We start from the raw sequence: 115343 nt of genomic DNA on the forward strand, positions 1-115343 counted from the left end.
CAGAACATCCAGCACCTTCGCTTCGATATCCGCAGCGTTCAGTCCGGCCATGTCATACATCGCACGCGGACTGGCCTGATCGATGAAGGTATCAGGCAGCACCATGGACCGGAATTTCAGACCGTGGTCAAACACACCTTCGTCCGACAAAAGCTGTGCCACATGTGACCCGAAACCGCCGACACTGCCTTCTTCGATGCAGATCAGCGCCTCGTGATCGGCAGCAAGTTTCAGGATCATGTCCTTGTCCAGCGGTTTGGCAAAACGCGCATCGGCAACGGTGGGTGTGATCCCTTTGGCTGACAGGGCCTCGCAGGCGGCGGTGACCTCTTGCAGACGGGTGCCAAATGACAGGATCGCAACGCGCGACCCGTTTGCGATCATCCGACCTTTGCCGATCTCCAACAGTTCCGGATTTTGTGGCATCTCGACGCCGACACCTTCACCGCGTGGGAAACGGAACGCGATGGGGCCGTCATCATAGGCAGCGGCGGTGGCAACCATACGCACCAATTCAGCCTCGTCCGCGGCGGCCATCACGACCATGCCCGGCAGGTTCGCCAGAAACGCCACATCAAACGCGCCTGCATGGGTCGCGCCATCCGCGCCAACAAGCCCCGCGCGATCAATCGCAAAGCGCACGGGCAGGCGTTGGATCGCCACATCATGCACAACCTGATCGTAACCACGTTGCAGGAATGTTGAATAAAGCGCGCAAAACGGACGCATCCCGCCAGCGGCAAGCCCTGCGCTAAATGTCACTGCGTGTTGTTCGGCAATACCCACGTCAAAGCAACGGCTGGCATAGCGTTTCATAAACCGGTCAAGCCCCGTGCCATCGGGCATCGCGGCGGTAATCGCGCAAATCTTGGGGTCGTCCGCCGCGAGTTTCATCAGCGTATCAGCAAAAACAGATGTATATGATGGCGCATTGCTGGGCGATTTTTTCTGTTCGCCCGTGATGACATCAAACTTGGCGCGCGCATGGCCTTTGTCATCGGCACCTTCTGCGGGCGCGTATCCCTTGCCTTTTTTGGTGATCGCATGGATCAGAATCGGGCCGTCAGCGCGGTCTTTGACGGTGCGCAGCACGGACAAAAGCTGTTCCATGTCGTGGCCATCAATCGGGCCAAGGTAGGAAAAACCAAGCTCTTCGAACAGTGTCCCGCCAACGGTCATATGTTTCAGCATATCCTTGGCGCGCTTGGCCCCTTCGCGCAGCGGTTCAGGAAGCAGCGACACTGCGCCCTTGGCGGCGGCCTTAAATTCTTGGAACGGCTCGCCCGCGTAAAGTCGCGACAGATAAGACGACATCGCACCCGTCGGCGGTGCAATCGACATTTCATTGTCGTTCAGGATCACAATCAACCGCTTGCCCAGATGGCCCGCGTTATTAAGCGCCTCGTAGGCCATGCCAGCAGACATCGCGCCGTCACCGATTACGGCAATCGCATCGCCACCTTCGCCACCCAGATCACGCGCGACAGCAAAACCAAGTGCTGCCGAAATCGACGTGCTGGAATGGGCCGCACCGAACGGATCATAGGGGCTTTCGGATCGTTTGGTGAACCCCGATAGCCCGCCTTCGGTGCGCAATGTGCGGATACGGTCGCGCCGTCCAGTCAGGATTTTATGCGGATAGCATTGGTGGGATACGTCCCAGATAATCTTGTCTTTGGGGGCATCGAACACCGCATGCAGTGCCACAGTCATTTCCACGACGCCCAGCCCCGCGCCCAGATGCCCGCCCGTCACTGACACAGCGGCAATGGTTTCGGCCCGCAGATCATCTGCCAGTTGGCGCAATTCGGCGTCCGACAGGTGCTTCATATCGGCAGGCGTCTTCACACGGTCCAAGACAGGGGTAAGTGGCTGGCTGGTCATCGTCGCTACCTCTAGTGCGTCCGCGCAATCACGAAACGCGCGGCTTCTTTTAACGTCTCGGCGTCGTCGCCGTAAGGTGATAACGCATCGCAGGCCTCTTGTACCAGATAATGTGCGCGGCGTTTCGCCCCATCAAGACCCAGCAGCGATACAAACGTGGCTTTGCCCGCAGCGGCGTCTTTGCCGACAGCCTTGCCCATAGTGGCAGCGTCACCCGTCACGTCAAGAATGTCATCGGCAATCTGGAACGCAAGGCCCAGCGCATCGCCGTAAGCCTTCAGCGCCGATGTCTCTGCCTGTGCAATCCGTGCGCCCGCCATCGCCGCCCAGTTGATCAACGCGCCCGTTTTTCCGGCTTGCAAAGCGGTGATTTCATCAAGCGTCAGCGGGGTCGCGGCTGTTTCGGCGGCAATATCAGCCGCCTGTCCGCCGACCATGCCGCGCAGGCCGGATGCCTGTGCAAGTGTCTGTGCAAGACAGATCCGCGCTTCAGCGGTGGCATCAACATGCAAGACACAATCAAACGCCATCGCCTGTAAGGCGTCACCCACTAGTACGGCGGTGGCCTCATCCCATTTCACATGCACAGTCGGCTGACCGCGACGCAGATCGTCGTCATCCATGCAGGGTAAATCATCATGGACCAGCGAATAGGCGTGCATGCATTCAATCGCAGCGGCAGCGGGCAATGCGGTGGTCAGCCCATGCAGTCGCGCCGATTCCAGCACCAGAAACGCGCGCATCGCCTTGCCGCCTTGGGTCGCATAAATCATGCCCTGTGCGATGCTGCCGGTCTGGCCTGCCAGTGCCTGCGCAATATATGCTTGGGCCTGTGCCGCGGCCTCGTTCAGCGCGTTCTGAAACGTCTCAGTCATCCAGCGGCGCGGTCCCTTTTGGGGCACCGTTTTCGCCAAATGTGATCTTGGCGACCTTTTCTTCGGCCTCTTTCAACTGCGCCTCGCAACGCGCCTTTAGCTGTGCACCGCGATCATAAAGCGCAATGGACTGGTCCAGCGCGACTTCGCCGCGCTCAAGCTGGCCGACAACGGCCTCCAGCTCTTTCATCGCGTCTTCAAAGCTCATTTCTTCGACTGGCGTGCTCATCGGCCTCTTTCCTCTAATACAGCAACGTGGGCACGCGCGGCGTCACCCAATGCCCTTAGGTCATAGCCACCTTCCAGCATAGACACAACGCGCCCGCCGCAATGTTCATCTGCAATATCGCACAGACGGGCCGTCACCCATGCAAAGTCCGCACTACGCAGCTTCATCCCCGCCAATGGATCATCTTCATGTGCATCAAATCCGGCGGAAATCAGCAGAAGTTGCGGAGAAAACGCCGCGACCCGTGGAAACACCTGCTTTTCCATCGCCGCGCGGAATACATCTGATCCGGTGCCATCAGGCAAGGGCACGTTCAACACGTTACCAACGCCCGTTTCATGCGCCGCCCCCGTGCCCGGATACAGCGGCGACTGGTGGGTCGAACAAAACAGAATACGCGGGTCATCTTCGACCAGATCTTGGGTGCCATTGCCGTGATGCACATCAAAATCAACAATCGCCACACGGTCCAACCCGTGATGGTCCAGCGCATATTTCGCAGCAATCGCGATATTGCCAAAGAAACAGAACCCCATGGCTGTTTCACGTTCGGCATGGTGGCCCGGCGGGCGTGTCGCAGCAAAAGCATTGGCGGCATCCCCCGCCATCACCATATCAACCGCGCGCACACCGGCACCGGCCGCGCGGAAGGCTGCCTGCAATGTGCCGACAGACATATGGGTATCGGCGTCCAGCGACCGCCATCCGCTTTCGGGCGCCGCGCGCCTGATCGCATCAACATGCGCCTTTGGATGGGCGCGCAGCAGGTCATCTTCTGCGACCAACGGGGCTTTGACGCGATTCAAGTCCAAATCCGCTAGCGCGCCCAAAACGGCGTCCAGCCGCGCCACCTGTTCAGGATGGCCAGGGGGAGTTACATGATCATAACAGGCATCATGGGTTATCAATGCGGTGGCCATTTTCGCCCCTACTTCTTTTTTCCCTCAAATACTCCCGCCGGAGGCGGCGCAACCTCCCGGCTACTCACTCGGGCGCAAGCATATATCCCGCGCCGCGCACCGTTTGCAGATAGCGCGGCTGTTTCGGATCGACCTCGATCTTGCGGCGTAGGCGGGTGATTTGCACGTCGACCGCGCGTTCTTGGGTCTGCCCGCCCGACCGGCTCAACTCCTCGACCAATTGCGCGCGGGTAATCGGCGCGCCAGGGCTGGCTGAAAAAATGCGCATCAGCTGGCTTTCGGTGGCGGTCAGCCGCACAAGATCGGCGCCCCGCCACATTTCCGCGCGTTCAATATCATAGCGCACGGGGCCCATATGCATCACCTTGGGCAAAACCACAGCGGGTTCGGGCTCGGGGACGCGGCGCAAAATCGCGTTGATGCGCAGCAACAGTTCTTTGGGCTCGAACGGTTTGGCCAGATAATCATCTGCTCCGGCTTCAAGCCCCGAAATCCGGTCATCCGTTTCAGCCTTGGCGGTTAGCAACATGATGGGCGTCGTCAGCTTGTGGCGCAGATCGCGGCACAGCGTCACCCCGTCTTCGCCGGGCATCATCACATCAAGCACAATCAGATCAAACTCGAGACCCGACAGAATCCGCCGCGCATGGGCGGCATCGCGCGCGGTTGTCACCAAAAACCCGCTACGCACCAGAAATTTGCGCAACAGGCTGCGAATGCGCTCGTCGTCGTCAACAATCAGCAGGTGCGCGTCGTCAGCCTTCATTCGGTCCGTTCCTTCATCGCCTCAAAATGGTGGCGGGTTTGATCATCCATCATTGCCTCCAGCACCTGCCGGAATCCGGCGACCGCATCAGGCCCGACCTTGCGGTAAGCGGCGCGCATACGGTCACGCTGCGCATCGGACAAGGCACGTTCCAGCACCGCACCGTCCGCCGTCAAATGCAAATGCCGTTCGCGCTTGTCTTTCTTGCCAACCGTGCTGGCCACCAAACCGTCTTCGATCAATGTACGCAACACACGATTCAGCGATTGTTTTGTAACACCCAGAATCGACAAGAGATTATTGACGGTCGTGCCTGGGCTGCGGTGGATAAAATGGATCGCACGGTGATGCGCGCGGCCATAGGATTTCTCAGCCAAAATCCGGTCGGGATCAGCGGTAAAGCCACGGTAGGCGAAAAACATCGCCTCGATGCCTTTGCGCAATTGCTCGTCGGTCAGGAACAAAAGGCTTTGCCCGGTCTGTGCCTGTGGTCCGTCGCTCATGTGCTTACCCCCTCGTGTTCAGGCCACAATACGTCAGCTTTATTGACATTCCAAGAATCAACTGTTAGCGAATTCCCGAAAATGCGCAATTTTATGTCCAATCCGGACCTATTGCCGTAATAAATGCAAATCTCCAAGGAGGCAACGATGGCAGATGCATATGATGACCGTGACGGAAAAATTTGGATGGATGGTCAATTGGTTGACTGGCGCGATGCCAATGTCCACATCCTGAGCCACGCCATGCACTATGCCTCTTCCGTGTTCGAAGGGGAACGTTGCTACGAGGGCAAGATTTTCAAATCGGTCGAACATTCCGAACGCCTGCTCAAATCCGGCAAGCTTCTGGATATGGAAATTCCCTATACCGTCGCAGAAATCGAAAAAGCAAAATACGATGTGCTTGCGGCCAACGGCTGGACTGACGCCTATGTGCGCGTTGTTGCATGGCGCGGAGCCGGACAGGATATGGGGGTTGCCTCCAATCGCAACCCTGTGCGCATGGCTGTTGCTGCGTGGGAATGGGGCGCCTATTACGGCGACGCCAAGATGAAGGGCGCCAAGCTTGACATCGCGAAATGGAAACGCCCGTCACCCGAAACCATCCCGACAGCGGCCAAGGCGGCTGGTCTGTATATGATCTGCACCATGTCCAAACATGCCGCCGAAGCCAAAGGCTGTTCAGACGCGCTTTTCATGGATTACCGTGGTTATGTGGCCGAAGCGACCGGCGCGAATATCTTTTTCGTCAAGGACGGCGAAGTCCACACCCCCGATCCTGATGCAATCCTGAACGGGATCACGCGCCAGACGGTGATTGCCATGCTCGAGGCAAAAGGCATCAAGGTCCACGTTCGCCGGATCATGCCCGAAGAATTGGCCGATTTTGAACAATGCTGGCTGACCGGCACCGCCGCCGAAGTCACACCCGTCGGCCAGATCGGCGACTATACGTTCGAGGTCGGCGATCTGACCCGCGAAATTGCACAAGATTACGAAAAACTGGTGCGCAGCTAGGGTTGCACAGGTTTTGGCGTGCGGTAAGCGTGCGCCAGACCGTCACCGATACGCGCCCGTGTACGGCGCTGAAGGGTCAAGCTTTGCAAGCTTGGCCTTTTGCTTTGCGCCACCGCGAACAGCCGGTTTGTCGTAATTTGGGTCGGCCGATCGCGCTTATCAAGAAGATGCTTCATTATCAGTCCCTCCTTTATGGGCTGGTAGTATAGCACAGCTTTGACAAAAATCACGCCGCGGCGGTCGATCAAAGTTTTCTAAAATTGATCACATTTTAGGCATTTGCCATGTCTCCGCCAAAATTCGGCCCGCTTTTTGTGGCAGAATAGACCCTTAACCAGTGTAACGACCCGCCTCTTAACCAGTGTAGTACTCCCATGAACCTCGTACCATCCAAGCCCCATGTGGGCCCGTCATCGGGCGCGACGTCTTTCGAACGCGCGCTCCGCAAAATCCTGAAATCCGCCCCCCAAGACCTATGGCTCGACACCATTAGGCGGGCGCGGTTTGCAAGCCATAACCCGCTTGTTACGTGGATGCTGAACCAGCCCGAATGTGATTTCGCGGTGGCAGTTCACGCGTTCTACCGCAGCAATCCGGCGCAGCATCTGGAATCGCCGGCGCCGCTGCCGGCCCATCCCAATGATGACCAGATATTCGCAACCTGCCTGATCAACTGGGACACCGGATCTTACCGCAAGCACCGGCTGAAGGTCGAAGACTGCGATGCGCCAATTCGCCAGATTTCGAGGCTGCATCAAAAGGTTATCGCGCGTCCGCGCGGCTCGCTTCCGTTTCAGGTGCCGTTACGATTTCTGGAGCCCAAGGGCGGCACGCCGCTTGTGCTACCTGAAAGTATCAATCCTGAAATTGCGCCTGATCTTTGGGCCTTATACGCCGAGGCGGCGCTTGATGTGCCGCAAACAGCGCCGGGGTTGGCACGCAAGATGGCAAACTTCATGCGCAAGTTTTCGTTGGGCTAGCTGCCGATATTGCCTGTGGCCTTGCGCTGCTGCGCACGTTGCAGGCCAAGCCGGTGTTCGCGCCAGATAATCAGAACGCCCGCAAGAATAACCACTGCGGCGCCAAGAATCATGGTTCCGGTCGGGACTTCATCAAAGATGAAATAGCCGATGCCCAACGCCAGAATCATTGAACTGTAATCAAACGGCGCGACAAGCGACGCATCGGCGTAGCGATAGCTGGATGTCAGGAAAATCTGCCCCAAACCGCCCAGCAATCCCGCCATAACCAGCATGGTTGCCGCAGCCGTTGAAGGTAGGGCCCAACCCCAAGGAAGTGTAAGCAGCGCAAGCAGCGCGGATGTGATGCTGAACCAGAACACAATTGCTGCCGTGCCTTCGGTGGCGACCAGTTTGCGCACAAATACTTGCGCCAGTGCTGCCATCACGGCCCCCATCAGCACAACCACCGCGCCCAATGTTTCGGACGTGCCAAGCGAAGCCCCCACAGAAAGCCGAGGCGAAAGCACGATCAAGACGCCGATCATCCCCAAAGCCACTGCCGACAGTCGGAAAATCCCCACCTGTTCGTTCAAAAACATCGCTGCAAATACCACCACCAAAAGCGGCGCGGCATAGCCGATTGCGGTTACTTCGGGCAACGGCAGCAGGCCAAGACCGGTAAACCCCAGCCCCATCGCCGTTGTGCCGACCAGCCCGCGCCAAAAATGCCCCATCGGGTTGGCGGTTTTCCAGCCGCTTTTCAGCTCTCCTCGGATCGCAAGCCAGCCCAAAATAACCGGAATCGCAAAGAATGACCGGAAAAACACAGCCTCTCCCGGCGGCACATCTGTCGATGCGGCCTTGATCAGGCTGGACATGCCCATGAACATCGTGACCGACATGACCTTAAGTAGAATTCCGCGCAACGGCTGCATGTTTGTATCCTTTTAGGCACCTTAGGGCTGTGCACCAACACAATGAAGCCTTTATTGCTTGCTATCGCTCGGCGTTAAGCTATCCGATACATAGTCACAATAAGAAGCACCCTATGCCCAAAGATATCCTTGCCGCGACAAGCGCACCAAAACCCGAAAACGCCCGCGATTGGGTGCGCATTCTGGCCGCTTACCGCGAACCCAACAGCATGCGCAGCACGTTTGAACTCGCGGTCAGCCTCTTTCCCTTTGTCGGGCTTTGGGTGCTGGCATGCTGGGTCGCGCAATACAGCTATATTGGCGCATTCCTGATCTCGGCGCTGAACGGGTGTTTCCTGCTGCGCCTGTTTTGCATCCAGCACGATTGCGGCCACGGATCATTCTATGGCAACCGCACGGTCAGCGATTGGGTCGGCCGCGTTTTAGGCGTGGTCACATTGACCCCCTATGACGTGTGGCGGCGCACCCATTCGATCCACCATAGCCACGCAGGCGATCTTGATCACCGTGGCATTGGCGATGTGATGACCCTAACGGTCGAAGAATACCACCAGCGCACGCCCTTTGGCCGGTTCTTGTACCGCGCCTACCGGCACCCGATCGTGATGTTTGGCGTTGGCCCGACCTATTTGTTTTTCCTGCAAAACCGCCTGCCGCTTGGGCTGATGGATCAGGGCAAGAAATACTGGATCAGCGCAATGGGCACCAATGCCGCCATCGCCATCGCGCTCAGCGTTATTGTCTATTTCGGCGGGTTTCAGGCGCTGTTCTTGGTGTTTTTGCCAACAACGCTGATTGCGGCTTCGGTTGGTGTTTGGCTATTCTACGTTCAGCACCAGTTTGAAACCACCACATGGGAAAATGAAGAAGACTGGCTGCTGCACGAGGCCGCGCTGCACGGCAGTTCTCACTATGACCTGCCGCCCATCCTGCGCTGGTTTACCGCCAATATCGGCATCCACCATGTGCATCACCTGTATAGCCGCATCCCGTTCTACCGATTGACCGAAGTGCTGAACGATCACAAAGAACTGGTGCAGGTCAGCCGCCTGACCATGCTGCAAAGCGTGAAATGCGCGAGCCTTGATCTTTGGGACGAAAAGAAACGGCGCTTGGTCTCATTCGCATCCGTGCGCCGCAACGCCGCCTAGCCGGTCCAGCGCCCAACGCGCCGCATCCGCGACCGCAAGGTCCGGATCATCGACCAAAGGGGCGACGGCGGCCGCAAGGCTGGCATCGCCCGAATTGCCAATAGCATAGGCCACATTGCGCACAAAGCGGTCGCGCCCGATCCGTTTGATCGGTGATCCCGAAAACTGCGCGCGAAACGCCGTATCATCCAATGCGGCAAGCGCGGCCAAGGGCGGCGCGATCAGGTCCTCGCGCGCGGCATAACGCGCATCACGCCCTTCGCGTGCGAATTTGTTCCACGGGCATACCGCCAAACAATCATCGCAGCCATAAATCCGGTTTCCCATCAGTCCGCGCAATTCCGCGTCAACCGGCCCTTTGTGTTCGATCGTCAGATAAGAAATGCAGCGCCGCGGGTCGAGCTGATAAGGCGCCGGAAACGCCGCCGTCGGACAGATATCAAGGCAGGCCGTGCAGCTGCCGCAATGGCTGACTTCGGCGCTGTCGGGTTCAAGCTCCGCGGTCGTGAAAATCGCACCCAAGAAAAACCATGACCCAAGATCGCGGCCCAAAACATTGGTATGCTTGCCCTGCCACCCCAGACCCGCAGCCTGTGCCAGCGGTTTTTCCATCACGGGAGCGGTATCGACAAAGACCTTGATTTGCGCGTCTGGCACCTGTGCGATCAGCCAGCGCCCTACATTCTTGAGCCGCTTTTTCACGATATCGTGGTAATCGCGACCCTGTGCATAAACGCTGATCGCAGCGCGGTCTGGCTGTTCCAGAACCGCAAGCGGGTCGTGTTCGGGCGTATAGGGTTCGGCCAGCATGATCACGGATTTCGCTTCGGGCCAAAGCGCGGCGGGGTTGCCGCGCCAATGCATCCGTTCGGCCATCCAGCCCATCTGCCCATGCATGCCTGCGTCAACAAAGGCCGCCAGCCGTTCCGCAATTTGAGGCACCGCATCGGGGCGGCAAATGCCAACCTTGGCAAATCCGGCCTCTTGGGCATAGGTGATCAGGCGCTGTTTCACCCGCGCTAGAAATCCAGATCGGCGTAATGTGCAGCGGGTTGAAAGCCCGGAACCTCATCGGCAAGCAGTGACCGGAACGCCGGACGGGATTTGATCTTGGCGTACCAGTCTTTCACCGCGTCAGAGCGATTCCAATCGACGTCACTGGTGTAATCAAGGCACGACAGATGCGCCGCTGCTGCAAAATCGGCAAGCGACATTTCATTGCCCGCCAGCCAGCGCCGATCCTCGAGCAGATAGGTCAGATAGTCGAGATGGTATTTGATCGCCCGCGCGCCCGCTTTGACATTGGCGCTATCGGGATAGCCGGTGCCCATGACCTTGCGGTAGACCCGTTCGCCGATCAGCTTGCTGGTGACCTCGTGATAGAATTTGTCGTCAAACCAGCCCACAATCCGGCGCGCCTCGTAACGTGCGCCTGCGTCGCGTGGCAATAGCGCAGGGGTTGGCTGCGTTTCTTCAAGGTATTCGCAGATTGCCGTGCTATCGGCCATTGTCCGGCCATCCATCTTAAGCACCGGAATTTTGCCCGCAGGGTTGCGGCGCAAGAAATCGGCGTCCTGTTCCCAGTAACGTTCCTCGACCAGCGCGACCTCGATCTTCTTTTCGGCAAGGCAAAGCCGCACTTTGCGCGAAAACGGGGACAACGGGTAATGATACAGGGTGTTCATGACGGGCTCACAAATCGGTTTTACTCTCAATGCCGCAACCGACCGTCCGGATCAATGGCAGGATCAATTTTCGAAACACTCCGCGCGGCCATCCGCCGCGATTGTTTGCGCGCCGCTGATGATCGCGCGTGTTCGATCGCGCACAAACGGGCTGGGGTTTGATGCCGATCGGGATTTCGGCGCAGGCAGAATTGCGGCCAAACGGGCCGCCTGTGTCGGTGTCAGATCCGCGGCATCCACCCCGAAGTAATGCCCTGCCGCAGCCTGCACGCCAAAAACGCCCTCGTCGAATTCGGCGATATTCAGATATAGCTCAAGAATACGCCGCTTGCTCCAGACGGCTTCTGACAGCGGTGTCCAAAGCGCTTCGATGGCTTTGCGCAGCCAGCTGCGCCCGTGCCACAGATATGTGTTCTTGATCACCTGCTGTGAAATCGTTGATGCGCCGCCGCGCCCGCGATCCATCGCATCACGAATGGCATTCACATCAAGCCCCCAATGCAGGCAGAAATTTGCATCTTCGGCAGCAACAGCAGAACGCGCCATCACCGGCGCAATTTGTTCGATCGGTGTCCAATCGTATTTGATTGATCCGATGCGCGCGCGCTCTGATAGCATATAGGGTGTCGTGGGCGGCGGCACGACCGCATAAACCAACGTTGCCAATAGCACAAATCCAAGCACCGCAAAGCACGCGCCCCAGATAACACGGCGCAGCCAGAACCAGCCCCGTTCAACAAGGCTAGGCTGTTTCTTGCGGGTGCTGCGGCTTTTGGGTGCAGCTTTCTTTTTGGGTGTGTTCTTGCGCTCTGCCATCGGGTCCATAAGCCACGAGCTTGGTTGCATGGTCAAGCGATGGGTCGCCCCCGCGCAAAATTCTGCGCAGGGGCGTTGTTTTTATTCGGCAGGGATCGCCGCGCTCTCGATGCTCAGCGGGTGCTTGAGATGCACGAGCATTTCTTTGGGGCAGATTTGGATAAAGTTGTCTTTTTCCTGTTCCCAATGCTGCAAGATGTCGGCGGCCTTGCGGCTGCCTGTTTCCGCACCATGCCGTTCGATCAGCGATTTGAGCTGGTCAACCCAGTGATCCACAGTGACAGGGTTTGTCACCAGCGTTTCCATGTTGATCAGATGCGCTGCTTCGCCTTTCGGGTCGTAAAGATAGGCCATACCGCCTGTCATACCCGCACCAAAGTTGGCACCGATAGACCCAAGGATCACGGCAACACCGCCGGTCATGTATTCGCAACCGTTTGTGCCGCAGCCTTCGATCACGACGGTCGCACCAGAGTTACGCACCGCAAACCGTTCGCCTGCGCGCCCCGCAGCAAACAAATACCCGTTTGTCGCACCATAAAGCACGGTGTTGCCGATGATCGTGTTGTCGGCAGCGACCAAGGGGCTGACCATAGGCGGACGCACAACAATCGTGCCGCCCGACAGGCCCTTGCCAACATAGTCGTTGGCATCGCCCGACACCTCGAGCTTGAGCCCCGGCGCAGCGAAAGCGCCCAGCGATTGCCCGGCAGAGCCGCGCAATTTCACTGTCAGGTGGTCGGGTTGCAGATCGTTACGCATGCCGAAATTCTTGACGATATGGCTCGACGTGCGTGTGCCGATGGTCCGCAATGTGTTTTGCACCGCGTAGTCCAGCTGCATCTTTTCACCTTCGCCAAGGAAGCGCGCAGCGTCCTGCACGATTTGTGCATCCAGCGTGTCATCCACGGCATTGCGCGGCTTGTTGCGGTCATAGGTGATCTTTTCAGCGCCATCGACCGTGATCAGCATCGGGTTCAGGTCCAGATCATCCAGATGCGCCGACCCGCGGCTGACTTGGGTCAGCAGATCCGCACGGCCAATCACATCATCCAAGGATCGCGCGCCGATGCTGGCAAGGATTTCGCGCACTTCGGTGGCGTAGAAGGTGATCAGGTTCACAACCTTATCCGCGTTTCCGGTGAACTTGCCACGCAGTTTGTCGTCTTGGGTACAGACCCCGACCGGACAGGTGTTCGACTGGCACTGACGCACCATGATACAGCCCATCGCGATCAACGCCGCAGTCCCGATGCCGTATTCTTCGGCACCCAGCATCGCAGCCATGACGATATCGCGACCGGTACGCAGACCGCCATCGGTGCGCAATGTGACCCGCTCGCGCAGGTTGTTCATTGCCAGCACTTGGTGCGCTTCGGTCAGGCCCATTTCCCACGGCAGACCCGCGTATTTGATCGACGTACCCGGAGACGCGCCAGTGCCGCCGTTATGCCCTGAAATCAGGATGATATCGGCCTTGGCCTTGGCCACACCGGCGGCAATAGTGCCAACGCCAGACGCCGCAACCAGTTTCACCGTGACCTTACAGATCGGGTTGATCTGTTTGAGATCATAGATCAGCTGCGCAAGGTCTTCGATCGAATAGATATCATGGTGCGGTGGCGGTGAAATCAGGGTCACGCCTTTGGTCGAATGGCGCAGCTTCGCGATCAGGTCGGTGACCTTCATGCCGGGCAATTGCCCGCCTTCGCCGGGTTTGGCACCTTGGGCGACCTTGATTTCCAGCTCTTCGCAGGCCAGCAGATATTCGGCGGTCACGCCAAAGCGCCCCGATGCCACCTGTTTGATCTTGGCGGATGCGTTATCGCCGTTTGGTTCTGGCGTGAAATCATCCGGGCTTTCGCCGCCTTCACCGGAATCCGATTTTGCGCCAATACGGTTCATCGCAATGGACAATGTCCGGTGTGCCTCTGGCGATAGCGCGCCAAGCGACATGCCGGGTGTGACAAACCGTTTGCGGATCGCAGTGATGCTTTCGACCTCTTCGATCGGCACCGGTTTGGCCATTGGTTTGATCGCCAGCAGGTCACGCAGATGGATCGGCGGATTTGCCTGCATGGCTTTGCTATATTGCTGCCACAAAGCATAGGACGCATTGTTACAGGCCGCTTGCAGCAGATGCATTGTTTGGGCTTCCCACGCGTGTTTTTCGCCTGACCGGCGCGCCTTGTAAAAGCCGCCTATTGGCAAAATATCCGACGGGTTTTTCCAACCGCGCGCGTGGACTTCTTCCAGCTTGTTCTGGATACCATTGGTCCCGATCCCCGAAATGCGGCTTTGCATACCCGGGAAGAATTCGGCAACCATCGCCCGTGACAGGCCCACGGCCTCGAAGTTCAGGCCACCGCGATACGATGACAGCACCGAAATCCCCATCTTGGCCATGATTTTGAGAAGCCCTGCGTCAACCGCGTTGCGGTAACGGCCAACGGCCTCGGCCAGGGTGCCTTCGATCAGGCCGCGTTCAACACGGTTCGAAATTGAATCCTGCGCAAGATAGGCGTTCACCGTTGTTGCGCCACAGCCGATCAGCACCGCGAAATAATGCGGGTCAATACATTCGGCAGAGCGGACATTGATCGAACAGAAGGTGCGCAGCCCCTTGCCGGTTAACCCCGAATGCACCGCAGATGTCGCAAGGATCATCGGCATTGGCACGCGGTCGACATTTTGATGCTGATCAGTCAGCACAAGATGGCCCGCACCAGAGCGCACGGCATCCTCTGCCTCTTCGCGGATACGCTGTAGCCCTTCGGAAAGCGCGGCGCGACCGGGCGCAAATGTACAATCAATAAAGGCCACGTTGCCACCAAAGTGGCTGACCATTTCGTCAAATTCGCCGTTGGACACAAACGGGCTTTCAAGCACAAGAATTTCAGCCTGCGACGAGTTTTCATCCAGCACGTTTTTCAAATTGCCAAACCGCGTCTTGAGCGACATCACGCGGGTTTCGCGCAGGCTGTCGATCGGCGGGTTGGTCACTTGGCTAAAGTTCTGACGGAAAAAATGCGACAAATTGCGATAGACACTTGAAAGCACCGCCGACGGTGTATCATCGCCCATCGACGCGATCATTTCCTTGCCGTCTTCGGCCATCGGCGCGAGTACCTGTTCAAGGTCTTCGATTGAGTAGCCGGCCGCAACCTGCCGTTGGCGCAATTCATCACCCGCAAACAACGTCGATTCAGGCACATCACCCATCAGGTCGGACAGATCGACAACTTTTTCAATCCATTCGCCAAACGGCTGGGCAATCGAAAGCGCGTCCTTGATTTCTGTGTCGCGGAACAGCTTGCCGGTTTTCATATCGACCGCAATCATCTGGCCAGGGCCAAGCGCGCCTTTTTCGACAACGGTTGCTTCGTTGATCGGAACCATGCCAACCTCGGATCCGGCGATCAGCAGGCCGTCACCTGTCACAACATAGCGCAATGGGCGCAGCCCGTTGCGGTCAAGCCCGCCACAGACCCAGCGCCCGTCGGTCATTGCCAGCGCGGCGGGGCCGTCCCATGGCTCCATCACGGCATTGCAATAGGCGTACATGTCTTGCCATGCCTGCGGCATTTCTGACGCTTGCTGTGCCCATGCTTCGGGGACCAGCATCGTCTTGGCCATCGGCGCATTACGGCCCGCGCGCACCAAGACTTCGAACACGGAATCAAGCGCCGCAGAGTCGGATGACCCTGACGGAATGATCGGTTTGATATCTTCGGCCTTGTCGCCGAATGCACCCGACGCCATGCGGATCTCGTGGGATTTCATCCAGTTGATGTTGCCCTTGAGCGTGTTGATCTCGCCGTTATGGGCCAGCATGCGGAACGGCTGTGCCAGTGACCACTGCGGGAATGTGTTGGTTGAATAGCGCTGGTGATAGATTGCAAAGGCCGATTCAAACCGTTCGTCCATCAAGTCGGGATAGAATTCCGCGACCTGTTCGGCCAGCATCATGCCTTTATAGATGATCGACCGGCACGACAGCGAACAGATATAGACCCCGTTGATCTGCGCAGCGGCTGCCGCTTTTTCGATACGGCGGCGGATGATGTACAGCTCGCGCTCGAATTGTTCGTCATCAATGTCTTTTTCGCAGCGGATCAGGATCTGTTCGATCTCGGGGCGGGTGGCGTTTGCCTTTTCGCCCAGACATTCTGTGTTTACCGGCACATGGCGCCAGCCATAGATATAGTGGCCAAGGCGCAGCACCTCGGATTCAACGATCGTCCGGCAGCGTTCTTGGGCACCAAAGTCGGTGCGCGGCAAGAACACCTGACCCACAGCGATTTTTTCGCCTTCTTTGGGTTCATGACCTGTGCGGCGGATCTGGTCTTGAAAGAACTGACCGGGGATTTGCACGTGGATACCCGCGCCGTCACCTGTCTTGCCATCGGCATCAACCGCACCGCGGTGCCAAATCGCCTTGAGCGCATCAATACCGTTTTCGACAACGCCGCGCGACGGGGTGCCGTCAATGGCGACAACAAGGCCAACACCGCAAGATGAATGTTCATCTTCGTCAGCATAAAGACCGTTTTCGGTCATCCATTTGCGCTTAGCTTCCTCAGCCGCGACCCAAGCTTGATCATAGGTAGTCATAGGTAGTCTCCTCAGAAAGTGGTGCGGATGAGATCGCAACCCCGCAGCCGTGCTTTGGCCGCGTGCTTAGAAAACCCGGCTCGCCGGGAAAGATGAATTCGACAGGGCGGTGGTCATAGGGATCTTCGCCGTATTCAGATGTGATTGCGCCAATGCCGCCAAAGAAGCGGCGCCATTCGGGGCTGACATATTCATTGCCGGCATTTGTCCAGATGACCGTGCCGTTGGATGCCATGGCCGTAATTTCAAACGCAGTTTCGAGCAATGTCACGCCATCAATAGTGACTTCACGCCCCGTTAACCGGTCGCTGCCTACAAAATTGAACGCCCCGTATTTGTCGGTCTGCGTGTGGAAATCATAATGGTCGACACCATTGGCCAGCAGTTCGGAAATTGATGCGGGGTTGGCCGGATCGGGCAACAGCCATTCGTTAAACCCGTCAATCGCATGAAAGCTGTCGATCCATTGGGCTTCGGCGTCGATGACGCCCAGGAAAACCATGCCTTGTTCATCAAGCGTCACGCGTTGTTGGTGGCCCGCCGGATCAGCGTCGCAGGTGAAAAGGTGCTCCACTTCGCAGCTTGCGTTTTGGGTTGTCAGATAGGCGGTGCAGCCCGCAGGCAGGCTAAACCTCGCCGGATTGTCCTGCGCGACCAGCGGCCCTGCAAGCAATAAAAAAGCAATCAGATACCTCATGGACGATAGCTCGTTTCGATTTCATTGCATTCAAACTTTGGTTGCGCAGCAAAGAACCCCGGCTCGCCTGGATAGATGAATTCAAGCGGCGACATATCGATAATCTGGTCCGGCGTTTCAGCCTGCCATGACTGCCCGTAAAAGAACAAACGATGCGTTTCGCTGACAAACTGACGGCCATTGCTGGCATCAAGGATGTTGCCATCTGCGTCCAGCGTTTGCCCCTGAAATTCAGTCATCAGCAGGGTTTCGCCATCAATCTCGACGCTTTCGCCGGTCAGCAAGTCAAAGCCGACATTGCGCTCATCGCCAGTTTCTTTGGTGATTGTGAAATCCCAAGTATCAACCTGATTTGCGAATAATTCGGTCAATGACGACGGGTCCGGCACCGGTTCAACCAATGTTTCGTTGCCAAGCACCGAATAGGTTTCCATCCACTGGAATTCGCGGTCCACTCGTTGCACGCTGAAAACACCGGCCTGCCCGATCAGGGCAATCCACTGGTCGCCCGCATTATCGGCTTCGCATGTCCAGATATTCACCATGACACAGCCCTTTTGCTGCACGGTCAGCTTTGCTTCGCAGCCTTCGGGCGCGGCAAAGTTTTGCTGCGCGACCGCTGGGCTGGCCAGCGTCAATAGCGCGAGGGTCATCAATGGCTTCATCATGGCATAACCTTTCAGGTCAGTATGCTGAGTTGGCGGCGGTTATTCGGCAGCGACGGCGGCAGATTCACTGAGGTAGTTCAGAATTGCAGCGGCACTGTCGCGCCCGTCGCGGATCGCCCAAACGACAAGCGAGGCACCGCGCACGATATCACCCGCAGCAAACACGCCATCAAGGCTGGTCGCGCCGGTTTCGAATTCCGCTTTGATCGTGCCCCAGCGGGTCACTTCCAGCCCGTCAACACCCCAAAGCTTGGGGATGTCTTCGGGCGAAAAGCCAAGCGCCTTGATCACAAGTTCCGCAGGTTCGACATAATCCGCGCCTTCGATCACAACTGGGGCCTGACGACCCGACACATCGGGCGCGCCAAGCCGCATTTTCTGCACCTTAACGCCGGTAACAGGTTCACCTTCAAACCCGTCAGGGGCCGCAAGCCAGACAAATTCAACGCCTTCTTCTTCGGCGTTTTGCACTTCGCGTTGCGAACCAGGCATGTTGGCACGGTCACGGCGATACAGGCATTTCACGCTGGTTGCGCCTTGGCGGATGGATGTGCGCACACAGTCCATCGCGGTATCACCGCCGCCGATCACGACGACACGCTTGCCAGCAGCGTTCAATTCGCCGCTTTCGAATTCGGGCACTGTGTCACCAAACCCGATGCGGTTGCTGACAGTCAGGAAATCAATCGCATTCACGATGCCTTCGGCGTCTGAATCGGGCAGATCGCGGGTCTTGTAGACACCTGTCGCAATCAGGACCGCATCATGTTTGCCGCGGATCGCGTCGAACGACAGATCTTCGCCAACATTGCAATTCAGGACAAATTCAACGCCGCCGTCTTCAAGCTGCGCCATGCGTTGCATGACCACGTCTTTTTCCAGCTTAAAGCCAGGGATGCCGTAGGTCATCAAACCGCCACCGCGATCATAGCGGTCATAAACAGTGACCTGCACGCCCTGACGGCGCAGCATATCCGCCGCAGCCAGACCGCCGGGGCCTGCGCCAATGATGCCAACGCTTTCAGTGCGTTCCATGCTTGGCGCGATCGGCTTGACCCAGCCTTCGGCAAATGCCGTATCAGTAATGTATTTCTCAACGGCACCAATGGTGACTGTCTCGTGGCCGGATTGCTCGATCACGCAATTGCCTTCGCACAGGCGGTCTTGGGGGCAGATGCGGCCGCAGATTTCGGGGAAAGTATTTGTGGCCTGACTGATTTCATAGGCCTCTTGCAGACGCCCTTCGGCGGTCAGACGCAGCCAATCAGGAATATTGTTGTGCAGCGGACAATGTGACTGACAATAGGGCACACCACATTGCGAACAGCGACTGGCTTGCTCTTCGGCTTTGGCCGCAGCAAACTCCGCATAGATTTCACCAAAATCCTGCTTGCGCAGATTTGGCGGACGCTTTTGAGGCATCTCGCGGTCTACAGCAACAAATTTCAGCATCTTCTGGCCAGCCATACGCCGTCCTCCCGTATTACAGAGCGAACCACCTTGTAAGATAGCGCGCCAGAAATGAAAAGGCAGTAATGCTGACCTATATTCAAAAAGTTTTCGGAATTTTCGCAAATTCAGGTCTGATTTCTAGGAAATTATGTCCGATTCGGACTTAATTAACTGCTTCCCCCCATTTTGCATCAGGTTAGGTTGTGCAAAAGCGAATCGCAGGCTGATCTCGATGACAACATTTAACCTCCTTCTGGTCGCGCTAATCCAAGGTGTGACCGAGTTTCTGCCGGTGTCATCTTCGGGGCATCTTATTCTGCTGCCCTCGCTGACTGGGATGGATGACCAAGGCCAAATGATCGACGTCGCAGCCCATGTCGGCACGCTATTGGCGGTGATCCTCTATTTTCGGGCTGATGTCTGGCTTGCCACGCGCGGGCTTGGCCGGTTGATCACGGGCAAGGCCGATACGCCAGGTGCGCGGCTGGCGCTGGGGCTGATCGTTGCAACGATTCCGGTGGTCATCTTCGGGCTTTTTCTCAAATTGACGGGGCTTTCGGATCATCTGCGCGGGATCGCAGTGATCGGCTGGACGATGATCATCTTTGGGCTTGTGCTTTATTGGGCCGACCAAAATGGTGCCGCCGAAAAAACCGGCGCTGACTGGACATTAACAGACGCGATCAAAATGGGAATCTGGCAGGCCATCGCGCTGATCCCTGGCACATCAAGATCGGGGATCACGATCAGCGCCGCGCGGTTGCTGGGCTATACAAGGACAGAGGCGGCGCGGATTTCAATGCTCATGTCGATCCCGACAATCATCGCCTCGGCAAGCCTGCTGAGCCTTGATCTGGTCGGCACGCAAGACATTGGTGCGCTACGCGACATCGCCTTGGTCATCGGGATGTCATTCATCGCAGCATTGATCGCACTGACGTTGATGATGCGGCTGTTGCGCGCGGTCAGCTACACGCCCTATGTCGTTTACAGACTGGGCTTGGGCGTGTTGCTGCTTTGGATCGCCTATACTTAGGCTTTCAGGTTCTTCGCTGATTCCTTGATCGCATCATATTGACCCGACGGGCGGAACCGCCACAGGTAATCCGGCAAAACCGCATCCAGCGAGGTCGGCTGGATACCGAGCTGAACCAGCCCGTTTTCACCGGTGACAACATTATCAACCGTCAGGCTTGCAACCTGATCTTTGGTGATCGGCCCTTTCACCAGACCCAATGACAATGTCCGTCCGACACCAAAACCCCATGCCATCAGTCGCGCAATCGGGAACGGCAGGTTCACAACCAAACGGCGGCGGCGCACAACAGTCAGCATCTTTTGGATCAAACCGCGCATGCTATGCACATCAGGCCCGCCCAGCGCATAAGTGCCAGCATCCACATCGCCCGTCACGGCCTTGGCAGCAGCTGCCGCAATATCATCGACATAGACAGGCTGGAACAGCGTATCCGCACCAACAATCGGCAGCACAGGGCCAAAACGGGACATGCCCGCAAAACGGTTAAAGAATGTATCTTCGGGACCAAACACGATGGATGGGCGCAAAATAACGGCGCTCGGGAAATGCTGCTTCACGGCGGCCTCGCCAATCGCTTTGGTACGGCCGTATTCGCTTGGCGCGTTTTCATCCGCACCAATGGCCGAGACATGCACCATCCGCGCAACGTTCAATTCAGCGGCAATGCGGGCAATGCGTTCGGCTCCTTCGGCATGCACCGCGTCAAACGTGTTCTTGCCCACTTCGTCAAGCAGACCAACGCAGTTCACAACCGCATCCGCACCTGCGGTCGCGGCGGCAACGCTGGCATCATCGCGGATATTGCAAAAAACCGGTTCCACTTGCCCGACAACACCGTAGGGGCGCACAAACATCGCCTCGTTGACTGTGCGCACAGCGACACGCACGCGCCACCCTTCAAGGGCCATGCGGCGGGCAATATAGCGCCCCACAAAACCGGATCCGCCGAAAATGGTGACTAGCTTAGACATAGCGTGGCCTCGTTGCTTGTTTGGTCCGGTTTACCTAGCTACCCATGGCCAGACAAGGCGCATTTGAAAGGATTCTGCACGCGGATCACACTTGGGCGCATTTTTCGCACCGAATCGCGTTGACAGCGCCCGCGCCCAGCCTTACATCGCCCATCACGACACCTGCCCAGGTGGCGGAATGGTAGACGCGCCAGCTTCAGGTGCTGGTGTCTGTATGGACGTGGAGGTTCGAGTCCTCTCCTGGGCACCAAATTCCCCCCGATATCGTGAAGAAACGTAATGAAAACCTCGCGTTTCGAGGTTTGCGGGACCATTTTCGGGATCGCTTTTAGGACCATTTTCATCGATCTCGGCCAGCAAGTTGTCACGTTTGGACGGTCGATTTGGGTTACGCTGGGCGATCCTGCGGCGAGATTACGCAGCATGGACCCAAAGGTGCCGTCAAGATGGTGATCATAACAACGGCAGGACGTGGTGCGGGGAATGCCTACGACCAACGGTAATACAGGTTTCTTGCGATGCCTTCCCGACCGCATAGCGCCAATAGGTTTTACACACCACGCGGATTATCGCATCGGCAAGATGAACCAGAAACCTCCCCATTTCTATATCCTCAAATCCATATCACTGGCGCTGGCGACAGGCCGGTTTGGCCCAACAGGCAAAAATAGAATCAGAACACGAAAAATCACCGAATAAAATCAACAAACTAATTCGGATAAAAAATTTAATGTACAATAATGAAAAATAATGTACGATCCTAACCACACAAGGGAGGAAACCATGTTACGCTCATTATTCACAACTTCAGTCATCGCTCTGGCCGCGGCGACGGCGGCTTCTGCTGAAACGGTTCTTGACGTCACCGCGTGGAAAGGCAACGAAGCCGAACCCGCAGGCATGGCCGAGGTCATCGCGCTTTTCGAAGCAGCCAACCCCGACATCAAAGTAGAGCTGACCTATATCAGCCGGTCCGACACCGATGTGATCATTCCGCCGCGTCTTCAGGGTGGGAACCCGCCGGACGTGATGATGGTCGATATGCCACTTACCAAAGTCTGGGGCGACGCCGGGCTGTTGGTTGACTGGGGCACTGATGCCGAATGGTATGGCCGTGTGCCTGAAGGGCTGCAAAGTGCGATCACAATCGACGGCGCGGCCTATGTCATGCCGCTTGAAGTGATCGGGATGGGGCTGTTTGCCAACAGCGATCTTCTGGCGCAGGCCGGGATCACCGAAGCGCCCAAAACCATTGAAGCGCTAAAGGCCGCCTGTGGCGCGCTTTCCGCGGCAGGCATCAACCCGATGCTGATGACAAGCGGATACCCTTCTGCGCTGTTTACCATTGCAAACGGGCTTGAAGCCGCGACAACGCCGGTCGAAGATCTGGGCAATGGCAACGCGCGTTTTGTTGACGATGCCGGCTTTAGTGCCGCATTGGACACTTTCCGCGAACTGGCAGCGGCAGATTGCTTTGACCCGCAGCAGATGGCCGGTGTCGATCCATGGAGCACCGCGCTCAGCGAATTCCAGGCGGGCAATTTTGCGATGCTGCCACAAGGCGCATGGAACATCGGCAGCTTTAGCCAGAATCCGGACCTGAACTTTACATTTGGTCCGATCCCGTCTGCATCGGGCGCAGGTGTTGCGGCTGATCTGTTCGGGTTTGGCTGGGGGATCAGCACAGGTTCCGAACACCAAGAGGCCGCCAAGACATTTGTGGCGTTCTGGTCGCAGCCCGAGAACCTGCAAATCCTTCTGGATGCTGAATCTGCATATTCGCCATTTGAAGATGGTGGTAGTGGCACGCCAGCGCTTGCTGCCGATTACGACGCCGCGCGCGCGGCTGGCGGCATCCGCAACTATCCGTTCTCTGTCGGACAGTGGCCGGGCGCATTGGACGGCGAAATGCAGAACGCGATGACTGGTTTCTTGCTTAACCTTGATCAAGATAACAGTGACATTTTGGTCCGTTGGGACGAGACTGTCGAAGACAACATCTAAATGTTGTGAACCCCCCGCCCGGTTTGCCTCCCCCCGGGCGGGGGATCGTTTCAAGGTTTTGAACGGAGTATTTCAGATGTCATCCCGCACCACGAAACTACTGTTCATGTTGCCGGCGCTGATCGTATTGGCCGTCTTTTTTGTCTATCCGATCGCGCTGACATTCTACTACAGCTTTACGGATTTTACCGGCGTGGGCACGCCCGAATATGCAGGTCTGAAAAACTATGACCGCATCATGTCGCGCAGTCGCTACCCCGAAGCGCTCAAGGTCACGATCCTGTTTACCCTCATCGTTGTGACCGTACAGACGCTTGCAGGGTTGTTCATTGCGACCTTGCTGCAACGGCTACCGGCGGTGCGCAATTTTGCCCGTGCGGCCCTGTTCACGCCTGCGATGATGTCGTTTGTAATTGTCGGCTACCTTTGGCAGTTCATCTATTCGCCGTTCAATGGTGGGCTGAATGCATTGTTAACCTCTGTCGGATTGGAAAGCCTGACGCGCGCGTGGCTGGGGGACCCGTCTACCGCGCTATTTGCGATTGCGATTGCGCATGTCTGGATGTTCACCGGCTATACAACGGCGATTTTTCTGGCGGGCTATGCCAATATTCCGGGCGATATCGAAGAAGCAGGCAAGCTTGAAGGCGCAAATTCGCTGCAACGGTTCTGGTATCTTGAACTGCCTCTGCTGGCGCCTAGCGTCACAATCAATGTGATGCTTTCGACCATTGGCACGCTCAAGACATTCGAATTGCCGTTCATCATGACCAAGGGCGGCCCTGATGGCGCCACACGCACGCTTAGCCTTGAAATCATCGAAAACCTGTTTGGTGCTTATAAATTCGGTTTTGCGTCTTCGCTGTCGATTGTGATGTTGGTGATCGTGATCATCGTCGCCTTTGTACAAAACAAATTCTTGCGCGGACGAGAGGACAACATGTCATGACCAAACATAATATCCGGACATCGATCGGCAATATCTTTGTGCTTTTGCTTGTATTCGTGATGCTTGTCCCCGTGATCTACATGATTTTGATGTCGTTCCGCACCGGCGAGGAAATCGCGGCTGATCCGCTTGGCATGCCGTCGGGGCTGTTTCTGGGGAACTATATCAACACCTTGGAATCGATGAACTATTTCCGTTCGGTGGCCAATTCTGTCGGGATCACATTATCGGTAACAGTGATTGTGGCCTTTGTCGGATCATTGGCGGCCTATCCGCTCGCGCGGAGCACCAACGCCTGGGGGCGGGCGTTTATCATGCTGGTGGCGCTCGGCCTTGCGACGCCTGCATTTGTGACCATCACGCCGATCTATGTGATCTTTCGGCAGGTGGGTCTGCTGGATAATTATGTGGGGATCATTCTGGCCTTTACGGCGCTTAATTTGCCGCTGGCCGTGTTCTTTTATGTCGGATTTATCGGCGCCATTCCAAGGGACCTCGAGGAAGCGGCCAAGCTAGATAACTGCACAGATTTTCAGGTGTTCTGGCATGTGATCCGCCCGCTTCTTGGCCCTGCCACCGCGACGCTGTCGCTGTTTGTGATGTTGATGGTCTGGAATGATTTTACCTATCCGCTGTTGCTGCTGACGGATCCTGACAAATTCACGGTGATGATTTCGGTCTACCGGTTTGTTGGGAACCATAACATTGAACCGGACCTGTTGTTCCCTGCCGCGGTGCTTGGGTCGTTGCCATTGCTGATTATTTTCGTGATCTTCCAACGCCGGATTGTGTCGGGCGTCACTGCGGGGGCGGTAAAATGAACCTGACGGGACAGCATGTTATCGTAACGGGTGCAGGCGCGGGGATCGGGCTTGGTATTGTCCGGCAGGTGCGCGCAGCGGGTGCCGATGTCACCGCATTTGATATCAACGCGGACGGGCAAGCAGCGCTTGAGGCGCTTGGCGCGCAGTTTGTGCAGGTTGATGTTGCGAATTGCGATGCGTTTGCGGCGGCGATTGATGCCGCGCATGCCGCGCTTGGCCGGCTTGACGGGTTGGTGAACAACGCGGGCGTGACCATTCAGGTGCCGTTTCTTGAAATGACGCGCGCGCAGATGGAAACGCTTTGGACTGTGAACCAGCGCTCCGTGCTTGTCGGTTGCCAGACCGCAGGCCGGTTGATGGCCGCGCAAAAGCGTGGCGCGATCGTGAATATCGCGTCCAATCACGCCGGTGCGACCGATCCGGGGTTTGAAGGCTATGCCGGATCCAAAGGTGCAATCGTGTCGATGACCCGCGCGATGGCGTGGTCGCTTGGCCCGCATGGTGTGCGCGTGAACACGCTTAGCCCTGGTATGACCCGCACAGAAATTGTCGACGCGGCAATGCAAGATCCTGATCTCGCAAAGATTTTTCAGGGATGGGCTGCGGATAACGCGGTGAACAGCGTGCAAGAGGTCGGCGATGCGGCGGTATTTTTGCTGTCCGCGCAATCGGCCGCAATAAACGGTGCTGATATCGTCGCAGACCGTGCGATGTCGGTGCGCTTGGGTGCTGCGGATAAAAAGGAAAACAAAGATGGCTGAACTGAACATTCGTAACGCGATCAAACGCTATGGTCCGGTCGAGGTGATCCACGGGATCGATCTTGATATTGCGGATGGTGAGTTTTGCGTTTTTGTCGGCCCGTCGGGCTGCGGGAAATCGACACTATTGCGCATGATTGCGGGGCTGGAACAAACCAGCGAAGGCCAGATCAGCATTGCCGGCCGCGACGTGACCCATGCTGAGCCAGCCAAGCGCGGCGTGGCGATGGTGTTCCAGACCTATGCGCTTTATCCGCATATGACGGTGCGCCAGAACATGAGCTTCGGGCTTAAGATCGGCGGCACCGAAAAGACCGAGATTGCCCGCAAGGTCGATGAGGCGGCGCGCATCCTGAAGCTGGGCGATTATATGGACCGCAAGCCCAAGGCCCTGTCCGGCGGTCAGCGCCAGCGCGTCGCAATCGGGCGCGCGATTGTGCGCCAGCCCGAAGTGTTTCTATTCGACGAGCCCCTGTCCAATCTGGACGCCGAATTGCGGGTTGAAATGCGCGTTGAAATTGCGCGTCTGCACAACCAGCTGGGCGCAACAATGATTTACGTGACACACGATCAGGTCGAGGCCATGACAATGGCCGATAAGATCGTGGTGCTGCGCGATGGCCGTATCGAACAGGTCGGATCGCCCGTGGGGCTGTATGAGGATCCCGACAATCTGTTTGTTGCCGGTTTCATCGGCAGCCCGCGTATGAACTTTTTTGCAGGCAAGGTCACGGACATGCATGACGCGGGTGTGACTGTGACCCTGCCGCGTCTTGGCGATGTTGCGGTGCCTGTGGCCACGGATGCGCCGCTTGAAATTGGCCACGCGGTGACGGTTGGTGTCCGGCCCGAACATTTTGACCCGAGCGGTGAAATCACCGCCCAGCTGGCGATTGACGTGGTCGAAAATCTTGGTGGGGTGTCTTATGCCTATTCGACTTCGCAAGATAATGCGCCGCCGGTGATTATCGAATGGCGCGGCAAAAATCGCCCCCGCCAAGGTGGCACGGTGGCGGTGAATTTTGATGCGGGCTGCGCGCTGTTGTTTGATACCGCCAGCGGGTTGCGGCTGCGTTAGGGTTGTGGCCAGCGCGCCAAAAACGGTGCCCGGCCCGGCGTTTCCATGGGAATGGCATAGAGGTTGCCAGCCTGCGGGTTTGCTTTGCGCTCGGCGGGGCTTAGGGCGTAATTTCCCGTTGTGACAAACAGGGTCCGCAGATCCGCCCCGCCAAAGGCACAGTTGGTAACGATCGTGCAGGGCAGGGTGATTGTTTCGATGATGTCGCCTTTCGGGGTCATGCCGATAACCTGCCCGCGGTCGCAAATCGCGATCCACAGTGTGCCTGCCTGATCAACACAAAGCCCGTCAGGGCATCCGGTTTGCGCGTCAAACCGCGCAAGAACGGACCATTGCCCGTCAGTGAACTTATGCAGGACCCCCGGCACGCTATCGATAAAATAAAGCGTCTTACCGTCCGGGCTCCAGTCAAGCCCGTTGGACAGTGTTGTGCCGGTCATCTGCGTGCTGCACCCTGTGCTGTCATAGCGGTACAGCGCGCCTGTTGGCCCCTTGACGCCCTCGGACATGGAACCGACCCAAAGATCACCGTCGGGGCTGGCTGCCATATCGTTCAGACGGTTTCCGGGATGGTCCGGTTCAGGGTCGTGCAGGATGGTGATTGCGCCTGATGCGGGGTCCACGGTGCCCAGCCCGTTGATTGTGGCGATCAGCAAATCCCCCGTTTCATGCAGCGCCAGTCCCGAAATCAGATAGGGCAGTTGCGTTGCGGTTTTTTCACCGGTTGCGGGTGTGTAGGAATGCAGCCGCGCTGCGGTGATATCGACCCACCACAAACAGGAACGCATTTGATCCCACAAAAGACCTTCGCCACACAAAGCGTTGACCGGATCGACACAGATGGGGTTTTTCATGTTTCTTACCTTTCATGAATAATGTATGATTTTGGTGAAATATGAATAAATCACGGGCATCAATGATGCGCGCGCAGCAGAGGCGGTGACGGATGAGTGGGCAAGGAATACTGGCGTTGTCGGCGCATAAAGAGGATGCGCAGACATCGGCAAACGCGATCTATGAAAGCATCCGCCACGATATTCTATCCGGCAAGCTTGGTGCGAATGCCCGCCTGAAGGTTTCCGAACTTGCGCGTATCCACGACACATCAACCAACCCCGTGCGCGAGGCGTTGCAGCAGTTGCGCGGCGAGGGGCTTGTTTTGTTTGCCCCCAATCAGGGCGCCCGTGTCCGGCCGATTGATATGGAATTTGTGCGCGATGTGGTCGAAGTGGGTGTTCTTCTCGAACCCTATCTTCTGCGCTGGTTTGTGGAAACCGCCAGCGACGCAGACGTGGCAAAGCTGCGGGGGTTGCAAGCCGAGATGGAGATGCTGAATTTTCAGGACAAGCCACGCCATACGGTGTTGGACAGCACGTTTCACGAAACCATGTATGCGCGCCATTACAACCGTGTTGCCTATGGTGTCTGGAAACAGCACCGCGAAATCATCAGTTCGATCAGCACCCGCGTGCCGATTGCCTTGGGCCGCCAAAAGGCGATTTTGCTGGAACACCGCGACCTGATCGAAGCGATCAGCGCGCAGGAAACAGATCGCGCTGTTGCGGTGCTTACGCAGCATATTGGTGACGCGGGCCGCCATCTGGTTGACCAATTGCGCATCGAGGAAACGCTCGCCACGCAGGCAGTGAAGGGCTGACATTTACGCGGATCCGTGGCTGTGTTGTTCCGACCGGTCGCGCCCGTCAATATAGCTGCCGACAGGCAGGTGATGCCCCGGACCGGCGAGCCAGTCACCTTCGGCCTGCATCCAGTCAAACAGCCGCTTTTTGAGGTCCGCTTCGATCTTGGCAACAGCGGGGGTTCCCGCCAGATTGTGCCGTTCGCCTCCGTCGGTTTGCAGGTCGTATAATTCGGCGATGTCATGCGGGCTCCATGCATATTTATAGCGCGGGCCACGGATGCCACGGAACCGGAATTGCCGCCCCTGATAGGCATCATAGACATAGTGGACATGGTCGGGCTGGCCGCGCAAATAGCTGCGCGCCGTTTCGGACGCATCAAGAATATCCGCAGCCCCTGCCATATCAACAAGGCTGGGGATCAGATCGCGCAGGCTGTAAAACGCTTTGTTTTCAGTGGCTTCAGGTTGACCGGGCGTGCGGATGATCAGGGGGATGCGCATGACCTCTTCGTAAAAGAACGGGCCTTTGTCAAACCAGCCATGGGCGCCAAGCATTTCACCGTGATCCGACGTGAACGCAATAACGGTGCTGTCATCCATCCCGTTTGCGGTCACTGCGCCGCACAGCCGCCCGAACATATCATCGATATAGGAACAAAAGCCCCAGTAATGCTGGGCCGTGCGCCGCCAGTCTTTCATGGTCATGCCGGACGTGTCCTGACAGGGCCAATAGGGGGCATCCTGGGCGGCAGGTTTGCCGGTTTCGGAAAACTGTGCGCACCAGTTATCGGGGATAAAATCCGCGGGCAGATCATCATAAAGCTGCACATATTTTTCAGGCACATGGTGCGGAAAATGGGGGCCGTGCAGGCTAACCACCAGACATAGCGGCGGATCGGATTTGCGGTGTTGGTCAAGCCGCGCGATTGCGGCGTCGACACGAGCTTCGTCCAGTGGCATGCCCGCTGTTACGGTCCCGTAGTAAGGCGATTTGCGGTCCGCCCCAAAGGTCACATCGGCGGTGGCCATCAACGGAAGATCCCCGCCATCCGATAGGGCCACATCGCGAATCCCGCGATCGGTCAGTGTATTGTCACCCAGATGCCATTTGCCGATAAACGAAATGTCATAGCCGGCCGCATCAAGCCGTTCGAGATAGGTGTTCTGCGCCGGATGCAATTTGCCAAACGGGTAAAATGACCGGCCTTGCACATTGTCCATCGCCCCGTTCTGATGCGGGAGCTTGCCGGTAAAAAGGCTGCCGCGGGCAGGGGTGCACAGCGGAACCGTGGTAAACGCATGCGTGTAATTTGTGGCGGTTTGCCGGAATTTTTGCAGATTCGGCAGTTTGGCAGGGTGCTGCGGGGCGTTCAGCGTGTCCCACCGCCACTGGTCTGTCAGGAACAATATAATATTCTTTTTCAATGGCATAACATGTCCCTGCTGCGTTGAGAAAACCGCTGTTGCTGGCATGTATAATCATATTATCCACAATAATCAAAAAATAATGTACGATCTTGAAATTGCCTGTTATGCTAGGATAAGAATGATCATCGAAAGGCACGCGTAAATGTCAAATTCAGCCAACATCGCAAACCGTGCAGCACCCGCAGCTGTGGCCCAAACATGCGCCAGCCAGATCGTCGCGATCGAGCCTATCTGCGCGCGCGTAGGCCAGCGCAACCAGTTGCTTGTGCGGATCGAAACCCAGGACGGGCTGGTCGGATGGGGTGAATCGGGGCTGTCATCGCGCGAAGCCGCCGTTGCCGAAACCATCAACGCCTTTGCAAGTTTTCTGATCGGGCAGGATTCGCGTTCTATCGGCCGCATCTGGCAAGAAGCCTACCGCAGCCAGTATTTCGAAGGTGGCCGCGTGCTGACGGCGGCGCAATCGGCGATTGATATTGCGCTTTATGACCTGTTGGGCAAACGGTTGCAGGTGCCTGTACATCAGCTGCTTGGCGGCAAACAGCGCGACGTGATCCCGACCTTTGCCAGCTTTATGGCCAAGGATGTTGCCGGTTCGCTGGCAACCACCAAAACGCTTGTCGATGCGGGTTGGGAATGCGTGCGGATCTATCCGGCCGGCTTTGATGGCAGCACGGTGTTTGATCCGCGCGCGTCGCTGGCGAAAACCGTCGAAATCCTGACCGCCATGCGAGATGAATTTGGCGTCGGCCTGTGCATCGGGATTGACTTGCACCACCGCTATTCGCCCGTCGAAATTGCCAATTTCTGTGCAAAATTGCCCCGTGGCGTGCTTGATTTTCTCGAAGAACCGATCCGCAGCGAAAGCCCCGAAGCCTATGCCGCATTGCGTGGGCTGACCGATATTCCCTTTGCCGTGGGCGAGGAGTTTTCATCGAAATGGCAGGCGGCGCCCTTTGTGGATCGTGACCTGACCCAGTTTATGCGGTTGGATATTTGCAATATCGGCGGCTTTACCGAGGCGATGAAAATCGCCGGATGGTGCGAGACGCGCTATATCGATGTGATGCCGCATAACCCGCTTGGTCCGGTTTGTACCGCCGCCAGCGTGCATATGTGTGCTGCCATTCCAAACCTATCATGGCTGGAAACCCGCCAGTCGCCGGTTGAATCGCTGGGGTTCCATGACCCTGCGTTGTTCCCCGAACAGATCGGGCTGGACGGGCCTGTTTATACGGTGCCGGACACGCCGGGTCTGGGTGTTGTGGTTGATGAAACGGCCTTGCGCGCATCGCAGCCCGGACATATCGAATGCCCGCATTTGTCGCGCGCGGACGGGTCCGTGACGAACTGGTAATGGGCCGTTTGGGTGTTTGACCCGCATTGGCTAGTCTGTCAGTTTACAGGGAAAATTAGCAAGGGCGGAACGCCAGATGCCACAGACCGCGCAACCCGGCCAAAAGCGTATTTTGCGCCGCAATCTGTCTGAACAAGTGGCAGAACAAATCGGGACGCGGATCTTAGGCGGGCATTACAGGCCGGGGGATACACTGCCCGAGGAATCGCAGCTATGCAGCGAATTCGGCGTGAGCCGCACCGTGATCCGCGAAGCGGTGCGGATGCTGGTTTCAAAGGGTATGCTAGAAGTGCGCCCGCGCATCGGCACCCGCGTTCTGAACCCGCAAGACTGGCAGCTTTTGGACCGCGCGGTGCTGGAATGGCAACAATCCATCCAAAGCGACGGGCAGCAATTAAAGGACCTGATCGAATTGCGGCAGGCCATCGAACCGCAGGCCGCATTTCTTGCAGCGCAAAGGCGCACAACGGCAGACCTGCAGGAAATCGGGGATGCCTTGCGCAAGATGGAACAAACGGTTGCGGACAATAGCGCCTATGCCGTGGCCGATGCGCAGTTTCATATCGCGATCCTGCGCGCCGCCAAAAACCGGTATTTCGACGCGTTAGAGGCTGCGATTTTTACCGGTCTATTGCTTAGCATTCGCGTCACGAACCCCGATGAAACCCGCAACTGTCTGTCGGTGCCGCTGCATCAGGATATTGCCTCGGCAATTATTGCGAGCGACCCGAATGCGGCCGAGCAGGCGATGCGCGTGCATCTTGCGGATTCGGCTGCGCGGCTGGTCCGAAACCTGCCCGCCACAGCCTGAAATTCAGGCCCCGACTGTATAACGCGCGATAAAGTCCCGATCAGGTTCAACCCCGATGCCAGGCCCGTCCGGCACGCTAACAAACCCGCCGTTACGCGCGACCTGCCCTTGGATGTCCAAAGGATTGGCCAGCAATTCGTCGCGGAAAAGGTTGTGGGTGGTGTCAAATTCAAGCATCGGCTCCCACGGATGTAGCCCGCCGGGCATCGGTGGCATTGCCGCCAGAAGTTGCAGGTTTGTCGCCACGGCAATGGCTGACCCCCAGACGTGGTTAATCACCGGCGTGAAATGCGCGTGGCACAGTGCAAGCACCCGCAGATATTCGCTGATCCCGCCCAATGCGCAAACCTCGGGTTGGGCGATGTCCAGCCCGCGGTTTTCAAGAATATTGCGCCAGCCCCACCGGCCAAATTCGGCCTCGCCGCCGGAAATATTCACCGACAGGCCCGCGCGCAATTCGCGGTAGCCGTCAAGATCCTCGGGGGCGACGGGTTCTTCGAACCAATAGGCGCCCAGTTCCTCAAGCGCGCGCCCCACATAGAAGGCATCGGATGTGGTATAACAGTGGTTTGCATCCACCATGAACCGCCCGTTTTCGCCAACACCTTTGGCGACCGCCTCGCAGAGTTTCACATCTGCCTTTGGCCCAAGACCGGTTTTCATTTTGGTGGCTGTGAAACCGGCACCGATGATCGCTGCGGCCTCGTCTGTGAAACGGGCGATATGATCTTCGACGCTTTCGCGTTTCAGCATCATCCCATAGCCATACGCCTGCACCTTGTTTCGGTGTGCGCCACCGATCAGTTTATGGATCGGCTGCCCTGTGACCTTGCCCGCGATGTCCCATAGGGCGATGTCCACCCCCGACAGCGATTGCATGGGCATCCCTTTCTGGCCGTGGTCGCGCATCAGGTTGTACACCTTATGCCACAGCACATCGCGGTCCATCGGATCGTGGCCGATAATCATCGGTGCGATCACCCCTTCGACGATACCCTTGTTGGCGATCGCAATCGGCCCCGGTCCAAAGCATTCGCCCCAGCCTGTGATACCCTCATCGGTTTGCACTTCGACAAGATGGGCGGTGCGCCGCGCGTAATATTGCTGGGAATAGCCCAGTTCTTCGGGCAGATCGTAGGCAAGAACATGGCTTGTGACGGATGTGATTTTCATGGTGTTTCCTATGAAAGCGCGCGGGTAATGCGTTTGGTGACAAGGTAATCGTTCAAGGCCAGATAGGAACAATCGTGCCCGATCCCCGATTGCCCGATCCCGCCGTGGGGCAGGTCAATGTCATATTTCACCCCGTTGATCTGGATTTCGCCATAACGCAGCGCGGCGGCGTATTTTTCGGCCTTGTGCAAATCAGCGGTGAAAATATAGGCGGTCAGCCCGCCATCATCGCCGTCATTGGCGCGTGCGACCAGATCGGCTTCACTGTCAAAGCGCACAAGGCTGACAATCGGCCCAAAGGTTTCATGGGTATAGACATCCATTTCGGGGGTCACATCCCCCAAAACAGTGGGCGCGATAAAATGGCCGGTGTCGCAGCCTTTTGGTCGGTCGCCGCCTGCCAGCACCTTGGCACCGTCGCGCGCCGCGCTGTCGATCAGCCCCTTGATGCGGGTCCATGCGCGTTTGTCGATCAACGGCCCTGTCACGATATCGGCGGTCTTATCGAACCCGACTTTGGCAGATTTTGCCCGCGCGACGACCTTGTCCCGAAAGGCATCATAGACGTCGCTGGCCACAAAAACGCGGTTGGGTGATACGCAGATTTGCCCAGCGTTGCTGAATTTGACGTTGCACACAATATCCGCAGCTAGATCAAGATCCGCGTCAGAAAACACCAGCACGGGGGCATTGCCGCCCAGTTCCATCGAATAGCGTTTGATGCTTGTGGCGCCGGTCGCCATGATGTGTCTGGCGGTTTTTGCAGACCCGATCAGCGTGATCATCGCGGGGATCGTGGATGCGGTAAGCGCATCTGCCACATCATACCCGTCGGTGCATAAAATCTGGACAACCCCAGCAGGCAACCCGATCTGGTGGCACAATTCGCCCACGGCATAGGCTGAAATCGGGGTCATTTCCGACGGACGGATGATAATCGGGCAACCCGCAGCCATTGCCGGCCCGATCTTGAACGCCAGATTCAGCAGCGGAAAATTCCACGCCAGAAATGCCAGCGCGACCCCTGCGGGTTCATGGACCAAACGGTGCGTATGTGTGCCAGCGCGGTCGGCGATGGACGTGTCATGTACGCGGGCGATTTCTTCGGCATAGAACGCCAGCGCGTTCTTGAGGCTGTCAAAATCTTCTTGTGTGCTGCTCCAGGGTTTGCCCATTTCGTGATGCAAGCAGTCGCGCAAATATGTTTCGTTTGCGATAACCGCGTCGCGCAGTTTGAACATCCAGTCCTGACGTTCCTTGATCGATGCCCGCGACCAGTAAGGAAAGGCCGCCGCCGCAGCATCCAGTGCGCGCTGTGCTTCGGGCAGACCGGCGGCGGCCACATGGCCAACAACCTGTTCGGTGGCGGGGTTTTCAACCGTGATTTCAGCCGCACCGCCGACCAGTTCGCCTGCGATATACATCTTTTTGTGATAGGTCATTTGCACCTCGGTTGGTCATATCGGAAGAAACCGGTCGGGTTTGGCGGTTCTTGACAAGCGAACGCGCGAAACGCTGTTTCTTGGGGTCGTGTTGGCATTGTTCATTCATATTATGAATAGACAAATGCAGAATACACGATTGCAGGTCAGAAGAAACAGTTTTTAAAGTGCATGATATCAAGCCGTTAATTCAAACGGCGATTCCATCGGCCTGCAACCGCAGCTATGCGGCGCGTTATTAGGGCCAAATGTTATTCCACATAGTTTCTATTTTGGGCGTCAACGCACATGGGATAGACCCCGATGCGCGTTGACCGTTTTTAACGTTGTTAGCGACCCATCCAGCCGCCATCGACGGTCAGGATCTCGCCGCTGACATAATCGGACGCGGATGACGCCAAGAATACAATCGGGCCGGCAAAATCTTCGGGGGTGCCCCAGCGGCCCTGCGGAATGCGGCCAAGAATGGCGTCATAGCGGTCTTTGTCGTTGCGCAAGGCTTCGGTGTTGTCGGTGGCAATATAGCCGGGTGCAATGGCGTTCACATTCACGCCCTGCCCCGCCCATTCGTTGGCCAATGCTTTGGTCAGCTGGCCGATGCCGCCTTTGGATGCGGCATAACCCGGCACCGTAATGCCGCCCTGATAGGTCAGCAGCGACGCGGTAAAGATGATCTTGCCGCGCCCGCGCCCGTCTTTTGCGCGTGCGATCATGCCCCTCCCGATTTCTCGGCTCAGGACAAATTGCGCGGAAAGATTGACCTCGATCACCTCATCCCACCATTCATCGGGGTGTTCGGCGGCGGGCTTGCGTTTGATCGTGCCCGCGTTGTTGACCAGAATATCGGGCGCAACGCCGTCCGCCTCTAGCTGCTTGGCAAATGCGGTGACCGCCGCACGGTCGGAAAAATCACAGGTATAGGCGCGAAAGCTGCGGCCAAGCCCCTGCACGGCCTTTTCCACATCGCTCCCTTGGGCTTCAAGGGTGGCGGATACGCCGACGATATCGGCACCAGCCGCGGCCAGTGCTTCGGCCATGCCGCGCCCGATGCCGCGTTTACATCCAGTCACAAGCGCGGTTTTTCCGGTAAGATCAAATTGTGACAACATGCTCATGCTCCTACTTTGATGAGGCTTTTCATCGCGGTCGGGCTACTGTCGAGCCCTTCGAATGAGGCTTGAATTTCGCTCAACGGGCTGACGTCTGTGATCACTGTGTCCGCATCCACACCGCCGCTGGCGATGATTTCAATCGCCTTTTCATAATCTTGGGGTTCGTATACGCGGGCCCCAAGCAGTTCGAGTTCACGCCAGAAGAACTGAAACAAATCAATCTGCGGTTTGGTGGCGTGGATCGCGACCATCACAATCCGCGCGCGTGTTGCAGCAACGGCTGTCATCGCATCAACGCCGGGTTGGGTGCCTGACACTTCGAACACGACATCAGCGCCCTTGCCGCCGGTGCGCGTTGTGATCGCGCCGACCAGATCGACGTCTTTGGGGTTTACTGTCGCAAAGCCCAGCTTTTGCGCGATGGCCAGACGGTGCGGGTTGACTTCGGATATCACGACATTGCCGCCCGTATCACGCGCGACCATGGCCACCAGAATGCCAATTGGTCCGCCGCCAATAACGACAACATCTTCGCCCGCCTTCAGCGCGGCGCGGCGCACATCGTGACAGGCAACCGCAACCGGTTCGATCAGGGCCGCGTGATCAAGCCGCAATTGCGCGGGCAAAACGTGCAGCGTATGCGCAGGCACATTCCAGATTTCCTGCATGGCCCCATCGGTATCAAGCCCGAGGAATTTCAGTTTATGGCAGATATGTTCGTGGCCCGCAGTACATGCCGGACATTCCCCGCAGTGATCCAATGGGCGCACAACGACATGTTCGCCAGCGGTAATCCCTGTCACGCCTTCGCCAATGCTTTCGACGACACCGGACATTTCATGCCCAACAATACGGTTCAGGCCAACGCGGGCATCCATATTCCCGTGAAAAACGTGCATATCGGTGCCGCAAATGCCGCAAAACGCGATCCGGACCGCGACTTCGCCTTTTTTGGGCGGGGTAACGGCCGTTTTTTCAACCGTGAATGTCTTGTTGCCGCGATAGTAGGCCGCGTTGATTTCAAGAGTGCTCATCGTGCATTTCCTTATGCGCTTGGGTGAGTTTGTCCCAGTCGAAGGTCACACCGATGCCAGGTTCGTTCGAAGCAACGGCAAGGTGGTTTTCAACAACAAGAGGGCGCTGTGTATAGGCATCGATCGGAAAGGAATGGACTTCGATCCAACCGGGGTTTTTCTGTGCAGAGACAAGGCTAACGTGTAATTCTTGCATGCCGTGGCTGCACACAGACACGTTGTGCGCCTGCGCCAGTGCCGCCGCCTGCAGCCATCCGGTGATGCCGCCGCAATTGGACGCATCCGGCTGGATATAGCTGAGCTTGGCATCGGCCATCGCATATTCGAATTCGTGGATCGTATGCAGATTTTCACCCATTGCCAGCGGCATGCCCGTGGCATCGGCGATCTGCGCATAGCCGTGGTAATTATCGGGGATAATCGGTTCTTCGAACCATGTGATATTATAGGGTTTGAACGCCTGCGCGGCGGCAATCGCCTGATCGACGGTCATGGAATAGTTTGCATCGACCATGAATGTGACGTCAGGCCCGATCAGTTCGCGCACCGCTTTGACCCGTGCGACATCTTCGGCAAGCGTTGGCTGGCCGATCTTGATTTTCACGCCGTTAAAACCTTTTGCAAGGTATCCGCTGATACTGTCGAGCAGCTTGGGCAGTGGAAAATTTAGGTCGATCCCGCCCGCATAGGCGCGGCAGCGGTCAGCAGCACCACCCGCCATTTGCCAAAGCGATTTGCCGGTTTGCTTGCCGCGCAAATCCCACAGCGCGATATCAACTGCCGAAATCGCAAACGACGCGATACCGCCGCGCGCCACATAATGCAGATGCCATTGCATCGCGTCATAAAGCGCCCCTATGTCCTGCGCCTCGCGCCCGATCAGAAACGGCGCAAGGTCATGCGTGATCATTGCCGCAATTGCGCGCCCGCCCTTGCCTCCGGTATAGGTATAGCCAGTGCCCTTGGACCCGTCGGCAAGAACAATGGTGGCAGTCACCAGTTCAAAATGGGTATGATCACCATGTTTGGCATCGGAAAGAACTTCGGCCAAAGGAACATCAAAGGACCGTACAATGACATCTTGAATAGGGTTTGGTTTCGTCATGGGTAGCACCTTCATCAATTTCCATTTGGTCGGACCAAAGTTGGTATCAAACTTGCTTTTTGTGCAGGTTTTGTCAAGTTGCTTATGCACAATTCATTTTTAGTCGGACAAAAATAGCCAAGGATCGCAGATATGGAAGAAAAAATTACCGGAAGAGCGGCCGATCGCGTTGTGCGGGTATTGGCGCAAAAGATTCGCGACGGTGTTATTGCGCATGGTGCGCCGCTGCCCGCCGAACGTGATCTTATGGTTGAATTCGGCATCAGCCGCACCGTCGCCCGCGAGGCGATCAGCGCGCTGTCGAGCCAGGGACTGGTCGAAGCCAAGCCGCGTCACCGCCCTGTCGCGCGCAAGCCCGGATTTGATGCGGCGATGGATGCGACCGGATCTATTGTTGGCAATTTGCTGCTTCAGCCGGGCGGGGTGTGGAATCTTTTTGACACCCGCATTCTGGTCGAGGCGTCACTGGTGCGCAGCGCTGCGGAAAAAGCAAATAAACATGACATCGCCGCGCTGGAAACGGCCCTGTTGGCGAATAAGGCCGCCATCCATGACAGCGATTTATTCTATCAAACAGATATGCAATTCCACCGCATTTTCTATAACATTTCGGGCAATCCGGTCTGGCCTGCGGTCCACCGCGCCTATGTGACATGGCTGGCGCCACAATGGGGGCAGATGCCGCGCCTGCCCGAACGCAACAAGGCGAATTTCGCGGCGCATGCGGCCATTATGGATGCAATTCTGATGCGCGATCCCGATGCGGCCGAAGCGGCGCTGAAATCGCACCTTATGCAGGCCTGGGATCAGGTGCGGCTGACGTTCGGCGATATCTAGCATGCATGGCGCAGGTCAGCGCCATGCATAAAACCAAAGGCTTGGGGCCTAATAGGACATATAGACAGTACGTTTTTGCATATAGCCTTCGAACCCGTGAATCCCGTCTTCGCCGCCCAGACCGCTTAGCTTGTGGCCGTTGTGATAGCCGTTCACCAGCCCCGTGATGCCAGAGTTCAAAAAGATCGTGCCGGTTTCCAGACGTTTGATCGCATCCATGTAGATTGACGGGTTTTGCGTCCACAAATAGGCAGACAGCCCGTCAGGGCGCGCATTGGCGATGCGCAGGGCGTCTTCATAGTCTTTGACCCGCACGATCGGCAGGACGGGGCCAAAGATTTCTTCGACAACGGCGGCGGTTTCAGCGGTTGCATCCACAAGAACGGTGGGTTCGTACCAGTTGCCCGTGGCAAAGGCCGCCCCGTCGGGACGTTTGCCGCCCGCCGCGATTTTTGCGCCACCCGCGACGGAATCCGCAACGATCTTTTCGACCCGCGCCAAGGCGTCGGGGGTTGTGATCGGGCCCATACCGCCGTTGGTCTTGGGGTCACCAACTTTGACGGATTTTACCTTTTCCAGCAGTTTGGCGGTAAATGCATCGGCAACGGATTCTTCGACCAACACGGCTTCGTTGCAGATACACACCTGCCCCGCATTGGCGAAACGCGCAACAACCGCGGCTTCGGCAGCGGCGTCGATATCAGCGTCTTTGAGAACAATAAACGGGGCAGAGCCGCCCAATTCCAATGACAGTGCGGTCAGGTTCTTGGCGGCCGCTTCCATGATCATCTGCCCTGCACGGATTGATCCGGTCAGGGTGATCATGCGCACCGTGGGGCTTTCGACCAGCGGCGCGCCGACATCCTTGCCGGTGCCAGTGACCATATTGATCACCCCCGCAGGCAGGCCCGCGTCCTTGCAGATTTTGCAAAACACCGAAGCCGTGACAGGTGTGGCCTCGTGGGGTTTGATGATCATTGTGTTGCCCGCCACCAGCGCCGGCCCTGCCTTGCGGCCGATCAACGCCAGCGGATAGTTATAAGCACAAAGGCCCAAGGTAACGCCGTAAGGCACACGGTAGATATAAAGCTGTTCGTTGGGCCGGTCAGACGGCAGGATTTCACCTTGGATACGGCGCGCGGATTCGGCTGCATAGGTCATATAGCGGATGGTGTCGGTGACCTCGCCTGCAGCTTCGGCGCGGCTTTTGCCCTGCTCCATCACCAACAGTTCTTCGAGCAGATCGCGTTCGCGTTCAATGCCGTCGGCGATCTTGTAGATATAGTCCGCACGGGTCTGCGGCGGCAGCATTTGCCAGTCTTTTTGCGCGCGCGCGGATGTTGCAATGGCGCGGGCAACATCATTGGGGGTGCAGGCCGGAACATGGGCCCAGACGGCCCCTGTTGCGGGGTCGAAAACATCCATACGCGCGCCGTCAGAGGCATCAACAAATGTGTTATCAATGAAGGCTTGGTAATAGGTCATTTTGGTCCTTTCAGGCGTGCGCCGCGGCGGGCAGGTTTGCGCCCGCCATATCCGCAAGCATCTTGTCTTTATCAAAATCGGGGTGGCTATAGCTGGCGACGGATCGACCCTGATACAGCGTAATCACGCGATCAGCGAGCATGATCACCTCGTCGATTTCATAGCTAAGGATCAGGACGCCAACGCCGCGCGTGGCAAGCTCTTCGATAATCCGATAGATATCTGCCTTGGCATGCACATCAATGCCGCGCGTCGGTTCAAGCAAGATCAGCAGCTCGAGATCCTCGTCCAGCCAGCGCGAGAAACATATCTTTTGCTTGTTGCCGCCCGACAGAAACCGGATTTCCTGATCCGGCGATGACGTTTTGGTCGAGGTTTCGCGGATCGCTTTTGCAACAACGGCTTCGACCTTGGCGGCATTGATCAATCCGCCGCGCGTGGCCTTTTCCAAAAACGGCAGGGCAATATTGTCGCGCACGGACAGGGCGGCCATGATCCCGTTTTTATCGCGGTTTTCGGTGACCATGCCCATGCCATCGCGCACAGCAGCCGCAGGCCCGCGACCGGGTCGCAAGGTAGTGCCACGATAGGAAATTGTGCCCTCATAGCCCGATGTCAGCCCGAAAATCGCCTTGGCCAGTTCCGGCGCGCCGCAACCGCGCAGGCCCGTAAGCACCAGAATTTCACCACGGCGCAGATCAAACGAAACATCCTGATAGGCATGCGCATGCGTCAGGCCGCGCACGTCAAGCAGCACATCGTCGCTGATTGTCTTTACCGGCTTTACGAAGTCGTCCAGCTCTGTGCCGGTCATGGTTTTGATCACGGCGGCTTCGGTGGTGTTTGATGTGCGCTCGGACAGCACAATCTTACCATCGCGCATCACGGTCACCTGTTCGGCAATACCGAATATCTCGGGCATGTGGTGCGAGATATAGATAATCGCAACGCCTTCGGCTTTCATCCGCCGGATAAACCCGAACAGGCGTTCTTTGTCTTCTTCGGACAGCGCGGATGTCGGCTCGTCCATGACAATCAGCCAGCTGTCGGACATCAGCGCGCGGATAATTTCGACGATCTGCTTTTCGCCCGAATTTAGATCGCGCACGGGGCTTGCGGGGTCCAGATCCAACCCGAAACGGTCCAGCTGCGCCCTGACCCTGCGCGCCATTTCGCGTTTGTTCAAAAACGGTGTGCCGCCGATAAACAGCTCGCGCCCCAAAAATATATTGTCCGCCACGGTCAATTCGTTGATCAGCGAATATTCCTGATGGATCATCGCAACGCCGTGCTTTGTCGCATCTACGGGGGCCGCGATTTCGATCGGTTGCCCGTTGAGTTCAATCACGCCCTGATCGCGCTGGATCACGCCGCCCAGGACTTTCATCAATGTTGATTTGCCAGCCCCGTTCAGTCCGACAAGCGCGTGGACCTCGCCTGCGACACTGGAAAAATCAACATTATCAAGCGCGCGGGTCGCGAAAAAGCTTTTGCCGATCCCCTTCATGTCAATGCGGTTGTTCATGCTGCTTTCCCCCGTTGTGTCCAGCTATCAAGCAAAACAACACCCAAGAGGATCATCCCCTTAATCAGGCTTTGCAGATAGGGGTTTGTGCCCGTCAAAACGAGCCCGTTAATAATGATGCCATAGAGCAGCACGCCAAGGATTGTGCCCAGCAGCCGTCCGCGTCCGCCAAACAATGATGTGCCACCAAGAATGACAGCGGTGATCGCGTCAAATTCCAGATAAAGCCCTGACCAAGGCTGGCCTGACGATACGCGCCCGACCGTCACAATCGCCGAAAGCCCCGCAAGCGCGCCGGACAGGGCGTAAATCCAAACAACCGACCGTTCGGGCCTGCGCCCCAGAACAAAGGCCGTGTTGAAATTGGCGCCCGCCGCATAGACATTGCGCCCGAACGGTGTGCGGTACAAAAGCACCGAAAGCGCCACAAAAACGCAGAATACAAACGGGATGACCACTGGAATATTGCCCCAGCTCGTCCCGCCGAGCCACAAGAATGTCGGATCTGACACGTTGATCGACGTGGCATCATAGATCACCAGCGCAAGCCCGCGTGCGAGCGCGAATGTGGCCAAGGTCACCATAAAGGCCGATAGTTTGAGCCTGCCAATAAAAATCCCGTTGATCGTGCCGATCGCCATGCCCGCAAGGATCGCCGTAAGAAAACCAAGCGGTGCGCTGCCGGTGGTGGTCAACGTGATCACCCCGACACCGCCTGCAAAGGCGACATTGGACCCCACGCTCAGATCGATACCGCCCGTCAGCATGACAAAGGTCATCCCCATCGACACCAAAAACAGCACCGCAATAGAGCGGAGCAGAATGCCGATATTCACCAGTGAATAGAAATTTTCGTTGGCAAGGCTAAAGCCCACCGATGCAAGAACGATCAGCCCGGCCAAAACAAGATAGCGCAGCGTAAGGCCGCTGATTGCTGCTTTGGCTGCTGTCGGATTGACGGTTACAGTGCTTGTCATGAAACGAACCCTTATCAAATGTGCCGCCGGTACGGGAGAATACCGGCGGCGGTGCCGGTTTACTGAACTGAATCAGGACCGAATTCGAGGTAGCCGTTAGCGGCCACATCAAGCGCCTGATCGACATAGTAAACGGTCACATCTGCGGGGAAGCCGTTTTCAAGTGCCTTGGCGTGGTTTGCTTCGGTCAGGACCAGCGGCGTGAAGAAGTCGTAGACTTTATCAAGCTCTTCGCCCTGATGAATGCGGTAGGCCATCTGCACAAAGTTCCAGCCTTCGCGGGTGCCGGACAACAAAATGTCTGCCATTACCTGGCCGCCTTCCATCTGCTGCATGATCGGAATGTCGCCGTCATAGCCATAGAACTGGATGTCGGTGTTGCCAGAGTTCGCAGCAATCGCAATGGACGGGTACATGTAACCATCGGTCACGCCCGAAATCGCGTCCAGATCAGGGAATTGGGTCAGCCAGTTTTCGGCCAGTGTCTGCGCCTTAACAGTGTCCCAATCGGCGGGCTGTTCGGCGACGACGTTCACGTTTTCACAGGCAGAGATGCCTTCAAGAATACCGGCATGACGTGCTTCGCCTGACGGGTTGCCCGCTTGGCCCAGCATGATCGCCACTTCAAACGGCTCTCCGCCGGACAATGCGCACATTGCCAAACCTTGGTTGCGACCATTCGCAATGTCACCAAGCGTAAAGCTGTAATCAGCGCTATCCATTGGCGAATGCACCGCAATCCATGTGATGCCGGCGGCTTGGGCCTGCGCGACAAGCGGTTCAAACGCGTCAACGTTGATCGCGTTCACAAACATCACGTCCGGGCCTTCGTTGATCGTAACTTCTGTTTGTTGGATCATCTTTTCAAGGCTGCCTTCGGCGGACAACCAGCGACCGGTGATGGCGATATCGGGAAAGGCTTCGTCGTAGGCTGCGATGGCATCTTCAAAGCCGGACAGCCATGCCACGTGGTATGGTGCGACGTGGCCGTCGTTGATGAAAACGATGTCAAGCGCGTCATCTTGTGCCAGCGCGCCGCTTCCCATTGCTGCGCCAAGAACAAGCCCGAGTGCTGTTGTAGATTTCAGTGTCATTGGTTCTATCCTCCATTTTTGAACCGTTTTGGCCAATGCAGGCCTGCCGTATGTTCCTTGGCGCGGATTAATGCGCTTCGGATTGTTTTGATTGCCAAAGCAACCAGTTCACCCCCAAGGCCGCCAGAATGACGACCCCCTTGAAAACCTGATGCCAGACGTCCTCTACGTTCAGCAGGTTCAAGGCGTTGTTCACGATGCCGATGAATGCAATTCCCCACAGGGCGCCGCCAATGGTGCCGCGCCCGCCCTGGATCAGTGTGCCGCCGATAATGATTGCCGCGATGGCATCAAGAAGCAGGCCGTTGCCATCCAGCCCCGGCTGCACAAACCCCATGCGCGTTGACAGCATGATCCCTGCAAAACCGCTGCATAGGCCCGAAAACATGAAAATCCCGATCTTGACGCGATCAACGTTGATGCCTGCCAGCTTGGCGTTTTCTTCGCTGTTGCCGATCGCAATGATCGCGGCCCCGATGCGGGTGTGGTTGTAAACGACATAGGCCGCCGCACACAGTCCGATCAAAAACAGGAACGACAGGTAGATACCAAAGATCTTTTGCGATCCGGCAAACTGAAAAAACCCGCCCATCAGGAAAATCTGCTGGCCGCGCGGGATAACCAGACCGGACAGGCCCTGCGCCATGAACAGCGCCGAAAGGGTGACGATAAATGCGGGCAGTTTCAATTTGGCGACAAGAACGCCGATCAGCCCGCCCATTGTCAGTGAAGCGACAACCACTGCCAGCAGCCCAATACCAACACCGCCCGTCAGCCCAAAGAACACGCCCAGAAGCACCGCAAAAAACACGGAAGCCATGCCCATGGACAAATCAATGTTTCCGGACACGATCACAAAGAACTGCCCCAGCGCAATCAAACCGATCGGCACAATCTGACGCGAAATCGCGGACATGTTGTCCACGCTCAGGAACCGCGGGCTAATCAGAAAGAAGATCACACAGCAGACAAGCGTCACGACAATGATGTTGCGCTCGCGCAGTATCTTTCCAATGTTCATCTTGCTTCCCCTCTTTTGGTCCGACCAAACAAGTCATTTGTGACCTGAAACGTAGATATTCGTCAAGTGTTAATAAGTGGTCCGGTGTTTTAGTCGGACGAAAATTATAGCCGCCCCAAGACAAGATCGGCACAGCGGTCGCCCAGAACCATCGCCGGTGCATTGGTATTTCCTGCTGGAATTTCAGGCACTGCGGACATATCGCACACGCGCAGCCTCTCAATTCCGCGCACCCGCATGCGTGCATCCAGAACGGCCATTGCATCGCCGTCCGCCCCCATGCGCGCGGTGCCAACAGGGTGATAATTTGTTTTCACAACCTTGCGGCAATGGGCGGCCAAGCCCGCATCGGACATATCAAGCGGCGCGACGATCTCTTTGATTCGGCCCGCCAGAGGCGCGGTGTCCATCGTTTCGCGAAAGTACCGCAAGCCCGCAATCATCGCGTCCATATCCGCCTTCTCCTTTAGGAAGTTCGGCGAAATACGCGGCATCGCCGCAGGATCAGCAGAAGCCAGACGCACCTCGCCTGTCGATTCCGGTTTGAGCAAAACCATCTGGATCGACATGCCATGACCGTTTCCGATCCGCTTGAGCCAAGCATCATCAAGATACATAACAGGGATACAATATGCCTCGTGGGTGGGCGGCGCATCGGGGTCTGTCGGGTTAACAAAACACGCGGCTTCCAATCCGGTCGTAGTAATACGGCCGCGCCCGAAAAGTTTGAATTCAAGCCCGTTGCGCAGCATGTTCAGCCCGCGATCCTGCCCGTAATACCCGTAAGGACCGTTGGCGCGGGCCACGACCGACACGTCGGGGTGATCTTTCAGATTTTGCCCGACGCCTTGCAGGTCTTCGATGGTCTTGATCCCGTGTTCTGCAAGATGGTCCGCCGGACCCAGCCCCGAAAGCATCAGCAACTTGGGCGTGACAAATGCGCCGGCGGACAGGATCACTTCGCCTGATGTACGCACCTCGTGCACACCGGATTTATCGCGGTAAACAACGCCAACAGCGCGGCCTTTTTCAATGATGATCCGTTCGGCCTGCGCGCGCAGGCGGATGGTCAGGTTCGGATTGTTCTTGAGCGGGTCCAGAAACGCATAGGCCGCAGACACCCGCTGCCCCTTGTCATAGGTGAATTGGAAATACCCGACACCACGTTGCGACCTGCCGTTAAAATCGGGGTTGAACGGTTCGCCCTGTGCCTGCAATGCCTGCACAAACCAGCGCGACATATCGTCAATGTGACCGGGGTCAGAAACAACAAGCTTGCCCTCTGCGCCATGCAATTCATTGTTGAATTTCTTGTTTCTTTCCAGCCGTTTAAAGTGCGGCAGCACATCATCCCAACCCCAACCGATGGCGTCGTTATTGCCGCGCAGCACATCGTTCCAGCCGTCGTAATCAGATGGGCGGCCACGTACATAGGCCTGCCCGTTCACGCTTGACCCGCCGCCCAGCACATTGCCTTGCGGAATTTCAGCGCGGCGCCCGTCCAGATGGGCTTGGGGTTCGGACACATGGGTTTTGAAATATTTGGACCCGTTTTTAAGCAACTTGAAAACACCGGGCGGCATATCAAGCAGCGGGTGGCGGTGGTGGTGACCGGCCTCAAGCAACAAAATCCGCCCGCCGCCGTCCTCTACCAAACGCGATGTTACAACGCTTCCGGCGGAACCGCCGCCAATGACGATATGATCAAAAGTTTCGCTCATCTTTACGCTCCTGTTCCGGTCTGCGTGGTAAAAACTGTCAGGTCTCGCTTGCCAAAATGATGATTTTTCCAAAGGCCGCACCGCTGGCCATCAACTCCAGCGCGTCGCCCACCTGCCCAAGCGGGAACGCCTGCGCGGTCAGCACATCAAAATCGACGCTGCCTGCTTCGATCAGCTGCACGGCTTCTTCGAATTCGCGGTTGAACTGGAACGATCCGGAAACCTCGATTTCCTTGAGCATGATCAGGTTCAGGTTCACCTTGGCTTCGCGCAACTGGATATTGCTCAGGATCGACACGCGCCCCTTTTGGCGCACGGCCTTTAGTGCTGTGTTGAACGCGGGGATTGCGCCGCTTGCCTCGACGACCACGTCGAATTTACGGTCAAGGTCAGCCTCGTCAAATTCGCCGATGACCAATCCGTGATGCGCGCCGGCCTTGCGGGCAACATCCACGGCGCCTGTGCGCAAATCTATCGCAGTGACGTCTGCGCCGCGCGCAACCGCGCCCGCAATGGCCAAAAGCCCCATCGGGCCGCAGCCCGTCACCAGAACTTTGTGACCTTTGGAAACCCCGCCCTTGTTCAACGCATGCAAGGCGCAGGCCATCGGTTCTGCAAAGGTCAGATGCCGCGGGTCGACGTGCCGCGCGACCGGACGGCAACAGCGCGTAGGGTGGTCGATCACATCGCGGAAAAAACCGTCAAGATGCGGCACCGTTGTTGCAGAGCCGGGGAATTTCTTGGCGGTGCAAAGATTTTCTTCGCCGCGCAAACACGGGTCGCATGTCTGGCAGTTCATGATCGGGTTCAGCGCCACCAGCTGCCCGACCGCAAGGTCGCTGCCATTGGGATCGGTGACATAGGCGCAGGCCTCGTGGCCCAAGGTCACAGGGTTTTGCAGCACAAAGCCGGCGTTGGCGAAATGCGCATAATAGTGCAAATCCGTGCCACACAGGCTGGCCACGGCAAGCCGCAGACGTGCGTGCCCTGCGGGGACAGGTGTTTGCACAGATTGGCTGGTGGTTTCGATTTCGCGCGCGGCGGTCAGTTTGGTTTGCATATCCATGATCAGAACCCCACCGCATAGCCGCCATCGACAGGCAGGTTGGCGCCATTCACATAGGCGGCCTGATCCGAGGCGAGATAATAAACGGTGTTTGCGACATCCTGCGGCGTGCCGAATTTACGCCCCGGAATGCGGCCTTCGATCTTGTCGCGGCGCGCGGGGTCTTTGGCCAGAATTGCGCGGGTCATATCGGTATCAATAAAGCCGGGGCTGACCGCGTTGCACCGGATCCCGAATTGCGCAGCGTCCACGGCCACCGACCGTGTCAGCCCGACAACCGCTGTTTTTGCCGTGACATAGGCCGCCGCAGACGGCAGCCCCATAATGCCCCCCATCGACGCGATATTCACAATCGCGCCGCCGGTGTCACGGTGCAGGTTCACATAGCGGCCACAGCTGGCAAACATCGCCCGCACATTCACGTCCAGAACCATGTCAAATTCATCGGGTGAAACATCCCAGACGGGTTTTTTCAGATGCACGCCCGCGTTATTGACCAATGCGCTGATTGGCCCCGCCTTGGCGTGGATATCCGCCAGATAGGTCGCTTCGCGGTCGGCGGCGATGTCGCAGGCAACAAAATGCGCCTGCGGCCCCAGCTGGTCAAAATCCGCGCGGCTGCGCGCAACGATGTAGACCTCGTAACCTGCGGCGATGAAACGCTGGCTCTGGCTTAGGCCAAGGCCTTTGTTGCCTCCGGTGATGACGGCGACTGGCATTGATTATGCTCCCTTTCGGTGGTGGCGGTACAATTTGTTAAGCGTGTCAAGAAACGTCTCGACGGGGATTTGCTTGCGGAAAAAATCGGGCATGATCGCGCAGACATCATCGACAAACCCGAGAAACCAAACGTCGCGCGGGCGGGTCCATGCGTTGTCGATGGTGTGGAAACCTTTGTCAAAAAACGGTGCGACATCTGGGCTCCGGGTCTGCGCGACCCATGTGCGGCGGTTGGCGGGCTGGCCGCTATTGGCCAGATACACCCCCGATTGCACGGGTTCGGATGTGATCCATTGCGCAAATGCGATTGCGGCCTCGGGCGCGGTGGTCTGCGCGGAAACGCCGATCCCCGCACCGCCAAGAATGGCGCGCGGCCGGTCGAAACCCGCGCAAAGTGGCAAATCGAAATAGCTTAGGCGATGCGCCCGAAACCCTGCCCGCGCGTAGTTCACATAGCCGAAAAGACAGGGCGAACAGGCAAACTCATCTGTCGTCGCAAGCGTTTCAAGCACCCGTATCGGGTTCATATCAACCTGTTCATCCGGCCCAAGATCATAAAGCGCGCGCAGCACATGCAGCGCATAATGCCCGTTGTCATCGCTGACAAAAGCATCCCGCGCGCGCGGCAGATCATCTTCGCCACGTCCGGCGACCAGCGTCATCAACATGTCAAACGCATCAACAGGCAGCAGCGGGGTTAGCGCGCGAAACTGGCGGGCGTCCGGCGCCAGAAAGGATTCCCAATGCGTTGGCAGCGGCGCGCCAAGATCGGGCCGCTGCACAGCCATCTGGCACGCCGCATCAAGCGCATAGGCCCAGCAACTGCCATTCCAAAGATAGCTTTCTTCGGACCCACCCAACGACGTGCCCTGTCCTGGCGTATAGGGCAAAGGCAAAAGCGCGCCTGTCTCGGCGATCTGACCGACATGCGGGTGGTCAAGCACGATGAAATCATAGGTTTGGGCCAGATCGCGAATTGGCGCATCCGCAAAGGCCTGAAGCGAACGTTTGTCCCAGGTCACCGTGACCCCCGTTTGCGCCGCATAGGTTTGCGCCGCCGCAACCACACAATCATAGCCGCGCGGGTGGTCCCAAGTCATGCCTCTTAGCGTCGTACCCACGTGCGTTCCCCCCGATTTGTCGGGCTCACTATCATCCGGTATCGCCGTCATTTGCAAGTATAAAAATTATTTCCTATTATGAAAACACTGTGCTACAGTGATGTCAGACGCATGAAAATTGCTAAAACTATGAATAAAATCAGTAGCTTTGCTTGTTCTTAAAACCGATAGCCGCAGGAGAAACCCGTGACAATACCCGTCGGACAGCTCGAAAACCCGCCAACCTCCACCGACGGCTGCGTAAGAATCGAGCAATCGGGCGCTGTGGCCGAAATTGTCATCGACCGCCCAGCCAAGCACAACGCGCTGACCCCCGCTATGTACCGCGATATTGCGACCTGCTGCGCGCAGGTGAATGCGGATGACAGTATTCATGTTGTGATTATCCGCGGCGCTGGCGACCGTGCATTCTGTGCAGGTTCGGACATCAAGGCGCTGGACGGCTACGAAGATTTTTGGGCGTGGCGCAACCGTGACGACTATATCCCGCCGATCCTGTCATTGCGCAAACCCGCGATTGCGGCGGTCAAAGGCTGGGCGCTTGGCGGCGGGCTTGAAATTGCGCTGGCCTGTGATCTGCGCGTTGTCGCCAAAAGCGCGGTGTTTTCGGCCCCCGAGGTCGCGCTGGGCTGGAATGGCGCGGGCGGCGCAGCGCAGCACCTGACGCGCATGTGCGGTTATGGTCAGGCGATGCGCCTTTTGTTGACCGGTGACCGGTTTGGCGCAACCGAAGCCGACCAGATCGGCATGATCGAATATCTGGTCGATGACGGGGACGAATTGGGCAAGGCGCGCGACCTTGCGCAGACCATCGCGGCGCATGCAAGCGTGGCTACCCAAGCTGTCAAAGCTGCTGTACGCTCTGCGCTTGATGTGACTGTTGCGCAGGGCCTGAAATATGAAAACGAACTTATGTCGTTGTGTTTTGCCAAAGTCGAACAAAACAAGGGCCGCTGAGCGCGGCGTAGACATAGGAAAACTTTGGTAATGCCCCAAAAACCCGCCAAAAACGCCCCAAGCAAAACAGAAAAATCCGCCGTGCCGTCGGTCGCAAAAGCGTTCGACATTATTGAATTGCTTGTCGGCGTCGAAGGCGGTCTGACGATGAACGAAATGGTCGCAGCACTGGGGCGGACCATGGGCGAAATCTACCGGATTGTGATTTATCTGACCGAACGCGAATTTCTGACCCAGCATCCCGAGACCGGAAAATACGCGATGACGCTCAAGCTGTTTGAACTGTCGCACCGGCACGACCCGACAAAGCGGCTGATTTCCAACGCGCTGCCGATCCTTGAACGGATTGCCGCAACAACCGAACAATCGTGCCATCTGGGCGTTCTGAACCGCAACAATGTGCTGGTGCTGACATCAGCGCCAAGCCCGCGACCGGCCGGCTATGCGGTGCGCACCGGCGCGATTTTTCCCGTCGAGCGCACGAGTTCGGGCCATGTGATCCTTGCCTTTGCGGCGCAAGACGAACAGGACCGCTATATCAACCGGCTGCCAAAGGCCGAACAGGCAACGACTGCGCAAAGGCTTGCCACGATCCGCGAAAACGGGTTCGAAGATACCGCAAGCACAATGATCAACGGCGTGCGCAACCTTTGTGTTCCGGTCTTTGATATTCGCGGGATTACAGCGGCGATTACTACCGGTTTTATTGCTCAGAACGACCCGATCGCAACGGCTGACGAAACGCTTGCAGCGCTACGATCAGCGGCAAGCGAGCTGTCAGCGCTGCTCGGGTTTCGGGTTTCCCAAAGCCCGTTTGCGGCATCCCTTTTACCCTAGCAGAAAAGAAAAACCCATGCCTGAAACCGCCTCAAACCTTCCGCTCCGCGGTCTTCGTGTACTGGATTTTGCCCAATTTCTGGCCGGCCCTGTTGCCGCGTTGCGCCTGTCCGATCTTGGCGCCGAAGTCATCAAGATCGAACGCCCGCAAGGCGGAGATTTGTGCCGGTCGATGGTTGTCAACGACCAGCGGCTTGAGGGTGACAGCCTTGTGTTTCACACCTTCAACCGTGGCAAGAAAAGCGTGGCGGCCGATCTTAAACAACCTGCCGATCTTGAAAAGATACGCGCGCTTGTGGCCACGGCTGACGTGATGATCCATAATTTCCGGCCTGGCGTGATGGAGCGCATCGGGCTGGGTTATGACACAGTGCGCGACCTGAACCCACGGATCGTTTACGGGGCGGTGTCGGGCTATGGCACTACGGGGCCGTGGCGCGACAAACCCGGTCAGGATTTGCTGGTGCAATCGCTGTCTGGGATTGCGTGGCTTAGCGGAAATGCCAATGACGGGCCGGTACCGACCGGATTTGCCATGCTTGACGTTGCGACCGCGGGCAACCTTGTGCAGGGCATTCTAGCCTGCCTTGTGCGGCGCGGTATCAGTGGCAAGGGCGGGTTGGTCGAAGTCGACCTGCTTTCATCGGCTATCGACGTGACATTCGAACAATTCACCTGTTTTCTGAACGATAACGAACAGCAGCCGCGCCGTCATGAAACCGGCAACGCCAACCCCTATCAGCCCGCCCCATACGGTCTTTATCAGGCATCCGACGGCTGGTTTGCCTTTGCGATGACACCGCTTGCTAAGGTTGCCGAATTGCTTGGCTCGGCGGAAATCGGGGCCTTTCCGCAAGCACAGGCGTTTTCGCATCTCAACGAGATCAAACGCATCGTCGCCGCGATTTGCGCCACAAAGCCGGTGCAGCACTGGCTGGATATTCTGGAACCTGCGGGCATCTGGTGTGCGCCTGTTCTTGACTGGCCGGGGTTTGTCAAAACCGATGGGTTTGCGGCGCTTGATCCGGTGCAAACCATCCGCACCCCCAGCGGTGCCGCAGCGCGTACAACCCGCTGTCCGATCCGGCTTGACGGGCAGGCGCTGCACAATAGCGCACCCGCCCCGTTGCTTGGCGCGGACACGGCTGCCGTGTTCGACAGCCTGCAAACAGCGCGCGCCTAAGCCATGTTCTGGCCGCTCGAAGGTATTCTTGTTGTCGACTTCAGCCAGTTTCTTGCGGGGCCATATGCGGCGCTACGCCTGCAGGATATGGGCGCGCGGGTGATCAAGGTCGAAAACCCCGATGGCGGCGATCTGTGCCGGCATCACTATTTGTCGCAGACCCGTATCGGCACGGATTCCACGCTGTTTCACGCCATTAATCGCGGCAAGCAAAGCGTGACGCTTGATCTGAAATCCGCCGCTGGACTGGCCGCCGCGCGCAAACTTGTCGCCAAGGCGGATGTGGTTATCCAGAATTTCCGGCCTTCGGTCATCGACCGATTGGGGCTTGGCTATGATGCGGTACGGGCGATCAACCCTGATGTCATTTACGGGTCGATTTCGGGTTATGGCACCCAAGGCGACTGGGCCGACACCCCCGGTCAGGATTTGCTGGCGCAGGCGCGGTCCGGCGTTATGTGGCTTAGCGGAAACCACGGCGCGGGGCCTGTCCCGATTGGCCTGCCGCTGGCCGATATCAGCACCGGCGCAAACCTTGCGACAGGCATTCTGGGCGCGTTGTTGCGCCATGCGCGCAGCGGTCAGGGGGCGCATGTCGAAACCAGCCTGCTGGAATCGCTGACCGACATGCAATTCGAATTGCTAACCACCTACCTGAATAACGGGCACTGCCTGCCGCAGCGATTGGAACAAGGGTCGGCGCACCGCTATCTTGGGGCGCCCTACGGTGTTTTCGACACCAAAGAGGGGCAGCTTGCGCTTGCGATGTCGCGGCTTGATCTGCTGGGCCAAGCGCTGGAACTGCCCGAGATTGCCGCCTATGCGGATGCGCCCGATGCAAGTTTCTCCGCGCGCGACAAAATCCACGCGCTGATTGCGCAACGGCTGCAAAAACAGACAGCCGCCGCGCTTGAAACCGCGCTTGGCCGCGCGGGACTGTGGTGTGCAAAGGTGCTGAGTTGGGACGATATGCTGGCGCATGGATCATTTCAGGCGCTTGATATGCTGCGCACGATCGAAACACAGATCGCAACAGCGCCGCAACCTGTGCAATTTGTCAGGGCGCCCTTTCGCATCGACGGCGCCCGCCCGCAAATCGACAGCGCAGGCCCCGCGCTTAATGCGGATGGCGCTGAAATTCTCGCGGAATTCGACGCCGACTAGCTCAGCTTGCTATCAGGCTGGCCCGCTGCGCATCAAGTGCTGCACGTTGGCGCACCGCAGAATAGCGGTCAATCGCCACCGCAGCCAACAAAACAGACCCGCGCACAATGTCATAGATATAGGGTGACGCGTTCATCAGGTTCAGCCCGTTGTCGATCAGCACCAGAAAGATCGCCCCGATAACAGACCCGATGACCGTACCCGACCCGCCTGTCAGTTTGGTGCCACCAAGGATAACCGCCGCAATGACCGTAAATTCAATGCCGATACCAATCCCCGATTGCAGCCCGCCAACCCGCGCGAGCAAAACCAGACCCGCGATGCCTGTCACAAATCCGCTGAACGCATAAATCGCCACTGTGACCCGCCCGACCGGCAGATTGGTTTCCTTGGCGGACCGTTCGGAATTGCCAATCGCACGGGCATAGACCCCCAGACGCGTCCGGTTCAGCACATAGATGCCAAGAATGGTCACAGCGATCAGAATGAGGATCGGCACCGGCACACCCAGAATACGCCCGTTACCCAAAAACCCCATTTCGCGCGGCACCGGAATATTCTGCGCCCCCGTCAAATGGATCGCGGCCCCACGGTAGATCGAATAGGTGGCCAGCGTCGTGATCAGCGGCGAAACCGCAAAGCGGATCACCAATATCCCGTTCAGCGCGCCCAACGAAGTCGCGCAGATGATCGTCACCCCAAAGGCCAAAAGATAGCTTTCTGTGCTGATCATCAATTGCGCAAACAAGGCCGAGGTCACAAACAAAATGGCCCCCACCGAAATATCGATCCCCGCCGTCAGGATGATAAACGTCATCCCGATCGCCATGATCGATGTCACGCTGGCCTGCACCAGGATTGCCTGAAAATTCGAAAGTGTCAGAAACACTGGCGAGACGACCGAAAGAATTCCGCCAAGCACAATTGTCGCCATTGCGATGGCAACCCATTTCTGGCGCGAAGCGATGTCGCGTAAACCCTTAAGCAGCATTGCTTGTGCTCTCCTTTGCGCTGGCAGCCAACGAGATGATTTTGACTGAATCGTAGTCGTCACGCATGAATTCACCGACAATCCGGCCCTTGCGCATCACCGCCATCCGGTGCGTGATATGCAGCAGCTCCGGCAGGTCGGACGATACAATGATGATCGCCTTGCCCGCCCGCGCCAGATCTGCAATCGCCGCGTGAATGTCGAACTTGGCACCGATGTCGACGCCTTTTGTCGGTTCGTCAAAGATCAGGATATCCGGCAAAGTCGCAAGCCAGCGGCCCAGCATGACCTTTTGCTGGTTGCCGCCCGACAGGTCGCTGACATTGTTTTCGATATGCGGAATGGCGATATTCATATCCGCGACGATGTCTTGGGCCTTGGCTTTTTCGCCCTGAAACCCGAATCCGCGCAGTTTGCGTTGCACAAATTTCAAGATCGATGCCGCCGACAGGTTTTCGCGCACGGGCCGGTTCAGAAACAACCCGTTGGTGCGCCGGTCTTCGGTGACATAGCACAGACCGCGCGCCATCATGGCTTTGACATTGCGCGGCGCGAATTCACCTTTGATCCGCACCTCGCCGGTTGCGGGACGCAGGCCAAAAATAGCTTCGGCAACTTCGGTACGGCCCGCACCCATCAGCCCCGCGATCCCCAGAATTTCGCCTGCGTTCACGGTCAGATCAATGCCCGTGAAATCGGCGGATGACAGCCCGCGCACGTCCAGCGCGGGCACCTGTGTCGGGGCGGCCAGATCAACCCGCGCATCTGCCATTGTGCGCCCGACCATCATTTCTTCTAGCGCGCGCTGGTTCACATCGGCAAGTCGCCCCTGCCCGACCTGCTGCCCGTCGCGCAGCACAACAAAGCTGTCACAAACGCGGTAAATCTCTTCCATGAAATGTGAAATAAACACAATCGCAAGCCCGCCTGCCTTCAGCTTGTCGATAATCGCGAACAGCTTTTCACGCTCAATTGCGGTCAAAGATGTCGTCGGCTCGTCGAGGATCAGCACCTTGTTGGCGTGAAGCAGCGCCTTGGCGATTTCGACAATCTGCTGTTTGCCCGCGCCAAGCGTTTCGACAAGCGCGCGCGGGTCAATTTCAATGCCCAGAAATTCGATCTGATTGCGGGCGGTTTTTTCGGCGGCGGGCCAGTCGATCCGCGCCGCATGGCCCGGCAGATTTGAAATGCTGATGTTTTCGGAAACGGTCAGGGACCCGAACAGGGACAATTCCTGATGCACCGCGGAAATACCATGCTCTGCGCCGATCACTTTGGTGACGGGATTGTCTTCAACCAGAATTTCACCGCTGGTTGGCGTCAAAAGCCCGCACAGCATGTTTTTGGTCGTCGATTTTCCGGCACCGTTTTCGCCCACAAGCGCCAGCGCCTCGCCGGGGAAAATATCAAAGGACAGGTTTGAAACAACGGTCTTGCTGGCAAACGCCTTGCTCAGGTCGCGTACAGAAACGACGGGGCGGGGTGTATCGGTCATATTTCTCTCCGAGAGCCAAAGCGCGTGGCCATCCATGTGCCGACAAAAATCAGAATGCCCTGGATAATCAGCTGGTCGTAAAACGGGATGCCCAGCAGGTTTAGCCCATTGGTCAGGATCGCAAGAATACCAACGCCCAGCACCGTGCGCCCGACAGACCCTTCGCCGCCCGCCATGCCGGTGCCGCCCAGAACGACTGCGCCGATGATAATCAACAGCAGCGTGTCACCGACACCCGGAATTGCATTGCCAAGATTGGCGATGGAAATGAACCCAGCAATCCCGCCCATTGCGCCGGAAAACAGGTAGACGCTAAATGTCACGGCGGGCACGTTGACCCCGCTGAACCGCGCAGCTTGCGCGTTTGATCCGACAAGCATGACCTGCCGCCCCCATGTGGTGCGCGCCATCGCCACCAGCGCCAACACAACCACAACCAGCGCAACAATGGTCAATGCCGGAATCCCGAACCAGACCATAAACCCGAAATCCAGCATAAAGAACGGCGTGCCTTTCACAGCGATCCCCGCGCTCATTACAAATGCGACCCCGCGCGCAATAAGCTGTGTTGCCATCGTAGTGATAAAAGGTGTCAGGCTGAAATACCCGATCAATATGCCATTGAGCGCGCCAAAGACCATCCCGACTGCCAATGCGGTAAGCGCGCCCAAGGCCACGCTGCCTGTCGCGGCCATCACAAGGCCCGACATAACCGCGCTTGCGCTGATCACCGTCGAAATCGAAAGATCAATGCCACCGGCCAGAAACACCACCGTCATGCCCACCGCAGCAATCAACACAACGGCGTTTGCGCCAAGCATCGCCTCGATATTGCCCGCAGAGGCAAAATAGGGCGACAAAAGCGAAAAACCCACGGCCAAAGCGCAGATAATCACCAATGCGGGGTAGGTTCTGAGTAGGGTCATCACGGCCTTCATTTATGTGCTTTTCAAAAGCAGAACGATGACGCGCCCCCCGCATGCAAGGGGCGCGTTTTCGCAAAGTGGTACAACCCTATTTCGGGGCACCCCAGATTTTAGCGGCATTCGCCTCGGCGTCGGCGGCTGTGTACAGGTGACCACCGACGTAATTTGTCCGCTCAACGGTTTCGCCCGCCAGAATACGCGCAACAAGGTCAACACCTGTGCGGCCTGTGGCTTCGGTGCCCATCACAACAAACGCATCCGCTGTGCCAGACATGACGGCGTCATAACCGTCACGCGACCCGTTCACACCGGTGATCACAACGTGGCCTTCTTCGCCCACGGGCACAAGACGACCCAGATCTGTCAGCACGGTTTCAACAGCGGGAATATGCGTGTCGGTCGCCGCAAAAACAGCCGCGATGTCAGGCGTTGCCTGGAATGCGTTTTGTGTGCCAGACAGGGCGCGGTCAGATGCCCAATCGGTTGGCACTTCGATGATGTTCACATTCTCGAGGCTCGCGATCCCTTCGCGGAAACCAAGTGATCGGTCGATCCCGTTCTGGTCATTCAGCGCGCCAATCAATTCGACAATGTTGATCTGGCCTTCGTATGCGGCCAGCGCGGCGGCGGTGTATTCACCCGCCAGACGCCCATCAACAAGCGAATCCGGACCGACAAACGACTGTACAACGGTGCTATCGGGCAGATCGCGGTCATAGGCTACGACCGGAATTCCGGCGCGCTTGGCGGCAATCAGCGCGCGTTCAATGGTATTTTGATCCACGGCGCAGACCAGAATTGCGTCAACGCCCTGCGCGATCAGCGACTGGATCTGCGCGTTCTGCTGCTGTGCGTCGCCATCTGCGACCACTTCGATCACGTCGTAGCCGCGATCTTGAGCTTCGGCGTGAATACCGTTGTTTACCGCAACGCGGCTTTCAAACAGCTGGTCGACAGACAGGCCGATTGTAATGCCGTCTGCCGCAACTTGCGTGGCAGCAACGATGGCCACGGATGCAACTGCACCAAGTAATTTCTTCATTCGAGTATCCTCCAATTCTCGCTTGGCAAAACGCCAAACCGCCTCCCATAGGCTATTGCGATCGGCCAACCTCTGGCAGATCGTTATTTTCATATAAGCAAGTAATTTCCATATCTGCAATATCTAACTTGAACACACGGCTGAATTTGCTTGCCCTCAGTCCGTTTGGTCGGACCAAACAAGTGATTTGTGGACGCAAAGAGCTAGGTTCGTCAAGTAAAAATGCGAATACGACATATTTAGTCTGACAAAAAATCGACATCACCCCAAGTGAACACATGACTCTAGCGTCTTTGTTCAGAGGGATCTGGAACTATCGACAAGGCATTCTTGATGGCTGGCCGCGCGTCTTTGCGCAAACTGTCTGCTAGAGCAACAAAGTCACGATATTCGGCCAGATCAGCAAGACCGCGAGCGCAAGCAGCTGGACACCGATAAAGGGCAAGAACCCCTTGAAGATATCAGTCAGCGAAATATGCGGCGGGGCGACAGATTTCAGATAGAATGCCGCTGGGCCAAATGGCGGCGACAAAAAGCTGACCTGCATGTTCATACAGAACAAGACGCCGAACCAGATCGAGATATGCTGCGGCTCAAGCTGTCCGATAAATCCGATCTCCTCGATCGGCAAGCGTTTCACGATCGGCAGAAAGACAGGAATGATCAAAAGAACGATGCCAACCCAGTCCATGAAAGCCCCCATGAACAAGAGGATCAGCATCATTGTCAAAAGGACCAGCATCGTTGGCATTTCAGAACCGACAATCAGGTTTGCGATGTAGTTCGGGCCGCCAGCGAGCGTATACGCCCCCGCAAGCGCCGCAGCGCCAATCGTTACCCAGATGATGGTCCCTGTCGATTTCAAGGTACGCATCATCGCGTCCCAAAGAAGCCCGACACTGGCCTCGCCGCGAAAGAAGGCGATCATAAAGACCGCAAACGCCCCCATACCTGCCGCCTCGGTGATACCGGTGATACCACCGTAGATCGACCCCAACACAACGCCGATCACCAACAGCGGCGGCACAAGTCCCTTGCCGTGCTTCCAACCTAACATCGTGCGTTTTCGCCCGAAAACAAAAAAGGCCAGCACCAATCCCACAGCAGCGGCAATTGCCAACGGCAACAGATGCGATGTCATCCCCATTGTGATCGGGTCTTCGCCCTCGGCCATGATGTTCTGGCCGGTCACGGTGAAAAACAATGCGCGGCCGAACAAGATTGCAGCACCGCCCGCCAGCAAAAGCGATAGAAAACCGCCGAACATGCCACGTTTTTCCGATGACGTAGGATCACCTGGCTGCGGTTCGGGTAGCGGCGCGTCTTGGGGCCGCAATTGCGTACGGATAACGATGTAGGCAATGATCATCATGGCCAGCATGAATCCCGGAACAAACGCGCCGGTGAACAACGCCTTGATCGAAGTTTCGGTGATTAGGCCGTAGATGATCAGAACGATAGACGGCGGGATCATCGTTCCCAAAGACCCCGACGCGCAGATCGTCCCGATTGCAAGATTTTGATTGTACCCAAGCCGCAGCATCTGCGGCAACGCGATCAAACCCAACAACACCACTTCGCCACCGATAATTCCGGACATTGCGGCCATTATGACGGCCATCAAAGAGGTGACAATTGCGATCCCGCCGCGTGTTCGCGATAGCCAGAAGTTCAACGAATTATACATCTCTTTGGCGATGCCCGACCGTTCGAGCAGTGCAGCCATAAAGATGAACAATGGCACCGAGATGAGAACATATTGCGTCATGAGGTCGAATATCTTTTGCGTCAAAAGATAAAGCGGACCGGTTCCCGGTCGTCCGGTCAGCATGCCTTCACCAAACGTCCATGGTGCCACCAATAGTTGGGGTTCGAATTTTAGCACCATTACCAAAAGCGCCAGAACCGCAGAGGCAAATCCCAGTGGCATGCCGATCGCCAGCAGGACGATAAGCCCCATAACCACAATGATTGAAATGGTTCCGATATCCATTATTCGACTCCGACGCTGCGTTTGATTGCATTGATTTCATCTTCGTCGACAACAAAAACCTCGGGCTCGACGTTCCAGTCAGCGATCAGATTGGCCACGGCTTGCAGCGCGATCAGGCACATGATGATCAGGATCATGGGTTGAATGGTCGCTGGAATGGGCGGATCAAATGCTGTTCCGAACATCTCCCAGCGGTAAAGTTTGTTGATAAAGACCTGTGTGTAGCTCCCGAAAACAACGCCAGCCGCAAAGATCACAATGAGCAAAGTGGACAGGACATCGCATACCTTGCGCAACGGGCGCGGCACGACATCGTAAAGGATTGTAATGCGGATATGACTGCGCTGCTGCATGGCATAAAGACCAGAGCACAAGAAGATGAAACCGGCGATCCAAAGGGTCAGCTCGTTGGCCCATTTGGTTGGCGCTTCAACCACATAGCGCATAAAGACTTCGTAAAGCATCACCATCGTCATGGTGATGATCATGATCATGGTTACGCGACCAATAAAAAGCGCGAAACGGTCCCACTGGCGCCAATGTTCAAATTCCATCGGCGCCACGACAATCGAACGGGAACCGAGAACGGTGACGACGGGCAAAAGCGCCAAAGCCGCGTAGTCGACAATATTGGCGAAACCTCCGAAAAGGCCGGGCATTTCCTGCAGAACCTCTTTGCGGGTGTGCAGTTCCGAGACTTGCATGAAAAGGCTTTCGTTTTCAGGCGGGAACCAATCCAGGATAAACGCCGGAATGTGCCAACAAAGCCACCCCGCACAAACCAAGAATGCAAAGGGCCAAATCCATTCGGCTGGCCCGCCGGTTTGCTTGTCTGTCATCTCTGCTCTCCCCGACAGTGACTAAAGAGGCGCTGCAATGAACAAGAGCGCCCTCTCCCGTTTCATGTGCCTCATAGAAAGGAGCGGCACCGGAATGCCGCCCCGAATTTCACACTTGCGTTGGCGGACCTATTCCATCGCGCCGATGCTGCGCAGGAAGTCCAGATGCGCATTCAACAAATTCTGGCTTTCTGGCGTTGTCGCGAATTCGACCCAAGCTTCCTGAACAGCCTGACGATAAACAGCCATGTCCTCTTCTGACCACTGGTACATGTTCAGACCTTCTGCCGCCAAGGTGACAGAGTTTTCGGCGTTGCGCACTTCGTTGATCGTGGTGTTCTTCAGCGCAAGAGCCTGCATGGCAACTTTCAGGATAGCCTGATGGTGGGCCGGCATCGCGTCCCAAACGCTTTTGTTACAAGCAAGGTGGTCCGCAGGCATAGAGTGGAAGCCCGGATAGTTCGTGTGCTCGGCAATGTCATAAAGACCCAAGCCGATATTGTTGGTCAGGTTTGCCGCGTCCGCACCATCAATGATGCCGGTTTCAAGCGCGGTAAAGATTTCGTTAAAGTCCATCACAACCGGCGATGCGCCGAGTTTCTCAAAGATCAGCGTGATAACACCGGGAGGAGAGCGGAATTTCCAGCCTTCGAGATCCGCAACACCAGCAATCGGCCGTGTTGATGACAGCGATTCCGGACCAGGAATCCACCAGCCGACAAATTCCATATCGTAGCTGTTATAAAGCGCGTTCAGCGCGTCATAACCGCCACCGTGCAGCAGCCATGCATATTGCTGATAGGGATTGGCATAGCCACCCGTCAGGTCACCTGTGAACTGGAATGCCGGATTCTTGCCAGTCTGATAGGAACCGCCTGTCATGTCGCAATCCAGAATGCCTGTCGCAGCGGCATCAAATGTCTCGGCTGATGCGACAACCGAAGACGAATAGAACATCTCGATCTGGATTTCGCCATTCGACATTGCTGTCACATCGTCGATGAACTCGCCCGCCATTTGTCCGGAAAGTGTCTCTTGGCTGAAGTGTGTCTGGATCCGCAGATTGGTCGTCTGCGCGGTAGCTGCAGTAGCCGTGATAGCCAGTGCTGCGGCTGAACCCGCAAGGGTCAATTTGTTAAGAATGGACATCAGTTCCTCCCATAGTCCGTTTCGCGTTGCCTTAACGGCATCTTCATTTTGGTACGACCAAACTAGTCTTCAACATTTTATTTAGCAACGAAAAACTATGGTCAGATTTTCCTTGTTAACTTTGTGATTTTAAACACTATCGCTACAAGTCCGGAAAATGGCCGCAAGGATTTTTGTTTCGCGCCACGCATTTTCAGGCATTATGGTAGGATCATATACACTCAATTCATCAGACAGGATTGCCGACATGGCCAAGATGACAAAAGACAAACTGCGGTCCCGCGACTGGTTTGCAAGGACCGGCGACCCTGAGATGACAGCGCTGTATCTGGAACGTTACCTTAACTACGGGCTAACCCGAGAAGAGCTGCAAGAGGGCAAGCCGATCATCGCAATTGCCCAAACCGGCAGTGATTTATCGCCCTGCAACCGGCATCATATCACGCTGACCAAGCGGGTCCGCGACGGGATCATCGCTGCGGGTGGCACGCCGATCGAAGTCCCCGTCCACCCCATTCAAGAAACCGGCAAACGCCCGACGGCGAATCTCGACCGAAATCTTGCCTACCTGTCGTTGGTGGAATCACTGATGGGCTACCCGATTGACGGGGTGGTGCTGAACATCGGCTGTGACAAGACCACGCCAGCGCTTTTGATGGCCGCGGCGACCGTGAACATTCCTGCAATTGCGCTGTCTGTAGGCCCGATGCTGAACGGCTGGTGGAACGGCGAGCGTGCAGGATCCGGCACCGTCATCTGGAAAGCGCGCGAAATGATGGCTCGCGGGGAAATCGACGGTGACGCATTCCTTGATATCGCCGCTTCGAGCGCACCATCGGTGGGCTATTGCAATACCATGGGCACTGCCACGACGATGAATTCGCTGGCCGAGGCATTGGGCATGCAATTGCCGGCAAGCGCGGCCATCCCCGCCCCATACCGCGAGCGGGCGCAAATCAGCTACGAAACCGGCAAGCGGATCGTCGATATGGTTTGCGAAGACCTGCGCCCGTCCGACATCATGACCCGCGCGGCGTTCGAAAACGCTATCGTCATCAATTCGGCTATTGGTGGGTCGACCAATGCGCCGATCCATTTGAACGCCATTGCCGCCCATCTTGACGTGCCGCTGGATAATGATGACTGGCAGGCGCTCGGCTACAAGGTGCCCTTGCTGGTGAACCTTCAGCCCGCCGGGAAATATCTGGGCGAGGATTACCACCGCGCGGGGGGCGTGCCTGCGGTTGTTGCCGAACTGATGGCAGGCGGGTTGCTACCCCATCCTGACGCGATCACCGCAAACGGGGCCAGCATCGGCGAAAACTGCATTGGGCGTGCCGCGACGAATACCGATGTGATCCGTACGCTCGCCACGCCTTTGGTGCAGGATGCCGGTTTCCTAAACCTCAAGGGCAACCTTTTTGACAGCGCGATCATGAAAACGAGTGTGATTTCAGAAGCCTTCCGCGCACGGTATCTATCCAACCCCGATGATCCGAACGCCTTTGAAGGCCGCGCGGTTGTCTTTGACGGACCAGAGGATTTCCACCGCCGGATCGATGACCCTGCTGAAAACATTGATCAGGACTGTGTGTTGTTCATGCGCGGTGCGGGGCCAAAGGGATATCCGGGTGGTGCAGAAGTGGTGAACATGCGGGCGCCATCCTATTTGCTTAAGCAAGGGGTCGAAGCCTTGCCCTGCGTTGGCGATGGCCGCCAATCCGGCACTTCGGGGTCTCCGTCAATTCTGAATGCCGCACCCGAGGCTGCCACCGGGGGTGGACTGGCCCTGTTGCAAACCGGCGATCGGGTCCGCTTTGATCTATCCAAAGGGACCGCTGACATGCTTGTCCCTTTGGATGAGCTTGCCGATCGGGCCAGAGCATTGACTGCGCAAGGCGGCTATAAAATCCCAGACAGCCAAACCCCGTGGCAGCAGTATTTCCGTGAACTGACCGGCGGGCTGGACACAGGTATGACCCTGCGGGACGCCACAAATTATCGCGACACGGCACGCAAAAACAAACCGCGAGACAGCCACTGAATTCTGAACACCGGTTGTCTTGAACGAAACACCGTAGGGATGCTGACACGCAAAGGGGAATAACAACATGAAATGTGGTATAATCGGGCTGGGCGATATGGGCTCGGGCTTGGCCAAAAACCTGATCAAATCCGGATTTGAAACTTACGGGCTTGATCTGGATCCCAACCGCCTTGGGGCGTTCATAGATATGGGCGGGATCGCAGCGCGCGATATCGGCAATATCGGCGCAGAATGCGACGCCGTCTTTGTAATGGTGATGAACGGCGATCAGGCGCGTTCGGTGATGTTGGGCAAAGACGGTTTGGTTTCACATATGACAGCTGGCAGCGCAATCATCCTGACGGCCACGATCAAACCCCATGAGGCGCGCGCTATTGGCGCTGACATGGCCGAAAGCGGCATCCACCTTATCGATACACCTGTTTCGGGCGGCTTTCCCGGCGCTCAAGGTGGCACGCTGACGATGATGGCCGCTGCGCCCGATGCCGTTCTGGACCTGTACGCCCCCGTAATGGCGGCCGTGTCGGCCAACATCCACCGCGTTGGCGACCGCCCGGGGGATGGCCAAACCGTCAAGGCCTGCTTGCAATCGCTGATCGGCGCACAATTTTCTGCGACATTTGAAGCAGCGGCATTGGCGGCAAAGGCGGGGGTATCGGGTCAGGTCCTTCTGGATGTCTTCTCAAGCTCGTCAGCCGGTTGTGGGGTTGTGAACAACGCCCTTGAGAAAATCATCGACCGCCAATTCACGGGCACGGGCAGCAGCATCCATACCATGCACAAAGACTTGACCATTTCGATGGGGCTGGGCGAAGAACTGGGCGTTCCCCTGCATACCGCTGCCGCCGCCATGCAAATCTTTCATGCGGGCCGCACAAAATACCCTGACGGGGACAATTGGGTCTGCACGCGCGTCATCGAAGAAATCGTGGGCGCCGAACTGCACCGGAACAAAGCCAAATGACATCGGCGTAAAACCCGATCAGCGCACGAGCTTACTGGCCACTTTGAAAATGGTTGACGCGCTGTTACCTGAAACCGGAGACTGATCAGATAGATCGAAAGCCCTTTTTCATTATGCCCCCCTGAAGTGCCTGGATCGGGTCTGCGGGTCTATGTGTTCAATTTCCTTTGGCACGTGTGCGCATGGCGCGAAAGCTGGGAAGCAGCACAAGTGTGACTGCAATGATTAACAGCCCCAGTGTCATTGGCCTTTCCCAAATGAATGATATCCCGCCATAAAGCTGCATCGAGCGGGCAAAGTTGTCTTCCAGCATACCCCCCAAGATAAAACCGATCAGCAGCGGCGGCAGTGGAAAATTGGCGAACTTCAGTGCGATTCCGCAAACCCCGAACCCAACCAGCAACAATAGTTCAGTCGCGTTATTCTGGCCGATATACGCACCCATAAGCGTGAAAAACAGGATGAAAGGGATCAGGTAGTTGCGCGGAATTGCAAGAACCTTGGCGATGTAGGGGATCAGCGGCAGGTTCAACACAAGCAAGACCAGATTGCCGATAAACATCGACATGATAACTGCCCAGAAAATCTGCGGCTCGTCTATCATAAGGCGTGGCCCTGGCGTAACATTCAGAGCGATCAGCGCGCCGAGCAAGATAGCCGTCGTGCCTGAACCGGGAATGCCAAGCGTCAGCAGTGGCACGAATGACCCCGTACAAGCGGCGTTGTTGGCTGTTTCTGGCGCGGCAAGACCTTTGATTGATCCTTTGCCGAATTCGGCCTGTTCGTGTTTTGGCGCGATGTTGCGTTCAACAGCGTATCCAAGAAACGAAGCGATCGTTGCGCCTGCACCAGGTAGAACGCCGATAAAAAAGCCCTGTACGGATTGACGACCGATGACAGGCGCAATTGCGCGCGCCTCTGCACGGCTAATGCGCAGGTCTTTGATTTCGCCGCCGCTATCGCCCAGATTTTTCGGCTTGAGCACAAGGAATATTGCCTCGGGAAGTGCGAACATCGCCATGGCCAGCGTCACAAAGCCAAACCCCGACTGCAGTTCCATGATGCCACCGGTAAATCGGGGCATGTTGAACAGCGACCCAAGCCCGACAGTTGCCATCATCAGCCCCAGCACGGTCATCATCAAAGCCTTGGCAACCTGACCGTTGCCCGCAAAGGCTGCGATGGCCGACAAACCCACGACCATCAGTCCGAAATATTCGGCCGAATGGAAGAGCAGCGCCACAGAGCTAAGCATCGGCGCGAAGATCATCAGCAAAATGGCCCCAATCGTGCCACCGGCAAAGCTGGCGATGGCAGCAATTGTCAGCGCCTTGCCGGCCTTACCCTGCATTGCCATCGGGTAGCCGTCAAAGCTCGAGGCGACGGTGCCCGCAACGCCTGGCGCATTCAGAAGGATCGACGATGTTGATCCGCCAAAGATGGCGCCGTAGTAGACCCCCGCAAGCAAGATCAGAGCGGCAGACGGATCACCCAGTGAAATGGCAATCGGGATCATAATCGCGATGATTGACATCGGCCCCAACCCGGGAAGCATTCCGATGAACGTGCCGATCAAACAACCGCCGATCACCATGATAATATTCTGCAGCGACAGGGCCGTTTGCAGGCCAATCAGGATTCCTTCAAACATGTGATCAGTTCCCTAAAAAGAATGGTAATGGGCGCAGAAAAATTCCAAGCACTTCCTGCACGAGATACCAGATGATCCCCGCCGTCAGCAGCGACACGGTGAACATCACAAGCCACTTGCGTTCGCCAAGAATGAACGACCCCAAGACAAGAAATGCTGTTGTCGACCCAAGAAACCCTATCGGGCGCAAACAGATTGCATAGACAACCATCAGCCCCAAAATGAGGATCGCCTGTCCAAGTTTGTATTCGTGCAATTTGCGGTAATCGATTTCACCGACCGTTTGCTCTGCTTTCTCGAGGCCAAGCAGAATGATCAGCGAAAGCACGATACCAAAGATCGACAAAACCTTTGGAAAGGTGCTTGGCCAAATCGGCTTGCGTTGCATAAACGGTGCAAGATTGGCGTCCATCGTAAGCCATGCAGTATAGCCGTAAAGTAAACAGATGCTCAGCAGAACGAGCGCGATCCAACGATCCAAAGCCATGCCATCAATCCCTATAGAAAGTGTTTGAAAACGGGCGGCGCAGGGTATGCGCCGCCCGATTTAGGTTCCTAGAGGAAACCCAGCTGGCGCATCAGATCACCGATGACCTGTTCTTGTTCATCAAGGAAGGTCCGGAAGTCTTCGCCTGGATTATGGATGTTGACCCAACCGTTACGGGCGCGCACTGTTTCCCATTCTTCGGTCTCGTACATCTTTGAAATCACGTCCTGATAGGCTGCAAGATCTTCCGCAGGAAGACCAGGTGCAGCAAAGAAGCCGCGCCAGTTGACAAAGGTCGTGTCAATTCCCTGTTCAACCATCGTCATTGAATCAGGCGATGCGGGGACGCGCTCTGGTGCTGTGATGCCGATGATCTTGATTTCGCCTGCTTCAGACAAATCAATCGCTTCGGATAGGCCGGTAGAAAGCGCCTTGATCTCGCCCGAGAGCAAAGCCGCCATCGCGGTGCCACCGGCGTCGTATGGAATATAGTTCACATCCAGCGCGTCGCGCCCCGCTGCCTGCATCACCATTGCGGCGACAACGTGGTCAAGACCACCGGGAACGGACCCGCCACCAACAGGGGTGCCCGCAGGATTCGCATCATACGCGGCAAGGAAGTCTTCCATTGTATTGATCGGGCTGTCTTTGCCGACAACAAGCGCCGCGTAATCACCGATCGTGCCGGCGACGAGTGTGAGATCGCGGTAGGTTTGCGAAATCTCGCCGGTCAAGCCGCGGATCACAAGCGGGGTCGAATTGACCATCAGCGTGCCATAGTTGCTTTGCGCGTTTTCGATCAGATATGCGATCGCTGTACCGCCGCCGCCGCCGGACATGTTTTCATAAGACGCAGAGCCGATCAGCCCTGCCTCGGTCAGGGCTTCGCCCGTGCCGCGCGCGGTGCCATCCCATCCGCCACCGGCACCGCCAGGAATCAAAAAGTGGATACTGTCGAGCACTTGGTGACCGTCGGCGAATACCGGAGTGCCCAAGCCAAGTGTTGCGCAGGTTGCTGCGATCAGGGCGCGACGGCCCATTTTCATCGTTGTCATATTTCTCTCCCTAAAAGAACCGTCTCCTCACGGCCTTGTGCGAAAAGTTAAACACGGTAACCTGACACGGACCTGACACCGACCAAAGAAAGCAAAACCGTGCGATGAAATACCTTCTCGTCGAGGACAATTTTGAGCTCGCGAATGCAATCAGTTCACGCATGGGGCTGGATGGGCATCAGGTTGATCATGCAGCAAAAATCAGTGATGCGCTGGATTATGCCAAGGCGGGTGAATACGATCTTATCTTGCTGGATATTATGTTGCCCGACGGGGATGGCCGCAGCTTTCTCAAGCAGCATCGCGCAGGAAAAAACGACACGCCAGTGATCGTTTTGACAGCCCGCAGTCAGGTTTCAGATCGAATCAGCATGCTTGATCTGGGGGCCGATGATTATGTCACCAAGCCGTTTGACCATGCCGAACTACAGGCCCGTTGTCGTGCTGTGCTGCGCCGCAAGTCGGGCACCGCACAGCCCACAACACGCATCGGCGACGTCGAATTTGACCCCGTCAGGGGGCACCTTAACGTCAAAGGCACGACGATCAATCTGCGCAACCGCGAACTGCGTCTGTTAGAACTGTTGATGAACGCCAAGGGGCAGGTTTTCTCAAAGCAGAAGTTGGTGGATCGCCTGTTTTCCTATGACGACGATGTGTCCGAAAACGCTATCGAGGTTTATGTCGGCCGGCTTCGCAAGCACCTTGAAGGGTCCAGCGTGCATATCAGAACCCTGCGCGGTATTGGCTACAGACTTGATCATGAAGAATGACTTTGTTGTTCTTGGATCGCTTCGCAATCAGCTTGCGACGATCCTGACGGGCGGGGCCGCGTTGCTCGCGATCTTGTTGTTTTTCGTTGTCCGCGGCTATGCCACCCAGATCGCCCAAGAAGGCCAGGACAACATCCTAAGCGCCTCGGTGTCGTCAATTCTTGACGCCGCAGTTCTGCGTGACGGGGTGGTTGAACTCGACTTTCCTTATGCGTCTTTGTCGATGCTCAGCACCTCGGCCGATGACCGGATATTTTATGCCATTTACGAAGATGGAAATCTTTTGTCCGGCTACGATGGATTGGAAACGGGGCTTGGTGCATCAGGCAACGCACGCATGTTTGTATCGGCGCAATACGACAACGCAACCGTGCGTGTCGCAACGGCAAGCCGGACATTGATCGGCGCTGACCGATCCAGACAGGTGACTGTCAGCGTGGCACAAACCCAGGACGCGCTTGCAGAAACATTGAACAGGATTTCACGCAACGTTGCCGGATTCGGATTAGGTTTTTTCGCGCTCGCCACGGCTTTGGCGTTTTGGGGCACGTCCACAACAATCGGCCAGCTTAGCCGCCTGACAACATCGGTGACGCGCCGCGGTCCGCAGGACCTGAGCCCGTTTCTAAAACCCGTGCCAACCGAAATGGTGCCGCTGGTTAGGTCGTTGAACACCCTGATGGCACGGCTGGATCAATCTCTTAAACAATCAGAAGACTTTATCGCAGAGGCAGCGCACCGTGTCCGGACACCGCTGGCGACAGTGCGCTCATACGCCGAAGCCACGTTCCAGCGGGTCCAAAATCAGGAAAACCGTGACGCGTTGCGTTCGATGATGCGCGCAATTGACGAAAGCTCGCGCGCGGCCGGACAGCTGTTGGATCACGCGATGGTCACCTTTCGGGCCGGAAACCTTGAACGCGAAGATGTCGACCTTGACGGCTTGTTGCGTGATCTTGTGCAGCGCATGACGCCCGTTGCGGACATGCGTGATGTCGCGCTTTATCTCGACAGCAATGCGCCCGCAATTTTGCAAGGCGATCCTGTTTTGCTCCAGAACGCGTTTCGCAACCTAATCGACAATGCGTTAAAATACGCACCAGCTGAAACATCGATAATGATCCACGTCCAAACAACCCCGCGCATAAGGGTTGATGTTTCGGATCAAGGCCGTGGTTTCTTGCTGCATGAGATCGACAAGCTCGCCGGTCGGTTTGTGCGCGGCGGTGATACCGAAGGGCATATCGGGTCAGGCCTCGGGCTGACAATTGCCCAAGACGTGGTCAATGCACATGATGGCATCATGACGCTGTCCAACAGACAAGAAGGCGGCGCATGCGTTTCATTGCAATTCTAATTGTTTCCCTGTTTCCGCTGCTTGGCCACGCACAAGACTGGGAAGACCAGCAAGTGTTCGGCGCATCAAACGCGCCCCAGTCGCTGCGGATTCTTTCAAGCACAGACACATCATTTTTCAAGCCGGTTATCGAAAGTTTTATCGCGCAGCGGCCCGATGTATCGGTTGAATATCTTGTGACCAGCACGGCAGACCTCGACGATCGGTTCCGCCTTGCCCCTGATGAATTCGATGTTGTCATCTCAAGCGCGATGGATCTGCAAATCAAACTGACCAACGACGGGTTCGCACAAAGGCTGGATGACCTGACACATCCCGACTGGGCGCAGTGGCGCAACAGCCTGTTTGCGTTCACTACAGAACCGGCGGCGATCGTGATCAGGACTGCGGCCTTTGACGGCATAGGTATTCCGACCACACGCCAGGAACTGATCGAGGCCCTGCGCGGAAATGCCGAAGTTTTTGACGGAAAAATTGGCACCTATGACGTTCGCCAATCGGGGGTGGGATATCTCTTTGCGACGCAAGACGCTCGCGCATCCGAAACCTATTGGCGCCTGATGGAGGTAATTGGCAGTCTGAATGTCCGGCTTTACTGTTGTTCCGGCGCAATGATTGACGACCTCGCAGAGGGGCGCATCCTTGTGGCATATAACGTTCTGGGCAGCTACGCCTTGGCCCGCACCGACACCCATGACGCGCTTACTGTCATATTGCCCTCGGATTTCCCGACGACAATGATGCGTTCCGCGCTTGTCTCACAGTCCGCGTCAGATCCGGTTTTGGCCGAAGCATTCCTGCGGCACCTGATCCGCCTGCAATCACAGGGCTCCGGCACGGATTTTCCCCTGCCCACACTCGAAGCATATCAAGACGCAAGTGGCCGCCCGTCTATTAACCTCGAACCCGCTTTGATGACCTATCTTGACCATCTCAAGCGGCAGGTTTTCATCAATGCATGGGAAAGCGCTGTTATCCAGAACCGGTAGCGCGCGATCCATTTCCCCTGCCCCAATAGCTGTGATTGTCGCGCCCCAAGAAAACCCCAGAGACACCGACAAAGATAATTATTGCCAACCCGAAATACGATTTCATGGAACGCGATAATTCGGATAATTGTGAAAACATGAAATGAATCGAAGGACGGATTCGCATGTTGAATGAACAAATTAGTGCCCGCAAGAACAGCGCCATTTCGCGTGGCGTCGGGATGCAGACCCAGATCTATGCGGCGCGTGCAAAAAACGCCGAAGTCTGGGATGTCGAAGGCAACCGCTATATCGACTTTGCGGCGGGTATTGCCGTTGTGAACACGGGGCACTGCCATCCAAAGGTGATGGAAGCCGTCACGCGGCAAATGGGCTTGTTCACGCATACCTGCCATCAGGTCTTGCCCTATGAAAACTATGTCGGCCTTGCCGAACGACTAAACGCGATGGTTCAGGGCGATTTCGACAAAAAGACTGTTTTTGTCACCACCGGTGCCGAAGCTGTTGAAAATGCAATCAAAGTTGCAAGAGCCTACACAGGGCGACCGGCGGTCATCGCCTTTGGCGGCGGTTTTCACGGCCGGACATTCATGGGCATGAGCCTGACCGGCAAAGTGGCACCCTACAAGCAGGGTTTCGGTGCGATGATGCCCGATGTTTACCATGTTCCCTTTCCCGTTGAACTGCACGGCGTATCCACAAAAGACGCGATGGATGCGCTGCAAAAGCTGTTCAAAGCCGATCTTGACCCGAACCGTGTCGCGGCAATCATTTTCGAGCCCGTGCAGGGTGAAGGGGGTTTCTACCCTGCGCCGCTTGAATTGGTCCGCGAAATCCGCGCGCTTTGTGACGCGCATGGTATCGTGATGGTTGCGGATGAAATCCAGACGGGGTTTGCACGTACCGGAAACATGTTCGCAATGGATGGCTATGGAATCGCGCCTGACCTGACAACGATGGCCAAAGGGCTGGCCGGGGGACTTCCGCTTGCCGCAGTTGTCGGCAAAGCCGAAATCATGGACGCCGCCGGACCAGGCGGGCTTGGCGGGACATATGGTGGCAACCCGTTGGGGATCGCTGCTGCGCATGCCGTTCTGGACGTGATCGCCGAAGAAAACCTGTGCGCGCGGGCGAATGAACTGGGGTCGCGTTTGCGCCAGCGGTTGGAAGCCATTCGCGCAACGACACCCGAAATGGTGGATATTCGCGGGCCCGGATTTATGGTCGCCGCAGAATTCAACACCGCCGACGGTACTGCGCCGGACCCCGCGTTCACGCAAAAAATTCGCGAAGAAGCGCTAAAGCGGAACCTGATCCTGCTCACCTGCGGCGTCTATGGCAACGTTGTCCGCTTTCTCGCCCCGATCACGATCGAGGATGAAATCATGTCAGAAGCGCTCGACATTCTTGAAGAATCGATCGCCGCAGCGCGTGAAAGCTAACCCCGTTAGGGTCAATTGACCCTTGGTCGGAACCGTAATGGGCAATCAACAAAAAGGGCGCGGCAACGCGTCCTTTATTGCTATTTACACTGCCCTGCTTGCCTAATTGCCGCGACGGGTATCTGGCAAGCAACGGTCAGGCGGCTGTTCAGTGATGTCGCAGGATTTCTTCGATCTTGTCATGCTCGGCAACAAAGTGGCCAGGTGCAACCTCTTGTAATTGCGGAACATAGTCGGTTTGACCTGCGCGCAGTTTGCTGGGCAAAAACCGCAGCGCCGCCTTGATATCCATTGGCGACGGCAAATCGCCAGGCAATGTGATGCGCTTGCGGGCGCGCTCGGCCACGGGGTCCGGAATCGGCACCGCCGAAATAAGCGCCTGCGTATAGGGGTGCTGTGGCGTGGTGCAGATTGCCTTGCTGCCCGACAGTTCGACCATGCGCCCTAGATAGAGCACCATGATCCGGTCGGAAATGTCGCGCACCACCGAAAGATCATGCGAGATGAACAGCATCGACATGCCAAATTCCTGCTGAAGTTCCTTGAGCAGTTTGATGATCTGGGCTTGGATCGACACATCAAGCGCCGATACGGCCTCGTCGCAGATGATCAGTTTCGGGCGGTTGATCATCGCGCGCGCGATCCCGACCCGCTGGTTTTGCCCGCCCGACAATTCGTGCGGGTAGCGGTTGTACATCGACGCGTCCAAGCCGACGCGGTGCATCATGTCTTGGACCTCAGTACGCCGTTCCTGCGCGGTCATATCAGGGCGGAAGGTGCTAAGCGGTTCGGCGATTGACGCGGAAATTGTCATGCGCGGATCAAGACTGGCAAGCGGATCCTGAAACACGATTTGCAGGTCCTTGCGGGCCTTGATCATGTTTTTCTTGTCGAGCGAAGTCAGGTTCGTTCCCAGCCAGCTGACCGAGCCTTGGGTCGGCTCGACCAGCCGCAGAACCGCGCGCGCAAGCGTAGATTTGCCGCAACCGGATTCCCCCACAACGCCCAAGGTTTCGCCTTGATGCAGCGTAAAGCTGACACCATTGACCGCGCGCAGCGGCACCGTCTTGCGGATAAGACCGCCGCCCATTTTGATCGGGAAATGGACCTTGATGTCGTCCGCTTGCAAAATCGGTTTACTAAGATCGACCTGTTTTTCCGGCGCGTCGGTATCAATGCGCGGCATCGCGTCCAGCAATTTGCGGGTGTAATCGTGGCCGGGGCGCGCGAAAATATCTTCGACGCTGCCTTCTTCGACAAAGGCGCCCAGACGCATGACCTGCACACGGTCGCACATGCGCGCAACGACCCCCATATCATGGGTGATCAAGGCAACGGCGGTCTGGTGTTCGGCCTGCAAGGTCGCGATCAGATCCAGCACATCAGCCTGCACGGTCACGTCCAGCGCCGTGGTCGGTTCATCCGCGATTAGCAGTTTGGGGTCGCAGAGCATCGCCATCGCGATCATAACCCGCTGACGCATCCCGCCTGACAGCTCGTGCGGGTATTGCTGCAAACGCCGTGCGGCGTCCGGAATGCGGACCTTGTCCAGCCAGTCAAGGCAGCGTTTTTGCGCTTCGCGGTCGGACATTGCATGGTGGACCTTTAACACTTCGGCCATTTGCTGGCCAATGCGCAGGTGCGGGGTCAGCGCGGTGAGCGGGTCTTGAAAGATCATGCCCACCTCATCGCCGCGAATGGCGTTCAATGCTTTGGGGGCCAGATTCAGAATTTCTGAATCGCCCAGTTTCACCGAACCACGCGCCGTCCCGTTGCCCGCAAGCAAACCCATCGCCGCCATAAAACACTGGCTTTTGCCAGAGCCGGATTCACCCACGATGCCAAGGCATTCGCCCTTGGCGATTTCCAATGAAATTCCGCGCACCGCGTTGACGGTGCCATCAGCGGTATCAAAATCGACATACAGGTCTTTGACCGAAAAAACGCTCATCTTATCTGTCCTTTGGGTCAAGTGCGTCACGCAGGCCATCGCCGATAAAGAACATGGTGATGATGATGGTGACGTAGAAGGCAAGCGGGAATGCGAGTTGCCACAGGGTGCCATAGGCCATTGTGCCCGCACCTTCGGAAATCAGTTTGCCCAGTGATGTGCTGGGTTCGGAAATGCCAAGCCCGAGAAACGAAATAAAGCTTTCCGCGAGGATCATATCAGGCACCAACAAGGATGCATAAACGATCACAACCCCCATCAGGTTGGGCAGTATATGCCGGATAATGATCATCGTTTCTGACACGCCGCTGGCGCGCGCGGCTTCGATAAATTCGCGCCCCTTGAGCGCCATGGTCTGCGCCCGTACGATCCGCGCCATTGTCAGCCATGACACAGCCCCAAGCGCGATAAACAAGGTGGTAAACGACCGCCCCGCGATCACAAGGATCAGGATCAGCACCAGAACCAGTGGAATGGCCAAAAGAATATCAACAATCCGCATCATCACGGAATCCAGCCAACCGCCATAGAACCCCGCGATCACACCCCAAGCGATCCCGATAATCAGCGCCATACCCGCGCCGATCAGCCCCACCATCAATGACGTTCCCGTGGCCTGAATTGTCCGTGAATATAGATCACGCCCAAGATCATCGGTGCCGAAAAAATGCCCCGTTTGCAGGGACGGCACGCCACCGGCACCCATATTGCCCCAGTCGATCGTTTCATTGTCCCAGACGGCAAAAAGCGGTCCCAAAAGGACAAAAAGCACAACCAGCGCCAAAATGCCCAAGCACACAAGCGCGGCCTTGTTCCGGAAGAACCGGTCGCGCGCATCGCGCATGAGCGACCTGCCCTGAACGGCCGTGTGGTGGGTCATGTCAGACGCCTGCGCCTGAGCTTTTTTATAGCGTTGAAACACGGGGTTAGTACCTTATCTTTGGGTCGAACCAGGCATATGAAAGGTCGGTCAGCAGGTTCACCACCACCGTCAACGTGCCATATAGAATTGTCACCCCCAGCAGCACGGCATAGTCGCGCGACAGGGCAGAGTTCACAAAAGACTGACCAAGACCACCGGTCGAGAAATAGAGATCAACAAAGACCGACCCAGTCAGCACATAGACAAACACCGGACCAAGATACGAGATCACCGGCAGCAGGGTCGGTTTCATTGCGTGCCGCCAGATAACAGTACGTTCAGGCAGGCCTTTGGCGCGGGCGGTGCGGATGAAATTGGCGTTCATCACCTCAAGCATGGATGACCGCGTGATCCGTGCAATCGACCCCATGAAGGATGTGGAAAGCGCGATCACGGGCATAATCAGATATTGCCATTGGCCGCCGTACCAGCCACCGCCGGGCAGGATGCCAAGCCACAGCGTAAAGGTGAGGATCAGGATCGGCCCCATGATGAAATTGGGCAGCGCTTGGGCCAGAATGCCAAGGCTCACGGCGAAATAATCGATCCATGTGTTGTGCCGGATGGCTGCGGCGACGCCAAGGCTAACGCCGACAACCGTGGCCGCCAGAAACGACAGACTGCCGTAGGTCAGCGAGATCGGAAAGCCCTGCGCAATAATGTCGTTCACATCGCGGTCTTTGAAAACAAAACTAGGGCCAAAATCGAAATGCAGCACGATATTGGTCAGATACTGCCAAAGCTGCACGATAAGCGGTTGATCCAACCCGTAGCGCGCTTCGATGTTGGCCAAAACGACAGGTGGCAACGGCCGTTCGCCATTGAACGGGCCACCCGGTGCCAGATGCATCAAAAAGAAGCAGGCAACCACGAGGATCAAAATTGTGGGGATAGCGACAAACAGCCGCCGGATGGTGAAACTGAGCATGGGATTCCTGACATAAAACGCCGCCCCCAAGGTCAGGGGCGGCGTGGGTTCAGATGTTATTCAGCGATCTTATACAGATTGCGTGAATACCAGTTTTGCTCAACGTTACCTACAGGCCAGTTACCAACATCGCTGTCCATCATGTAGACGCCAGCATAGTGGTAGATCGGAATGACAGGCATATCTGCTGCGATGATGCCTTCGACTTCGGTATAAAGGCCCGAAACATCAGATGACATTTTGGCTTCGGCCAGCAACGCATCGAGTTCGGGGTTGTTGTATTTACCGTCGTTATAGCCCGAGCGGCTGTCGAGCAGGTCAAGGAAGGTAGAGGCTTCGTTATAGTCGCCACACCATGCGCCACGGGCCAGTTCAAAGTCCTGGTTGCCACGTGTTTCAAGGAAGACCTGCCATTCAAGGTTCGCAAGCGATGCTTCGACACCCAGTGTTTGCTTCCACATCTGGCTCATCGCGACCGCGACTTTGTTGTGGGCTTCGGATGTGTTGTAGATCATCTCGAATGTCAGCGGATTGTCAGGGCCGTATCCTGCCTCTGCCAACAGCTCAACAGCCTTCGCGTTGCGCTCTTCTTGGGTCATCGCCTGCATGTCGGTCGCAGGTGGTGTGAAACCAGCCACAGCCGCAGGGGTGAATGTATAGGCCTCTGGTTGACCACCGGCGAGAACGTTTTGCGTGATGATGCTGCGATCAACCGCAAGTGCCAGCGCCTGACGGACGCGCACATCTTTGAACGCTTCCGGGCCCGAATCGCTCAGGTTGAATGTGTAGTAATAGTTACACAGACGCGGAAAGCTGATCGCGATGCCGGGGTATTCTTCGCTCAGGCGCGGGAACTGGCCAGCGGGGACTTCGGTGCGGTCCAATTCACCGGCTTGGAAACGTGTCAGGGCGACGTTTTCGTCGTTGATCACAAGGGCGACAACTTTTTCGATGATGGTGTTGTCATTGTCCCAATACATCGGGTTGCGTTCACGCACAGAGCGTTCCAGCGGCAGGTGTTCGGTCAGCACATAGGCGCCGTTCGATACGATGTTTTCAGGCTTGGTCCAGTCCGCGCCAAATTCTTCGATCACTGCGCGCGGCGCAGGGAAGGTTGTCGAATGTGTGGTCATCTGCGGGAAATATGGCAGTGGGGCTGACAGTGTGACTTCGAAAGTCAGATCATCAATCGCGCGCACACCCAGATCGGTTGGTGGCAATTCGCCGGCAATAACTTCGGCAGCATTGGCGATCGACATCAGTTCAATGAACCACTGGTAAGGCGATGACAGCGCCGGATCGGCGGCACGTTGCCACGCATAGACAAAATCGCCAGCGACGACAGGTTCGCCGTTCGACCATTTTGCATTGTCGCGCAGGGTAAATGTGTAAACTGTGTTGTCTTCGTTGACGGTATAACCCGTTGCAACACCAGGCTCGAGATTGCCGTCTTCGTCCTGATTCATCAGGCCTTCGAACAGATCGCGGACGATCTCTGCACCAGAAACATCCTCAACAACTTGCGGATCGACAGAGCTGTGCTCGTCCAGAACGCGGTAGGTGAATGTTTGGTCAGCGGCAAGCGTGACACCTTCGGGCACATGGCTTTCGGCCAGAACGGGGCCTGCGAGCATGGTGCTGGCAAGCAGCGCCGAGATCATAAGTTTGGATGTATTTTTCATTTTTTTTGAACTCCCTGTTTTGAGCAGTGACCAAGGTCAAAAATCTGGTCGGACTCGGATTCTGATAGCGCACGATAACCGCGATAGAATGGCTCGCAAGTAATTTTCTTTCAAACGCGCCGGTTTTCGCCAGCGACGTCGCGGCAGGTTGCGATACATTTCGCTGGGCCGTTCATTGCAAAACTGGCCAGAAGATTTTGCAATCGCGCCTTATTTCATGGGCAAACTGCAAAAACCGGCCGCAAATGTGACGGTTGCGGCGCGCGAGGGAACAGCGCAAAAGCGGCTAACGTGAAATGGAATTTCACAAAAGGAGTCGCATTCAATCGTGGCCTTTCTTGTCATGGCCTAGCCCAAGCGCATAGATGATCGCCTCTGACTGGCCATCAAGCCCGATGAGCCGGTTCAGCACTGTGTCGGCATATCCGCCCAGACACAGGGTCGCCAAATCCCGCTCGGCCGCGGCCAGACAGATATTTTGCGCAACGTGGCCTGCTTCGATCAGAACATAGCGATACCCGCGCGGCCCATATTTGCGTTGGGTACGGGCAAAGACTGCGCCAAGACACAAGACAACCGGCGCTTGGGCGACAAATGACCATGTCAGGAATGCATCGCGCGCCTGATCTTCCCAATCGCCCTGCTTGATCAGCGCCAGGTCATCCGCCTTGCTGTCATAATGGTAAATGCCTTTTGCCAACCCGTCGACATTGCGCACCAGCGCATAAACCTCGAGCGGATAAAGCCCGCCAGCCGAAGGCACAGGACGGCGCAGCAGTTGCGTGCCGTCAGCCAAACGATCAGGGCCAAGCACCTGATACCCCGCCCGCAGCATTGCCGCGAGATCACACAACGCAAGCGGATTATCCGCAAAGGCGCGCGTTGATCTGCGTCCGGCGGCCAACCCTTCGATTGCCCCCCGCGCAGTATCGGGCAGGGCAATGCGTTGCGCATGCGGATCGCTTTTGGTTTCTTGCGAAAACGGCGCGTTTGGCATCTGGTTTTCGTCGATCCACGGCTCCGAATTCAGGTGAAACAGCTGCGAAAGCCCGTATGGGTCGTTAACATTATTGCGCATGATCTAGGCCAGTGGATGCGGGCATTGGTTTAGCCCGTTTTCGGTCAATTGGGTCGTTCGCAGCCCCCATTTCACGGGGGCCTCGAACAGGCGGTCACCGCCAAGCCGCACCTGACCATGGCCGAAATGGATCGGCTGCATGCCCGTCGCGATAACCCGCACAACCCTTGGCCCGAGCGGCGCAATATCAGCCGTGGTAATATCCGCATAAGCCACGCGCGCACCCGCGTTCACGGCCCCTGCAATGGTGAAATCCAGCAGGTCATCGCTGTTGGTAACGGGCGGGCGCGGCAGATCGTCCAGCGTGACCTGCGCGCCCGTACTGGTCAGAAAATCGAATTCGCCGGCATGTGCGGGGATCGCGTGAAACAGCGGATGATCGTCAATGCTGCGCACATCTGCATAGGTTTTCAGGCGGGTCTGATAGTCGCCCCCTTGCATCCGCGCGGCCATTCCCGGGCGCAGCTGGCACAATTCGAACATGGCTTTGTCAACCGCCGTTGCCGGATCGCAATCGCACCCCAACCCGACGACCCGACTGCCGTTTTGTTCTTGGGCGATGGCCATGATCACATAGGGGGCCTGATCGGTGTAAAGCGAAAGCAACCCGATATTCACCCCGAACCGTTCATAATGGCTGATGATTTGCGCAGCATAGCAACCCGACTGTGGCGTTTCGATCGTTGTCGCGGGCAGCTTGTTCAGCCATGTGATCATAAAGGCGTCACGCTCGATTATCTCGTTCAGGCCGCCCAGAATGGCATGGTTCAGGTCCCTACCAGCAGCAAGCCCGTTTGAGGTCACAGCCGTGAAATAATCCGCAGCTCTTGGGGGTGGCCCGACCAGATAAACGAGCGACGCGGGCATATCGACAGCCTGCCCCGAGGAGAGATCGACCCCTTTGATCCAAGTTGTTTCGCTTTCGGGGGACCATTGGTGAAATGGCAATCCGCCAGCATATTGTGCGGCCGAATAAAGAACCGTTTCGGGCGGCGTGATTGCATTGGCGGGCACGGGCCCGATTTGCAGGCGGCTTGGGTCCCAGTGAAAGGCGGCATAGCGTTCCATCGCTTCGCCCAGCGCAGCCAGTTTGGCCGCGTCCTCGGTCAGCCCCTTTCCGCCCGTCAGGCGCATGGCAATCGGTAGGTTCCGGAAATTGTAATGCGTCAGCGTAGCGTTCCACAGATGCGGCGGGCTGGGTTCTTGGGGGCCGCGTGTTTGGGGGGATAGATCTGTCACGATCCCGCTGCGCCTGCTGACCAAAGCTGCAGTCAGCCGGATGGCGTCCTGACTGTCGTTCATTGCGAAGCACCGTGATCGCCGCCACAAACCGGACAACCGGGTTTGCGCAGCACCATGTGTTTTTCCACCCGCAACCCCGGTAGCCCCACAACAATAAAGCGGCCATCAAGGGCGGGCGCGCTGGCCCCTGTTAGCCAGCTTAGCGCTTCGGCACCCAGCATCCCGCCCACAATATCGGCGGCCACCACAAGATTTTCGCGGCGTCCCAAATTGTCACTGCGCAACTGATCAAGATGCTGTTCAACCGCAAACCGCGCGGGCGGATTCGCCGCCGCCGCAATCTCGCGCAGGCGCCAGCACATATAGCAAGGGCCGGTGCCGGTCTGGAAAAAGCCGGGACCAACAACAAGTTCCCCCCCTTCAAGCGAAGCCGCGATCCACGGCACACCCAACGCGCGGCAGGCGATATTCAGCATGCCCGCAAGGTTCAATTCGCCCGATTCAAGGCAACACAACACAAGCGACGCCCCTGCGATGTATTTCTCCATCGCCGCCGGATCATCGGGGCGCGTACGCACAGCGTCCAGTTGCGTCACCCCGTTGCCCTGTGCCAACCGGGCGATCAATATTTCAGCCCTGTTCCGACCGATGTCGCCAGATTGAAACAGCCCCGAGAAATACGCATCCCCATCGCCGACCGCAGCGGGATCAAGGACCGTTAACCGCCCGATCCCCGCAGCCACAAGCGCCCGCGCCGTCACCGCCCCATGCGCGCCCGCCCCGACGATCACCACATGCGCATCCGTCAGCCTGCGCTGCGCTGCGCGACCCTCGGGGGTCATTTCGCCCAGCCAGCCAAGCTGCGCCATATGTTCCGGCTGCGCCATATGTTCATCACCTTCCACAACAATGCCTTGTGTGGCCAGCATGCGCAAAGACGCCACGACATCATCCTTCTGGAAAACATGCGCCACTTTTTCGCAAATCTGGTCAACAGTATGGGTGCCCGTCAACAGCGGCAGCACCGTTTCTTCGAAGGAATGGAATGATTTCCCCTTTAACGTAAGGCTGCGCCGCCACGAAAGGATCCGGAAGACATCTTCATCGTTTGCACCACCGGTTTCGGTCCAATGCAAAAAACACGCAGGTAGCAACGGCTTTTGGGGCAGCAATGTCATCTGTGCGCCATTGTTCCAGTGATTTCCATGCGTCTTGCACCATGCACCCAAGGCCCAATCGTGCAATATCTATTGATTTGGCCCGCCGTACCCAGCAGGCCAAAAATCGCGGCATTTCTTGGCAGCGTCAGCTATTAACTGTCCGGCTTCTTGTCACAGCAGCAACCCTGCGCAGGCATACACGCACCCGCTGCTGGCATACACGCACCCGCGGCGGGCATACATGCACCTGCGGCTGGCATACATGCCCCCATACAGGCGCCGGCCGCTGGCATGCACGCACCCATACAAGCACCTGCGCTATGCATGCACGCACCCATGCAAGCACCCGCAGCAGTCATGCATGCACCCATGCACGCACCTGCAGCGGGCATGCATGCACCGATGGCGGCTGCGACTTTATGATAGGCGGCCAGCTCTGCTGCGCTAAAATATCCTTGGCCCAGCTTGTCTTCCAATTCAGAGACGCGCATCTCAAGGCTTTTTGTTTCGCTATTATCTGTCATGGTAATCCCTGAAAAAACAATATTGACCAGAGCGTTGCACAATTTGGATTCTTGGTCAAATATCAAGGTTAACCGGGCCGCAGACAATGCGCAGGCATCGTTCACACAATGGCGATAGTCGCATTTGCTTTTGTCGCGCTCTGCAAGAAACCTAGTTTGCGGTGCCACCCTATGCTAGGAATTAAGGAACACTTTGGTTACGGCCGGCGCACCCGAAGCCAGATAAGGGACTGCGCCAACCACGTTTCGGGGATTGATTGCGATGCCTAACATTGAAGGCTGGTTGGCTGAAATCGGCCTTCAGAAATACGCGCAGGTCTTTGCCGAGGCCGAAATCGATGTCGAAACACTGCCCGAATTGCACGAGGAAGACCTGAAAGAACTAGGGTTGCCATTGGGGCCGCGCCGCAAAATCTGGGGCGCAATTGCGCGTATGCGCGCCGGCGCGACGGGCCGGCATGCGCATGTTTTTCCTGATCCCGCAAATCTGCCAGACGATGCCCATGCAGAACGGCGCCACCTGACGGTGATGTTTGTTGATCTTGTCGGATCGACCGAAATGGTCATGCGCATGGATGCCGAAGACATGCGCGGCGTTATTTCCAAATACCAGCATGCTGTCGCCGCGGTAGTAGACGAATACAAAGGTTTTGTGGCCACGCTTTTGGGGGATGGCATGCTGTGCTATTTCGGCTGGCCGCATGCCAATGAAGACGACACAGACCGTGCGCTGCGAGCAGGCCTTGCCATCATCGAGGCTACAAAAAAGATCGCAACGCCTGATGGGACGGCGCTTGCGTCGCGGGTTGGCATTGCTGCGGGGGTTGTGGTTGTTGGCGATCTGATCGGCGGCGGCGCACGTCAAGAAGCCGCAGTCGTCGGTGAAACCCCGAATTTGGCGGCCAGATTGCAAGCAGTCGCCGAACCCAACCAACTGGTCGTGCCCGGTGAAATGCTGGCGCATCTGGGAAGTACATTTGTGCTTGTTCCCTTGGGCGCACACAATCTTAAGGGGATCGGCCGCCCGATCGAGGCTTTTGTCGTGCAAGGTGAAACCACGGTAAAAAGCCGGTTCGAGGCGCGCAGAGCCGGAACGCTTATCCCGATTGTCGGCCGTGATGCCGAAATCCGCAGGGTCTTGCAGCGTTGGGGAAATGCGCAGGCCGGTGACGGGCAAATGATTTTGCTAAGCGGTGAAGCCGGAATTGGCAAATCACGGACCGTTCAGGCGGTCGTGGATTCAATAGCGCCCGATAGCCATATCCGGCTGACCTATCAATGTTCGCCCTACCACACCGAAAGCGCATTCTATCCTTTTGCCCAACACCTGAGCTACTCGGCGCAATTTTCCGCGCAGGACACGGTCGATGAACGCCTTGATAAAGTGGAATCGCTGTTTCAAGGGACCCCGTTAACCCATGCGGTGCTTGCGCATTTGTTGGGGATTGACGGCTCTGCGCGCTATGGCGAAATCGACGAAACACCCACCCAGCAGCGCGCGCAGATGATGCAGGCGCTGGTCGAAATCCTGTTGCGCATGGCGCGCGATAAACCCGTGTTCATGGTTTTTGAGGACCTGCACTGGATTGACCCGACTTCGCTCGAACTGCTTGATTTCATTCTTGCTGCATTGCCCGGGCAGAATATCATGATCCTCGCCACAACACGGCCGCCTTTTGATCATGCATTTGGATCGGCCCGCTGTGTGACCCATATTCCACTTGGCCGGCTTGATGAGGCCAAGACGCGCGCCATTGTTGCAAAGCTTACCCAAGGCAAATCCCTGCCAGAGGATATTTTGCAAATCATCGCGCGGCGCACTGACGGGGTGCCATTATTTATCGAAGAACTTACCAAGACCATTCTTGAATCTGGCGCCCTGATCGAAGGCGCAGGGAGTTACACGGTGAACGGGTCGATCCGCGATTTTGCGATTCCCGCAACCTTGCAAGACAGTTTGATGGCCCGGCTTGACCGGCTGGCGCCAATCAAGGAAATCGCCCAGATTGCCGCCTGTGTCGGGCGCGAATTCGACCATCAGCTGATGGCTGAAATCTGCGACATCCCCGAAGCCGCACTGGACGATGCGCTTGCACGGCTTATCTCCGCAGAGCTGATCTACAAGCGCGGAATCGCACCCAAAATCCAATATGTGTTCAAACACGCGCTTGTGCGCGATGCCGCATATGAAAGTCTTCTCAAGAAACGGCGCACGGTTTTTCACAGACGCATTCTTGCCGTGCTCGAGGCCCGACCGGATTCGGCGCCCGAACTTTTGGCGACTCACGCAGAAGCTGCACAGCTTACCGACCGCGCGATTGTACTTTGGGAAGCGGCAGCCAAAGCGGCGATGGCGCGCCCCGCCTATAAAGAAGGCGAAACCCATTTGCGCCGCGCGATTGCCCTGAACGCCCCGACAGCCGCGACCGGTGACAAAGCGGCGCTTGGCATTGCTATTGCGCTCAAGGTCCAGTTGTTCGTCGCGCTTTCGCAGGGCAAGGGGCTTTGGTCTGACGAAGCGATCGGGACGCTCGAGGATGCACTGGCGCAAGCAGACAAGCATGGCGATACGCCGTTGCGCGGGGATATCATCTATGGGCTGTTGATGAGCAGCTATTTCCGCGGACGGCTTGAACGCAGCGTCGCACGCGCCGACGAACTAAAGGGGTTGGCCGAAGCATCCGGCGATATCGCGCAGCTATTGGTCGCAAAACGGCTGGCCGCGATCGGGCGGCTAAAGATGGGCCGCTTTACCGAAGCACAGCCCTATCTTGATGAGGCCGAAGCCCTGAGCGAAAAAGTTGCAAGCCAGAACCTTGCCGCACGCTTTGGGCATGATCCGATTGTGGGGCTGCAAACTTACCAGTCTTTAGGGGCAACATTTAGTGGCAAGACAGCCCGCGCGAAATCCTATCAGCGCAGGGCCGAAAACCGCGCGCGCATTATCGGCCATACCAATACGACCTGCGCGATGCTGGGGCTTTTTGTTATTTGCGCCCACGTTGCAAATGATGTTGCCGCGGAAAAGCAGCAGCTGCGCATCCTGCGCCCGATGATCATCGAACACAAAGTCGAATCCTCTCATCTTTGGGCCGAAGCGACCTATGCTTTGCTACAAATGGCCGAAGGAGATGCCACAGCGCTGGCGACCTATCGCAAGGCCGAAGAGGCGATGCTGGATGCCGGCATTCGCCTGCTTGTTCCTGGCAATCGTGTGGTTGCGGCGCGCCGCGCACTGGCGCTGGGTCTGACTGATGACGCCAAAGAACTTGTCGATGCGGCCGAGGCATTGATGAATGACACCGGCGAAAACAGCTGGAGGCCCGATATCCACCGGCTGCGCGCGGCATTTGCAATTGCCGAAAACGACAGGCCACGCGCGCAAAAACATCTGCTTGAGGCAATTTCCATCGCGCGGGAGGGTGGCGGTACGCTTTGGCAAATACGAGCAACGATTGATCTGGCACAGCTTTACCAAAGCACGGGGCGCATCAAAGATGCCTTGTGTCAGATTGAACCCGTTTTCACCATGGTCGCGCCTGGAAACTGCCCGCAAGAACTGGAGGCTGCAAAAGCGCTTAAACAGGCGCTTAGCGCTGCGGTCGCCTAGACGTATGCAGCAAGCTGCGGCTAATCGAAAAACGGCGCGACTGTCTTGCGGTTGCCCAACATAAATGCGTCGGCGACATGCAGCATCGGGCTGACATCGACGTCCGACTTGCCGGTTTCGATCAACTCTGCAAACCGATGGTAAAGCCCGGGGTATTCACCAAGATCGGGCAGGGGCTGATCAACGCCATTAACCGCAAGCTTCGCGCCGCCATCGGTCAATTGCAGCAGACCTTCGGTGGTTTCAACCGTGATATTCCACGATTGCGGGCCGGTTTGACGCCAGTCAAAATCGGCCTTCACGATCATCCCAGCGGGGCCTGTGAATGTCAGATCGGCGGCAATCGGGGTGCTGCGGTTTTCGGGGAATAACAGGTCAGCCGCTGTCAGGTGCACAGGGTTGGGCAGGATTTCGGTCATAATCGACAGCGCATTAATCCCTGGATCAAATACGCCCAAACCGCCCGGCTGCCAGATCCATTCCTGACCGGGATGCCAGCGGCGCACGTCTTCTTTCCAGTCAATCTGAACCGAAGTAATCTTGCGGTCAGACAACCACGCCCGCGCAGCGGCAACCCCGTCCGCATAGCGTGAATGCCATGTCGCAAACAGCGTGACGCCCTTGGCCCGTGCAAGTTTTTCAAGCTTGAGAACTTCGCTTACGGTGGCGCCCGGGGGTTTTTCCAGCATTGTGTGCTTGCCCGCCATCAGCGATTTCACCGCGATGTCATAGCGCGGCACAGGCGGGATACACAGTGAGATGGCCGGAATCTCCGGATGGGCGGCCAAGAGATCCACAATATCAGTGTAGCTTGCTACACCATCAACGCTGCCCGCGCGGCTTGCGGTTGCAGCCAGATCAAACGCCTCAAGCCCCGCAATGGCGGGGATATGCTGATCGCGGGCAATCTTGCCCACGCCCACAATGGCAATTTTTGCGCCGCGCAATTCTGCGCCGGATGAACTGGTTGCTGTCACGTCGGACCTCATTCGCATCGTGTTGGCACGGGCATTGCGCCCGCGTTTGCGGCCCTTTTAATCGGCCCAGTGCCTAAACACCATGCGTCAGTGCGGCAATCACCCCGCGCAGTTCTGCCAACCCGCGCAACCGCCCAACCATCGGATAACCCGGAAACGTGCCTTGGCCGATATCTGTCAGCAGTTCATGGCCATGATCAGGGCGAAACGGAATGCTGTGATCGGCGCGGCCAGTGTCGCGGCGGCGTTTTTCTTCGGCCAAAAGCACCTTGATCAGCGCGACCATATCGGTGTCGCCTTCCAGATGCGCGGCTTCCTCGAATGCGCCATCAGAGTCTTTGCGCACGTTGCGCAGATGCGCAAAATGGATGCGGTCCGCGTGCTTTGCAGCGATTTCAGGTACGTCATTGGCGGGGTTTGCCCCCAAAGAGCCAGAACAAAGCGTCAGGCCGTTGGCCTTGCTGTCCACAGCCCCCATGATCCAATCAATATCGTCAGCGCCTGACACAATGCGCGCAAGCCCCAAAATGTCGCGCGGCGGATCATCGGGATGCACGCAAAAACGCATGCCCAGATCGTCGGCGGCCGGAATGATTTCATCCAAGAACCGTTTGTAATTTGCGCGCAATGCCGTGCGGTCCAGCCCGTCATAAAGCGTCAGTGCGTGTTTCAACCCGTCAACGTCATAGCGGTCATAGGCGCCGGGCAGCCCTGACATGATCGCGTGCAGCAATGCATCGCGGTCAGCTTGCGTTGACTGCTGGAACCAAATCGCAGCGCGTTGGCGCACATCCTCGGGATAGTCATCTTCGGCAGCGGCACGGCCCAGCATATGAATTTCAAAGGCCGCCATACGGTAGGCTTCGAACCGCAGACAGGTGCCGCCACGTGCAACGGGTGCGGCCAGATCGGTACGGGTCCAGTCCAGAAGCGGCATGAAATTATAGCAAATCACCTGCACACCCGCGTCCGCCAGATTGGCCATGGATTGGCGGTAGTTCGCAAAAAGCTGCGTCAAATCACCTTCGCCGCGTTTGATCCGTTCATGGATTGGCAAGCTTTCGACCACGGCCCAGTCAAACCCTGCGGCGCGGATTTGATCGGCGCGCGCGTTGATCCGTTCGGGTTGCCAGACCTCGCCATAGGGGATTTCGTGCAGGGCATTCACAATGCCGCTTGCGCCTGTTTGGGCCACATCGGGCAGAGTGATTTTGTCCAACCCGCCGTACCAACGCCATGTTTCTTGCATCAGATCATTCCTGTCACAGCGGCGCGCGCGCCCGTTGTGCTAATTTGTGTAAACGCAACCGTTACCGCCGCGCGAAAAATCGGGTTTTCGGCAAGGTCAGCGGTAAAAACATCGCGCATCGCCAGCAATGCCGCGACCTTACCATCTGGTTTTTCCGCGCTGTCATAAGCGGCACGCAATTGCGCGGCCAGCGGGTCTTTGACATCAATCGGAGCGCCATTTTCATCAACACCACCGACATAGCGCATCCAGCCCGCAACCGCCAAAGCAAGCCCCGCGATATCACGGCCCGCTGTCAGATTATCGGCCACTGTCCCCAACAAACGCTGCGGCAGCTTTTGTGATCCGTCCATCGCGATCTGCCATGTCCGGTGACGGATGGCGGGGTTTTGATAGCGGGTTAGCAGGTTTGCGGCATAGCGAGGCAGGTCTTCGCCTTCGGGTTGGGGCAGGGTCGGGATGATCTCATTCGCCCACAAACCGTTGATAAACTGCGCAAACGCCGTGTCCGCAACGGTTTCGGAAATCGTTTCATAACCTGCAAGATAGCCCAGATACGCCAGCGTCGAATGTGTGCCGTTCAAACAGCGCAGCTTCATCAATTCAAACGGTTCAACATCGCTGACCAGCTGCGCGCCAACAGCCCCCCAATCGGGGCGGTCGCCATTGACAAAATCATCCGCGATCACCCATTGGCGAAATGGTTCATGCATCACGCATGCGTTGTCCACGTAACCTTGGGCAGCGGCCAATGCGTCAATATCGGCTTGGGTCGTTGCGGGGGTAATCCGGTCAACCATCGTCGCGGGAAAGCGGCAGTGCATGGCGATCCAATCGGCAAGATCCGGATCAAACGCATGCGCAAAATCAAGCACAACAGCACGGGTCAACGGGCCGTTATTTGGCAGGTTATCGCAGGGCATCACGGTAAACGGCGCAGTGCCCGCCAAACGGCGCAGGTTCAGCGCCTGCACGATATAGCCAATCGCGGATTTCGGGGCATCGGGATGCGCCAGATCATGCGCGATATCGGGGTGATCCAGCAGCAGACCGCCTGTTGCAGGATTATAGCAATAGCCCTTTTCGGTAACCGTCAGTGATACGATTTTGACCGCAGGATCGGACATCCTATCCAACACCGCGCGCGGGTTCTCTGGCGCGACCAAAATATCGTCGATCACTTCGACGACTGCGTATTTCGCCCCATCCGGCGCAAGCGTCACAGACGTATAGGCGCAGCCCTGCGGTTTGAGCTTATCGCGGATATCGGGGCTGCGCAGGCTGACCGTCAGTATACCCCAATCGCCGCCCGATTGCGCCATGGCTTCGGCTGTGAACGGCGCGTTGAAGGCGCGGAAAAACGCGCCCGGCCCAAGGTGGACAATACCAACCTTGGGGCGCGGGGCGTTTGATCGGGTCAGGGTCGGATTAGCGGGCAAGCCAGCCTCCATCGACGTTCAGCACCGCGCCATGCACATAATTCGCAGCAGGCGATGCAAGGAACACAGCCGCGCCGCCCATATCGGATGCATCCCCCCAACGACCCGCTGGAATGCGGTCAAGGATCGCTTTGTTACGTTCCTCATCCGCGCGTAGGGCCGTGGTGTTGTTGGTTGAAATGTACCCCGGCGCCAGCGCGTTGACGTTAATGCCCTTGGCCGCCCATTCGTTTGCCATCAGCTTGGTCAGCCCTGCAACGCCGTGTTTGGAGGCGGTATAAGACGGCACGCGAATGCCCCCTTGGAACGACAAAAGCGATGCCACGTTAATGATTTTTCCACCAGTGCCACGCGCAAGCGCAGCTTTGGCAAAGGCCTGACAGGTGAAAAACACGGCCTTAAGGTTCACATCCATGACGGCGTCCCAATCGGCTTCTGAAAAATCAACGCTGTCGTCGCGGCGGATGATTCCTGCGTTGTTCACCAGAATATCGACCTGATGGTCGTTAAAAACATCGCGGGCCGCCATCGGGTCTGCAAAATCAAGCTGCAGCGCGGTGCCATTTGGCACCAACGCGAGGGTTTCGTCCATGCCAGAGCGCCCAGCGCAGATCACATCCGCGCCGGCATTGCACAAAGCAACGGCAATCGCCTGACCTATGCCTGTATTGGCACCGGTCACAAGCGCGCGTTTCCCTGTCAGGTCAAACGGGTTCACCGCAAATCCCCCATTGCGACCATATCCATATCGGTGAAATCGACGTTGTCACCGGCCATAGCCCAGCAGAACGTATAAGAACCGGTACCAGCACCACAGTGAACAGACCAAGGCGGGGAAATAATCGCCTCTTCATTGGCGATCACCATGTGGCGGGTTTCGGTCGGTTCGCCCATAATGTGGAACACGCGCTGATCAGGGTCAACGTCGAAATACAAATAGGCTTCCATCCGGCGGTCATGGACATGCGCAGGCATCGTGTTCCAGACGGATCCGGGCTTGAACTGGGTGTAACCCATCAGCAACTGGCAGCTTTTGCAGACATCAGGGTGCAGAACCTGAATGATCACGCGCTCGTTTGCTTGTTCGGGGGTGCCAAGTTCAACGCGGCGTGCATCGGATTCCTTGATATGCGTGGTGGGGTAGGTTTGGTGCGCGGGGGCGGACAGAATGTAGAAACGCCCAGCGCCCGAAAACGTCAACGCGCCGCCGCCCATACCGACATATAGCACCTCGCCTTTTTCAAGCGTATAGGTCTGGCCATCCACCGCAACGTCACCCGCAGCACCGATGTTCAGCACAGCCATTTCACGGCGCTCAAGGAATGTTTTGGTGCCGGTTTCGGGCATGTCCGACAGTGTTAAGGGGCCATTAGCTGGCACGGCAGAGCCCATGATCAGCCGGTCATAATGGCTATAGGTCAGGTTGATTTCATCATCGGCAAACAGACCGCCGACATGAAAATGGCTGCGCAGCCCTTGGGTATCCAGCGTTTTGGCCGTTGCCGGATCAATGGCATAGCGGGTTTCGGTTTTCAGCATGAGCGTTATCCTAAACTAGAGAAAATCATCGCGCCGCGGCGTGAACGTATCGATCAGGCGGCCAGCGGCAACGCAGCGACAGCCGTGGACGGCTTGGGTCGGAATAACAAAACTGTCACCAGGGCCGACTTTGGTTTCGACGCCATCAACGGAAAACACGAATTCGCCGCTTTCGACATAGGTGGATTGAATATGCGGGTGATTGTGCAGCGCACCTTCGCCACCTGTGTTAAATGTAAATGCCACAACCATCAGTTCGGGGCTGTCTGACAGCACCTGACGGGTGACGCCCTCGCTGGCTTGGATAACGGGGAATTGCTTGATCATTTTGATTTCCTTCAAAGCTTGTAAGCGGATTTTGCAAGACGGTAAGCAAGGTCAATTGCGACCTCTTGTGCATCGGTCAGACCGATCCGGCCTGTGGCCACCAGATTGGCCAGATAGGCGCAATCGGACCGGCGCGCGACATCGTGGCGGGCAGGGATGGAACAGAAGGCGCGGGTATCATCGTTGAAACCGACGGTGTTATAGAAACCGGCGGTTTCGGTCGTGGCCTCGCGGAACCGCTTGATGCCTTCATAGCTGTCATGGAACCACCACGGCGGGCCAAGGCGCAGCGCAGGGTAAGCCCCGGCAAGCGGCGCGAGTTCGCGGCTATAACTGGTTTCATCCAGCGTAAAGATAATGATGGTCAGGCTCGGTTCCATCCCGACCGCATCAAGCAGCGGTTTTAACGCCTGCACATAGTTGGTTTGGGTCGGAATATCGAAACCTTTATCGCGGCCAAACTGCGCAAAAGTGCCTGCCGAATGGTTGCGGAACGATCCCGGATGGATTTGCAACACCATGCCATCATCAAGGCTCATCCGTGCCATTTCGGTCAGCATCTGCCCGCGAAACGCGTCGGCTTCGTCAGCGGTGCATGTACCTGCCAGCGCCTTGGCAAAAAGTGCGGCAGCATCGGCTTGCGGCATGTCTTTCGTACGGGCGGTGGCATGACCGTGATCGGTCGCGGTGGCGCCATGTGTCTTGAAAAATGCGCGGCGCGCACGGTGCGCACGTAGATATCCGTCCCAACTGGTCGTATCTTCACCCGTCAAAGCACCAAATTGCACGACGTTATCGGCAAAGCCTTCGAATTCAGGATCAACCACATTGTCAGGGCGGTAGGTGGTCACAACACGCCCGTTCCAATCGCTATCCGCAGTCATCTTATGCCATTTCAGGTCATCTAGCGCGCTTTCGGTGGTTGCCAGAACTTCGATTCCGAAACGGTCGAACAGGGCGCGGGGGCGGTAGGCATCTGTCGCAAGCTGGGCATCGATATGGTTGTAATAGCTATCAGCGGTATCCACGTTGAGACGTTCATCAATGCCAAAGACGTGTTCAAACGAATGATCCAGCCACATCGCGGACGGAGTGCCGCGCAGCAGATGATAATTCTGCGCAAAACAGTGCCAGATTTTGCGTGGGTCGGCTTCAACGGCACCACCATCCACGCGCGGCACCCCTAGGCTGGCCATTGGCACCCCCTGCGACACAAGCATGCGAAACACATAATGGTCAGGGACGACAATCAGCTGGGCTGGGTCGGGAAAGCGGGCATTGTTTGCGAACCAGCTAGGGTCGCAATGCCCGTGGGGGCTGATAATCGGCAGCGCTGCGACAGATTCGTACAGGTCACGCGCAATCTTGCGGACCGTCGGCTCCACCGGAAAAAGTCTATCTGGATCTGTTAATGACATCTGATTTCCCGAAAGTACTTGAGCTACCACTAGTCATCTAATATGCTAGTCTGGTAGATAGGTCAAACTGGAATATGACATGAGCGTGCACAATTCACCGACCCTGACACCCGCAGCCACTGCGACAGATCAGGTGTTTCAGGCGCTCTACTCGCAAATTGTCTCGCTCGAGCTTGCCCCGGGCGCCAAAGTATCCGAGGCCGAAGTTGCACGATCGCTCGGGGTTTCGCGCCAACCGGTGCGGGATGCATTTTACCGCCTGTCAGAGCTTGGCTTTATGCTGATCAGGCCACAACGTGCCACGACCGTCACCTATATTTCGCCGCAGGCGTTACACGACGCGCGGTTTATCCGCTGCGCTCTCGAGGTGGAATGCCTGCGCGCGGCCATCGCACGGGCGACAGATGATGACATTGCGCGGCTTGATAACCATTTGGCGGGCCAGCAGGCCGCGCTCGACTCTGGTGACAAGATCGCATTCCATCATCTTGATGACAGTTTTCACGAACTGATCTGCAATATCGCAGGACACCCTAAAGCATGGGTGATCATCCACGACCAAAAGGTGCATCTTGATCGTTTGCGTTATTTGTCATTGACCGTCGGCGCGCAAACCGCGCTGGATGATCACGTTGCGATCATGAACTGCATCCGGTCAGGTGACGCAGACCGCGCCGAAACAGAACTGCGCGCACATCTTGCGCGTATTCTTGACGTCCTCGACAAGGTTATCGCCACACATCCAGAGCTGATCGAAACAAGCGGTTTCTAACGACACCGCTGCCCCCCGCCAATTCCCGCTGCATGTTTTTTTGGCGCGCTCCGGAAACACGCCCAATTATTAATCATTGACACAGATCTCAATTGTGTGTGCGATGTTAGTGTTTGACCAATGCACCTTCTTTTTGACCAATTGGTCTAGAAATATACTAATAATAAGGGACATTTATCATGACGAGCCACGTCAAAACGCAGCTACCCACCCGCCGCCGGTTCCTGACCAGCACGGCGATGGGCGCTCTTTCAATTTCTGCGCTTTCCGCGCCGACGGCCCTGTTTGCCCAAGACCCGATCAAGGTTGCAGGCATCTATACGGTTCCGGTTGAACAACAATGGGTCAGCCGCATCCACATCGCAGCGCTCGCCGCGCAAGAAGCCGGCGAAATCGAATATACCTATTCCGAAAACACCGCCAACACGGATTACCCGCGCGTCATGCGAGAATACGCCGAAGCAGGTTATGACATGATCGTTGGGGAAATTTTCGGCGCCGAGGCCGAAGCCCGCGAAGTGGCCGCCGAATACCCCAATGTCGCCTTCCTGATGGGATCATCATTCAAAGAAGACCCCACTCTGCCGAACCTGTCGGTCTTTGATAACTATATCCAAGACGCGGCCTATCTGTCGGGTATCGTCGCGGGCGCGATGTCCGAATCGGGCAATATAGGCATGGTCGGCGGATTCCCGATCCCCGAGGTGAACCGCCTGATGCATGCCTTCATGGCCGGTGCGGCGGAAATGAACCCTGATATTACATTCCAAGTGTCGTTCATCGGGTCATGGTTCGATCCACCCAAGGCCAAAGAAACTGCCTTTGCGATGATCGAAAACGGCGCGGATATGCTTTACGCAGAACGCTTTGGCGTATCCGATGCTGCACAGGAAAAGGGCGTGCTTGCCATCGGCAACGTCATCGACACGCAGGCCGACTACCCTGAAACCGTTGTCGCATCTGCGATTTGGGATTTCGGCCCAACGATGACAGCCGCGGTCGCAGCGGTGAAGGCCGGCGCATTTACCGCCGACGATTATGGTCAATATTCGTTCATGCATGTTGGCGGATGTTATCTGGCACCATTCGGCACGTTCGAAGGGAAAATCCCACAAGCCGCGCTTGACCTGATTGCAACACGCGAAGCAGCGATCAAAGACGGATCATTCACCGTTACGATCAACGACGAAGAACCAAAGTCGTCATAAAATGTCAGGCGTAGATTCGGCGCAGCCCGTTCTGCGCCTGCAAAATATCACCAAACGATTTGGACCTGTCACCGCCAATGAGGCGGTGACATTTGATCTGGCCAAAGGCGAAGTTATCGCGCTTTTGGGCGAAAATGGTGCGGGTAAAACCACGCTGATGAATATCCTTTTCGGCCAATACACCGCCGACGAAGGGCAGGTCAGCGTCTTTGGCAAACCGCTGCCACCAGGCAATCCGCGCGCAGCACTTGATGCGGGCGTTGGCATGGTGCACCAGCATTTCACCTTGGCCGGAAACCTGACCGTCTGGGAAAACATCGTGTTGGGCGCGCAACCGCTGCACGCGCCGCGCCTGCGTGCGGGGGCGGCCAAGGCCAAAATCCGCGCCCTATCAGAAGAATTCCAGCTTAAGGTCGATCCGGATGCCAAGATTAGCGCACTCACAGTTGGCGAACGCCAGCGCGTTGAAATTCTCAAGGCGCTTTACCGCGATGCGCGGATTCTGATCCTCGACGAACCCACCGCCGTACTGACACCGCAAGAAACTGACGCGCTTTTTGCGACCCTGCGCAAGGCCATTGATCTTGGGCTGTCGATTGTTTTCATCTCGCATAAATTGCACGAGGTCATGGCGATATCGAACCGCGTTCTTGTCTTGCGGCACGGCAAATTGGTGGCCGAAAGGGCAACGTTAGACACTGATCGGGCCGAATTATCCGCCCTGATGGTTGGCGCAGAAACCAGCGCGCCCGAACTGTCACGCGCAACGCCCGGTGCGCCGCTTTTGTCATTGGCGCAACTATCCACGCCACCCATCGGCACCGCCCCCGGATTGCGCAAAATAGACCTGACATTGCGCGCAGGCCAAATCACCGGACTTGCGGGCGTGTCAGGCAACGGGCAGGCCGCGCTTTCGGATTTGATTTCCGGTTTGGTGAGCCCGCAATCGGGCACATTCGAAATTGCGGGCAGCCCCGTCACCGGTTGGACACCGCGCACTGCCATCGCCCAAGGGATCGCGCGCATCCCCGAAGATCGCCACAAGACCGGAACAATTGCCGATTTTGACCTGACCGAAAACACGATCCTTGAAACCTATGCCACGCAGTTTTCCAAGCGCGGCTGGATGAACTGGCGTGGTGCCAAAGCCCATGCCGAAGCCCTGATCAAGACCTACGACGTGCGCTGCTCTGGCCCTGATGCGCGCATTCGGCTGCTGTCGGGGGGGAATATGCAAAAGCTGATCCTCGGGCGGGTGTTGGAAAACGCGCCGCGCATTATTTTGGCAAATCAGCCGGTGCGCGGGTTGGATATTGGTGCTGTGAATTATGTGCACGGGCGGTTGGCTGCGGCGCGCGATGCAGGGGCCGCGGTGCTGCTTATTTCAGAAGATCTTGATGAAATCATGCGCCTGTCCGATGTGATCCATGTGATCAGTGACGGGCGGCTTAGCCCGGAATTTGCGCGCGGCACTATGCAGCCTGAACAGCTTGGTGTTTGGATGGCTGGTGACGGATTTGAGGGTGAAAACCATGCGGCTTGAACCTATCGCAAACCCCAGCCTGACACGGCGGTTAACCTTGCCTGCACTCGCGATCGTGGCAACGATTGTGATCGCGTCACTGCTTGCATTGATCGCAGGCGGCAACCCGTTTGCGGTCTTGGGCCAAATCATCATCGGGGCATTCGGGTCCAAATTCGCCTTGTTAGAGACGCTAAACCGCGCAACCCCACTGATTTTCACGGGGCTGGCCATCGCTGTCGCCTTCCGCGCAAAGCTGTGGAACATCGGCGCAGAGGCACAATTATACGCCGGCGCCGTGATGGTGGCTGTTCTGGGCACGGGCGCATTGCAACTGCCCGCGCCGCTCTTGTTAACCATTATGGCACTCGCCGCGATGATGGCCGGGGCGTTTTTGCTGCTGGTGCCCGCGCTTTTGAAAACGCGGCTCGGGGTGGATGAGGTCGTCACCACCCTTTTGTTCAACTTCATCTTCTTGCTGTTTGTGTCCTACCTTCTTGAAGGGCCTCTTAAGGATCCGATGGGCATGGGCTGGCCCAAATCTGCGCACCTGATCCCCGAAGCAAGATTACCCCGCATCGTTGACGGGCTGCGCCTGCACTGGGGGTTTGCGCTGGCGCTGATCGCTGCCGTGGTGGTCTGGGTCATCGACGCAAAAACCACGCTTGGCTTTGAAATGCGCGCCGTCGGCCAAAACGCCGAGGCCGCGCGATTTGCGGGCATTCCGGTGACCAAAGTGATCCTGAAGACCGCGCTATTGTCCGGTGGATTGGCCGCTCTTGCCGGCTTTTCAGAGGTTGCGGGGCTGAAGGGATCGCTCACGCTCGATCTGTCACCGGGGTTTGGGTACACGGGGATCGTCGTGGCGATGCTGGCGCTTTTGCACCCGTTGGGCGTTGTGGTTGCGGCGCTTTTTGTTGCGGCGATCTTTGTCGGTGCCGATAGCATGAGCCGCGCAATCGGCGTGCCAAGCTATCTGGCCGATATCATGCTTGCGACCGCCCTATTATTCATGGTGCTTGCGATCTTACTAACCAAATTTCGCGTGCGGAGAGACTGATGGAACTTTTTGAAATCCTCACCTCTGCCGCATTTTGGGCCGCTGCAATCCGCATCGCGTCACCACTGATATTCGCAACAATGGGCGAATTGATCTGTGAACGGGCAGGGGTTTTGAACCTTGGAATCGAAGGGATCATGGTCGCGGGTGCATTCGCTGGCTGGATCGCCGTTTGGGCCGGAATGCCGCTTTGGGGCGGTGTTAGTGTCGCATTTATGGTCGGCATGGGCCTTGGCGGCATCCATTCGATCCTGTCTGTTCCGTTCGGATTGTCACAACATGTCGTCGGGATCGGGCTGACGCTGCTTGCCACATCTGCCACGTTCTACACCTACCGCGTGATGCTGCCAGAGGTATCAACGCCGCCGAAAATCGACGCGTTCCAACCGTTCCCGATACCTATCCTGTCAGACATCCCGTTCTTCGGCCCGGCCCTGTTTCAACAAACCGCGCTGACCTATTTGGCCTTCATCCTTGTCGGGGTCGTGTCATTCACGCTGTACCGCACACCGCTGGGATTGGCGGTGCGCGCGGCAGGTGAAAGCCCTGCGGCGGTGGCTGCACAGGGGCTATCAGTCACCGCGATCCGCATGGGCGCGGTCATGGTTGGCAGCGGCTGTATGGCCGTGGGTGGCGCTTTTCTAACAATGTCCGCCTTTGACAGCTTCTTTTTCGATATGGTGAACGGGCGCGGCTGGATCTGCATCGCGCTGGTGGTCTTTGGCGCGTGGCGACCTGGCAAGGCGCTGTTCGGTGCGATCCTGTTCGCGGCATTTGATGCGCTGCAAATCCGTTTGCAACAAACCGGCATCGGGGCAGTTGTCCCCTATCAGGTCTTTCTGATGATGCCCTATATCCTGTCAATCCTCGCGCTGATCGCCATGTCGCGCCGCGCCGAAGTACCAGCCGCGCTTATGGTGCCGTTCAACAAAGGAGAGCGTTAATGTTCGATCTGCTGATCAAAGGCGGCACGCTGCCCGACGGGACCGTGGCCGATATCGCAATCAAAGGCGACCGGATTGCAGAAATTGCACCCAATATCACCGCTGAAGCGGGTGAAACCATTGATGCAACGGGCGATCTTGTGTCGCCCCCGTTTGTTGATCCGCACTTTCATATGGACGCAACATTGTCCTATGGCACCCCGCGCGTGAACGCATCGGGCACGCTGCTTGAGGGTATTAACCTCTGGGGCGAATTGCGCGACATCGCGACGGTGGATGACATGGTCGCGCGCGCGCTGCGCTATTGCGACTGGGCGGCATCGACAGGATTGCTGGCCATTCGCAGCCATGTCGACACGACACCTGACCATCTGAACACCGTCACCGCGATGCTTGAGGTAAAAGAGGCGGTTAAAGACTACATCGACCTGCAACTGGTCGCATTCCCGCAAGACGGGCTTTACCGTGCGCCAAATGGGCGTGAAAACCTGATCCGTGCGCTGGATATGGGGGTCGAAGTTGTCGGCGGCATCCCGCATTTTGAACGGACGATGCAAGACGGTGCCGACAGCTTGCAAGACCTCTGCGAAATCGCGGCGGAACGCGGGTTGATGGTCGATATCCACTGCGACGAAACCGATGACCCGAACTCGCGCCATATTGAAACACTGGCGTTTGAAACCACGCGGCTAGGGCTGGAAGGCCGGGTCGCCGGGTCACATCTGACGTCGATGCATTCGATGGATAACTATTATGTTTCCAAGCTGTTACCCCTGATTGCAGAGGCTGGAATTTCTGCCATTCCAAACCCGCTGATCAACATCATGTTGCAGGGGCGGCACGATACATTTCCCAAACGGCGCGGGCTAACGCGGGTGAAGGAGATGCAAGCGATGGGTATTCGCGTCGGTTGGGGGCAAGATTGCGTTTTGGACCCTTGGTACAGCCTTGGTACCGCCGATATGCTGGATGTGGCGTTCATGGGGCTGCATGTCGCCCAGATGAGCCACCCTGACGAAATGGCCCGCTGTTTCACGATGGTAACAGAGACAAACGCAGCAATTATCGGGTTAAAAGATTACGGTCTGCACAAGGGTGCGGTGGCCTCGCTTGTGATCTTGGACGCTGCCAACCCGACCGAGGCCCTGCGCCTGCGCCCAGCGCGGCTGGCCGTGGTTGCCAAAGGCAAAGTCATCGCGCGCAGCCCGCGTGCCGATGCGGCGTTAACCTTGCCAGGCCGTCCAGCGCAGGTACGCCGGCGGGTAAATTAACCAAGCTGCGCCAGACATTCGGCCAGTGATGCATCTTGAATCTGCTGATACAGCGCAAATTCATCGGCAACCTGCATGCCAAGCGCCGCTTCAAACGCGGATTGGCTTGATGCGCTGTGCTGATTCTGATCCGCATCATCACCAAGATTCGACTGGAAAATGCCAGCGGCGCTGACCGGCAGGAAATCTTCGTAAATGACGGGGCTAAGTGTCAAAACGCCCGCATCCAACAGGGCTGCGGTACTGTGATCCGCGCCAGCAGGTTTTCCGGTCAGCGCGAATTTGAAATAGGCCAGACCCTGATCATACAGACCGCGCCAATCGTCGGGGAACACGGCAAAAGCATCGGAAAGCGCGTCCATATAGGTTTGTGCGTTGGAACCATCGCCCGCTGGCAGGACCTGTGCACGCACCCCTGCGAGCGTTTCATCATAAAGCGCACGCCCTTTTGGGCTGAGCGCAACGCCGCGTTGTTCGATCTCGCCAAAGCGGGCGGTGTGGCTGCCAGTTGCGGCACCACCATCGGCGGCGGGAAAATTCACCGGTTCTTCGAGCGCTTTGAACGATGTCTGGCGCAGAAGGATCGGGCAGTTACGGCGCGGCGGCCCTTCGACCACGGCTTTGGCGGGCAGGCCGCGCGCGATCATAGCCGTTTGCGCCGCGTCGATATCCAAGGTGCGCGGGGTCAGGTGGTTGATATGCGGGCCCTTGAACGACACCACGTCGGCAATCAACCGGTGCGCGGCGTTCAGCTGGTCAAAGGTCGCGATGTCGACGCAGGCATCGGCATGCCAGCGAAAGGTTTCCAGCACTTCAGCCACAAATTGCGCGGCGTCTGCGGGAGTTAACCCGCCGTCCGCCTCTGCCTTTTCGGTCAACGCAATCGCACCTTGCGTGAAAATCTGACGCTTTGCCAAGATGTCTTTGGCCTGTGCGCGCAGGGTTTCATCCTTGATCAATTCAAGCCGCAAAAGCGATGTGAATACCCGAAACGGGTTCGCAGCCAATGCGGCCCGCGAAATCGGGCGAAACGCGGTGGAATGCACGGGCACCGCAGCGGGCGACAGGTCGTAATAGCCGACCGGAAACATGCCCATTACTGCAAAAACCCGCGCCATCATTGCCAGTTCTTGCGCCGTGCCCAGCCGGATAGCGCCGTGGCGTTCTTCGGAAATGCGGGTTGTGTCCTCTTGCGGGGTCAGGTTCAGCAGCGCGGCGGCAGGGCCATTTAACGTTGCCGCATTTGTCGTTTGCACAATCTCGAGCAAGTCACCGTAGGCGGGAACCTCTTTACGGTACATCGCCGACATGGCTGCCGAAAAACTGGCGCGAATTGTGTCGGGCTGCGCAAATGTCGCGGTCATCTTGGATCATCCTTGGCTATGGTCGGCGGGGGCAAGGCCGCCCTGCATATTTTTAGATCATGCTTTTTGACGGCATGAAAGCCTTGTGATGTCGCGGGGCGTGTCAGCGTTTCACACGAAAGACCACCAGATAAAGCGCAGGAACAAAAACCAGTGTGATCAGCGTCCCTGCGATAATCCCGCCCATCATCGCATAGGCCATCGGCCCCCAGAAAATCTGGCGCGAAATCGGGATCAACGCAAGGCTTGCCGCCGCTGCCGTCAACAGGATCGGGCGCGCCCGTGAATCGCTGGCTTCGAATACCGCGTCCCATGCGCTGCGGCCCTTGTCGCGCAGCACTTCGATCTCGGAGACAAGGATAATCGAGTTGCGGATCAAAATCCCCATCAAGGCCAGCACACCCAAAATCGCCACAAAGCCAAGCGGCGCGCCCGAAGGCACAAGTGCGGCAACCACGCCGATCAACCCCAACGGGGCCACGCAGAACACGATAAACGCCAGCCGGAAACCCTGCATCTGGATCATGATAAGGGTCAGCATCGTCAGTAGCATTGCGGGAACCACTGCAGCGATCGGGGCTTGGCTGTCGGCGCTGCTTTCGACTGTGCCGCCAACCACGGCATTATACCCAAGCGGCAACGCGTCATTAAATGCCGTGATTCGGTCGGACATTTGCGTGACTATCGTTGCGGGCTGGTCCGCTGTTGCAATCGCGGCTTTGACCGTGATTGTTGGCATCCGGTCGCGTTGGTGGATGACGGGTTGTTCGGTGTCATAGCTAAATGTGGCAATAGATCGCAACGGGATAGCGGCACCTGTCGGCGTCGATAGTTGCAAGTTCGACAAAGCCTCGATTGATTGGCGGTCAACCGCGCTGCCGCGCACGCGGATATCAACCAGATAATCATCGTCGCGCAAGGATGTGACCGTATTTCCGTCATAAATGGTATAAAGCGTTTGCGCGATATCGCGCGAAGTAAGCCCAAGCTGCCGGGCTTTGTCTTGCAAGATATTGATCCGCACCACCCGCGCCGGTTCGTTCCAGTCAAGAACGATCCCTGTCAAGCGGTCATCTGTTGCCAGCAAAGCAGCCAGTTCACGCGCATGATCGCGCAGCGTGTCAGGGTCGGGGCCGCTAAGCCGGTATTGCACGGGGCGACCAACGGGCGGGCCAATTTCAAGCAGTTTCACAAAGATATCAGCGCCCGGAAAATCGGTTTCGGCGATCGTCTGGATTTTACTGCGCAGCGCATCACGGGCGGCGACAGACGGGGTTTGGATCACAATCTGTCCAGTATGCGGGCCGGGCGTTGGAACATCAAACGCAAGCAAGAAACGCGGCGCACCGCGCCCGACATAGGATGTCCAGAACAGCACGTTTTCATCGTCTTGCAGATGGGATTCAAGCCGGTCAAGTTGCGCTTGGGTTTCGGTGATAGACGTGTTTTGCGGCAACGCAATATCGATGACCAATTCGGGCCGGTCAGAGCTGGGAAAGAACTGCTGTTCGACAAACCGCATCCCGTAAATCGATGCGCCAAATATTGCGATTGTCACGAAAATTGTGGCCCAGCGGAACTGCATGGCGCCGCGCAGCAGCACATGGAACAAACGGCGGAATCGGCCCGGCTCTGCGGCGTGGTGCCCGATGTTTTCTTTTAGCAATGTCACGCCGATCAATGGCGCAAATAGCACGGCAACCACCCATGAAATCGACAGGGACACGGAAATCACCACAAAAAGCGAAAACGTAAATTCCCCGGCCGCCGAAGAATTCAACCCGATTGGAATAAAGCCGGCCATGGTAATCAACGTGCCTGTCAGCATCGGGGCCGCGATTGACGTCCATGCATAAGAGGCGGATTTGACAAGACTTTCGCCCTTTTCCAGCCGCGACATCATCGTTTCAATGGCAATCATCGCGTCATCAACCAGCAGACCCAAGGCAATAATCAGCGCGCCAAGCGAAATCCGCTGCAAGGTAAAGCCCGTGTACTCCATGATCACAAACGTAATCGCCAGCACCAACGGGATGGTCAAAGCAACCACAAACCCCGCGCGCACGCCAAGGCTGACAAAGCTCACGGCAAGCACGATCAGCACCGCTTCCAGCAGGGCCTTGAGAAAGTGGTTAACCGCGTCGTTGACAACATGGGGCTGGTTGGCAACCTGATGAATGTTAATGCCGATTGGCAGTTGTGTGATTGCATCCGCCATCACTGCGTCAAGCTCTGCACCATAATCAACGATGTTTGCGCCTTGGCGCATACCCACGGCCAGCCCGATCGCCTCTTGGCCATTATAGCGGAACAGGGCAGATGGCGGGTCTTCGTAGCCGCGATGAATATCCGCAATATCGGTCAGCGGGAAAAACTGGTCGCCGACACGCAAATTGATTGCAGCAAGGCTTTGCACATCGTCAAATTGCCCGTCGATCCGGACCAGAACCTGTTCTGATCCCGCCTTGATTACCCCCGACGGCAGAATGGCGTTTTGTGCCGCAAGCGTTGCTTGCACGGCCTCTTGATTGATGCCCAGCGCGGCCATGCGTTCAGTCGAGAATTCAAGATAGATCACCTCGTCGCGGACGCCGTAAATTTCGACTTTACCGGCATCATCAAGCGCCTGAATTTCGCGCCGCACCCTTTCGACATAATCGCGGACCTCGCGCGGGGTGAACCCGTCATAGGTGAATGCGTACAGATTCCCGAATACATCGCCAAAGTCATCGTCAAACTGGAAACCAGCAAACCCTTCGGGAAATTCGCCACGGATGTCGCCCATCATGCTTCGCACCCGCTGCCAGATACGTGGCAATTCATCCGCATCAGTCGTCGCGAGCAATTCGATATAAACAATGGTTTGCCCTGCGGCCGTCACCGAACGGGTGAAGTCAAGTTCGGGCAGTTCTTCCAGCTTTTTTTCGATACGGTCGGTCACTTGCGACAGGGTCTGTGCAACATCTGCGCCCGGCAATGCGGCGGATACGACCATTGTTTTGATCGCAAAGTTGGGGTCCTCTTCGCGGCCGATATTCATATAAGACATTGTTCCGGCAACAACAGAGACGATGATCAGGAACCAGACAAAAGACCGGTGCGACAACGCCCAATCGGATAGGTTAAAACCCTTCATTGCGACACACTCCGGCCAATGGGTTGATTTTCATGCAAAGAATGGATGCCACGCAAGACAACCTCGTCGCTCACATCAATGCCCGAAATAACCCTGACGTGATCACCAAACTGGGCGCCCAACGTGATCTGTCGCAGGTTTACGACGTTTTGATTCCGGTCCACGATCCACACAGAGAAATCCGTACCGGACCGCAAAACCGCGCTCAGTGGAACCGAAATTACAGTGCTTTCATCCGCAATCGCGCGTACTTCGACCAGCGCGCCAAAGCGAAACCCCTGCGGCGGGTCTGACAAAACAAGATGCGCACGGCGATTGCGGGTAAGGCTTTGTGCAACCGGATCAACCCGTGCAAGTCGCGCCGTCGTTCTTAGCTGCGGATTAGCGACAAGCGCAACATCGAATGTCATCCCGATTTCAAGCGCGGCAAGCCCTTGTTCGCTGATATCCACAACGATTTCGCGGTTATCCGCATTGGCAAGGCGCAAAACCTCTAGCCCGGGCGAAACAAGCGCGCCGACGTCTTGAAACGCCGCTGTTATCACCCCCGCCTGCGGTGCGCGCAATGTCGCAAGATCAAGTTTGTCTTGTACCAGCGCCAGATTGGCGCGCGCCTGCTCTAGTCCGGCCTGCGCCGCGACAAGCGACCGCTGTGCATCTTCCTGACGCGTTTGCGCATCAACCCCGCGTTCGGCCAGTTCCACAGCCCTTTGCCATGCCTGTTCTGCCGAACCATAGTTCGTTTCTGCAACCAGAACACCGGCTTGGGCGCTGCGCAATTCGGATTGTATGTCTGTGGAATCCAACCGTGCCAGAATGTCGTCTTTGGCGACCAATGCACCTAGATCGACCCGCCGTTCGATCAAAGTGCCGCCAATCGGAAAGCCAAGCGCAACCTCGTAGCCCGCCGCGACCGTCCCGATATAGGTGGTTTCTTGCAAATGGCCGTTGCCGACATGCGCCGACACCACAGGGCGCGGAACCGCTGACACGATTTCGGACAGCGCAGGCGCGGATTCCGCAAAAAGAGGGTTCGCAGCCATGGTTATCAGCAAGATCAGATGTCTCATTGTGATGTCTCCGCGTGAATCCGGACAAGCCGGTCAGGGTACAAAAGCTGCGCACCCGCTGTTACAACCAAGGCCCCTTCATCCAATCCGCCCGCAACAAGTATGATGCCCGTTTCGTAGCGATCGACCGTTATTTGGTGCAATGAAACCCGCATCGTTTCCGGATCAATCACCCAGACCGCGGGGCCATTTTCGGAAACAGACATGGCGCGATAAGGCAAAACAATCCGGCGCGCCGTAGATTCGATTGTGCTGCCGCGCACCGCATCGCCATATTCGACACCCGCCGGTTTTTCATCAATTTGCACCTTCACCGCGACGGTGCCGGTTGCGGGGTCCACCAACGGGGACACTTCGCGCACGGTGCCGAAAAATTCCTGCTGCGGGATATCCAGCGGGGCCAAACGCACGGTTGCCACGGCATGCGTGCTGGTCAGCAGGCTTTCGGGAACATCAAAAACCGCGTCCACCGCGCCACCAAGCGCCAGTTCGATGACTGGCTGCACCGCGCCGATGACCTGCCCGGGTTCGACAAAGCGCGCGGTGACCGTCGCCGATTGCGGGGCAAGAATGACGGTATCCTCAAGCGCCTTTTCCGCAAGCGCCAGATCGGCAAGGGCCTGCGCCAGCACACCGTCTTTCACGCGGCTTTGATCCGCCGCGCTGTCGCGGGCCACACGTGTGGTTGCACCCCGCTCAAGAAGCGCATCCTGCCGGCGCAGGTCTTCACGGGCCTGATCGCGGTCGGCTGTCGCTGTTGAAACACCGGCGCGCGCGGCGCGTAATGCCTGTTCTTGCTGAATCGATGTGGTGCGCGCCAGAACGTCGCCCGCGGCCACAACATCGCCTTCGCGCACTTCTATGCTGGCAATGCGCCCCCCGCTCAGAAACGACAGCGTCAGGGTGTCGCGCGCAACAATTTCTCCGGTTAGGGAAATATTGCGCGTCGAAACAGTGGTTTGCGCGGTTATTGCCGACACTGTCAGCGGTTCCTCGGCGGCAAGCGATGACGCCGCGACCAGTCCGGCAAGAAAAACAACTACGCGAATGCGACGCATGAGGATATCCAATTTGTCTTTGCGATTGGTGCAATCCTGATGAAGAACCATCAGATAGCAACTGCTATCTGGGTGACATAACGCTGGAACATTCAAATTACAACTGCTATCTGAATACCCATGACCGACCAATCCAAACGCGCCCTATCCCAGCAACAAACGCATGACGCACTGGCCAAAGCCGGCGCAGAGCTAATTGCAAAAAACGGATTTGCCGGCGCTTCGGTGCGCGATATTGCCAAACGCGCGGGCTATACACAGGGCGCCTTCTATTCGAATTTCAAAAGCAAAGAAGATCTTGTCTTTGCGGTCCTGCGCAGCCAATTCCAATACGCCTATGTGACAATCGAAGAGTTTAGCAAAGACACCACAAAACCGGTCACGCAAATGGTTATGCAGGCCGCGCAATGGCTTGATGAAATTTGCGGGTCCAACGAAAACACCCAGCTCGAGACCGAGATCAGCCTGCACGCATTGCGTGATCCCGTTTTTGCAAAAACCTACTATGCGCTGCTTGATGATCATGCCGCCAAAATGGCCCAAATTGTACAAGCAGCCACCGATGCGCGGCAGTTGCGATTGCGTGCCCCCGTCAGCCTCGTCGCGATGGGTATGATTTCAATGGCGCGCGGGCTAAAGCTTATGGCGCCGCATTATGATCCCCAATTTGTCCGGCAAACGCTTGCCGTTTTTCTCGAATCCGTGATCCAGCCAGCCAGCGACGATGCAGGTCACAAGGCCGAATAGGCGGCCAGCAGGCCGTTCACATCGTCAAAATAGGTGACTGCACCTTGATCAAGCAGCAACCCGCAGTCGCAATAATCTTTGATGGTCTCGCGGGAATGCGAAATCATGATGATTTGGCTACTGTTCAACTTTTCCTTGAATACCTCCTGACTTTTGCGCCGGAAAGCCGCGTCGCCAACGGCGGTGATTTCGTCGATCAGGTAGACCTGAAAATCAATTGCCATGCTTAGGCCAAAGGCCAGCCGCGCTTTCATCCCGCTTGAATAGGTCTTGATGGGCAGCCGCAACGACCGCCCCAGCTCTGAAAACGCCATGACATAATCGGTGACTTTTTCGGTGTCTTGCCCATAAATCCGCGACACAAAGCGAATATTTTCAAGCCCCGTCATGCTGCCATTAAAACCGCCCGCAAATCCGAGCGGCCAGGATACGCGCAAGCTGCGGTAAACATGGCCCGAACTAGGTGGTTCAGATCCGGCAAGCAGCCGCATCATCGTCGACTTTCCCGCGCCGTTCTTGCCCATTATCGCAAGGTTGCGATCTTGCGGAAAACGGAAGGTCAAATCATTCAGGATCGTCTTTTTGACGCCCTTAATTGTGTAGGTCTTTGTGACACGGTCAAATGCGAGCATCGCTAGAACCGCGCCCTGCGAAACAATCGTTCACCGGCCAGACCCGCAAGCAACAACCCCGTCCCCACAAATAGCGGATAACCGATGTCCAGAATGCGACTGTCATAATTGGGATAAAACCCGCAGCGAAACCATTCCACCAGATGAAGCACCGGATTCCAGGCAAGAAAATCTTGCGCCCGCTTCGGCAACTGGCTGGGGATATAGAAAATTCCCGAAATGAAAAACAGGGGCCGCGTCAGCACCCTTTCAATCTGAATCCACGTATCCCAAAGCGACGCAATAACCGCGTTGACAGTGCCATACCCGAGGCCAAGCAAGGCAGTCGCCAAAAACACATAGACCAGTTGTTCGGGTTGTGCGGGAAAATCCGCCATCCCGCATAAAATCAGCCCCGCATAAAACAGCAGCATAATCACAAGATAGGTTGCCGAAATGAGCAGGGCGCGCGCCAGAACCGTATCAACGTCCTTGATCACAGGGTAGGTCAGCAGCGCCCTGTTAGCATCAAACACGGTCATCAATTTGCCAGATATTTCGGTGAAAAACTGCAACGTCAAAATTCCGGTCGCGAAAAATAGCGCAAGGCTGGAACCGAACGGCGCATGCCGTCCGACCAGTGAAAACAAGATAACAAGAACCGCGACACTGGCGGTCGGAGTAATCACCGCCCATGCATAACCAAACGCTGACGTGCCGAATGTCGCGCGCGTTTCACGCAACACGAGGCTAAGGATTACCCGCATTTGCAAAGTTAACAGCGCGGAAAGGGTCATTTGCCTCATGACAGGTGGTCCCGCACTGAATAGGTCAGCAATGTACCGATCCCCCAAGCCGCAACAAAGATAAATCCGGCAAGAAAGATATTGCGATAACGGCGCGGGTATTCGGACTTTTCGGGAACGAGTGGCCGGATGTGGACAGCCAAATACCGCTGCTGTCGGTCCGCATCTCGGCGCGCCTGTTCAAGCGAGCTGAGCGCGGATGCATAAGATTGCTCTGCCAGTCTGCGTTCAACATCGAGCGTCTCGAATGCGGCCAGTTGTGCCGTCATTGCAGACCCACCCGTTCCTTCGCGCAAAGCACCACCAAGCTCATGACGGCGCGCGTCGATTTGTGCGGATAATGCCTCGGCCTGGCGGCGCAGCGCGACAAGGCTTGGCGCGGATTCATTCAAGGATTCGCGTTGCGCCGCGATCCGCGCATTAATGTCGATCAATCGCGATTCAAGCCCTGAAAGAAGCTCGATTTCAAGCGCTGCACTGGCAGAAGGATCAACCGAATGTTCGGAATTGCGGAAATTGCGGATCGCATCCAGCGCCGCACGCAATCGGGCCTCTTGTAGCGCAACCTCGTCTTGAGCAAAGCTTAACGCGTCCTGCCGCGCACTTGCCGAAAGCTCGTTCACCAGTTCTTGCGTCAACGTCAGAACAGTTTGACCGATCTGTTGCGCCTGCGCGGGCGAAAATGCCTGCACCTCGAATTCGATGATCCCTGATGTCGGGTCGGACTGCGTGTGAATTCTGCGGTTCCAATGGCGCAAGAAATCTTCGACAGGGGCATCCGGATCAAGGCGCGACAACGGGTCGATATCCGTGCTTGAAAACGCGGTGCGCAGCGACAAGCGGTCATTCACCGCCTCTAGCAAGCGCCTGCTTTTGAGAAAGTCGAGCACAACATAAGTGTCAGCCGTTGTTGAACCCGCGCTGGCAAGCCCCGTAAGCGCACCGATTCCATCCAGCCCACCGCCGGTTTCGATGCCGCGGATGGAAAACCCCGCGCGCGCCGCATAACGATCGGTGGCGACACCCAGAAAATAGGTCGCTGTTACGCAGACCGGCAAGACCACGCAAAACAGGAACGACATCCAAAGCCTGTTTCTGCGGCGGCGTTGGGGCTGCATCGTTTTTGTCTGCTTTACCTCAGACGTTGCGATTGGCACCACCTTGACAGCAGATGTTGCCTGCTCCGGTTTGGTCATTTCCCGCGACCCTTTCGTTGTGCGCCCAGCCGGATCAACCTGCGGCGCAACCGATGATAGGTCTGATTTGGTGAATCAAGGGTTAACATCTCTGAAAGAGTTATAAGTATTTGTTCTGGCTGAACAAAATACCCTGTCTTTGGATCAACATAACGCGGATAAGTGATGAGCGCCCCATAAACCAACCCATCCAGCGACAGGCGTGCCGTGCGGTGCGGCGCGGCGACAAGGTCTTTGGTCAGCCCCCAGCCCGCATAAAACGGCAGCCCGTGGCAGGTAACCGGAACGCCACGCAATAGCGCCTCGAACCCCATAAGCGATGTCATCGTATGAAGCGCATCAATCTGGCCAAACAATTGATCCGGCGCAACATTCTGGCAAAGCGTTTCATCACAGTGATCTGCATACCGCCCCAAGTCGGTGCCAAAATCACGCAGCCCGGCAAGCACATCAGGGTGCGGCTTAAAGACGATATACGCGCGCGGATGCATTGCGCGCACCCGCTTGAGCAACCCAAGATTTGTCCGGATCTCGGGTGATCCAAAGGCCAAAGACGCATCCGATTCAACCTGCCCGACCACCAGAATGACCTTTTGGGAAATCTGCGGCCGCGTCCAATGTCCCGCAACCAGATTGTATTTGCTCATCTTGCTTGCAACGATCATACGGCGCAATTTTTGCGCGCGCGCGCATTGTTCCGCGCTTAACGTCTGGGTGTTCAGTATCGTTTCAATATCCGACGGGCGTGTGGCGTCATAGTATATTCCTGTTTGGTCGATGACCAATGACATTGGTTGGGTCAGCTCTGCCCCAAGCCCGACAGACCGCAAAAACCCGTCTTCAACCCGCATCGTGTTGCCAGAAACGAGCCGGTTTCCCCAAACTGCGGTGCTTTCACCCGCGCGCACGGCTGTCGCAAACCGCAGTGCGCTGCCCGCAAAAAACGGCTTTAGAAAGCGGCGCTTCCAAGGTGAAAACCCGATACCAATAATCTTTGCGGGCAGCTGGCGCCGCATGTCACGTTGTAGCTTCACATGGGCAATCGCGCGTTCTGCGGTGCATTTTTTCCGTGCAACGGGATCAAAATAGCGCACATAGGTGACAAGAGCGGCATGCACGAGCTGCGCACATTCAACATTTTCGCGCCGATCCGGTCGGGGTTGCGCATCATTGGTGAGCCCCCAGCCTGCATAGAACGGCATCCCGAATGTGAAAACCGGCTTACCCCAAATCAGCGCCTCAAAACCCAATTGGGAGGTGACTGTATAAACCGCCTGCGCGCCGGCGATCAGCCCGACAGGGTGGCAATTTTCGGCAATCACATGCACGCGGTCGTATTGTTGTAATTGCGCGGGATCAAAATGGCTTTTGGCGGCATTCGTAAAGACATCCGGGTGCAGTTTAACCACTATATCAGTATCTGGGTGGGCCGCCCGCGCCGCAGCAAGCATCGCATCAAAGCTGGCCGCGGTCGCGCCCCCGCAGCTGATCGAAAGATCGCCGCGCACCTGATCCACAACCAGGATATAGTTTGCCGGCAGTGGCCCGTCGTATTCCGGCGCCGCGTTGTATTTTGAAACCCGCGCGTCGCGCCACAATTGTATCAACTTGTCGGTACGTTCGCGCTGGCACGCGGAAATTGGGGCCGTGATAAGCGTTTCAAGCCGCGACGGCGCGCCTGCGTCATAATGTACCCCCAGATCATCAAGCGCGGTGCTAAGCGGTGGATCGTGGCGACCAAGCGACCGCAAAAACCCGTCTTCAAGCAATAGAAACCCACAACCTTGGCGCGCGGCAAGGGCAACCGCGCGGCGGCCGGACCATTTTCGACCCCAGCCAATGACGCGGCGCGCAGGTGACGAAATCAGACGGCTGTGAAATTGCGGGCGGCGTCCCAAAATCGCCGCAACAATTTGGTCATCGCATAAATCCATGGATGTCGCGACATCACATTCCGGCGGCGTTCCGATGCGCCGCAACATCAATCGCAACCATTGCACCCCTTTGCGTAACCGCCACGCCATGCGCTCTATTTTCGACATCGCCATGGGTTCAATCCTTTTGGCAAACGGGCTGTCGCGCGGGCGGTGTCGGGTGATGCACTCCGGGGGCGCGATTTGTCATCTAATTTCCAAGGTTTTGCACCGAGGAAACGCCACCAAGCAGCGGCGAAACGAGGGTGGAGATAAATTTCTGGAATTCGCGCGCATCGGCGGTCGCCACATAGACAATATCCGTGTCGCGCAGCACAAATTGATCCGCGAGCAAAAAGGAATCCGCGCGCGCAAAGTCCAGCTTGTAGACTGTCGGCTGTTCGTCAGGGCGCATGGCGCGGCGGAAAACAAACACCGCATTGGGCGCGGCTTGCATGTCGTTTAGCCCGCCAACCTCTGCCAAAAGGTCCGAAAGGGTCGGTTTGGCGACATCAAGGCTGACGCGGCCACTTTGCGCAACTGCGCCAAATACCGCATAGCGGCGGGGTGCATGGGTGACCTGAACCGTATCGTTGGGCAGGATGACGATGTTGTTGCCGCCCTGCGCAGCCAGATGATCCATGCGCAATTTGCTGCGCTGCGCACCGCGCGCAACTGAAATTTCCACCTCCCAGTCGGGGTGGGACACACCGCCCATCTGCGCCAGAAGATCCAGCAAACGCATGCCCTGCGCGGGGATTTCAGCCCGTCCGGAATTGCGCACAGCGCCTAGAACGGCAACCGTACGCGTCGCAGTTTCAACGATCTGCACGCTAATTTCGGGATCAATCGCCTGCCCGTTATATTTGGCCAAAAGAACACCGCGCACCCGGTCTGTGGTCAACCCCGCAACATTGATGCCGCCGGCATAGGGCACAGTGATCGTACCGGCATTCGACACCGGAATTGTCAGGACTGTGTCGCGCTGTCCGCTTGTTGAAAACAAACCGTCCGATGCCGCCTCCCATATCCGGATTTCAAGCAGGTCAGACACGGAAATGGGTTCATCTTCTGTCAGAAACCGTTGCGCCCGAAAATGCGCGGTAAATGCGCCGCCGCCCTGCTGGACGGGCGGGACCGTTTGCGCCGATACTTCAACCAATGCAAAGGTGGTCATGTCATCGTCTTGCGCTGCGACAGTGACCGCCGCGTTGGTTATCTCTTGCGCTGACGGGCCAAAGGCGGGCAGGCCACCGCAGCCGGTCGCCGCAAGTAACGCGCAATATAACAAGGCCTTGCGCAGGATCATTACGCCGCGCCAGCCTGAAGAGATGCCGCCAATGGCGCTTGCGCGCGTTTGTGTTCCTGCTTTAGCTTTTGTGCGATCTCCTTTGCCGCAATCGCCCGACCTGCCGCGCAATAATAATCGCCGGGCAAAAGCGCGCGGTGCTTTACGGCATGGATGAATGTGGCAATGGTCCGGGCAGGTTTTGCGACCCGTTTATTCATGAATTCCCAGATATCAAGCGGATCATCCCCGACAGTAACCACCGCATCATGGCGATAGATCGCATCACCCATCACCAGCACCGGAATACTGTGGTGCAGCGCAGAAAACGCCGACGTCGAGTTGATCACAATCATGCCCGTGGCATGTTGGGTCACAGCGCCCATTGTGCCCGCACCAAGAACCCGCACCCGATCCGCAAGGCCAAGACCCCGCGCCGTTTCTTGGATGAGCCGCCGCGTTGCGCGCGCGCGCCGGTCCAATGGGTGCAGCTTAAAGACCAGCGATTGCGTGGTCTGCGTATGTTTGAACGCACCAAGCGTTTCGCGGATCAGTTTTTCATTGGACCAGCCGCGCGCGGCATAACGCAGTTGGCTATCGCTGGGGACTTGCAACACAACGAGCATGAATTTCTTGTGCAGCCGCCCCCGCAATTTGCGCAGCAAGCCACCCGAGACCAGCCGCGCGCATACCCGACGAAACGCATGCCCGACCCATGATGCGGCGAGGCGGATCACCCCTTCATAGTGACGGTGGAAAAGCGGTTTTTGCTGCGACGTCGCCCGAATATCGCGCAACAAGTAATAGATTACGGCCCAAAAACACATGTTCAGATAGCCGTGTTTGACAGTTGCGGGCGCAGCGGCCGCACCTGAATGTGCATTGTCGGGCGTCCAGTCGCACAAGGGCGATCCGTCATTGTTGCCGCCGATTTCGCAGGTCACATAGCCGGACCGCAAATACCCTTCTTCGAGGCAAATGACCTTGATCGCATACATCGCGGCGACCTGCCTTGCGATATAGTGCAGCGGGCGCATCGCGCCGAACATGACAATAAAATCCGGCGTGTCATGGCGCAATTCATCCCCCAACCAGCGCGCCCAATCATCAAGAGACCCTTCAAAGGCCAGTGTCTGGTCACGCGCGGCAAAATGGGCGTCACCTGCGTTAAATGTGACGTGTTTTGCTTGAAAGCCTTGCGCCCTTAGCGCCGTTTGCAATTCACTGAAAAACGGCCCGACTGGCCCTTGCAGCAGCAAAACCTTCGCAGCTTCGCCGGATTTGTCGCGATTGATATAGTGATACATTGGCTATCCCTTTGAATCGCAAAGCGGCACACGCAAGACGTGCATGATCAGATCTTCCTGAAAACCTATGACAATGTGGTGAAGTTTGCGTAAACGCACACAATACACCGCAATGGCACAAAGTTTTTAAGATTAGATCATATTCTTAGGAATATCGTTAAAATACGCTTAACAGATTTCCGATGAAGGAAAATCCGCCTGCGACCGCAGAACACAATCTAAAATTGTGTGCCGGTTTCGCCGCCTATGTGGGTATTAGTCGTCTTTTCCGCCAAGTTTCCATTTTCCAGCGTAGAACCGCAAATGAAACAGCGGGAATTTGACCAGTTCTTCGACCAGAAAAAGCGCGAAAATCCAAAGCACAGGCAATTCGAGATAAAGCACAAACAGCGCTGTCAAAGGGACTTTGCAAAACCACGATCCGACGATGAAAATATTCATCACATAGACCGTATCGCCGCCTGCCCGCAGCGTCTGCCCGCAGATTGCATTGGACCCTTTGGGAAACGGCAAAACCAACAGGATCGGCAAGAAACTATATAGCGCCGCGCGCGTTTCATCCTGAAGATCGGCATAGATTTGCCCCGACCACATGATCAGAACGAGATAGCTAAACGACACAACCCCAGCCGCAACAAAGGCCATCCGCCACGCGCGGCTCAGGAATTCGTCCAGCGCGGCGCTGGGCGTATCTTTGGCCAGCAATTGCGCAACGCTGATGCCAGTTGCTTGCGCCCAAGCGATCCCGAATGTACCCGCGACCTGCACCCACGGCGAAATCAGGGTCATCGCCGCAAAGTCGTTGATGCTCATCTTGGCGTAGATCATCGCACAAATATTGGTCGCCATGGTCATGCTGACAAATGTGCCCGCAATTGGCGCGGCAAATTTCAGATGCCGCTTGATCGACGCAAGCAGGGTGCCATGCAGCCAGCCTGCAACGTTACGGTAGGCCCTTGTCGCCTTGTAGAAACGGACACCCATAAACAAGGTACGCGCGATTGCTGCAATTACGGTGCCGACTGCCGCGCCGACAACACCCAATGCAGGAAACCCGTAAAGGCCGTAAATCAGGACATAGCTGACAGTGACATTCACGGGCAGGGCGATCAGATAGCTGTAAAACGGGGTTTTGGTATCGCCGCAGCCATTGAAATAGCTGCCCAGACATTGGCCGACGGCCTCTATCAGGACCACGCATAGAAAGACGTA

Annotated in this window: 97 protein-coding genes and 1 tRNA gene (2 of these 98 cut by a window edge); 32 read left to right on the forward strand and 66 right to left on the reverse strand. The window is 56.9% G+C overall.

All coding sequences use genetic code 11. The features are described 5' to 3' along the window. From dxs to BM320_RS12515, 6 genes are all read right to left on the reverse strand, one after another. On the reverse strand, window positions 1–1884 hold the 5' portion of the coding sequence (dxs, locus tag BM320_RS12490) for a 1-deoxy-D-xylulose-5-phosphate synthase (protein WP_090200819.1). 30 nt of this gene lie to the left of the window's left edge; the window shows 1884 of its 1914 coding nt (coding positions 1–1884); it begins with the start codon at window positions 1882–1884; the stop codon falls past the left edge of the window. Window positions 1885–1895: 11 nt separating this feature from the next. Beyond that, window positions 1896–2759 carry a polyprenyl synthetase family protein gene (locus BM320_RS12495; protein ID WP_090200820.1) on the reverse strand — a complete coding sequence of 288 codons (864 nt, stop codon included), beginning with the start codon at window positions 2757–2759 and terminating at the stop codon, window positions 1896–1898. Further along, window positions 2752–2988 carry an exodeoxyribonuclease VII small subunit gene (locus BM320_RS12500; RefSeq protein WP_090200822.1) on the reverse strand — a complete coding sequence of 79 codons (237 nt, stop codon included), beginning with the start codon at window positions 2986–2988 and terminating at the stop codon, window positions 2752–2754. Before BM320_RS12500 ends, BM320_RS12495 begins: the two co-directional genes overlap by 8 nt. Then, entirely contained in the window at window positions 2985–3908 is a 924-nt protein-coding gene (locus BM320_RS12505; protein ID WP_090200824.1) for a histone deacetylase family protein, read from the reverse strand. The genes BM320_RS12500 and BM320_RS12505 overlap by 4 nt, the downstream gene beginning before the upstream one ends. A 64-nt stretch (window positions 3909–3972) precedes the next feature. Next, window positions 3973–4674 (reverse strand): response regulator, encoded by a 702-nt coding sequence (locus BM320_RS12510; protein WP_090200826.1) that lies wholly within the window; start codon window positions 4672–4674, stop codon window positions 3973–3975. After that, the gene (locus BM320_RS12515) at window positions 4671–5177 is read right to left on the reverse strand and encodes a MarR family winged helix-turn-helix transcriptional regulator (RefSeq protein WP_090200827.1); all 507 of its coding nucleotides are present in this window, start codon (window positions 5175–5177) and stop codon (window positions 4671–4673) included. The genes BM320_RS12510 and BM320_RS12515 overlap by 4 nt, the downstream gene beginning before the upstream one ends. Before the next feature lie 147 nt (window positions 5178–5324). Between BM320_RS12515 and BM320_RS12520 the strand changes: the two genes are divergently transcribed. Together BM320_RS12520 and BM320_RS12530 are read left to right on the forward strand one after the other, a co-directional pair. Continuing rightward, a complete protein-coding gene (locus BM320_RS12520) occupies window positions 5325–6194 on the forward strand; it encodes a branched-chain amino acid aminotransferase (protein ID WP_090201544.1) in 870 nt (289 codons plus the stop codon). A 374-nt stretch (window positions 6195–6568) separates the two neighbouring features. Continuing rightward, the gene (locus BM320_RS12530; RefSeq protein ID WP_131802417.1) at window positions 6569–7174 is read left to right on the forward strand and encodes a hypothetical protein; all 606 of its coding nucleotides are present in this window, start codon (window positions 6569–6571) and stop codon (window positions 7172–7174) included. On the opposite strand, the gene BM320_RS12535 is transcribed toward BM320_RS12530, so the two are convergent. After that, a complete protein-coding gene (locus BM320_RS12535; protein ID WP_090200833.1) occupies window positions 7171–8091 on the reverse strand; it encodes a DMT family transporter in 921 nt (306 codons plus the stop codon). The genes BM320_RS12530 and BM320_RS12535 overlap by 4 nt on opposite strands. 113 nt (window positions 8092–8204) lie before the next feature. On the opposite strand from BM320_RS12535, the gene BM320_RS12540 reads away from it, so the two are divergent. Next, on the forward strand, window positions 8205–9242 hold the full coding sequence (locus tag BM320_RS12540; RefSeq protein WP_090200835.1) for a fatty acid desaturase: 1038 nt from the start codon (window positions 8205–8207) through the stop codon (window positions 9240–9242). Here BM320_RS12540 and queG read toward each other — a convergent pair. The 7 genes from queG to BM320_RS12575 all read right to left on the reverse strand — a co-directional run bounded on the left by queG (window position 9210) and on the right by BM320_RS12575 (window position 19189). After that, complete coding sequence (queG, locus tag BM320_RS12545; protein ID WP_090200836.1) at window positions 9210–10256, reverse strand: tRNA epoxyqueuosine(34) reductase QueG; 1047 nt, start codon at window positions 10254–10256, stop codon at window positions 9210–9212. The two genes, BM320_RS12540 and queG, sit on opposite strands and share 33 nt — an antisense overlap. A gap of 5 nt (window positions 10257–10261) precedes the next feature. Then, a complete protein-coding gene (gene fzlA, locus BM320_RS12550) occupies window positions 10262–10927 on the reverse strand; it encodes an FtsZ-binding protein FzlA (RefSeq protein ID WP_090200838.1) in 666 nt (221 codons plus the stop codon). 63 nt (window positions 10928–10990) lie between these two features. Continuing rightward, window positions 10991–11743 (reverse strand): monofunctional biosynthetic peptidoglycan transglycosylase, encoded by a 753-nt coding sequence (gene mtgA / locus BM320_RS12555; protein WP_090201545.1) that lies wholly within the window; start codon window positions 11741–11743, stop codon window positions 10991–10993. A gap of 81 nt (window positions 11744–11824) precedes the next feature. Further along, entirely contained in the window at window positions 11825–16357 is a 4533-nt protein-coding gene (gene gltB, locus BM320_RS12560; RefSeq protein ID WP_090200840.1) for a glutamate synthase large subunit, read from the reverse strand. Then, window positions 16344–17054, reverse strand: a complete 711-nt coding sequence (locus tag BM320_RS12565) for a hypothetical protein (protein ID WP_090200841.1) — start codon at window positions 17052–17054, stop codon at window positions 16344–16346. The genes gltB and BM320_RS12565 overlap by 14 nt, the downstream gene beginning before the upstream one ends. Next, complete coding sequence (locus BM320_RS12570; RefSeq protein WP_090200843.1) at window positions 17051–17722, reverse strand: hypothetical protein; 672 nt, start codon at window positions 17720–17722, stop codon at window positions 17051–17053. Before BM320_RS12570 ends, BM320_RS12565 begins: the two co-directional genes overlap by 4 nt. A gap of 39 nt (window positions 17723–17761) precedes the next feature. Further along, on the reverse strand, window positions 17762–19189 hold the full coding sequence (locus BM320_RS12575; protein WP_090200845.1) for an NAD(P)-dependent oxidoreductase: 1428 nt from the start codon (window positions 19187–19189) through the stop codon (window positions 17762–17764). A gap of 217 nt (window positions 19190–19406) precedes the next feature. Here BM320_RS12575 and BM320_RS12580 point away from each other — a divergent pair, with 217 nt between their 5' ends. Continuing rightward, window positions 19407–20210, forward strand: coding sequence for an undecaprenyl-diphosphate phosphatase (locus tag BM320_RS12580; protein ID WP_090200847.1), 804 nt, complete (start codon window positions 19407–19409; stop codon window positions 20208–20210). Here BM320_RS12580 and BM320_RS12585 read toward each other — a convergent pair. Further along, window positions 20207–21184, reverse strand: coding sequence for a complex I NDUFA9 subunit family protein (locus tag BM320_RS12585; protein WP_090200848.1), 978 nt, complete (start codon window positions 21182–21184; stop codon window positions 20207–20209). The genes BM320_RS12580 and BM320_RS12585 overlap by 4 nt on opposite strands. A gap of 164 nt (window positions 21185–21348) precedes the next feature. Between BM320_RS12585 and BM320_RS12590 the strand changes: the two genes are divergently transcribed. From BM320_RS12590 to BM320_RS12615, 6 genes are all read left to right on the forward strand, one after another. Continuing rightward, window positions 21349–21434, forward strand: a tRNA-Leu gene (locus BM320_RS12590). 533 nt (window positions 21435–21967) lie between these two features. Continuing rightward, window positions 21968–23188 carry an ABC transporter substrate-binding protein gene (locus tag BM320_RS12595; RefSeq protein ID WP_165615052.1) on the forward strand — a complete coding sequence of 407 codons (1221 nt, stop codon included), beginning with the start codon at window positions 21968–21970 and terminating at the stop codon, window positions 23186–23188. Window positions 23189–23264: 76 nt separating this feature from the next. Next, window positions 23265–24137 carry a carbohydrate ABC transporter permease gene (locus tag BM320_RS12600; protein WP_207496911.1) on the forward strand — a complete coding sequence of 291 codons (873 nt, stop codon included), beginning with the start codon at window positions 23265–23267 and terminating at the stop codon, window positions 24135–24137. Next, entirely contained in the window at window positions 24134–24958 is an 825-nt protein-coding gene (locus BM320_RS12605) for a carbohydrate ABC transporter permease (protein ID WP_090200851.1), read from the forward strand. The genes BM320_RS12600 and BM320_RS12605 overlap by 4 nt, the downstream gene beginning before the upstream one ends. Then, a complete protein-coding gene (locus tag BM320_RS12610) occupies window positions 24955–25722 on the forward strand; it encodes an SDR family NAD(P)-dependent oxidoreductase (RefSeq protein ID WP_090200853.1) in 768 nt (255 codons plus the stop codon). The genes BM320_RS12605 and BM320_RS12610 overlap by 4 nt, the downstream gene beginning before the upstream one ends. Next, entirely contained in the window at window positions 25715–26800 is a 1086-nt protein-coding gene (locus BM320_RS12615; protein ID WP_090200854.1) for an ABC transporter ATP-binding protein, read from the forward strand. The genes BM320_RS12610 and BM320_RS12615 overlap by 8 nt, the downstream gene beginning before the upstream one ends. Here the strand turns inward: BM320_RS12615 and BM320_RS12620 are convergent. Further along, window positions 26797–27654, reverse strand: coding sequence for an SMP-30/gluconolactonase/LRE family protein (locus tag BM320_RS12620; protein ID WP_090200856.1), 858 nt, complete (start codon window positions 27652–27654; stop codon window positions 26797–26799). The genes BM320_RS12615 and BM320_RS12620 overlap by 4 nt on opposite strands. A 92-nt stretch (window positions 27655–27746) precedes the next feature. Here BM320_RS12620 and BM320_RS12625 point away from each other — a divergent pair, with 92 nt between their 5' ends. Further along, window positions 27747–28457 (forward strand): GntR family transcriptional regulator, encoded by a 711-nt coding sequence (locus tag BM320_RS12625; protein ID WP_090200858.1) that lies wholly within the window; start codon window positions 27747–27749, stop codon window positions 28455–28457. A gap of 3 nt (window positions 28458–28460) precedes the next feature. Here the strand turns inward: BM320_RS12625 and BM320_RS12630 are convergent, their stop codons facing one another. Continuing rightward, window positions 28461–29873 carry a sulfatase-like hydrolase/transferase gene (locus tag BM320_RS12630; protein ID WP_165615053.1) on the reverse strand — a complete coding sequence of 471 codons (1413 nt, stop codon included), beginning with the start codon at window positions 29871–29873 and terminating at the stop codon, window positions 28461–28463. Window positions 29874–30012: 139 nt separating this feature from the next. On the opposite strand from BM320_RS12630, the gene BM320_RS12635 reads away from it, so the two are divergent. Next, the gene (locus BM320_RS12635) at window positions 30013–31227 is read left to right on the forward strand and encodes a mandelate racemase/muconate lactonizing enzyme family protein (RefSeq protein WP_090200862.1); all 1215 of its coding nucleotides are present in this window, start codon (window positions 30013–30015) and stop codon (window positions 31225–31227) included. Window positions 31228–31303: 76 nt separating this feature from the next. Further along, window positions 31304–32038 (forward strand): FadR/GntR family transcriptional regulator, encoded by a 735-nt coding sequence (locus BM320_RS12640; RefSeq protein ID WP_090200864.1) that lies wholly within the window; start codon window positions 31304–31306, stop codon window positions 32036–32038. A gap of 3 nt (window positions 32039–32041) precedes the next feature. Here BM320_RS12640 and BM320_RS12645 read toward each other — a convergent pair whose 3' ends face one another. The 5 genes from BM320_RS12645 to BM320_RS12665 all read right to left on the reverse strand — a co-directional run bounded on the left by BM320_RS12645 (window position 32042) and on the right by BM320_RS12665 (window position 37904). Further along, window positions 32042–33211, reverse strand: a complete 1170-nt coding sequence (locus tag BM320_RS12645) for a mandelate racemase/muconate lactonizing enzyme family protein (protein ID WP_090200866.1) — start codon at window positions 33209–33211, stop codon at window positions 32042–32044. Window positions 33212–33219: 8 nt separating this feature from the next. Continuing rightward, window positions 33220–34653 (reverse strand): aldehyde dehydrogenase family protein, encoded by a 1434-nt coding sequence (locus tag BM320_RS12650; RefSeq protein WP_090200867.1) that lies wholly within the window; start codon window positions 34651–34653, stop codon window positions 33220–33222. A 329-nt stretch (window positions 34654–34982) separates the two neighbouring features. Next, entirely contained in the window at window positions 34983–35768 is a 786-nt protein-coding gene (locus BM320_RS12655) for an SDR family oxidoreductase (protein ID WP_090200869.1), read from the reverse strand. Next, the gene (locus BM320_RS12660) at window positions 35765–36799 is read right to left on the reverse strand and encodes a zinc-dependent alcohol dehydrogenase (RefSeq protein ID WP_090200870.1); all 1035 of its coding nucleotides are present in this window, start codon (window positions 36797–36799) and stop codon (window positions 35765–35767) included. Before BM320_RS12660 ends, BM320_RS12655 begins: the two co-directional genes overlap by 4 nt. After that, window positions 36786–37904: a mandelate racemase/muconate lactonizing enzyme family protein gene (locus BM320_RS12665; protein WP_090201547.1), complete on the reverse strand. Its 1119-nt coding sequence runs from the start codon at window positions 37902–37904 to the stop codon at window positions 36786–36788. Before BM320_RS12665 ends, BM320_RS12660 begins: the two co-directional genes overlap by 14 nt. A 132-nt stretch (window positions 37905–38036) precedes the next feature. On the opposite strand from BM320_RS12665, the gene BM320_RS12670 reads away from it, so the two are divergent. After that, entirely contained in the window at window positions 38037–38741 is a 705-nt protein-coding gene (locus BM320_RS12670) for an FCD domain-containing protein (RefSeq protein ID WP_090200872.1), read from the forward strand. 48 nt (window positions 38742–38789) lie between these two features. Here BM320_RS12670 and BM320_RS12675 read toward each other — a convergent pair whose 3' ends face one another. The 9 genes from BM320_RS12675 to BM320_RS12715 form a co-directional block, all read right to left on the reverse strand. Continuing rightward, window positions 38790–40226, reverse strand: a complete 1437-nt coding sequence (locus BM320_RS12675; RefSeq protein WP_090200874.1) for an aldehyde dehydrogenase family protein — start codon at window positions 40224–40226, stop codon at window positions 38790–38792. 10 nt (window positions 40227–40236) lie between these two features. Then, a complete protein-coding gene (locus BM320_RS12680; protein WP_090200876.1) occupies window positions 40237–41751 on the reverse strand; it encodes a sugar ABC transporter ATP-binding protein in 1515 nt (504 codons plus the stop codon). Then, window positions 41748–42728, reverse strand: a complete 981-nt coding sequence (locus BM320_RS12685; protein ID WP_090200878.1) for an ABC transporter permease — start codon at window positions 42726–42728, stop codon at window positions 41748–41750. The genes BM320_RS12680 and BM320_RS12685 overlap by 4 nt, the downstream gene beginning before the upstream one ends. 59 nt (window positions 42729–42787) lie before the next feature. Further along, window positions 42788–43822 carry a sugar ABC transporter substrate-binding protein gene (locus BM320_RS12690; RefSeq protein WP_090200879.1) on the reverse strand — a complete coding sequence of 345 codons (1035 nt, stop codon included), beginning with the start codon at window positions 43820–43822 and terminating at the stop codon, window positions 42788–42790. A 67-nt stretch (window positions 43823–43889) separates the two neighbouring features. Continuing rightward, complete coding sequence (locus BM320_RS12695) at window positions 43890–44843, reverse strand: ABC transporter permease (protein WP_090200881.1); 954 nt, start codon at window positions 44841–44843, stop codon at window positions 43890–43892. Window positions 44844–44947: 104 nt separating this feature from the next. Next, the gene (locus tag BM320_RS12700; protein ID WP_090200883.1) at window positions 44948–46564 is read right to left on the reverse strand and encodes a GMC family oxidoreductase; all 1617 of its coding nucleotides are present in this window, start codon (window positions 46562–46564) and stop codon (window positions 44948–44950) included. A 37-nt stretch (window positions 46565–46601) separates the two neighbouring features. After that, window positions 46602–47630, reverse strand: coding sequence for a zinc-binding dehydrogenase (locus BM320_RS12705; RefSeq protein ID WP_090200885.1), 1029 nt, complete (start codon window positions 47628–47630; stop codon window positions 46602–46604). A 2-nt stretch (window positions 47631–47632) separates the two neighbouring features. Continuing rightward, window positions 47633–48349 (reverse strand): SDR family NAD(P)-dependent oxidoreductase, encoded by a 717-nt coding sequence (locus BM320_RS12710; RefSeq protein ID WP_090200887.1) that lies wholly within the window; start codon window positions 48347–48349, stop codon window positions 47633–47635. Window positions 48350–48352: 3 nt separating this feature from the next. Further along, the gene (locus BM320_RS12715) at window positions 48353–49471 is read right to left on the reverse strand and encodes an extracellular solute-binding protein (protein WP_131802421.1); all 1119 of its coding nucleotides are present in this window, start codon (window positions 49469–49471) and stop codon (window positions 48353–48355) included. 186 nt (window positions 49472–49657) lie between these two features. Between BM320_RS12715 and BM320_RS12720 the strand changes: the two genes are divergently transcribed. From BM320_RS12720 to BM320_RS12735, 4 genes are read left to right on the forward strand one after another with little or no spacing between them, the layout of a single operon-like run. Beyond that, a complete protein-coding gene (locus tag BM320_RS12720; protein ID WP_207496913.1) occupies window positions 49658–50428 on the forward strand; it encodes an enoyl-CoA hydratase/isomerase family protein in 771 nt (256 codons plus the stop codon). 30 nt (window positions 50429–50458) lie between these two features. Next, a complete protein-coding gene (locus BM320_RS12725) occupies window positions 50459–51265 on the forward strand; it encodes an IclR family transcriptional regulator (RefSeq protein ID WP_090200891.1) in 807 nt (268 codons plus the stop codon). 16 nt (window positions 51266–51281) lie between these two features. Further along, window positions 51282–52448, forward strand: a complete 1167-nt coding sequence (locus BM320_RS12730) for a CaiB/BaiF CoA transferase family protein (protein ID WP_090200892.1) — start codon at window positions 51282–51284, stop codon at window positions 52446–52448. Between the two features lie 3 nt (window positions 52449–52451). Beyond that, entirely contained in the window at window positions 52452–53612 is a 1161-nt protein-coding gene (locus tag BM320_RS12735) for a CaiB/BaiF CoA transferase family protein (protein ID WP_090200894.1), read from the forward strand. A 1-nt stretch (window position 53613) separates the two neighbouring features. Here BM320_RS12735 and BM320_RS12740 read toward each other — a convergent pair whose 3' ends face one another. The 7 genes from BM320_RS12740 to BM320_RS12770 all read right to left on the reverse strand — a co-directional run bounded on the left by BM320_RS12740 (window position 53614) and on the right by BM320_RS12770 (window position 62047). Then, window positions 53614–54603, reverse strand: coding sequence for an ABC transporter permease (locus BM320_RS12740; RefSeq protein WP_090200896.1), 990 nt, complete (start codon window positions 54601–54603; stop codon window positions 53614–53616). Then, a complete protein-coding gene (locus BM320_RS12745; protein WP_165615054.1) occupies window positions 54593–56098 on the reverse strand; it encodes a sugar ABC transporter ATP-binding protein in 1506 nt (501 codons plus the stop codon). Before BM320_RS12745 ends, BM320_RS12740 begins: the two co-directional genes overlap by 11 nt. Next, window positions 56095–57024, reverse strand: a complete 930-nt coding sequence (locus BM320_RS12750) for an ABC transporter permease (RefSeq protein WP_165615055.1) — start codon at window positions 57022–57024, stop codon at window positions 56095–56097. The genes BM320_RS12745 and BM320_RS12750 overlap by 4 nt, the downstream gene beginning before the upstream one ends. An 88-nt stretch (window positions 57025–57112) precedes the next feature. Further along, on the reverse strand, window positions 57113–58066 hold the full coding sequence (locus BM320_RS12755; protein WP_165615056.1) for a sugar ABC transporter substrate-binding protein: 954 nt from the start codon (window positions 58064–58066) through the stop codon (window positions 57113–57115). Between the two features lie 367 nt (window positions 58067–58433). After that, window positions 58434–60059 (reverse strand): TRAP transporter large permease, encoded by a 1626-nt coding sequence (locus tag BM320_RS12760; RefSeq protein ID WP_090200905.1) that lies wholly within the window; start codon window positions 60057–60059, stop codon window positions 58434–58436. After that, the gene (locus BM320_RS12765) at window positions 60059–60898 is read right to left on the reverse strand and encodes a TRAP transporter small permease subunit (protein ID WP_090200906.1); all 840 of its coding nucleotides are present in this window, start codon (window positions 60896–60898) and stop codon (window positions 60059–60061) included. The genes BM320_RS12760 and BM320_RS12765 overlap by 1 nt, the downstream gene beginning before the upstream one ends. 129 nt (window positions 60899–61027) lie before the next feature. After that, complete coding sequence (locus BM320_RS12770) at window positions 61028–62047, reverse strand: TRAP transporter substrate-binding protein (RefSeq protein ID WP_090200908.1); 1020 nt, start codon at window positions 62045–62047, stop codon at window positions 61028–61030. Between the two features lie 247 nt (window positions 62048–62294). Between BM320_RS12770 and BM320_RS12775 the strand changes: the two genes are divergently transcribed. Next, a complete protein-coding gene (locus BM320_RS12775) occupies window positions 62295–64091 on the forward strand; it encodes an IlvD/Edd family dehydratase (RefSeq protein ID WP_207496915.1) in 1797 nt (598 codons plus the stop codon). Between the two features lie 67 nt (window positions 64092–64158). Further along, entirely contained in the window at window positions 64159–65058 is a 900-nt protein-coding gene (locus tag BM320_RS12780; RefSeq protein WP_090200910.1) for an NAD(P)-dependent oxidoreductase, read from the forward strand. Window positions 65059–65215: 157 nt separating this feature from the next. Here the strand turns inward: BM320_RS12780 and BM320_RS12785 are convergent, their stop codons facing one another. From BM320_RS12785 to BM320_RS12795, 3 genes are all read right to left on the reverse strand, one after another. Next, complete coding sequence (locus tag BM320_RS12785) at window positions 65216–66709, reverse strand: tripartite tricarboxylate transporter permease (RefSeq protein ID WP_090200912.1); 1494 nt, start codon at window positions 66707–66709, stop codon at window positions 65216–65218. A gap of 4 nt (window positions 66710–66713) precedes the next feature. Continuing rightward, window positions 66714–67196, reverse strand: a complete 483-nt coding sequence (locus BM320_RS12790; protein WP_090200914.1) for a tripartite tricarboxylate transporter TctB family protein — start codon at window positions 67194–67196, stop codon at window positions 66714–66716. 68 nt (window positions 67197–67264) lie between these two features. After that, a complete protein-coding gene (locus BM320_RS12795) occupies window positions 67265–68251 on the reverse strand; it encodes a Bug family tripartite tricarboxylate transporter substrate binding protein (protein ID WP_090200916.1) in 987 nt (328 codons plus the stop codon). Between the two features lie 104 nt (window positions 68252–68355). Between BM320_RS12795 and BM320_RS12800 the strand changes: the two genes are divergently transcribed. From BM320_RS12800 to BM320_RS12815, 4 genes are all read left to right on the forward strand, one after another. Continuing rightward, the gene (locus tag BM320_RS12800; RefSeq protein WP_090200918.1) at window positions 68356–69024 is read left to right on the forward strand and encodes a response regulator transcription factor; all 669 of its coding nucleotides are present in this window, start codon (window positions 68356–68358) and stop codon (window positions 69022–69024) included. Then, the gene (locus tag BM320_RS12805; RefSeq protein WP_090200920.1) at window positions 69014–70381 is read left to right on the forward strand and encodes a sensor histidine kinase; all 1368 of its coding nucleotides are present in this window, start codon (window positions 69014–69016) and stop codon (window positions 70379–70381) included. The genes BM320_RS12800 and BM320_RS12805 overlap by 11 nt, the downstream gene beginning before the upstream one ends. Further along, on the forward strand, window positions 70360–71370 hold the full coding sequence (locus BM320_RS12810; RefSeq protein ID WP_090200921.1) for an ABC transporter substrate-binding protein: 1011 nt from the start codon (window positions 70360–70362) through the stop codon (window positions 71368–71370). Before BM320_RS12805 ends, BM320_RS12810 begins: the two co-directional genes overlap by 22 nt. A gap of 164 nt (window positions 71371–71534) precedes the next feature. After that, entirely contained in the window at window positions 71535–72812 is a 1278-nt protein-coding gene (locus BM320_RS12815; RefSeq protein WP_090200923.1) for a 4-aminobutyrate--2-oxoglutarate transaminase, read from the forward strand. Between the two features lie 148 nt (window positions 72813–72960). Here the strand turns inward: BM320_RS12815 and BM320_RS12820 are convergent, their stop codons facing one another. The 7 genes from BM320_RS12820 to BM320_RS12850 all read right to left on the reverse strand — a co-directional run bounded on the left by BM320_RS12820 (window position 72961) and on the right by BM320_RS12850 (window position 81793). Continuing rightward, a complete protein-coding gene (locus tag BM320_RS12820) occupies window positions 72961–74763 on the reverse strand; it encodes an ABC transporter ATP-binding protein (protein ID WP_242651052.1) in 1803 nt (600 codons plus the stop codon). Window position 74764: 1 nt separating this feature from the next. After that, on the reverse strand, window positions 74765–75643 hold the full coding sequence (locus tag BM320_RS12825) for an ABC transporter permease (RefSeq protein WP_090201550.1): 879 nt from the start codon (window positions 75641–75643) through the stop codon (window positions 74765–74767). A 46-nt stretch (window positions 75644–75689) separates the two neighbouring features. Beyond that, on the reverse strand, window positions 75690–76613 hold the full coding sequence (locus BM320_RS12830; RefSeq protein WP_090200925.1) for an ABC transporter permease subunit: 924 nt from the start codon (window positions 76611–76613) through the stop codon (window positions 75690–75692). Between the two features lie 56 nt (window positions 76614–76669). Then, on the reverse strand, window positions 76670–78295 hold the full coding sequence (locus tag BM320_RS12835) for a peptide ABC transporter substrate-binding protein (protein WP_090200927.1): 1626 nt from the start codon (window positions 78293–78295) through the stop codon (window positions 76670–76672). A gap of 322 nt (window positions 78296–78617) precedes the next feature. Beyond that, a complete protein-coding gene (locus BM320_RS12840; RefSeq protein ID WP_090200929.1) occupies window positions 78618–79373 on the reverse strand; it encodes a SagB/ThcOx family dehydrogenase in 756 nt (251 codons plus the stop codon). Between the two features lie 3 nt (window positions 79374–79376). Then, complete coding sequence (locus BM320_RS12845) at window positions 79377–80675, reverse strand: YcaO-like family protein (protein WP_090200931.1); 1299 nt, start codon at window positions 80673–80675, stop codon at window positions 79377–79379. Continuing rightward, complete coding sequence (locus BM320_RS12850; protein ID WP_090200933.1) at window positions 80672–81793, reverse strand: TOMM precursor leader peptide-binding protein; 1122 nt, start codon at window positions 81791–81793, stop codon at window positions 80672–80674. Before BM320_RS12850 ends, BM320_RS12845 begins: the two co-directional genes overlap by 4 nt. Before the next feature lie 768 nt (window positions 81794–82561). On the opposite strand from BM320_RS12850, the gene BM320_RS12860 reads away from it, so the two are divergent. Further along, a complete protein-coding gene (locus tag BM320_RS12860) occupies window positions 82562–85909 on the forward strand; it encodes an ATP-binding protein (RefSeq protein ID WP_131802422.1) in 3348 nt (1115 codons plus the stop codon). A gap of 20 nt (window positions 85910–85929) precedes the next feature. On the opposite strand, the gene BM320_RS12865 is transcribed toward BM320_RS12860, so the two are convergent. The 7 genes from BM320_RS12865 to uxaC form a co-directional block, all read right to left on the reverse strand. Beyond that, window positions 85930–86886 carry a Gfo/Idh/MocA family protein gene (locus tag BM320_RS12865; protein WP_278246433.1) on the reverse strand — a complete coding sequence of 319 codons (957 nt, stop codon included), beginning with the start codon at window positions 86884–86886 and terminating at the stop codon, window positions 85930–85932. Window positions 86887–86959: 73 nt separating this feature from the next. Continuing rightward, window positions 86960–88135 carry a mannonate dehydratase gene (uxuA, locus tag BM320_RS12870; RefSeq protein WP_090200939.1) on the reverse strand — a complete coding sequence of 392 codons (1176 nt, stop codon included), beginning with the start codon at window positions 88133–88135 and terminating at the stop codon, window positions 86960–86962. After that, on the reverse strand, window positions 88135–89586 hold the full coding sequence (locus BM320_RS12875) for a mannitol dehydrogenase family protein (RefSeq protein ID WP_090200940.1): 1452 nt from the start codon (window positions 89584–89586) through the stop codon (window positions 88135–88137). Before BM320_RS12875 ends, uxuA begins: the two co-directional genes overlap by 1 nt. Next, the gene (gene kduD, locus BM320_RS12880) at window positions 89564–90292 is read right to left on the reverse strand and encodes a 2-dehydro-3-deoxy-D-gluconate 5-dehydrogenase KduD (protein WP_090200942.1); all 729 of its coding nucleotides are present in this window, start codon (window positions 90290–90292) and stop codon (window positions 89564–89566) included. Before kduD ends, BM320_RS12875 begins: the two co-directional genes overlap by 23 nt. Further along, window positions 90289–91113 (reverse strand): 5-dehydro-4-deoxy-D-glucuronate isomerase, encoded by an 825-nt coding sequence (gene kduI / locus BM320_RS12885; protein WP_090200944.1) that lies wholly within the window; start codon window positions 91111–91113, stop codon window positions 90289–90291. The genes kduD and kduI overlap by 4 nt, the downstream gene beginning before the upstream one ends. 15 nt (window positions 91114–91128) lie before the next feature. Beyond that, on the reverse strand, window positions 91129–91440 hold the full coding sequence (locus BM320_RS12890) for a cupin domain-containing protein (protein WP_090201551.1): 312 nt from the start codon (window positions 91438–91440) through the stop codon (window positions 91129–91131). Window positions 91441–91451: 11 nt separating this feature from the next. Next, a complete protein-coding gene (gene uxaC / locus BM320_RS12895) occupies window positions 91452–92858 on the reverse strand; it encodes a glucuronate isomerase (protein WP_090200946.1) in 1407 nt (468 codons plus the stop codon). 79 nt (window positions 92859–92937) lie between these two features. Here uxaC and BM320_RS12900 point away from each other — a divergent pair, with 79 nt between their 5' ends. The 6 genes from BM320_RS12900 to BM320_RS12925 all read left to right on the forward strand — a co-directional run bounded on the left by BM320_RS12900 (window position 92938) and on the right by BM320_RS12925 (window position 99635). Continuing rightward, on the forward strand, window positions 92938–93630 hold the full coding sequence (locus tag BM320_RS12900; RefSeq protein ID WP_090200948.1) for a GntR family transcriptional regulator: 693 nt from the start codon (window positions 92938–92940) through the stop codon (window positions 93628–93630). 179 nt (window positions 93631–93809) lie between these two features. Further along, window positions 93810–94838, forward strand: a complete 1029-nt coding sequence (locus BM320_RS12905; RefSeq protein WP_090200950.1) for a BMP family protein — start codon at window positions 93810–93812, stop codon at window positions 94836–94838. A 1-nt stretch (window position 94839) separates the two neighbouring features. Then, entirely contained in the window at window positions 94840–96381 is a 1542-nt protein-coding gene (locus BM320_RS12910) for an ABC transporter ATP-binding protein (RefSeq protein WP_090200952.1), read from the forward strand. Next, on the forward strand, window positions 96371–97420 hold the full coding sequence (locus BM320_RS12915; RefSeq protein WP_090200954.1) for an ABC transporter permease: 1050 nt from the start codon (window positions 96371–96373) through the stop codon (window positions 97418–97420). The genes BM320_RS12910 and BM320_RS12915 overlap by 11 nt, the downstream gene beginning before the upstream one ends. Further along, window positions 97420–98364, forward strand: coding sequence for an ABC transporter permease (locus BM320_RS12920; protein ID WP_090200956.1), 945 nt, complete (start codon window positions 97420–97422; stop codon window positions 98362–98364). The genes BM320_RS12915 and BM320_RS12920 overlap by 1 nt, the downstream gene beginning before the upstream one ends. After that, the gene (locus BM320_RS12925; RefSeq protein WP_090200958.1) at window positions 98364–99635 is read left to right on the forward strand and encodes an amidohydrolase family protein; all 1272 of its coding nucleotides are present in this window, start codon (window positions 98364–98366) and stop codon (window positions 99633–99635) included. Before BM320_RS12920 ends, BM320_RS12925 begins: the two co-directional genes overlap by 1 nt. On the opposite strand, the gene hglS is transcribed toward BM320_RS12925, so the two are convergent. From hglS to BM320_RS12945, 4 genes are all read right to left on the reverse strand, one after another. After that, window positions 99632–100999 carry a 2-oxoadipate dioxygenase/decarboxylase HglS gene (gene hglS / locus BM320_RS12930; protein WP_090200960.1) on the reverse strand — a complete coding sequence of 456 codons (1368 nt, stop codon included), beginning with the start codon at window positions 100997–100999 and terminating at the stop codon, window positions 99632–99634. The genes BM320_RS12925 and hglS overlap by 4 nt on opposite strands. Window positions 101000–101102: 103 nt before the next feature. Continuing rightward, window positions 101103–104135, reverse strand: a complete 3033-nt coding sequence (locus BM320_RS12935) for an efflux RND transporter permease subunit (RefSeq protein ID WP_090200961.1) — start codon at window positions 104133–104135, stop codon at window positions 101103–101105. Beyond that, window positions 104132–105205 (reverse strand): efflux RND transporter periplasmic adaptor subunit, encoded by a 1074-nt coding sequence (locus tag BM320_RS12940; RefSeq protein WP_090200963.1) that lies wholly within the window; start codon window positions 105203–105205, stop codon window positions 104132–104134. The genes BM320_RS12935 and BM320_RS12940 overlap by 4 nt, the downstream gene beginning before the upstream one ends. Further along, window positions 105202–106263, reverse strand: a complete 1062-nt coding sequence (locus tag BM320_RS12945) for an efflux RND transporter periplasmic adaptor subunit (protein ID WP_165615057.1) — start codon at window positions 106261–106263, stop codon at window positions 105202–105204. Before BM320_RS12945 ends, BM320_RS12940 begins: the two co-directional genes overlap by 4 nt. A gap of 120 nt (window positions 106264–106383) precedes the next feature. On the opposite strand from BM320_RS12945, the gene BM320_RS12950 reads away from it, so the two are divergent. Continuing rightward, window positions 106384–107010 carry a TetR/AcrR family transcriptional regulator gene (locus BM320_RS12950; protein WP_090200966.1) on the forward strand — a complete coding sequence of 209 codons (627 nt, stop codon included), beginning with the start codon at window positions 106384–106386 and terminating at the stop codon, window positions 107008–107010. On the opposite strand, the gene BM320_RS12955 is transcribed toward BM320_RS12950, so the two are convergent. From BM320_RS12955 to BM320_RS12985, 7 genes are all read right to left on the reverse strand, one after another. Further along, entirely contained in the window at window positions 106995–107642 is a 648-nt protein-coding gene (locus BM320_RS12955; RefSeq protein ID WP_090200967.1) for an ABC transporter ATP-binding protein, read from the reverse strand. The genes BM320_RS12950 and BM320_RS12955 overlap by 16 nt on opposite strands. A gap of 2 nt (window positions 107643–107644) precedes the next feature. Continuing rightward, window positions 107645–108427: an ABC transporter permease gene (locus tag BM320_RS12960; RefSeq protein WP_242651053.1), complete on the reverse strand. Its 783-nt coding sequence runs from the start codon at window positions 108425–108427 to the stop codon at window positions 107645–107647. Continuing rightward, window positions 108424–109623: a KpsE/RkpR family capsule polysaccharide export protein gene (locus BM320_RS12965; protein WP_090200971.1), complete on the reverse strand. Its 1200-nt coding sequence runs from the start codon at window positions 109621–109623 to the stop codon at window positions 108424–108426. The genes BM320_RS12960 and BM320_RS12965 overlap by 4 nt, the downstream gene beginning before the upstream one ends. Further along, the gene (locus BM320_RS12970) at window positions 109620–111671 is read right to left on the reverse strand and encodes a capsule polysaccharide biogenesis protein (protein WP_090200973.1); all 2052 of its coding nucleotides are present in this window, start codon (window positions 111669–111671) and stop codon (window positions 109620–109622) included. The genes BM320_RS12965 and BM320_RS12970 overlap by 4 nt, the downstream gene beginning before the upstream one ends. 76 nt (window positions 111672–111747) lie before the next feature. Continuing rightward, entirely contained in the window at window positions 111748–112845 is a 1098-nt protein-coding gene (locus tag BM320_RS12975) for a polysaccharide biosynthesis/export family protein (protein WP_090200975.1), read from the reverse strand. After that, entirely contained in the window at window positions 112845–114131 is a 1287-nt protein-coding gene (locus tag BM320_RS12980; RefSeq protein WP_090200976.1) for a capsular polysaccharide export protein, LipB/KpsS family, read from the reverse strand. Before BM320_RS12980 ends, BM320_RS12975 begins: the two co-directional genes overlap by 1 nt. A gap of 255 nt (window positions 114132–114386) precedes the next feature. Further along, window positions 114387–115343: the 3' portion of an MATE family efflux transporter gene (locus tag BM320_RS12985; protein WP_090200978.1), read on the reverse strand. The gene runs 402 nt beyond the window's last position; the window shows 957 of its 1359 coding nt (coding positions 403–1359); its start codon lies beyond the right edge, outside the window — the gene reads right to left on this strand; it ends in the stop codon at window positions 114387–114389.

This window comes from Yoonia tamlensis (assembly GCF_900115105.1).
Taxonomy (GTDB): Bacteria; Pseudomonadota; Alphaproteobacteria; order Rhodobacterales; family Rhodobacteraceae; genus Yoonia; species Yoonia tamlensis.

Bases quoted from the DNA above. Each gene is read 5' to 3' on its own strand.
- BM320_RS12495 (WP_090200820.1), bottom strand. From the start codon at position 2,759: ATGACTGAGACGTTTCAGAACGCGCTGAACGAGGCCGCGGCACAGGCC.
- BM320_RS12500 (WP_090200822.1), bottom strand. From the start codon at position 2,988: ATGAGCACGCCAGTCGAAGAAATGAGCTTTGAAGACGCGATGAAAGAG.
- BM320_RS12505 (WP_090200824.1), bottom strand. From the start codon at position 3,908: ATGGCCACCGCATTGATAACCCATGATGCCTGTTATGATCATGTAACT.
- BM320_RS12510 (WP_090200826.1), bottom strand. From the start codon at position 4,674: ATGAAGGCTGACGACGCGCACCTGCTGATTGTTGACGACGACGAGCGC.
- BM320_RS12515 (WP_090200827.1), bottom strand. From the start codon at position 5,177: ATGAGCGACGGACCACAGGCACAGACCGGGCAAAGCCTTTTGTTCCTG.
- BM320_RS12520 (WP_090201544.1), top strand. From the start codon at position 5,325: ATGGCAGATGCATATGATGACCGTGACGGAAAAATTTGGATGGATGGT.
- BM320_RS12530 (WP_131802417.1), top strand. From the start codon at position 6,569: ATGAACCTCGTACCATCCAAGCCCCATGTGGGCCCGTCATCGGGCGCG.
- BM320_RS12535 (WP_090200833.1), bottom strand. From the start codon at position 8,091: ATGCAGCCGTTGCGCGGAATTCTACTTAAGGTCATGTCGGTCACGATG.
- BM320_RS12540 (WP_090200835.1), top strand. From the start codon at position 8,205: ATGCCCAAAGATATCCTTGCCGCGACAAGCGCACCAAAACCCGAAAAC.
- fzlA (WP_090200838.1), bottom strand. From the start codon at position 10,927: ATGAACACCCTGTATCATTACCCGTTGTCCCCGTTTTCGCGCAAAGTG.
- mtgA (WP_090201545.1), bottom strand. From the start codon at position 11,743: ATGGCAGAGCGCAAGAACACACCCAAAAAGAAAGCTGCACCCAAAAGC.
- gltB (WP_090200840.1), bottom strand. From the start codon at position 16,357: ATGACTACCTATGATCAAGCTTGGGTCGCGGCTGAGGAAGCTAAGCGC.
- BM320_RS12565 (WP_090200841.1), bottom strand. From the start codon at position 17,054: ATGAGGTATCTGATTGCTTTTTTATTGCTTGCAGGGCCGCTGGTCGCG.
- BM320_RS12570 (WP_090200843.1), bottom strand. From the start codon at position 17,722: ATGATGAAGCCATTGATGACCCTCGCGCTATTGACGCTGGCCAGCCCA.
- BM320_RS12575 (WP_090200845.1), bottom strand. From the start codon at position 19,189: ATGGCTGGCCAGAAGATGCTGAAATTTGTTGCTGTAGACCGCGAGATG.
- BM320_RS12580 (WP_090200847.1), top strand. From the start codon at position 19,407: ATGACAACATTTAACCTCCTTCTGGTCGCGCTAATCCAAGGTGTGACC.
- BM320_RS12585 (WP_090200848.1), bottom strand. From the start codon at position 21,184: ATGTCTAAGCTAGTCACCATTTTCGGCGGATCCGGTTTTGTGGGGCGC.
- BM320_RS12595 (WP_165615052.1), top strand. From the start codon at position 21,968: ATGTTACGCTCATTATTCACAACTTCAGTCATCGCTCTGGCCGCGGCG.
- BM320_RS12600 (WP_207496911.1), top strand. From the start codon at position 23,265: ATGTCATCCCGCACCACGAAACTACTGTTCATGTTGCCGGCGCTGATC.
- BM320_RS12605 (WP_090200851.1), top strand. From the start codon at position 24,134: ATGACCAAACATAATATCCGGACATCGATCGGCAATATCTTTGTGCTT.
- BM320_RS12610 (WP_090200853.1), top strand. From the start codon at position 24,955: ATGAACCTGACGGGACAGCATGTTATCGTAACGGGTGCAGGCGCGGGG.
- BM320_RS12615 (WP_090200854.1), top strand. From the start codon at position 25,715: ATGGCTGAACTGAACATTCGTAACGCGATCAAACGCTATGGTCCGGTC.
- BM320_RS12620 (WP_090200856.1), bottom strand. From the start codon at position 27,654: ATGAAAAACCCCATCTGTGTCGATCCGGTCAACGCTTTGTGTGGCGAA.
- BM320_RS12625 (WP_090200858.1), top strand. From the start codon at position 27,747: ATGAGTGGGCAAGGAATACTGGCGTTGTCGGCGCATAAAGAGGATGCG.
- BM320_RS12630 (WP_165615053.1), bottom strand. From the start codon at position 29,873: ATGCCATTGAAAAAGAATATTATATTGTTCCTGACAGACCAGTGGCGG.
- BM320_RS12635 (WP_090200862.1), top strand. From the start codon at position 30,013: ATGTCAAATTCAGCCAACATCGCAAACCGTGCAGCACCCGCAGCTGTG.
- BM320_RS12640 (WP_090200864.1), top strand. From the start codon at position 31,304: ATGCCACAGACCGCGCAACCCGGCCAAAAGCGTATTTTGCGCCGCAAT.
- BM320_RS12645 (WP_090200866.1), bottom strand. From the start codon at position 33,211: ATGAAAATCACATCCGTCACAAGCCATGTTCTTGCCTACGATCTGCCC.
- BM320_RS12650 (WP_090200867.1), bottom strand. From the start codon at position 34,653: ATGACCTATCACAAAAAGATGTATATCGCAGGCGAACTGGTCGGCGGT.
- BM320_RS12655 (WP_090200869.1), bottom strand. From the start codon at position 35,768: ATGAGCATGTTGTCACAATTTGATCTTACCGGAAAAACCGCGCTTGTG.
- BM320_RS12660 (WP_090200870.1), bottom strand. From the start codon at position 36,799: ATGAGCACTCTTGAAATCAACGCGGCCTACTATCGCGGCAACAAGACA.
- BM320_RS12665 (WP_090201547.1), bottom strand. From the start codon at position 37,904: ATGACGAAACCAAACCCTATTCAAGATGTCATTGTACGGTCCTTTGAT.
- BM320_RS12670 (WP_090200872.1), top strand. From the start codon at position 38,037: ATGGAAGAAAAAATTACCGGAAGAGCGGCCGATCGCGTTGTGCGGGTA.
- BM320_RS12675 (WP_090200874.1), bottom strand. From the start codon at position 40,226: ATGACCTATTACCAAGCCTTCATTGATAACACATTTGTTGATGCCTCT.
- BM320_RS12680 (WP_090200876.1), bottom strand. From the start codon at position 41,751: ATGAACAACCGCATTGACATGAAGGGGATCGGCAAAAGCTTTTTCGCG.
- BM320_RS12685 (WP_090200878.1), bottom strand. From the start codon at position 42,728: ATGACAAGCACTGTAACCGTCAATCCGACAGCAGCCAAAGCAGCAATC.
- BM320_RS12690 (WP_090200879.1), bottom strand. From the start codon at position 43,822: ATGACACTGAAATCTACAACAGCACTCGGGCTTGTTCTTGGCGCAGCA.
- BM320_RS12695 (WP_090200881.1), bottom strand. From the start codon at position 44,843: ATGAACATTGGAAAGATACTGCGCGAGCGCAACATCATTGTCGTGACG.
- BM320_RS12700 (WP_090200883.1), bottom strand. From the start codon at position 46,564: ATGAGCGAAACTTTTGATCATATCGTCATTGGCGGCGGTTCCGCCGGA.
- BM320_RS12705 (WP_090200885.1), bottom strand. From the start codon at position 47,630: ATGGATATGCAAACCAAACTGACCGCCGCGCGCGAAATCGAAACCACC.
- BM320_RS12710 (WP_090200887.1), bottom strand. From the start codon at position 48,349: ATGCCAGTCGCCGTCATCACCGGAGGCAACAAAGGCCTTGGCCTAAGC.
- BM320_RS12725 (WP_090200891.1), top strand. From the start codon at position 50,459: ATGCCCCAAAAACCCGCCAAAAACGCCCCAAGCAAAACAGAAAAATCC.
- BM320_RS12730 (WP_090200892.1), top strand. From the start codon at position 51,282: ATGCCTGAAACCGCCTCAAACCTTCCGCTCCGCGGTCTTCGTGTACTG.
- BM320_RS12735 (WP_090200894.1), top strand. From the start codon at position 52,452: ATGTTCTGGCCGCTCGAAGGTATTCTTGTTGTCGACTTCAGCCAGTTT.
- BM320_RS12740 (WP_090200896.1), bottom strand. From the start codon at position 54,603: ATGCTGCTTAAGGGTTTACGCGACATCGCTTCGCGCCAGAAATGGGTT.
- BM320_RS12745 (WP_165615054.1), bottom strand. From the start codon at position 56,098: ATGACCGATACACCCCGCCCCGTCGTTTCTGTACGCGACCTGAGCAAG.
- BM320_RS12750 (WP_165615055.1), bottom strand. From the start codon at position 57,024: ATGACCCTACTCAGAACCTACCCCGCATTGGTGATTATCTGCGCTTTG.
- BM320_RS12755 (WP_165615056.1), bottom strand. From the start codon at position 58,066: ATGAAGAAATTACTTGGTGCAGTTGCATCCGTGGCCATCGTTGCTGCC.
- BM320_RS12760 (WP_090200905.1), bottom strand. From the start codon at position 60,059: ATGGATATCGGAACCATTTCAATCATTGTGGTTATGGGGCTTATCGTC.
- BM320_RS12765 (WP_090200906.1), bottom strand. From the start codon at position 60,898: ATGACAGACAAGCAAACCGGCGGGCCAGCCGAATGGATTTGGCCCTTT.
- BM320_RS12770 (WP_090200908.1), bottom strand. From the start codon at position 62,047: ATGTCCATTCTTAACAAATTGACCCTTGCGGGTTCAGCCGCAGCACTG.
- BM320_RS12775 (WP_207496915.1), top strand. From the start codon at position 62,295: ATGGCCAAGATGACAAAAGACAAACTGCGGTCCCGCGACTGGTTTGCA.
- BM320_RS12780 (WP_090200910.1), top strand. From the start codon at position 64,159: ATGAAATGTGGTATAATCGGGCTGGGCGATATGGGCTCGGGCTTGGCC.
- BM320_RS12785 (WP_090200912.1), bottom strand. From the start codon at position 66,709: ATGTTTGAAGGAATCCTGATTGGCCTGCAAACGGCCCTGTCGCTGCAG.
- BM320_RS12790 (WP_090200914.1), bottom strand. From the start codon at position 67,196: ATGGCTTTGGATCGTTGGATCGCGCTCGTTCTGCTGAGCATCTGTTTA.
- BM320_RS12795 (WP_090200916.1), bottom strand. From the start codon at position 68,251: ATGACAACGATGAAAATGGGCCGTCGCGCCCTGATCGCAGCAACCTGC.
- BM320_RS12800 (WP_090200918.1), top strand. From the start codon at position 68,356: ATGAAATACCTTCTCGTCGAGGACAATTTTGAGCTCGCGAATGCAATC.
- BM320_RS12805 (WP_090200920.1), top strand. From the start codon at position 69,014: ATGAAGAATGACTTTGTTGTTCTTGGATCGCTTCGCAATCAGCTTGCG.
- BM320_RS12810 (WP_090200921.1), top strand. From the start codon at position 70,360: ATGCGTTTCATTGCAATTCTAATTGTTTCCCTGTTTCCGCTGCTTGGC.
- BM320_RS12815 (WP_090200923.1), top strand. From the start codon at position 71,535: ATGTTGAATGAACAAATTAGTGCCCGCAAGAACAGCGCCATTTCGCGT.
- BM320_RS12820 (WP_242651052.1), bottom strand. From the start codon at position 74,763: ATGAGCGTTTTTTCGGTCAAAGACCTGTATGTCGATTTTGATACCGCT.
- BM320_RS12825 (WP_090201550.1), bottom strand. From the start codon at position 75,643: ATGACCCACCACACGGCCGTTCAGGGCAGGTCGCTCATGCGCGATGCG.
- BM320_RS12830 (WP_090200925.1), bottom strand. From the start codon at position 76,613: ATGCTCAGTTTCACCATCCGGCGGCTGTTTGTCGCTATCCCCACAATT.
- BM320_RS12835 (WP_090200927.1), bottom strand. From the start codon at position 78,295: ATGAAAAATACATCCAAACTTATGATCTCGGCGCTGCTTGCCAGCACC.
- BM320_RS12840 (WP_090200929.1), bottom strand. From the start codon at position 79,373: ATGCGCAATAATGTTAACGACCCATACGGGCTTTCGCAGCTGTTTCAC.
- BM320_RS12845 (WP_090200931.1), bottom strand. From the start codon at position 80,675: ATGAACGACAGTCAGGACGCCATCCGGCTGACTGCAGCTTTGGTCAGC.
- BM320_RS12850 (WP_090200933.1), bottom strand. From the start codon at position 81,793: ATGACATTGCTGCCCCAAAAGCCGTTGCTACCTGCGTGTTTTTTGCAT.
- BM320_RS12860 (WP_131802422.1), top strand. From the start codon at position 82,562: ATGCCTAACATTGAAGGCTGGTTGGCTGAAATCGGCCTTCAGAAATAC.
- uxuA (WP_090200939.1), bottom strand. From the start codon at position 88,135: ATGCAAGAAACATGGCGTTGGTACGGCGGGTTGGACAAAATCACTCTG.
- BM320_RS12875 (WP_090200940.1), bottom strand. From the start codon at position 89,586: ATGGAGGCTGGCTTGCCCGCTAATCCGACCCTGACCCGATCAAACGCC.
- kduI (WP_090200944.1), bottom strand. From the start codon at position 91,113: ATGCTGAAAACCGAAACCCGCTATGCCATTGATCCGGCAACGGCCAAA.
- BM320_RS12890 (WP_090201551.1), bottom strand. From the start codon at position 91,440: ATGATCAAGCAATTCCCCGTTATCCAAGCCAGCGAGGGCGTCACCCGT.
- uxaC (WP_090200946.1), bottom strand. From the start codon at position 92,858: ATGTCATTAACAGATCCAGATAGACTTTTTCCGGTGGAGCCGACGGTC.
- BM320_RS12900 (WP_090200948.1), top strand. From the start codon at position 92,938: ATGAGCGTGCACAATTCACCGACCCTGACACCCGCAGCCACTGCGACA.
- BM320_RS12905 (WP_090200950.1), top strand. From the start codon at position 93,810: ATGACGAGCCACGTCAAAACGCAGCTACCCACCCGCCGCCGGTTCCTG.
- BM320_RS12910 (WP_090200952.1), top strand. From the start codon at position 94,840: ATGTCAGGCGTAGATTCGGCGCAGCCCGTTCTGCGCCTGCAAAATATC.
- BM320_RS12915 (WP_090200954.1), top strand. From the start codon at position 96,371: ATGCGGCTTGAACCTATCGCAAACCCCAGCCTGACACGGCGGTTAACC.
- BM320_RS12920 (WP_090200956.1), top strand. From the start codon at position 97,420: ATGGAACTTTTTGAAATCCTCACCTCTGCCGCATTTTGGGCCGCTGCA.
- BM320_RS12925 (WP_090200958.1), top strand. From the start codon at position 98,364: ATGTTCGATCTGCTGATCAAAGGCGGCACGCTGCCCGACGGGACCGTG.
- hglS (WP_090200960.1), bottom strand. From the start codon at position 100,999: ATGACCGCGACATTTGCGCAGCCCGACACAATTCGCGCCAGTTTTTCG.
- BM320_RS12935 (WP_090200961.1), bottom strand. From the start codon at position 104,135: ATGAAGGGTTTTAACCTATCCGATTGGGCGTTGTCGCACCGGTCTTTT.
- BM320_RS12940 (WP_090200963.1), bottom strand. From the start codon at position 105,205: ATGAGACATCTGATCTTGCTGATAACCATGGCTGCGAACCCTCTTTTT.
- BM320_RS12945 (WP_165615057.1), bottom strand. From the start codon at position 106,263: ATGCGTCGCATTCGCGTAGTTGTTTTTCTTGCCGGACTGGTCGCGGCG.
- BM320_RS12950 (WP_090200966.1), top strand. From the start codon at position 106,384: ATGACCGACCAATCCAAACGCGCCCTATCCCAGCAACAAACGCATGAC.
- BM320_RS12955 (WP_090200967.1), bottom strand. From the start codon at position 107,642: ATGCTCGCATTTGACCGTGTCACAAAGACCTACACAATTAAGGGCGTC.
- BM320_RS12960 (WP_242651053.1), bottom strand. From the start codon at position 108,427: ATGAGGCAAATGACCCTTTCCGCGCTGTTAACTTTGCAAATGCGGGTA.
- BM320_RS12965 (WP_090200971.1), bottom strand. From the start codon at position 109,623: ATGACCAAACCGGAGCAGGCAACATCTGCTGTCAAGGTGGTGCCAATC.
- BM320_RS12970 (WP_090200973.1), bottom strand. From the start codon at position 111,671: ATGGCGATGTCGAAAATAGAGCGCATGGCGTGGCGGTTACGCAAAGGG.
- BM320_RS12975 (WP_090200975.1), bottom strand. From the start codon at position 112,845: ATGATCCTGCGCAAGGCCTTGTTATATTGCGCGTTACTTGCGGCGACC.
- BM320_RS12980 (WP_090200976.1), bottom strand. From the start codon at position 114,131: ATGTATCACTATATCAATCGCGACAAATCCGGCGAAGCTGCGAAGGTT.